Source organism: Leuconostoc litchii, assembly GCF_008107645.1.
In the GTDB taxonomy this organism is placed as follows: Bacteria; Bacillota; Bacilli; order Lactobacillales; family Lactobacillaceae; genus Leuconostoc; species Leuconostoc litchii.
Genome location: NZ_SDGY01000001.1, coordinates 494,641 through 591,472, shown reverse-complemented (window position 1 = coordinate 591,472; position 96,832 = coordinate 494,641). Strand labels below are relative to the sequence as shown.

Here is a 96,832-nt window from a genome sequence, read left to right as displayed (position 1 = left end):
ATGCTGATAGCACAACAGACGGAGCAGCAACAACAAATAAAGTAGTAAATACTGATAGCACAGTAGACGTAGCAGTAAATACAACAGCTACAACAGATAAAGTAGTGAATCCAGTATCTGAGACATATAAGGCAGCGAACACAAAAGTAGCAGGTGTGTCGGTAGACTTAACAACTGCAGCAAATAAGGCAGTAGCTACCGCAATTTCAACAGATAAGGCAGTGGATGCTACTGCTTTATCAGGTGAAAAAAATATCACAAATACGACTTCATCAGAAAATATCAAACAAATTAATGGTCAAACTTTTTTTGTTGGTGCTGATGGTCAAACTAAGAAAAACTTTACAGCTATCATTGACGGTAAAGTACTGTATTTTGATAAAGATACAGGGGCCTTAACCTCAAATAGCAGCCAATATACAGATGGATTGGTAAATATCGGAAACGAACATAATGCTGCATATTCATTATCATCAGATAGTTTTACACAAGTTAATGGTTATTTGACAGCAAATAGTTGGTATCGGCCTAAAGATATATTGAAGAATGGTACAACATGGACAGCCTCAACTGCAAATGATTTACGACCATTATTGATGTCTTGGTGGCCAGATAAAGATACCCAGGTCTCATACTTAAAATATATGCAGTCTGCAGGACTGTTAGCAGATGATATTGCACTATCAAATAGCGATAGTATGAGTAGTTTGACTGATGCAGCTATGGCTGTTCAAAAAAACATTGAAGAAAAAATTAGTTTATCTGGAAACACTGACTGGCTTAAGAATGATATGAATAAAATGATTGATTCACAAGCTAACTGGAATATCAATAGTGAATCTAAGGGAACAGATCATTTGCAAGGTGGTGCATTGTTATATGTTAATAGTGATTTAACACCAAACGCTAACTCTGATTATCGCTTGTTAAATCGAACACCAACAAACCAGAATGGTCAAATTACTGATAATAGTAAACAGGGCGGCTATGAAATGTTGTTGGCCAATGATGTCGACAATTCTAATCCAATTGTTCAGGCTGAGCAATTGAATTGGTTATATTACATGATGAATATTGGTACTATTGTACAAAATGACCCTACAGCTAATTTTGATGGATACAGAGTTGATGCTGTGGACAATGTAAATGCTGATTTGTTACAGATAGCTGGAAACTATTTCAAAGCAGCATACGGTACCGATCAAAGTGATGCTAATGCAAACAGTCATATATCTATATTGGAAGACTGGGATAACAATGACCCTGCCTATGTAAAAGCACAAGGAAATAATCAATTAACGATGGACTTTCCCATGCATTTAGCATTAAAGTATTCATTAAATATGCCAAGTAGTGCGCGCAGTGGTTTGGAACCAGCTATTTCAACAAGTTTGGTGAACAGAGCTGAAGATGCAACAGAGAATGAAGCACAACCGAATTATTCATTTATTCGTGCGCATGACAGTGAAGTCCAAACGGTTATTGCTCAAATTATTAAGGATAAGATTAATCCTAATTCAGATGGATTAACCGTCTCAACAGATGAAATTGCTAAAGCCTTCGAAATATACAATGCTGACGAACTAAAAGCTGATAAAGAATATACAGCCTATAATATACCTTCATCATATGCTCTGATGTTGACGAATAAGGATACAATTCCTCGTGTTTATTATGGTGACTTGTTTACGGATGATGGACAATATATGTCCGCAAAGTCACCATATTATGATGCGCTGACTTCCTTGTTGCAATCACGTGTGAAATACGTATCAGGTGGGCAAGCCATGAATATGACTTATCTTCATGATAATCAAGGTCTCTTGACATCTGTTCGCTATGGTAAGAATGCAATGACGGCCATAGATGCTGGTACAAGTGAAACACGTACACAAGGCATAGGTTTAATTGTTGGTAACAAAACTGATTTGAAGTTAAATAATGATGAGCAAGTCATACTTAATATGGGTGCTGCGCACAAAAATCAAGCTTATCGTGCATTAATGTTAAGTACAAAAGACGGATTGAAAATTTATAATAACGATAATGATGCGCCAATTGTATATACAGATAGTCAGGGTCGATTAATTTTCAAGTCTGATATGGTTTATGGTGTCAATGATGCACAAGTTTCTGGATACTTAGCTGCTTGGGTGCCAGTTGGTGCAACAGAAGATCAAGATGCTAGAACTGAAAGCAGTACAACAACCTCAAAAGATGGTGATACCTATCATTCAAACGCTGCTTTGGATTCACAGGTTATCTATGAAGGCTTTTCAAACTTTCAAGCAATGCCAACCCAGACTAATGAATATACCAATATTAAAATTGCTCAAAATGCACAATTATTCAAAAGTCTTGGTATAACCAGTTTTGAATTAGCACCACAATATCGTTCAAGTACAGATAATAGCTTCTTAGATTCAGTTATTCAAAATGGTTACGCTTTCACTGACCGCTATGATATTGGATATAACACACCTACAAAGTATGGTACAGTCGACCAACTATTGGATGCCTTAAGAGCATTACATGGTGAAGGAATTCAAGCAATTAATGATTGGGTACCTGATCAAATTTATAATTTGCCTGGTGAAGAAATCGTCACAGCTAGTCGTACCAATGGTTCCGGGAAGTTAGATGAAAATTCAGTTATTAATAATACTTTATATGATTCTCGTACAGTTGGTGGTGGCGAATACCAAAAAGTTTATGGCGGTGCGTTCTTAGATAAGCTAAAGGAAGATTACCCTGAGTTATTTGAAACAAAACAAATTTCAACAGGTCAAACAATGAATCCGGATGTCAAAATCACAGAATGGTCCGCTAAGTATTTTAATGGCTCTAACATTCAAGGCCGCGGTGCATGGTATGTTCTGAAAGATTGGGCGACGAATCAGTATTTCAATGTTTCGAGTGAAAATGAATTCCTACCTAAGCAATTGTTAGGAGAAAAAACAAGCACAGGATTTATTACGGTTGATAGTGGTAAGACAGAATTCTATTCTACAAGTGGTTATCAAGCAAAAAATACATTTATTCAAGATAATGACAATTGGTATTATTTTGATGATGATGGTTATATGGTTGTTGGCGCACAAGAAATTAATGGTAAAAAATATTATTTCCTACCAAACGGTGTAGAGCTACAAGATGCTTATTTATCTGATGGTACAAATGAATATTATTACAGTAGTACGGGTCGTCAAATTGTTGACCAATATTATCAAGATTCAGACAATAGATGGCATTATTTCTTCTCAGATGGGCGAATGGCCATTGGTTTAACAACAATTACTGCAGACGATGGGACAATTAATCAACAATACTTTGATGCTAATGGTGTGCAACTTAAAGGTGTTGCCATTAAAGATATTGATGGAAATGTTCGTTATTTTGACGGTAACACAGGTAACTTAGTTGTAAATAATTGGGGTAAAACAAGCGATGGCTCATGGCTATACTTAAATGATAAGGGTATAGCAGTGATAGGACAACAAAAGATTGATGGACAAAGCCTTTATTTTAACGAAAGTGGTATACAAATAAAAGGTGAAAGTATTACTGATTCTAGTGGTCATATCCATTATTATGATCGCAGCACAGGAAATATGGTTATGGGTGCATGGGGTGAAACAAGTGATGGTTCATGGTTGTACTTAGATAATAATGGTAATGCCGTAACTGGTAAGCAAGTGCTTAACGGTCAAGTGTTGTATTTCAATAACAATGGTGTACAACTTAAGAATACTTTCAAGCAATTGTCAGACGGTTCATGGTTATATTTGAACGATAAAGGTGTAGCCGTAACAGGATCGCAAGTAATTGATGGCCAAAACTTGTATTTTGGTCAAGATGGCAAAGAAATTAAGGGCGATGCTATTACAGATGAACAAGGTCAAATTCATTATTATGACCGTAATACTGGGAGTATGGTTGTTAATTCATGGGGTGAAACAAGTGATGGTTCATGGCTATATCTAGATAATAATGGCAATGCGCTCAGGGGACAGCAAAAGATTGATGGTCAGTCATTGTACTTTTCTAAAGATGGGAAGCAAATTAAGAATTCATTGTTGCAATTAGATGACGAAACAACTATTTATCTTAATGATAAAGGTATTTCAGTTACTGGTGTCCAAAAAGTTAGTGATAAAATCTATTACTTTGATGCAGATGGTAAACAAGTAGTTTGCCGATTTGAAGAACTACCAGATGGATCATGGATGTATTTGGATAATGATGGTGTTGCTGCTACAGGATCGCAAACAATTAATGGCCAAGAACTATACTTCGATGATAAGGGGAAACAAGTTAAGAACGATAAAGTTGTTAATGACGATGGCACAATAAATTACTACACAGGCATGAGTGGTGAAAAACTAAAAAATGATTTTGGTAAATTACCAAATGGATCATGGCTATATTTAGATAATAATGGCAATGCTGTGACGGGGGCGCAGACGATTAGAGGTCAGAAACTTTACTTCAAGCCAGACGGACAACAAGTTAAGGGTGAAGCTTATGTTGATGCATCAGGTAAAATGCGTTTCTATGATCCTGACTCTGGCGAGTTGATTACCAACAAATTTGAACAAGTTGCCAATGGTATATGGGCTTACTTTGGTGCTGATGGCGTTGCTGTAACTGGTGAACAACAGATTAATCATCAAAATTTATTCTTTGATCAAATTGGCTATCAGGTTAAGGGTGATAAACGAACAATTGATGGTGTTCTCTATACTTTTGATAAAGAAAACGGTGATAAACAAAATGTTAAAACCGTGACAGCAATGCCAAAAAATGGTCAATATATAACTGACAACAATCAAAATTGGTATTATCAAGTCAAAGGTGAAAATCTTACCGGCTTATATATCGATTCGGATAGTAAGTTACGCTATTTTAATTTAACAACTGGTGTGCAAGCCAAAGGTGACTTTGTAACGATTGGTCATGATACTTATTACTTCACTAATGGACAAGGAGATGGACGCTTATTATCCACTGTGGTATCAGGGCATTATGGGACTGTTCAGTTGAGTGATAACACAACTGCATGGGTTTATCGTGGTGCAAATAATCAAATATTAAAGGGATTACAAAACATAAATGGTCATTTACAATATTTTGATCCAATTACAGGGGCTCAAATAAAAGGAAGTGTTGCAGACTATGATGGTAATCTTTACTATTTTGAGCCATCAAAAGGAAACCTAGTTAGTCAAATCAAGCAAGCATATACAAATGGAAAGTACGAAACTGATGGCGAAAAAGTAACCTATGTTGATAACCAAAATAATCAAGTTACAGGATTAGTAAGCATTGATGGTCAATTGCAATATTTTAATAGCAATGATGGTCGTCAAGTTAAGAATCAGCAAGTTACTGTTGACAATGTCACATATTACTTTGATAAAAATGGTAATGGGCAATATTTGTTTACAAATATTACAGTGAAGGCAACCAATGAAATGGCACAACGTAGTGCTGTATATCGCAATGAGATTTCTAGCTTTGAGAATACAGTAGATGGTTTCTTAACAGCTAATACATGGTACCGTCCTAAGGAAATTCTAGAAAATGGACAGTCTTGGGTAGCATCTTCAGTAAGTGATATGCGACCAGTAATTACAGTTTGGTGGCCAAATAAAGATGTTGAAGTTAATTATTTGAATTTTATGAAGCAAAATGGTTTGCTAGATACAACCAGTCAATTTAATCTACAATCTGATCAATATGACTTGAATGTTGCCGCGCAAAAAGCCCAAGCGGCTATTGAACAGCGTATTTCGAAAGAAAAGAGTACAGATTGGCTGAAAGACCTTTTGTTTGAATCTCATGGAAATACACTTTCATTTGTAAAACAACAGTTTATTTGGAATAAAGATTCTGAATATCAAGGTCAGGGGGATGCTTGGTTCCAAGGTGGTTATCTTAAGTATGGTAATAGTGACCTAACACCAACAACTAATTCAGATTATCGTGAATCAGGAAATGCTTTCGATTTCTTACTCGCTAACGATGTCGACAATTCTAACCCTGCCGTTCAAGCCGAAAATTTGAATTGGTTACATTATTTAATGAACTTTGGCACAATTACAGCCAGTGATGATGACGCCAATTTTGATAGCATACGTATTGATGCAGTTGATTTCATCAACAATGATGCGATTCAGAGAACCTACGACTACATGCGTGATGCTTATAAAGTGGATGCAAGTGAAGACAGCGCTAATAAGCATATTTCGCTGGTTGAAGCTGGATTAGATGCTGGTACTTCTACAATCAAGAGTGATGCCTTAATTGAATCTAATTTAAGAGAGGCAGCTACGCTATCTCTGGCCAATGAACCAGGAAAGAATAGTTCATTGACGAACATGTTGCAAGATGTGGATGGTGGACAAGTCATTGCTGATCATACCAATAATGCAACAGAAAATGAAGCTACACCAAATTATTCAATCATTCACGCTCATGATAAGGGAATCCAGGAAAAAGTTGGTGCTGCAATCACTGACACAACTGGTGCAGATTGGACGAATTTCACTGATGAGCAATTAAAAGAAGGCTTAGCGGCTTATTATCAAGATCAACGTTCAACGGATAAAAAGTATAACATTTATAACTTACCTAGTATTTATGCTTTGATGCTCACTAATAAGGACACGGTTCCACGTGTTTATTACGGTGATATGTATCAAGATGATGGTCAATATATGGAAAAGCAAAGCATTTATTACGATGCCATTGTATCTTTGATGAATACTAGAAAGAGTTACGTGAGCGGTGGACAAACCATGGGTGTAGATAACAATGGTTTGTTAAAAAGTGTTCGTTTTGGTAAAGACGCAATGACAGCTAATGATCTTGGTACGGATGAAACACGCACGGAGGGTGTTGGTGTGCTGGTGGGGAATGATTCATCATTAACACTCAATGACTCAGATACAGTTACTTTAGAAATGGGAGCTGCTCATAAAAACCAAAAGTATCGAGCTGCATTGTTAACGACCAGTGATGGTATTGTTACGTATTCTTCTGATGACGATGCACCAACTGCTTGGACAAATAATCAAGGTACATTAACATTCTCAAATAAAGAAATTTCTGGACAAGAATACACTAATGTGCACGGCTATGCTAATCCACAGGTATCAGGTTACTTAGCAGTTTGGGTGCCCGTAGGAGCTAGCGATGATCAAGATTCCCGAACAGCAGCATCAACGGATGCAAATACTGATGGCAAAGTGTTGCATTCTAATGCGGCATTAGATTCAAACTTGATTTACGAAGGGTTTTCTAATTTCCAACCTAAAGCAACCACCAATGACGAACTGACTAACGTAGTAATTGCTAAAAATGCTAATTTATTTGAAAAATGGGGAATCACGAGTTTTGAGATGGCACCACAATATCGTTCAAGTGGGGACCATACGTTCTTAGATTCAACAATTGATAATGGTTATGCATTTACTGACCGATATGATTTGGGATTTGAAACACCAACTAAGTACGGTACTGATAAAGATTTGCGTACTGCAATTAAAGCATTGCACCAATCAAATATGCAGGTTATGGCTGATGTAGTTGATAACCAAGTTTATAATTTATCTGGACAAGAGGTCGTATCAGCTTCACGTGCCGGCGTATATGGTAATGATATAGCAACTGGATTTGGGACACAACTCTATGCGGTTAATAGTGTTGGTGGTGGTAAATATCAAGCCCAATACGGTGGTGAATATTTGAATGAATTGAAACAACAATATCCAGATTTGTTTGAAGCAAAGACGTATGATTATTGGGTTAAAAATTATTCAAATGATGGATCAGATCCGTACTACACGCTGTCACAAAGTACTCGTCAAGATATTCCAACTGATGAGGAAATTAAGCAGTGGTCAGCTAAATATATGAATGGGACTAATGTATTAGGTAACGGTATGGGATATGTTTTGAAAGATTGGAATACAGGACAATATTTCAAAATTGGGGAAGAAAATAGCAACGATTTTCTAAATAACTAAACAAAAATAAGTTAAGAAATACAACTTTATTTTGTTATAGAGGCAGGAGAAATACTTAAATTTCTCCTGCTTTTTGGTTGATTTGTTCTTTGTTATTAATAATAAGCATATTTAGTGTATAATCAAAATTTTTGTAACCCCTTTCTATTAATGTTATAGTGACCTTGATAGATTAAATATCATTTTCACATAATTGAGTAGCAAAATTTTAATTTATCGTTGTAAAAGTTAAGCTTGTACCTAATATTGTTGAGGTAGGTATTGTATGAAAAGGGAGGAAATATATGACAAATAAAAGCGGAAAATACGCTAAGCAGAATTTTCCAAAACAGCGTCAACCTGAACCAGGATTACAAAGTAAAATGTCACCAACACCGGATGATGGGGCAACTAGCTATGTTGGTCATAATCGATTGAAACATGAAAAAGCGTTGATAACGGGTGGAGATTCTGGAATCGGTCGATCTGTAGCAATTGCTTATGCTCACGAAGGAGCGGATATTGTACTGAATTATCTACCTGAAGAGGAGTTTGATGCTCAAGAAGTGAAAGGTATTATAGAATCTTTGGGTCGTAAGATAAAACTTGTACCTGGAGATTTAAAAGATGAAGCTTTTAATCAACAATTAATTGATGAAGCTGTAGATTTTTTAGGTGATATTAGTATTTTGACATTAGTTGCTGGAAAGCAGCAAGCTGAGGTTGATTTAGCTAATTTGTCAACAAAACAATTAGTAGACACTTATACGACAAATGTTTTTAGCCTAATTTGGTTGGTGAAAGCTGCTCTACCACATCTACAACCAGGTAGTAGCATTATTACGACAAATTCTATTCAAGCAGAACAACCATCATCTTTTTTGGTTGATTATGCCGGAACCAAAGCAGCAATCAAAAACATGACGATGAGTTTAGCAAAACAGTTAGCTAATCGTGGTATTCGAGTGAATAGTGTAGCACCCGGACCGATTTGGACACCTCTGCAAATTGTTGGTGGACAATTACAAGAGAATATACCAACATTTGGTCAATCGACGCCAATCGGTAGAGCTGGACAGCCAGCTGAATTGGCTGGTGCTTATGTTTTTCTAGCATCAGATGAATCTAGCTATGTTACCGGTGAATCGATTAATGTTACGGGCGGCTTAAAATAATACTCTTTCACAATTCTGATGCAAAACAAAGCTCAGTTCATAGTTAGCTTGATTAAGAAGAAAGCAAAAAAAATGAATAAAAAAAGTAAAAATAATCAAAATTTTGGTTTCTGGGATAAATTATCAATGCTTTTGGCATTTTCTCAGTTACTATTTAGTTTGTATTATGTTGTAAGAAATTGGCGAAAATCAAACAAGAATTGAAATCTTTTGTTTGTACGTAACATTTAAGCGAGGGAAAAATATGTTAAAAAGTTTATTGAAAGCAATACTAGCTACTATGCTGATTTTAACGGGTTTGGCAGTTGGGGGTACGATTTTTGCTGCAAAAGGTATTGATAAAGCAGGCGATCGTTTAGAAGAAGAAATTCACAGTTAATATGGTTAATGAATCATTATTTTAGTAAACGTTTTCTATAAGTGTTATATTCGACTTAGTGAACTAAGTGTAATAGTTCGTGAAGAAGAGAATGGAGGAAAATTATGATTTGGTCATTAATTGTTGGCGCCATTATCGGCGCAGTTGCAGGTGCAATCACTAATCGTGGTGAATCCATGGGCTGGATTAGTAACATCGTTGCTGGTCTAGTAGGATCAGCAATCGGTCAAGCAATACTTGGTCAGTGGGGACCTAGCTTAGCAGGAATGGCGCTTATTCCTTCTATAGTCGGCGCAGTGATTCTAGTTTTGGTTGTGTCGATGGTATTTGGAATCAAAGCAAGCCGATAATCAAAAAATTAAAGAGGTGTGTATGAAGAAGAGTAAAAAAATACTACTGATTATTTTCAACCTCGGATATTTAGTTGGCATCAGTTTGTTAATTTGGCCAGATATTCTTTCTGAAGTAGCTGGATTATTAGAGCGTTTTGGCGTACATGTTGACTTTCAAAGTAATATCTTTGTTTATTACTATGGAATAGTGTTACTAGTATTGACTGCTTTGGCACTGTTATTTGTATTAGTCTGGCCAATACAGTTACCAGATGTACCGCTAAAGCAAACTAAAGATGGTAGATTGGCTCTGAGCAACTACGGTATCAGCCAATTTATTAAAACACAGCTTTCTGGGAAAGATTTATCGAATATCAAAGTGACGTTGAAAAATACTCGTCGTCAGCGCAAATTCTATATTGTAGCTGACTCGGTTTATAAACAAGCAACAGTAGAAGAGTTACCAAATATTTCTTATAATTTGACTAAAAGTTTGAACGAATTACTCGCTGGTGTGAATAGGCTACCAATCAAAGTTGATATTAAAGTAAATCAAAAATCAAGCTCAAAACGTAAAGTCACGCGTGTGATTTAAAAGGAGTGTGAATAAATGAAAAACAAAAAATCAATGAACATTTGGATTGGTAGTTTAACGGGATTTATTCTATCTACATTATTTGTGAGTGTTGGCTTTTGGAAGACCATATTAATTATATTTATCACAATAATTGCTGCTCTAATTGGATATCTGCTTGAAGAATACAACGTAGATTTATCAATTATTTCTAAAATGTTTACACGAAAAAACTAACTTAATTCGAAGAAGAGAGGAATTTAAAATGGCTACAGATAAGACAAATGCACAAAATACTAATGCAGAGCAATTTGAAGCTAAAGGTGAATTAACCTTTGATGATAAAGTAATCCAGAAAGTTGTCGGTTATGCTATCGAGAATGTAACGGGCTTGTTAGGAGTTGATGGCGGTTTTGTTGCAAACATTAAAAATAAAATTGTAAATAGTGACAATCCAACTGATGGTATTGGTGTTGAAGTAGGAAAAGAACAAGTTGCGGTTGACTTAAACATTATCATGGCTTACGGTTACAATGCACATGATATTTACAAGCAATTAACGCAAGTTATTACAAAACAAGTTAAAGAAACAACAAGCTTAACATTAGTTGAATTGAACGTTGAAGTCGTGGATATTCAAACACAAAAAGAATTTGATGCCTCACAAACCAGTTTGCAGGATCGGGTTACTGATGCCGGTAACGCCATTAAAGAGAAAACCTCAGATGGTGTTGATGCTGTCAAAAAATCTACATCACAAGTTTTAAATGATGATGCGGATCGAGTTAAATAGTAAAATTTTTGTGAATGATTATGCTTGATTGCTGTGTATCAAAGCTGATTATTTGCTCAAATTGTATTACGGTGATAACCTGAAATTGGGTTGAATAGTTGACCCGGAAAGAGAGAGATTTTATGGGATTAATTTGGACACTTATTGTGGGTGCCATTATCGGTGCAATTGCTGGTGCGATTACAAGCCGAGGAGCGGCTATGGGTTGGATTAGTAATATCGTTGCTGGACTAATTGGTTCATGGTTAGGAGAGAGCTTGTTAGGTTCGTGGGGGCCTAGCTTAGCTGGAATGGCACTTATTCCATCAATTATTGGTGCAGTGGTATTGGTATTAATTGTATCTTGGATTACTAGTCGAACAAGTAAATAATTCTAGAGGTTAAGGTAACGTAATTGTTGCACTAATATCTTAATATTGGTATAAAAGGAGAATTCGTCAATATGGCCGATAATAAAGAAAAGTATCAAAATCAAAAGAATGAACATGTAGATGAAAAACTTGATCCAGAATCAAAAGCAAAAGATACAAACATTTACGAAAGTAATCCCAAGAATGCTGATTACAAAAAAGCTGATTAAAGCTTCTGACATATTTTCTGCTAAAAGGTTTAATTTGTGCATAACAAGTTAACCTTTTTTTATAACCTTTTTTATAAAAATAGAGGATCTTATCATGAATATTACTGAATTATATGAATTAAATGATGGTCACAAATTACCTAAAATTGGTTTAGGGACATTTCAAATTCGTGGTTATCAAGGTGTTGATGAAATATTGACTGCCATTCAGTTAGGATATCGATTACTTGATACTTCGACTAACTATGATAGTGAAGGCGCTGTTGGTGAAGCTATTCGCCGTTCGGGTATTCCACGAGCAGAATTTTATGTAACCACGAAGCTACCTGGTCAGTATCATCATTTTGATGATGCGTTAAAAATTATTGAGGAATCATTACTACGTTTAGGGTTAGACTATTTAGATTTATATCTGATTCATTGGCCACTCCCTAAAAGGAATCACTATGTCGAGGCGTGGCAAGCATTAATTGAAGCTCGAAGACGTGGATTAGTGCGTTCTATTGGTGTGTCTAATTTTGAAAAAGAGCATTTAGACAAGATTATTTTAGCAACAGGCGTTACCCCTGCTGTGAACCAAAATGAGATTCATCCTTATTGGCCACAAGAAAGTTTAGTCAACACGAATCAAGAATATGGTATTTTAACGGAGGCTTGGAGTCCGTTAGGGCGTGGAAGTGATGAACTCAAAGAACCACTTATCTTAGCATTGGCAGAGAAGTACGAAAAAAATGTTGGACAAATTATTTTGAGATGGCATGTACAACGAGGTATTTTACCGGTCGTTAAAGCTGTCACACCACAACATCAGCATCATAATTTAGAAATTTTTGATTTTGCACTAACAGCCGATGAAGTTTATCAGATTAGTGCTTTAATGCGCGAAGATGGCCGCATAGATAATCAGGACCCTAAAGAATATGAAGAATTTGTGTAATTAAATATTCTTTAATCAAGCAAAAAAACAACGTGAAACATGAGAAATGAGTTTAAAAAGAATGTCTAAATTTTTTATTTATAAGAGTTAATGTACTGACCGATGACAATTCACAGCTAAGAGACGTAACTGATGCTAAAAGCTAATAAAGCTATTTTTAAAACAATGTAAACGCTAATAAAATGCTTGCAAAAATATTTTATTGGGTATATACTTACTTTTAGTAAGAAGAAAGAGGTTTAAATAAATGACAAAATTTGGTGTTGTTATTGGTTCAATTCGTGATAATTCATTTTCAAAAGGTGTGGCTGATGCACTTGTTGCTGGGCTTCCAGCAGATGCAGAGATAACTTATTTGAAAATTAGTGATTTACCATTGTATAATCAAGATTACGATGTTGATTCACCAGAAGAGTACGTGCGATTCCGTAACCAGGTTGCGTTACAAGATGCAATTATCTTTGTAACACCTGAGCATAATCGTAGTATCTCAGCGGCGTTAAAGAATGCATTAGATGTTGCTTCAAGACCATGGGGTCAAAATGTTTGGGCTGGGAAACCAGCATTAGTTGCTTCACAATCAATTTCTGGTATTTCTGGCGTGTTAGCTCATCATGTATTGCGTCAATCATTAGTCTTCTTAGATATGCCAACAATGCAACAACCAGAATTGTATATTGGTAATGTACAAAATTTGTCTGATGAAGAGGGACATATTACTAATACGGATACACAAGAATTTTTGGCTAACGCTGCAAAGCAGTTTGACACTTTTGCGAAAAAATCTATTTAATATTATATTTAAACCCTGATTTGTTAGTGAATCAGGGTTTTATAATGCATATCATATGATTATTTGAATAAGCTGAGTATAATGAATGTAGATAAAGCTAAGGGGATTATATGAAATGAATGAAGATAATCGCAAACTGAATAAACAAGACACAACACTAGATGACAAAGAATTCAATTCTTTTTTTGATGAAGTGCTACACAGATTTCCCGCAAAAACATCTAAAATAATCCAAAAATCGTATAATCAATCTCGAGAGATAGCTGAAAAATTACTGGTTAAGAACCAGTCGAATGTGGAACAAGTTTTTGAAAACTTTTTGTCTAGGGTTGATCGTGAAAAAAAACAAAAATCTCATCGTATTATTCATGCGGCTTCATTAAGTGCTGCGATTGTTGGTTGCTCACCGATTCCATTTTCAGATGCTTTGCTGCTCGTGCCTATTCAGTTGACTATGATGTCTCGATTACATAAGTTGTTTGGACAACCATGGTTAGAAAGTTTGGGAAAAAGTCTATCAAAAGAACTGGTGGTTGTTAGTTTCGGGAGAAGTGCAGTTGGTAATATTTTAAAATTTATTCCAGCGATTGGAACAGTTTCTGGTGCGGTAATTAATGCAGCGGTGGCAGTTTCAATTACTGAAGCTTTGGGATGGGTTACGGTTAAAATGTTAAATGATGGTGAAGATATATTTGAACAAGCTATGTCCTTCCGAGGTCAGTTTGCCATATTGTTTAAAACATTGCGTAAGGCAAAAGATAATTGACTAATGGACTATAATTATTTAAAAAGTATGGCTTCAATATTGAAGCCATACTTTTTTACCAACGTTTGTAGGATTTTAATGATTATTTATTAACAATAACGACTCCTTAGAGTAAATAGTGCGGTAATTACTAACAACTATGGTGTTTTTGACAACTTTTTCTTGTACTAGGACAAATATAGTTTTTTGATAAAATTTAGTACTAGAATATTCCGCTACTTTCGTTGAGTATTTGAGACTGCCTATCAGGTTTGGGAGTCTCTTAAGAGTAAGTGCTAATACCTACTTTTAATTATAGTTACTAAGTCAATTAGTATTTTATTAAACGTTTGATTTAATTTTTGAATATAGGCGTTAATTAAAAAAGAAATGATGTTGATAGTATGAATAAATATGGCGATTTTCTTAAAGTAACCGTTTACATTGTGGTGAACAAATGCTAAGCTATGATTGTAATTTAGTAAGAAGGAGAAGGTACATGACTAATGCTAATATTTATGTTGATCATCAACGTAAAGTTTTTCACCTCTCAAATAATCAAATATCTTATTTACTGCAAGTTGAAGAAGGTGGTGTTTTAAGCCATCTGTATTTTGGGAAAAAAATTTATAAATATCATGGTAGCCGAAAGTATCCTCGGCTTGATCGAGGATTTTCACCGAACCTACCGGGTGAACCGCATCAAGTCGATCGTGGGTACTCGAAGGATACTTTACTTCAAGAGTATGGTGGTTTCGACACAGGTGATTTTAGACAAGCAGCAATCAAAATTAAGTCAGTAACAGGTGTACAAGCAACCGACTTTCGTTTTAAATCATTTGATATTCTGGAAGGAAAAGTTCATTTAGAACATTTACCACAATCTTATGTTTTATCAAATGATGAGGCTAAAACATTGATAATTCGCTTAATTGACGAAACATTATCAGCTGAATTAACATTATACTATACAATTTACGCTGATAGGCCTGTAATCGCTCGTTCAGTGAGTCTAAAAAATAACTCAAATCAAAAAATTAATATTGAAAAAATAGCTTCTTTTCAAATAGATATACCATCAAGTGATTTAGGAGTCATTTCATTACCAGGTGCGCATGTGCATGAACGACAGATAGAAAGACAGTCTCTTAGGCATGGGGTTACTGAATTTTCAAGTCATAGAGGTGCTAGCTCACACCATATGAATCCATTTGTGGCAATTATTTCACCAACAACCACTGAAAATGAGGGTGAGGCCATTGGCATACAACTAGTTTACTCAGGGAACCATCAATTTACGATTGAAAAAGATTTTGTTGATCAAGTTCGAGTAATAGCAGGTATTAATGAAGAGGGATTTAGTTGGCTACTCGATACCAATGAAATTTTTCAAACGCCGGAAACGTTACTTGTTTATTCTCATGAAGGATTAAACGGGATGTCTCAAGCATATCATCATCTATTGCGTGAACGTGTCGCTCGTGGCAAATATCAGTTTAGTCAACGTCCAATTGTGATTAATAATTGGGAAGCAACTTATTTTGATTTTAATTCGGAAAAAATTGAAACCATATTGGATGAATCTGCACCATTAGGAATTGAAATGTTTGTGTTAGACGACGGCTGGTTTGGTAGACGTGATGATGATGCTAGTTCACTTGGTGATTGGTTTGAATATGTCGATAAATTGCGTACAGGTGGTGGTTTGACGGGATTATCTCAAAAAGTTCACAATAAAGGCATGAAGTTTGGATTGTGGTTTGAACCAGAGATGATATCTAAAAACTCAACACTTTATCGAAATCATCCAGAGTATGCACTTCATATACCAAATCGCCCGATGACACCAAGCCGTGATCAATATGTACTTGATTTTTCACAAAAAGTAGTCATTGATAATATTTATCAGCAGATGGTAGATATTTTAGATCATGTCGATATTGACTATATCAAGTGGGATATGAATAGACACTTAACAGAAGTTCGTTCTGCTACATTACCTGCAGAACAACAGGGGGAGGTAAGCCATAGGTATGTCCTTGGTGTATATGATTTGGCAGAAAGATTGACGAAGCGTTATCCTGATATTTTATTTGAAGGTTGTTCTGGTGGTGGTGGGCGTTTTGATGCTGGCATGCTGTATTATTTCCCACAATCATGGGCCTCTGATAATACAGATCCTGTCGAACGCTTAAAGATTCAATATGGTACGACCTTGAGTTATCCAGTATCCAGTATGACCGCCCATGTTTCTGCTTCACCCAATCATCAGACAGGACGACAAATTAGTTTGAAAATACGTGGAGATGTGGCTAGTGCTGGAGTATTAGGATATGAACTCAATCTGGCTAGTCTCCAACAACAAGAGAAAAAAGAAATTAAAGCGCAAATTTCTTTTTATAAAAAAATCAGAGAACTTGTGCAGTATGGTGATTTTTATCGTATTAAGAGCCCATTCGATGGTAACGAAGCTGCATGGGAATTTGTCAGTACTGATAAAAAGGAAATTGTGTTATTCTACTATCGTATATTATCGGAAGCTCAGCCTACTTTTACAACGACTAAATTGAGTAACATTCTTTCTGAAGCAACATATACTGATCAAGAAACCAAGTTACTTTATTCAGGTGATGAACTGATGTCAATTGGTTTATATAACGTGCCCGTTTCGCAAGCTGATTTCACATCATCGGTATACCACTTTAAAGTACAAGAATGACAATGATGTCAATGTAATACTTCAAATTATTGATGAATATTAATCGAATTTTTTAGTGAGCTGAACAGTATTTTTTCTTGCAGTTGAATTAATTTTATTGGTGAGCGTATAGAAATATAGGTAATTATAATGACAACGAAAGAATTATTAAATCAATTTGTAGAACAAATTATTATGGATACGGACTATACAGATGAGGATTTCATTTATTTGTATAATCAAGTGCTTGGTTTAGTTGGTGGTATTGATGGAGTTTTTATTAAAGATATTTTTTTGGATGATTTTACAACATTAGATATTCTTGATCAACTGATAGAAATTGCAGCTGCCAACGATGTATTGTCAAAACGACAAATAAATGCAGACATGTTAGGTGCACAATTGATGAATTTTTTCGTGCCGCGTCCTTCGATAATTCGAAAAAATTTTTGGTTGAACTACAAAATATCACCACGACACGCCACCGATTATTTCTTTGGGATATCAAAACGTAGTAATTACATCAAGACACGTGAAATCAATCAAAATATTTCATTTCCGGTTTTAACTGATTACGGGACTTTACAAATAACGATAAATTTATCAAAGCCTGAAAAGGATCCAAAAAAAATTGCAGCTGCCTTAAAGAATCAGAATGCACAGGACGAAAAATATCCAGTTTCTCAGTTAGCAAAAGAAAACGAAGGATATTGGGGACGATTAGATTATCCTGCTAGAACAAATCATCGGGTAATCCCATTGAGCCTAGGAGACGAGACATGGTACTTTCAATATTCGCCCTATGCTTATTTTAATGAACATGCCATTGTTTTTTCAAAAGAATTACGGCCGATGCACGTTGATAAGGGAAACCTTTCCAGATTATTAGAATTTGTTACTAAATTTCCTGATTATTTTATTGGATCTAACGCTGATTTACCAATTGTTGGAGGCTCAATTTTATCACATGATCATTTTCAGGCTGGACGCTATGAATTACCCATGGCACAAGCAACGTTTTCAAAAGAAATCAAGATTAAGGGGCATCGGTTAAAAAAAGCAGGCGTTTTAAATTGGCCAATGACTACCATACGCTTAGTTGATGAAAACCAAGACCGTATTTTAGAAGCCGCAACTAAAATTATGTTGAGTTGGGAAGAGTACAGTGATGAAAGTTGTTCGATTAAAGCATATGATAAACAAGGTGAACGGCATCATACGGTAACACCAATTGTTCGTTTGCGTCAAGGTTGTTATGAAGTCGACCTGGTTTTACGTGACAATAATACATCCACCGAATTTCCGGACGGTATTTTTCATCCACATCCAGATGTACAGCACATTAAGAGAGAAAATATCGGTTTGATTGAAGTAATGGGATTGGCTATTTTACCGCCTCGACTAAAAAAAGAGTTAGCTGATGTTAAGCAATACTTGCTTGATGGTATAACAGCAATTCAACCTAGTCATAAAGATTGGGCTGAAGAACTCAACAGACAGAACGAAATCACACCAGATAATATTGATACCATTATCAACCAAAGTGTTGGAAATATTTTCAAACGAGTATTGGAAGATGCGGGTGTTTTTAAAAGAGATGCTGATGGGCAAGCTGGATTACAAAGGTTTATTGATAAATTATCATAACTAGACAGTTTTTTTGATTATCTGCTTAAAAAATGATAATATGACAATAAATTGAACTGTATTGGAGAAATTATAATGAAAATTGGTATCGTTGGCTTAGGACATATGGGTAAAGCTTTGGTAAAGGGTTTTATACCACATCAAGTGGATATTGTTGGTAAAGCAACAACACAAGAAAAGGCTAAAAGTATTTCAGAAGAATTACAGATAGAGGTGTTCAGTAACGACGGTGATTTTTTGAAAACTAACCCCGATATTGTCATATTATCGACACCTGCCAAAATTGTGATAGATGTCCTTAAAACCTTGAAAAACAATGGGTTACCTGATGAAACAATTATATTGTCATCAGCAGGTGGAATTAGTTTTGAGCAACTACATGAAGTTGCTAGTGAAAATCCAGTTGCTTGTTTTATGCCTAATACACCAGTAGCTATCGGAGCAGGTACCATATCATTTGCAGAAAATAGTTCTTTGAACATAGAAAACATTACAGTGATTAAAAATCAATTATCCAAATTGGGTGATGTGATTACTATCTCAGAAAACCAACTAAATATTGCTGGGACTATTGGTGGCTGTGCACCAGCATTTATTGATGTATTAATGGATGCAATGGAAGATGCTGGTGTTCACGAAGGGCTTGATAGAAAGACAGCTCATAAATTAATTGCTAGTGTCGTTAAAGGTTCAGGGCTTTTGGCTCTTGATAGTGATAAGAATTTTTCAGAATTGAAAGGTCAAGTGACATCACCTGGTGGTAGTACTATAAAAGGGGTATTATCACTTGAGAAAGATAATTTTAGAAATGCAGTTATCAATGCGGTGTTAGCATCTAACGGAAATTAATTATTTAGGGGGTAGTAATGAATAATGAGTGGATTGAAATTTCAAATGCGCACCAGAACAATTTAAAAAACGTCTCTGTTAAAATTCCAAAACATCAATTGACAGTTTTCACAGGTGTGTCAGGTTCTGGTAAATCAACTTTGGTTTTTGACACTTTAGTTGCACAATCTAGACGTGAACTAAATGATACATTTTCGAGCTATATTCAGCACATCCTACCAAAATATGGTAGACCTGTTGTAGACCATATTGAGAATTTACCTATAGCTATTCCGATTGAACAAAGAAAAATGTCAGGAAATGTCCGCTCAACAGTTGGTACATATACGGAAATATATACATTTTTAAGACTGCTTTTTTCGCGAATTGGAAAACCTTTCGTTGGTTATTCAGATGTGTTCTCTTTTAATCATCCACAAGGAAAATGCGAAGTTTGTGATGGATTAGGATTCACAAAAGATATTAATATCAATCATTTAGTAGATTTTAATCAGTCTTTAAATGAAAATCCAATTAATTTTCCGACTTTTGGATATGGAGCATGGCGTTGGAAAAGATATGCATACAGTGGCTTGTTTGATTTAGATAAAAAAATTAAGGATTATTCACAAGAAGAATTGGAAATGCTACTCTATTCACCACAGCAAAAATTGACCAATCCTTCTAGTGAATGGCCTAAAACAGCATTATACGAAGGAATAGTGCCGCGAATTGAAAGAAGCATTCTTAACACTGATGAAGGCAAGCGTCACAAAAGGCAATTGGATCAATTTGTATCAACACAAACATGTCGAGCTTGTTCGGGGTCAAGACTAAATGATAAAGCACGTAGTTGTAAAATTAATGGATATAGTATTAGTGATTTAGTATCTCTACCGCTAGATGAGTTACAAGAATTTATTGAACAGATTGATAATTCGTTAGTAAAAGATATTAACATACAAATTATTAATAGGTTAGAAGCTTTGAAGACGATAGGGTTAAGCTATTTGAACTTGTCTAGAAGTACGGATACCTTGTCAGGTGGTGAGGCACAAAGAATCAGAATTGCCAAACATATTACAAGCTCCTTAAACGATGTTATGTACGTTTTGGATGAACCCAGTTCCGGATTACATCCTAAAGATATTGAACGTATTTATAATTGTCTGAACATCTTAAAGCAACAAGGGAATACTATTATTTTGGTTGAGCATAACCCTTTGTTAATTGAAAAAGCAGATTATATTATTGATGTTGGTCCTGGTCATGGTGAATCAGGGGGAGAAATTCAATTTGCAGGTCGTTATCATGATTTCGTCAATGCTGATACTATTACGAGTATTGCTATGCGTGAAAAACAAGTTCGTAAAACAACTTCACGCACATTGAGTTCCTGGATTACCATTCAAAATCAACATTTAAACACATTAAAAAATGTATCGCTAAAGTTTCCACTTCAAGCCTTAACAGTTTTATGTGGTGTGGCTGGATCAGGCAAAACATCACTTGCAGAAGTAATTCGATCCAAACTTGTAGATGAGGCTACTGACGTCATTACTATTTCGCAAAAAAATATTGGTATTAGTTTGCGCTCTACACCGATGACGTATTTAGATATATTTGATGATATTAGAAAATTATTTGCTCAAGCTAATAAAGTTAGTCCGGCATTATTTAGTTATAATTCTAAAGGAGCATGTCCGCACTGTAAAGGTAAAGGCGTAATTGTTAATGACATGTACTTTATGGACGATGTCGTTTCAGAATGCGAGCTCTGTCATGGCACACGCTACAACGATGAAGCTTTACAGTACTTGTATCAAGGGCAGTCAATTGTTGATGTGCTTTCAATGACAGTGACCCAAGCTATAGCCTTCTTTAGTCAACAACGTAAGATTACTGTTGGATTGCAAGCTCTTGAAGATGTTGGCGTTGGTTATTTAAAACTTAACCAATCGCTTAAAACGTTATCTGGTGGTGAACTTCAGCGAATAAAGTTATCAAGTTACTTGCAAAAAGAGGGAAGTGTATATATTATTGATGAACCAACAAATGGTTTGCATTTAAAAGATATTGATCATTTGCTTGTACTTTTTAGTCATTTAGTAGCTAAAGGTAATACGATTATTATTATCGAACATAGTTTAAAAGTTATTCGAGAAGCTGACTGGATTGTGGAAATGGGTCCAGAAGGAGGAAGATTAGGTGGTCAAATAATGTTTGCAGGTACATTTGATGACTTGAAATCTTCATCCGATTCAATCACTCGACCATATTTATGAAATAGTTTATTTCAAAACGTATTATAAATTGATTATTATAATTTTAGCATGTATAATTATAGTTGCACTAGAGGCGTCAGAAAATGACTGAGAAGAACTCTTTGAACCTGATCTGGGTTATACCAGCGTAGGAAAGTGTCTACTAAATTATTTTTGATGGACGCTTTTCTTAACTTTTAGGGAAGCGTCTTTTTAACTGAAAATTAAATAAACACTTGACCAGCGTAGGGAAGTGCATATAGTTTGTTAGTACAAGTTGATTATTACTGATAGAAGTGTTCTTATCTACCTGGATAAAGATACTTTTTTAAAGCATGACATTATTAGGATATTGTCATTAATTATCAAATTAAATTATATTTAGAAAACAAAGATAGCATGATAAACATTAACTATAAATCAAAAAAATTAGCAATAGTGACCGTTATGGTTGCATTAGATACCATATTATCTTCCATCTTCAGAATTGAAGGAATGGCACCTATGTCTAGTGTCATGAATATTATTGCAGGAGTTATTTTAGGGCCAGTTTATGCTGTTGTTATGGCTTTTATTACGGGTATCATAAGGATGTTTATTTTCGGTATACCGCCATTAGCCTTAACAGGTGCAATTTTTGGAGCTTTTAGCGCAGGATTTTTATATAGATATGGTGGTAACATATACTGGTCGATGTTTGGTGAGTTTTTGGGAACTGGCATTGTAGGCTCAGTGATTTCAGTGCCTGTTATGATTTTGTTTACAGGGCAACACCATGAATTATACTGGCTTGTGTATACACCAAGATTTATCGGCGCGACAGTTATTGGATCCATTATTGCGTACTTTATTTTAGTCAATTTTATGAAAATACGGTTGTTTCGCCAAATTCAAAATATATTCGCTCGATGAATAAAAAGTATTAAAAAAGCACATCCTGATGTGCTTTTTTGGTTCATCGATTCTGTAAAAATTCTTTAATTGCGTTGAATCCTAACTGACGATTGCCTGCTTGACAATGTTGATCCCCACCAGACTCTTTGTCAAACATAATGGACTGTATGGAACCAGCGTTAATAAGTCCATTTTCGATTTCAGATAAACGACTGCTTGGTACATATTGGTCATTCTCCCCAGCTAATAATAAGACGTCTTGATTAATAAACGGCATAATTGGTTCCATATTATATTTTTCGAACTGCTTTAAAAGCTCAAAAGGTGTGTGAACACCGACGTTCTCCATGCCTTTATTAATCTTCCAATTTAAGTCTAAATTAGTAGACATCATTTGTTGAAAAATTTCGTTGATACGATCAGCATCATTAGTTGTGACTAGTTGTTCAATTTTTGTTATGTGATCATATGGCATTCTAACGCGCAATGCATCAAAAAAGCTATAAAAAATGTCAAATGCAACAATTTTATCCAATCTTTTTTCAAATGCTGCTGCCCGCATTACCAAATAACCACCTAATGATATGCCAATAGCACTGGCTTTTTTGATATCAAAATAATCTAATATAGCGCTGACAGGCTTCTCCCAATTATGAATGAGGTGGATTCCTTGTCGCAACGCAGTGCCTTGTCCTGGACCATCAAAAACATAAATGTTATAGTCAATACCTTTCATAAATTTAGCCATTTTAACCATTTCTTCCATGTAGGAGTCATATCCTGCGAATAATAATAAGTTTTTGGTGGCATTTGGTGTAATTAATTTTACAACTGGTAAGGAACCATTTTCGTAAGGAATTTCGTATTTTTCATACTCAAAATCGCCAAAGCCTTTGTAAAAATTTTCTCGATATTTATTATAGACAAATTCATCTCTGTGATCATCTGGAGATAAGTAAAATTCGGCAGCTTGATAATAGGTCGAAGCAATAGCAAAATCACCATTTTTTTCTCTTTCAAGAGCTTGTGTATACCAAGCATTATACCAAGACTCTTCATCAGTTAATTGAGGTAATATTTTATTTAAATCTTGTTGCACACTTTTATTGTTTTCATAATCATCATTGATAAAGCGATTGATTTGTAAATTGAATTGTTCGTTTTTGACATATTGTTTAAACATAGTTCTGCTCCTTTTCTTAATTCCATTCTGTCATTACTTGTGTTAAAAACAACTAGCAATAAGAACCTAAAAGACCGTTAACGTACTTTTAGTATGATAAAGTATGTTAATATATTGATGAGTACAAGTAGAGGAAAGTAAATGAACAAAGATAAACGAGTTATTAAAACAGAAAAATTAATTTGCGACACATTGATGAGATTACTGGAAACCAAAACCATTTCTAAAATCACAGTGAAAGAAATTTGTGATGAAGCTATTATTAGTAAGTCTACATTTTATGATCATTACATTGATAAATATGATGTTATTGACACAATGGTCAATCAATATGCGAAGAAATTTAACAAAGATGTTAATCAACGATTTGAAGCAATTCATGAAGAAAATACTTTTGAAATGATTAATAAACTAATTAAGGAGACAATCAAAGAAGACTTTAATCTTTCAATCCTTATGTCGCAGGACAAAGTTAATAGTTCCATACGAGAAAAATTTCATCAAATATTTTATAAAAATGCTCAATGCTATTTTCGAAAGCAAAAATTGAACAAACGTTTTTCTGTTGAATTTTTATCTCAAATTTATGCAGACTTAGCTTTAACATCAGTTATGTTTACTTTGAGACACGCGAATGATGCTTATTTAATTGAAGAACAGACAGATTTTATGAACTTAATACAATCACTAATCATAGATGAAGTTCATGAGAACTAGCATATTGACATACTACTGAGAGATGCTGCATGAAAAAAATTAGTCAGATGATTATTTTTTTAAGGGCTTATGATTTTAGATAAAAACAGATTACAGTGTTGTTATTATTTTGGGGTTTTGTAGTTAAAAAATTCTCTTAGCAGAAGTAATAACTTAAAAAGACTAAAACCATATTTATAGTTTTAGTCTTTTTAAATAGATTCATAATTGATTGCAACAGTTTTTCCAGGTACTATTTTTGTCTTTGTAAAAATAACTTTTTCTTCGGTAAATTTGTTTTCATGAAGTGTAGTGATTGCTAATTCGCCCATTAATTGAAAATTTTGTTGAATAGTTGTCAAAACTGGTCTAGTGATTTGTGTTAATTCAGTACCATCAATAGATATAATTGATAAATCATTGGGAATATCTAAATTGGCATCTTTAGCGCTATTTAATAAACCAATACTGATAATATCAGCAGAACCAATAGCTGCTGTAAATGGAAGAGGAAGTCCAAAATGTTTAATTGTTTCTAGACCTGTTTGATATGAAAGTGTAGTTCCCCAAATGAAGTCTGGATTATACGAAATGCCATGTGCAGCTAATCCATCGATAAATCCTTGCCTTCGTAATTGTGCAACAATAGGAAATTGACTTGAGGAACCAATTAATGCAATTTTTTTATGACCGTGTGAAACAAGATAGTCTACAATTTTTTTCATCATTACGTAGTTATCAGAGGAAATAGATGGTATTTGACTATCCAATTGATTTGAAATACTTAGTAACTGAACTTTGCTGTTTATTAATAATTTGAAGACGGCAGGGCTCATATCAATAGCTAACATAAAAATAGCTAATATTTGTCGGGATAAGAGCGATTGAACAGTTTGAATTTGCTGGCTTTCGTTGACATCAATAAACGTGATCAACAATTCATAACCAAACTCATGCGCTTTATTTTGCATGCCTTTAATAATTTCATCGGCGAAATTCGTGTGTTCAATGGGAACTAATATACCAATAATACGACTTTTTTGTTGTGATAAATCAGCTGCAGATTGATTTTTAAGATAACCCATTGAATGGGCTAGCTCACGTACTCGGATAGCTGTATCCTCATTAAAACGACCTCGATTAGTTAATATTCGAGATACAGATGCGGGAGATAGTCCAGCTTTATTTGCAATGTCTTTAATAGTAATCGCCATACTCAATATTATAACCTAAAACTTGTTGACAAACTAATTGAAAGCGGTTACAATATAATTGCGTAAACGTTTACTCATAAATAATTATATTATAAGCAATGAGGATAATAGCTATGGAAAAAAAGAAGCGGTGGCAGAAATCTATCATCTATCAAATATACCTGAGAGGTTTTCGAAATAGTGATGGAAGAGAGAAAATACCTTGAATGCTGTGGAAGCTAGTTTATTAAATCCTATTTACCAATTTTGATTAGTTATTATAGTGTTATGAGATTGATTTGCTGATTCTATAATAAGCGGAAGTGTATCAAGCTAATAATTTTCATACAATCAAATGTAAGCGGTTACTTAAACTAAGGAGAATACAATTGTTAAATAGTAAAATGCAGAAAAAAGGTCAGTTACCAATGCTGACTAGTATGCAATTATTTTTGATGACATTTGGTTATGCAGGTGTCCAGGTAGCTTTTTCAGTACAAACTGGCAATATGGGAAGAATATTTCAAACGTTAGGGTCTGATCCAACAAAACTAGGATTTTTCTTCGTATTACCACCGTTGGCTGGCATGGTTACACAACCATTGATTGGTTTATTTTCAGATAAAACTTGGATCCCAAAATTAGGACGGCGAATGCCATATTTAATTGGTGGATGCTTGGTATCTTTAATTGTTTTATTGTTATTGCCTAATACAGGTTCATTTGGATTTGGTTACGGCTCATTGACTGCTTTGTGGTTTGGTGCTATTACAGTATTGTTTATGGATCTATCAGCTAACGTGTCAATGCAACCATTTAAAATGATTATTCCTGATATGGTTAATGAACAACAAACAGATAGAGCTTGGAGTTTACAAAATATTTGGGGGAGCCTTGGTGGCGTAATTGCGTTTGTTTTTCCATTTTTATTGACATCACTAGGTGTGGCAAATACTGCAGATCGTGGTGTAGTACCAGATTCGGTTAAAATTTCTTTTTACGTTGCGGCAGCAATATTATTATTATCTACAATTTTTACAATTATGAATGTGAAGGAGTATGATCCAGAAACATTAGCATCTTATCATGGTTTTCAAGCAGATAATAAATCTCACGAGTCGATTATCGATATTCTAAAACATGCGCCGAAAGTTTTTTGGACATTAGGCATTGTTGAATTCTTTGTATGGTTTGGTATTCCTTATATGTGGACTTATTCAACAGGAGCATTATCAGAAAATATTTGGAATGTTTCTGATCCTGCTTCTGCTGGCTATCAAGCAGCAGGCAATTGGTTTGGTATACTGCAGGCTGTATATTCAGTAGTTGCTATACTAGTTGGTTTGTTATTTCAACGTTTGACTAATAAAACGCGCAAAATGGCCTTTTTCTTAAGTTTGATTATCGGCGGACTAGGATTTATTGTTGTTGCATATGGACATACGCATTTAACGTCACTTATTGGTTTTATTTTTATCGGAATAGGATGGATGGCGTTAATTTCTATTCCATTTACAATATTAACAAATGCTTTAAATGGTAAACATGATGGTGTTTACCTCGGACTATTCAACTGCTTTATCTGTATCCCTCAAATTGTTGCATCTGTAGCAAGCTTTGCTATTTTTCCAGCAGTTGGTAAGTCGATGGCTCATATGTTAGCTATTGCAGGTATATTTCTGATTATTGGAGGATGCTTAATCTGGATTGTTAGAGAAGAAAAAACACAAGTGAATTAAACACAAAAAAGGAGACATAGAAATGACAGAAAATATTAAATGGTGGCAAAAAGCAGTCGTTTATCAGGTATATCCACGTTCATTCCAGGATGCAGATGGTGATGGTATCGGTGATTTGAAGGGAATTGAACAAAGATTAGATTACATTGAAAAATTAGGTGCAGACGTCATTTGGTTAAATCCAATTTATTCATCCCCGGATAAGGACAATGGCTATGATATTTCAAATTATGAAGATATTAATGTAAAATTTGGAAATATGCTTGACTTTGATCGATTGCTTGCTAAAGCTCATGATAAAAATATTAAAATTGTAATGGATTTAGTTGTTAATCATACTTCGGACCAACATGATTGGTTTATTGAAAGTCGCTCTTCAAAAGATAATGACAAGCGTGATTTTTACATTTGGAGAGATCCCGTAAATGGACATGAACCAAATAATTGGGGTTCCTTTTTCTCAGGACCAGCGTGGAAATTCGATGAAAAAACAGGTCAATATTATCTACATTTATTTGTGGAAGGGCAGCCAGATTTAAATTGGAAAAATTCAGAGGTACGTCAAGCTGTATTTGATATGATGAATTTCTGGGTTGATAAAGGTATCGATGGATTTAGAATGGATGTTATTTCGCTGATTTCAAAACCTGATGGTTTACCTGACGGTGAGGTGCCTGATGGTGGTAAATATGGTAACTCAGATAAAGCTGTTGCTAATGGGCCACATGTTCATGAATATCTGCAAGAAATGCGTCAGCAGGTACTTAATCGTGCTGACATGATGACAGTGGGTGAAGCTTCCGGTGTAGATATTCCCAATGCTATCAAATATGCAAATTCGGATAGTTCTGAATTGAATATGGTATTCCAGTTCGAACACATGGGGCTTGATAATAATCCTAATCCTGCTTTAGGGAAATGGTATGATAAAAAAGTTTCATTGATTAGCTTAAAAGAAAACTTGTCAAAGTGGCAAAATGAATTAACTGATAAGGCATGGAATTCGTTATATTGGGATAACCATGACCAGCCACGTGCAGTGAGTCGGTATGGCAATGATAGTGAGGAGTATCGCGTTATTTCTGCTAAAATGGTTGCGACATTATTGCACTTTATGCAAGGAACACCATACGTTTATCAAGGTGAAGAAATTGGTATGACCAATGCCTATAATTTGCAACGTGAAGATTTTGATGATGTTGAAATTAAAAATGCCTTTAAATATTTGATTGATAAAGATCACCTTGTCGATGAAGATACCATGCTGAAATATGTTCACGCCAAAGGCCGTGACAATGCACGAACGCCAATGCAGTGGGATAGTACAGAAAATGCTGGTTTCACAACAGGTAAACCATGGATCAAGCTAAATGCCAACTTCAAAAAAATCAATGTTTCGCAAGCGTTAGCTGATCCCGACTCGGTATTTTACTATTATCAAAAATTAATAAAATTACGGCATGAATTAGCAATTATAACAACGGGGAAGTATCAGCTACTAGATCCTGATGATGCGCAAATTTATGCCTACCGTCGAGTTGGAAAAGATGAACAATTATTGGTCATTAATAACTTTACAATGCAAACAATTGATAGAGACTATGATGTGCCAGCAGGAGCTGAGATATTGATTAGCAATTACAATGACGATGCGGGACGTTCTTTGAGGCCATATGAAGCAAAAGTATATCGCTTTGCTAACAATTGAAGATTATAATAAAAAGCTTTTTTGTAAAATTATCTTACAAAAAAGCTTTTTATTTTTATTATTGCCCGATAGGGCAATAAGATTGCACTTTAGTACGATGTTTGCATCAAGGGCTACTGGTATAGTCAATAATATAGACTAAACTGAAGGATGGTTTTCAAATGGGGAAACAACTCGCAAAGTTAGGTATGTGGATATCACAGCATGCCAAACTGACAATAGTAGGATATTTTTTAACAGTAGCTATTGCTATTATAGTTGCACTAAGCTTTGGGTTTAGCTTTGACGGCGCAAGTATGGCTATTAAAGGATCTCAGTCTGAAAAAGCAAATATCTTAATGGAAAAAGAATTTCCAAGTACTAAGCAAACTGGTGGACAAATACAAATTGTACTGCACTCTAAGAATGGTGAATCATTAACTGCTGACGAAAATCAACAGGTAATGACAGATTTATTCCAAGATATTCAAAAAAATAAGCATGTTAAAATGGTTATATTACCAACAATTCTTAATAGTTATAGTAAGGATGGAATGACTGCAACAGCTCGAGTAATGTATGAGCAGAAAGGTGATGATGTTTCTGCTCAAACAGTTGCTTCTCTGGAAAAATCAATTAGAATTACCAAAAATAAAAAAATTCAAACTGAACTAACATCTAATGATGTCGCAATATCAGGATTAGATAATGGTGAAAAAGCTGAGATTGTTGGTTTAGCTGTTGCGTTTGTTATTTTGGCTGTAACATTTGCTTCTTTACTAGTTGCAGGAATCCCTATTGTCTCAGCTATATTAGGTCTTGTCGTCGGTATGATGCTAGTTTTAATTTCAACTAATTTCTTATCTGTAGCAACCTTTTCCATGTCTTTGGTCGGCATGATGGGACTAGCTGTTGGTATTGATTATGCATTGTTCCTAATTTCTCGTTATCGTCAAGAATTACAAGAAAATAGTAAGCAGGAAGCCTTATTAACTGCCATGTCTACGGCTGGAACGTCTGTTGTATTTGCTGGAGCAACAGTTATTGTTGCATTGTTAGGCATGACAGTTCTTGGAATTGATATGTTGTCAGTCATGGGTATTACAGCAGCGATGGCCATTGTGACTGCCATATTAACATCATTAACGTTTGTTCCGGCTATGTTAGTATTGCTCGGTGATCGCGTTACAGGTAAAAAGCCTAATCGTTTATTATCAGTATTTAGCAAGATGAGAATTCACGGTGGTTGGGGTAAGTTCGTTACCAAGTATAAATTGGTCTTGACTGTTCTTGTTATCGCAATTTTAGGTATAGCAGCAATACCATTTGCGCATATTAATCTGGGATTGCCAAACGATTCAGTTAAGTCTGAAAAATTAACTGAACGACGTGCATATGATTTGTTAACCAAAGCGTATGGTAAAGGGAGTCAGGCAACTTTAGTTGTTTTGGTAAAAACTTCAGAACAACAAGATATTCAAAAAGTTACTAATGATATCAAAAAGTTAAGTAATGTAGCTGTAGTTTCACAAGCAACACCAAGTAAACACAATGACTATCAAATGATTACAGTTCAGCCAAAAACTGATTCTAACGCTGTAAAAACAAAAGACTTAGTACAAAATATTCGTGATTTAGAAAAGAATAACAACATGCCAAGCCTTTATATCACAGGTGCTACAGCGATTAACATTGACATGTCTGATGCTTTGATGACAGCCTTACCTAAGTTTGCCATTTTGATTGTTGTGTTTGCTTTTGTTCTATTGACTGTAGTATTCAGATCATTGCTCATTCCAGTGGTTGCTGTAGCAGGATTTATCTTGTCATTGGGTGCAACACTTGGATCAATTGTCTTTATTGTTCAAGATGGACACTTTATTAATTTGGTTGGTATTTCAACTAAGGGCGCAATTCTTAATTTCTTGCCAGTATTGGTTATAGGTATTATGTTCGGATTAGCGATGGATTATGAAGTATTTTTAGTCAGTCGCGTTCGTGAAGAATATATGAAGAAGCAAAATACAAAACAAGCAGTTATTACAGCAATGAAGGATAGTGGACCAGCCGTTGTGGCGGCAGCATTTATTATGATGGCAGTGTTCTCTGGATTTATTTTTGCAAGTGATGCTACTGTAAAATCAATGGGACTAGTACTAACTGCAGGAATATTATTTGATGCCTTACTTGTACGTTTGATTCTTGTTCCGGCAACAATTGCTCTATTTGGTCATACAACTTGGTATCTGCCTAAATGGTTAAATAAAATATTACCTCGCGTGAAAATTGATTAATATAATAAACAAAGACTAAGCTATAATATATGAAAGCCTAGTCTTTTTTTGAAAGGGAAAATATGAAGATAGATATTGAAACAGAAATTAGGAAACATATTTTGCTTCTTTACAGGTGGCCGATGATATTTTGGAGTCTGATGATGTATTTTTTAGCCTTTTATTTAAGAGGCCTTTCAGACTCACTACCTAATATGTACACCGTAGCTTTTTTTATACTATTTTTTGCTCAAGCAGTGATTAATTTTAAAAGTATTAAATTGATTGCATTTAATAAATTTTTGTTTATTCTTTCTGAAATTATTATTATTGTTATTTCAGGTATTTTGATTACTCCAGGAGAAACTGTACTTTATATGAGTATGTTGCCAGTAATCGGTGTACAAATTATATCATTGTATGATATTAGATTAAAAACACTTTTATTTATATTAGCACCGGCGCAAATTTTAGTTATGTTTATACAACTAATAGGAAATGGATTCTTTTTGGCATTTATGGCGTTAGAGGCTTCTGTATTTCTTAATACGATTATATTTTTAGCTTGGCGATCTTACCACCGACAAGTAAGCCAAATGATTAAAACAAAACATCTTTTAGAAGAACTTCAATTAACTTATACAGAGGTTAAAGAGATATCACAACAAAATGAACGAAGCCGTATAGGACGAGATTTACATGATACCTTAATGCAGGGATTAGCAGGTGTTACAATGCAGCTAGAAGGTATAAAAGCATTATTATTAAATAATAAATTAGATAGGGCAATACAAGAAATTGATAAAACAATTAACTTATCGAGAAACTCGCTAAAAGAAGCTAGAGCAGTAGTTTACGATATGAGAACCAATAGTGTAATTGATGGTGATTTATATGATCGTTTAAATCAATTAGGAAAAGTTTTTTATGAGAATTACGGTTTGAATGTTAATATTAAAACGAGTACAGAAATAAAATTACCACATGACTATTTAGAAGAAATATTAAAAATTATTTCTGAATCACTGACAAATATTGTGAAACATGCCAAAACGGATGTTGCAATTGTAAAAATATCGTTCCAAAATTATCTGGCAATTGAAATTGTTGATTATGGTGTTGGTTTTAATGTAAGTAATGGCGAACGAAAAGAAAACCACTTTGGGCTAAATGCAATATATGAACGCGTTGAAATGCTGAATGGACAGGTTAAAATTGACAGTCACATTGGAGAAGGCACTAAAGTAAACATTTCTTTTCCAGCAAAATTAAGGTGGCAAAATGACAAGTAAAATTATGATTGTTGACAATCACTTTATTATTCGAGAAGGCCTGAAGTTAATTTTTGAAAGCAATGAGCACTTCGATATTACTTATGAAGCCAGTGACGGTGAAGAAGCAATTAAGATTCTTGAAGTGGAAAAACCAGATTTGATATTGTTAGATATTAAAATGGCCAAAATTGATGGTTTCGGCGTTATGAAATACTTACAAGATAATCAGCCTCTGGTCCCAGTGGTCGTATTATCAACAGTCGATAGTGCTAATCAGATAAGGCAAATGTTGCGCTTGGGTGCTAAAGGGTATCTTTTAAAAGATGCTAGTACAGAAACAATTTTTAACACGGTGCGTAATGCCGTACAGGGAAACGTAATATTGCAAAGTCAAATTTCAAATATTGTGTTTGATCAAGAAAGGGCTACTCAAGAAGAAGTGACACCTTATGGTTTGAGTAATACAGAAATTAATATCTTATGTTATCTTGCAAAAGGATTAAAGATTAGAGAAATTGCTTTACAGCAATATTTGTCAGAACGAACTGTCAAAAATCATTTGACATCAGTTTATACAAAAATGAATGTTTCAACTGGCGTAGAGGCTGTGGCATTAGGTGTTAAAAGGAATATCATTAAAATTTAAGTGAATTAAAAAAGCAACATTCTTCGAATGTTGCTTTTTTAATTCATTTATGTTTCTTGAGAAAGGGTTTCGACCAACATCTCTTCCTCTTTGGTGAGTACGTGATTTTTTCTAAATGCGACACTGCCTATAAACGAAGGTTGTACTTTATCAAGAAGCGGTAAAACAATAATGTCTGATGATGTTGGCTTTACAATATTAGTTAAAATAGCTACACCGAGATTTTCGCCAACCAAATTCATGAGAAAATTAATGTCGTTTGTTTTCATAAAATAATTAGGTCGAAAACCAGCTTGAGAACTCATTTCTCTGATTGCTTGGTTGTGAATAAAGCTAGAATCTAATGAAACAAATTGTTGTTCTTTTAGCTCAGAAAAAAATATTTCTTTCTTTTGTGCTAGATCATTTTTCTTTGAAATATAAACACAAAAATTAGATTGAATAAAAGGCATAATTAATAGATCTTTTTCTTGTGATTGATTCAAAGAGCCTAATAGAGCAATATCTATGTCACCGTCAATTAAAGCTTTTTTTAAATTATTTGATCCGGACTCATAAATACTCATATTGTTAATATTGAACTGTTGATCGAATTGTTTTGTGGCGACCGCAATTTTCGCAAAATATGCCCCTTTTAGGATGGGTGGTAAACCAATTGTTGTCATATGAGTTTTCAGATGATTAAGTTCATGTTGAGCACTGGAGACTTCGGTTAAGAGCGCAATTGCATGCTGATATAATTGTTCACCGGCAGGTGTAAAAGTTAGTTGAGATTGTGCAGTGCCTCTGATAACCAATTTCATACCAAAAAAGTTTTCTAAACGTTTTAAAGCACTGCTAATGGAGGGCTGACTAACGCCATAATATTGAGCAACTTTTGTAAAACTTTTCTTAATATATAATTCATTGAAATATTTAAAATCTTCTAATTGCATTTTAAACCCTTCTATATCAACATTTTATAGTTATATATAAATATATTTTATAACTAATGTTTAATTTGACTATAAAACAATTGCACGTGTATAGTCAAGGCTGTTGTTAAATAAATGATGAATTTCTCGGAGGAAACACAGATGACGATACAAGGTTATGAAATCGTACGTAATCCATTTTTAAATAAAGGCACAGCCTTTACACTAGAAGAACGTGAAAGTTTAGGTTTAATTGGTACTTTGCCAAGTAAAATTCAAACAATTGAAGAACAAAGCGAACAAGCATATCAACAATTTCAATCAAAAACAAAATTGCTAGAAAAACGCATCTTTTTGATGAATCTTTTCAATGAAAATGTGACTTTATTCTATCATTTAATAGGTCAACATGTTGCAGAATTTATGCCAATTGTCTATGATCCAGTTGTTGCGGATTCGATTGAACAATACAATGAAATATTTACTAACCCACAGAATGCTGCATTTTTATCAGTTGATCGTCCAGAAGATGTTGAAAATGCTTTAACAAACGCATCTGCGGGTAGAGATATTAAATTGGTGGTTGTAACCGATGCTGAAGGTATTTTGGGCATGGGTGACTGGGGTGTTAATGGTGTTGATATTGCAGTAGGTAAGTTGATGGTGTATACGGCTGCGGCTGGTATTGATCCAGCTGCTGTTTTGCCAGTTAGTATTGATGCTGGAACTAATAATCAAGCGTTATTAGATAATCCTTTGTATTTGGGCAATAGGCATGCGCGTATTACTGGTGAAAAGTATCTTGAATTTATAGATAATTTCGTTACTGCCGAACAAAAATTATTCCCAGAATCACTATTACATTGGGAAGATTTTGGTCGTTCAAATGCGCAAGTAATTTTAGATAAGTATAAAGATAATATTGCAACGTTTAATGATGATATCCAAGGAACAGGGATGATTGTTTTGGCGGGTATATTCGGAGCATTAAATATTTCAAAAGAAAAGTTGGTTGACCAAAAATTTGTAACTTTTGGTGCAGGAACAGCTGGTATGGGTATTGTTAATCAGATTTTTTCAGAATTAAAGCAAGCTGGTTTATCTGATGAAGAAGCACAGAGCCATTTCTATCTTGTTGATAAGCAAGGTCTACTGTTTGATGATACAGAAGGGTTAACTGCTGCACAAAGTCCGTTTACTCGTTCACGAAAAGAATTTCTTAATTCAGAGCAGTTGAACAATTTGGAAGCAGTCGTGAAGGAAATACGTCCTACGGTTTTGATTGGTACTTCGACACAACCAGGCACATTTACAGAAGCAATTGTTAAAGCAATGGCAGACAATACTGAACGTCCAATTATTTTCCCCTTATCAAATCCGACAAAGTTAGCTGAAGCAACAGCAGAAAACTTGATTAAGTGGACCGATGGAAGGGCACTTGTTGCAACAGGTATTCCTGCAGCTAATGTAGTCTATAAAGGCGTGACTTATAAAATTGGGCAAGGAAATAACGCTTTGATTTATCCTGGGTTAGGTTTTGGCTTAGTTGCTTCAACAGCTAAGTTGTTAACACAGGAAACAATATCAGCGGCAATTCACGCACTTGGTGGGCTAGTTGATACAGATGAACCTGGGGCAGCTGTATTGCCACCCGTTTCAAATCTAACTGAGTTTTCACAAAAAATTGCTGAAGTTACAGCACAAAGTGTAGTTGAACAAAAACTTAATCGTGAAACAATTACTAATCCAAAACAAGCTGTGCGAGATGCAAAATGGTCTGCAGAATATTAAATGAGGCAGAGGGAAAATGACAAAAATCAAAATTAGTGGTGTGAGTTTACCGCTTTATATCATAATGATGATTATATTAGCAGGTACAATCGCACTAAATAAACTACCACTTAACATGCTGGGACTAACATTATTGTTAGTTTTACTTGGTCACTTATTTTATTATATTGGTAATATCCTACCAATCTTTAAATCGTACTTAGGTGGTGGGTCAGTTTTTACCATTTTTGCATCAGCTGCACTCGCTACGACTGGTGTGATTCCTGCTAATGTCGTAAATGCCACTAAAATATTTTTAAATGATCAAGGATTGCTGGATTTTTATATTGCTGCATTAATTGTTGGTGCGATTCTGGGCATGAACCGTAACTTATTATTGAAAGCTGCTGTGAGATTTATTCCAGTATCTTTAGCAGCAATGGTTATAGGATTTTTCGCTGTTGGACTAGTTGGTATGTTACTTGGTCTTGGATTTGGTCATTCGGTTATGTTTGTTTCTATGCCAATGATGGCAGGTGGTATTGGTGCGGGAGCAGTGCCGTTATCTCATATTTATGCACAAGGGTTAGGGGTGAGTTCAGCAACCATGTTTTCGCAATTAATCCCTGCTGTTACTTTGGGAAATGTTATGGCTGTTATTGGTGCAGCCTTGATTTCTAAGGTTGGCGCTAATAGTAAATATGATGGGCACGGTGTTTTATTGCCAATTAGTGATGATGAAAAAAACAAACCCATAAAAAACCTTGATGCAACACGTATCGGGGTCGGTATGCTGTTAGCTTTTTCATTTTTCTTGATAGGTACAATTTTAAATAGCTTTGTACCAAAAGTTCATGCGTATGCCTTTATCATTATTTTGGTTATTATTGCTAAAGCATTCAACTTAATACCACAGAATCTAGAGGATTCCGTCGTGATGTTTAACAAAGTAATCATGGATAATCTGACTCATGCTGTCTTAGCAGGAATTGGTTTAGCATTAATTGATCTACATGTTCTGGAACAATCTATGACATGGAAGTTTGTTATTTTAACATTGACAGGTGTTGTTGTCATGGGACTTGCAAGTGCTTTAATTGGTAAGTTATTTGGTCTATATCCTGTTGAAGCTGCTATTGCTGCGGGAATGAGCGATAATAGCATGGGTGGAACTGGTAATGTTGCTGTACTGTCAGCATCAAATCGTATGAACATGATAGCCTTTGCTCAAATGGGCAACAGAATGGGTGGCGCTATTGTTTTGATTTTAGGCGGTATTTTAATTCATTATTTGCATTAAATAAGATTAAGTTGTGTACAATATTGTACACAACTTTTTTTATTTAAAAACTTTTATTTTTGTTATTGTAAACGCTTTCATTATGAGTTATACTTAAAACATAAAGTTGGGTTGTTACCGTTACCATGTGGTAATGGGCAAAACCAAATAATAGGTATACTATGTCATGTCTAGTATTTAAGAGTGATGGAGTACTATTATTTGGTTTTTTATTTTTGAAATTTAGGAGTGAACCATGCTGGTAAAGAGGATTTTTAATAATAATGTTTTGCTAGCTGAAAGTAATGGGCAAGAATTAGTTGTCGTTGGTCGAGGCGTAGGATTTGGACAGCAAATTGGAAATGAAGTCGCTGCTAATAAAGTCGAAAAAACATATTATCCGCAAGACGAAAATTGGACGCCGATGTTTAATGAAATGATTGAAACAATTTCGTCTGATTATGTTGAAGTTGCCTCACACATTATTTCAATGGCTGAAAAGAGATTGGGTGGATCGTTTGATGGCTATTTGTTAATTGGTTTGGCAGACCATATACAATTTGCAGTGGAACGTTTGCAAAAGAAGTTACCTATTAAAAATGAGTTGCTTTGGGAAACAAGACACTTTTATCCTGATGAATATGAGTTAGGTCAAATGGCAGTAAATTTTATTGATGAAAGAGTAAAGGTGAAGTTACCCGAAGACGAAGTTGGATTTATTGCTTTGAAATTTGTCGAAAAAAGGGCAGGACCAAATTACAATGAAAAAGCAACAAATATGACTGATTTAATTGAAGGGGCTTTGACACTAATTCGCCATGAATTGTTACCGGCTATCGATTCATCAAACTTAAATTATCAAAGGTTGATTGTTCATTTACGATTTTTTGTGGAGCGATTATTAGATGATCAACATAACCAATCAAATGTAAATCATTTTGATGACGTAATGGCACAACATTTATCGGATAATTTACAAAAAAAGTATACTGCATCATATCAATGTGCGCAGGATGTTATTAATTACTTTGAAAAACAGACAAATAGGTCAACAGGTGTTAATGAGCAAATATATCTAACTATGCACTTACAGAGAATAGTTGACTCATCTAGTTAAGTAAATAAGGGATTGTAACTATTAAATTAGGCAAAACCCAAGAGGTATCATTTTATATGGTGTCTTTTGGGTTTTCTTTTACAAAATAACGAGGCAGAAAAATGGATTATGAAATTTTAGCTAATCATATTTTAGCAGGTGTTGGTGGTAAAGAAAACATTGGGAGTGCTTGGCATTGTGCCACACGCCTACGTTTTAAACTAAAAGATGAAAGCAAAGCTAAGACAGAAAAAATTGAAAACATGGATGGTGTCATTACTGTAGTTAAATCGGCAGGACAATACCAAGTTGTGATTGGTAACAATGTTGCCAAAGTTTTTGAGCCCTTGGCAGAAGCTATTGGATTATCACAAGAAAACTCAGTAATGGAAAAGGAGGAAGAAAAGTCTAAAGAAAATATTATTAATCGATTTATTGGTTTTATTTCTAGCGTTTTTACACCTTTCTTGGGTGCAATGGCTGGAACAGGTGTTTTAAAAGGTTTGTTAGCTCTAGTTGTTACCTTGGGGTGGCTACAAGAGTCTAGCGGCACTTATCAAATTTTGTATGCTGCAGGAGATGCATTTTTTTACTTCTTACCGGTTTGGCTGGCCTTCACTGCCGCTGCACATTTAAAAGTGAATCAATTTGTGGCTGCTGCTTTAGCTGGGGCACTATTGTATCCTAACTTAATCACATTATTGGCTGGTAGCAAACCAGTGACATTCTTTGGTATTACGGTTGTCGGTACGACATATAGTTCAAGTGTTATTCCCATTTTGTTAGCAGTATGGTTGCTGTCCTACTTGCAACCAATTTTGGATAAGTTGTTCCATGAATCAATTCGTAATATATTTACACCTATGGTTAGTCTAATGATTATGGTGCCGCTAACTTTGCTTGTAGTTGGACCCTTAGGTACTAGCGTTGGTACACTACTATCTTCCTCTGTCGAAAGTGTTTACCGTGTGGCTCCATATGTGGCTGGTGCTGTTATGGGTGCACTATGGCAAGTGTTTGTGATCTTCGGTGTACACTGGACCTTTGTCCCTGTTATGACTAACAATATTAGTCAATTAGGATATGATTATCTGTTGCCAATGCTGAGTGTCGCTGTACTAGCACAATCTGGTGCAGCATTAGGCGTTTTCCTTAAAACAAAAGATACTAAAATGAAATCATTAGCAGGATCATCAGTATTAACTGGCGTGTTAGGTATTACAGAACCTGCTATCTATGGTGTTACATTGAAACTAAAGAGACCGTTTATTTTTGCAACAATTGCTGGTGGTATTGGAGGTGCTATTGCTGGTGGCGGTGGTGCGCATGCCAATGCTTTCACATTACCAAGCCTACTAGCTTTGCCAACCTATTTAGGGAAAGGATTTATTAGCGTTGTGACCGGCTTAGTTATTGCCTTTGTTCTATCAGCTGTAGCAACTTATTTCTTTGGTGTACCTAGTCAACCACAAAGTAATGATGAGAAAAACTTTAAAAATAATGCTTCGATTCAAGATAATCTAGTAATTGCACCGATATCAGGGACAATTATTCCGTTAGAATCAGTAAAGGATCAAGTTTTTGCCAGTGGTGCTATGGGAAAAGGAATTGCCATTGTGCCAAATGACGATAAGATTATTTCACCAATAGATGGTACTGTAGCAGCTATTTATCCTAGTAAACATGCAATTGGATTAATTTCATATGGTGGTGTGGAAGTACTCATTCATGTAGGCATTGATACGGTTCAGTTAAACGGGAAGTATTTTACTCAATTAGTTGAGCAAGGGCAAAAAATTTCCGTTGGGACACCCTTAATAACTTTTGATCGAGAAGCAATTCAAGAAGCTGGATATGATACAACGGTCATGGTGATCATCACAAATACAGCTGACTATAAAATAACAGAAACTGAAGAAACTATCGCAGATAACAATTGGCTATTGCAATTAAAGGCATTATAAAAGAGGAGCGTTTATTATGTATCATAAAGAAAAAATCACAGAATTCCCAAAAGATTTTCTATGGGGAGGAGCAACTGCAGCTAATCAGGTTGAAGGTGCATGGCAAACAAATGGGAAGGGATTAACAACTGCAGAGGTCGTCAGAAAAGCAGACGATAGACGACACGGATCCATGGGAGACGTTAATGAAGTCACACTACAGGAAGCCATTAACGATAATTCGGATGAGCATTACCCAAAACGCCGAGGGGTAGATTTCTATCATCATTATAAGCAAGACATTGCGTTATTTGCTGAAATGGGCTTTAAAGTATTTCGTCTTTCAATTGCATGGTCACGTATCTTTCCAACAGGGCTTGAAGAAGAACCAAATGAATCTGGACTAGCTTTTTATGATCGTGTATTTGACGAGTTAGAAAAGCATCATATTGAACCATTAGTGACCCTCTCTCATTATGAAATGCCTATTGAATTAACAAAACGGTACAATGGTTGGCTAGGTCGTGAGGTTATAGGCGCATTTAATCACTATACAGAAGTTGTTTTCAAACGGTACAAAAGTCGCGTTAAATACTGGTTAACTTTTAATGAAATCAACACAAGTGCTTGGGGATTTCATGAGACAGGTGCAATTGATGGTGAATTAAGTGAGCAAGAACAACTGCAAATACGTTATCAAGCTGTCCATCACCAGTTTATAGCCAGTGCTATCGCTACTAAGCAATTAAAATCTATTACGCCCAATGCTAAAATTGGGTCAATGCTAGCGCGAATGCAAACATATCCAGCCACAGCTAATCCCGCGGATGTTCAGGCTGCACAAATTGAAGATCAGAAAAATTTGTTTTACACAGATGTTCAATCTCGAGGCGAATATCCTGAGTACATGAACCGTTACTTTGCTGACAAGGGAATTATTATTAATATGGAAGCAGATGACGAAGCTATTTTGAAGCAATATCCTGTTGATTTTATTAGTTTCAGCTATTACATGACTAATGTTACTAGTGCCGATGGTGTGCAAGATGGTATTGGTAACATGAGCCTTGGTGGACGTAATCCTTATTTGAAAGAGTCAGAATGGGGATGGCAAATTGATCCGATTGGATTGCGTATATCTTTGAATGCCTTGTGGGATCGCTATAGGAAGCCACTTTTCGTTGTTGAAAATGGTTTGGGGGCTGTAGATGAATTAACAGCAGATTATAAGATTCACGATGACTATCGAATTGACTATCTTCGTCTTCACTTGGAACAAATGAAAGAAGCTATTATTGACGGAGTTAATTTGATGGGGTATACGATGTGGGCACCATTAGATATAATTAGTTTTAGTACTTCTGAAATGAGCAAGCGTTATGGATTGATTTATGTTGATCAAGACGATGATGGCAACGGTTCATTGAAGCGATATAAAAAAGACTCATTTTTCTGGTATAAGAAAGTTATTGAAACTAATGGGCAAACAGTATAATAATGTTGAAGATTGCTAAATAAAGTAAATCAAGTGATTTGGATAAAATAAAAACCCGAAAAGTTAACGGGTTTTTATTTTGCTCCAAGAGTAATCCAATCACCTGAACTAGTAAATAAAGCTTTGCTTATTGAAGTATACTTAATTTACTCTAAGATGAATTTATGATAGTATAATTATAATGATAAGTATTTTTAAATAAATGAGGTTTGATTATGAGTGAAGTAACCAGTTTGATTACTAAACAATTAGATGCATTACTGACAGAGGAAACCAACGTGGTTTCTAATTTGTCCAATACTGCTGCATTGTTATTCCAAAATTATGAAGACATTAACTGGGCAGGATTTTACATCTATAATGAAGAGTCGAAAGAATTAGACTTAGGACCGTTTCAGGGTAAAGTAGCATGTATGCACATCAAGCCAGGATCTGGTGTGGTTGGCACTGCTTTTAGCGATTCTTCAAGTATTGTTGTCCCAGATGTTCATAATTTTCCAGGACACATAGCTTGTGATGCTGATAGTAACTCAGAATTAGTTGTGCCAGTATATAAAAATAAAAAAATCTATGCCATAATCGACATTGATTCACCACTTTTAAATCGCTTTAGTGAGATTGATAAATCCGAAGTGGAGGAACTTGCAGAAACCTTAGCAAATCACATTTAACATCAAGTAGTTAAACAAAGAAGTAACTAAAACTCTAGTGTAATTTTTAGAGAACTTAGTTACTTCTTTATTTAGTTATCTAATAAATAGCTAGGTGTTGTGTCCTTAGTTATTCTAGGAGCTAACTATATGAATAATAGATAACATATATTATTGATTTTATTTATACAATAGTGTATAATGTTTCGGATACGCTTTTTGATTTTAAACAATTATTTACTATAAAAATTTAAAAATGCTGATTAGATTGCACCACTAACAAGGAGAAACTGTGTATGCAGGTTAATAAAATAGTTCATTTTATGCTTATTACGATAATTACATTGGTAGGTATATTTTTATTTACTAATAAAGTTAATGCGGAGACAACAAATAATTATAATATTGCAATTGATGGCAGTTTTGACGATTGGGTCGACAAACCCAAAACAGATATATTTTTTGATTACAATAATGGTAATGTAACAAAACAAGGTTCCTTTCTATCAGACGGGCAATATTTGTATATTTACATTGACATGGACCCTTACAACAAGGGACATAATTATCGTTTTCAAGGTAGTGGCTGGAACATCCAAGTTGGCAACAACATTACCAGTTTGAGTTTTACGGTGGATGGTGGTATATGGTCTCTTCAGGCTGGGCAAAAAGCAGCTATTAAATCTGTTTGGTCATGGAGTAACCAAAATCCTGATCAAATATTTATTAATCAAGAAATTACCGGAGCTACAGGATTTGTGGCTTCTGAAAAATCTAGTAATGGCTGGGCATACCATGATCGCGCGGAGATTAAAATTCCACTAAACGGTTTTCTAAAAAATCCTGATATAGTGCAGAGTATGACTATTTATGATACAGATAATATGGGACAGCAAAAAATCACCATAGCGGGTGCCGATACCGGAAGTAGCATGATTGTTTTAAGTGGATTCTTTTTAGCAATTGCAGTACTACTCATTGGTAAGCTGAAAAAAAGTAAGAAAGAGAGATCATTGACTTGAATATTTTCTTATTAATTGGTGTACTTATTTGGCTCTATACATTGTCTGTTTTCAAAAGAGCCAAGTTACCTGCTTTTTATTTTATTGTAGGTAGTATCGGGTTGTTTTTCATTCTATTTTTCATGAGTAAACCATATTTTATTTGGATAATGGTTCGTGCTGTATCCATAGGTTTATCAATTATTGTTCAACCGTTTAATTTAGCTTCAATCTCTTCAGACTATGGGTTAATTGCTATTACTCACGGGTTTAATTCAATGACAATGTCCATTGATTATGAATGTTCAGGTGTGATAGAGACCGCTGCGTTTTGGGGATTACTAACATTTTATCCAATGTATAAATCCAAGGGTAAAGTGGCACTGGCTTTGTATGGATTAGTTTGGATTTATACTGCGAATATTATTCGGTTGACTCTAATTGTACTAATTGTCCATAATTTTGGTACGGAATACTTCTTTTTAGCTCATTCAATTATTGGTAGAATTGTTTTTTATATCCTTGTTGTACTTTTTTACTACAGGGTCTTTACTTATACCTATCTATCAAAAAACAAAGAGGAGGTGTAAATGAACTATATATTTTTTTCAACGTTAAATCAAATGGGCTTTTGGATAACTTGGTTAGTTATTCCGATTTTAGTGGAGACACTTCCTGCTATTTTAGCCTTTGCTCGAATTTTCATCTTTACATTGCGCAACCATAATTCTCAAAAAGATTTAGATTTTTGGCCATATATCTCAATTATCGTGCCTGTCTATAATTCTGAGGATACATTGTATGATTGTGTGCAGTCGATTAATCAATCAACTTATCCAAGCGATAAAATTCAAGTTATATTAGTGGATAACCAAAGTACTGATAATAGTTTTAAAATTTTTCAAAAAACACAAAAAGATTTTCAACAATTAAATATTCAGTGGATGAAAACTGAAAAAGGCAAAGCACGCGCTTTAAATTCTGCTATTTATAATAGTACTGGTATGTATATTGTTAATATTGATAGTGATGGTATTTTAGAAACTAATGCTTTAAAAAATTTAATTAGCAAATTTGAAGGTGATATGACAATTTCTGCAATGACAGGATGCATATTAACACAGAAAGAATTAATTAAAAGAACCAAAAATTTACCATTGAAGTGGTTACAGCGATTAGAATACTTTGAATATGCTCAAGCATTTATTTCTGGTAGAAATACGGAATCACGCAGGAACCATTTATACACAATGTCTGGAGCTTTTTCCGGATTTCGTAAAGAAGCGTTGATGAAAACCTTCATGTATGACATATCAACTGTTGGTGAGGATATTGATATCACTTTTCAAGTCAGAGAAAAATCCAAAGGTAAGGTAATGCTTTGTGCAGATGCTTTCTTTTTTGTTGATCCAATTGAAAGTTGGAATAAATTATACATGCAGAGACAAAGATGGCAACGTGGTCAAATTGAAGTATCCCAAAAATTTTCTGGATATAAGCTAAATGTAAAAGCATTTTTCTCTAATTTCTTGGTGAGAAGATTAATTATTGATCATACATTTTTATTTTTGAAAACAATCTGGTTATTTGCTAGTATTTCTTTACTATTTTTGAACTATTCACCACTATTATTATCATTATCGTACCTATCAATTTATATTTTATATGTATTCATGAGTATTTTGGTTTACACGAACGTGTGTATGATGTTAAAAAGATTCCCTGCAGAGCGTAAATTTTATTTTGGGTTGTTTGATTGTGTGTTCTTACTGCCAATATACAATTTCATTTTATCTTGGGTACGTCTTATTGGTGTAATTAATACAGAATATTTTTCTTCTAAATGGACGACTAAGGACTACAAAGAAGAATTCACTACAGTTAAGAAAATTGTAATCAATGATCTTATGAAAATTAAAGGAGATAAGCAAAAATGAATTTAGTGGGAACTTATCGATTAAAGTACTATGTTCATGCTAGTCATGCGGTTAGATGGGAAAAAGGAACTGGCGAAAAACATGAACATTCTTGGGAAATCACTGTTGAATTTCAATCAACTGATGAACATATGATTGTGTTTGATAAAGTTGAAGATCTATTGGAAGAAATTTTTAAAACATATTCTGGCAAGTTTTTAAATCAAGTCGAACCATTTTTGACAATAAATCCAACATTAGAAAATATTACAAAAGGCTTTTTCAAATTAGTTGAGGAGCAAATAAGACCACTACACGCGCGATTAAACAGGTTAGAAGTAGGTGAATCGCCTATGAGATTTTATTATGTTACTAGAAATCAAGCGAGTGACAGTTATGAAAGCTAAGTTTTATACTTTTGGAAATAATTTTATTTTCATCCTATTCTATTTTCTTTTTGGCATTACTTATGTATCGGTGATTTTATCTGAAAATTTTATTTTGGGTGATAATTTAAAAAAAGGTACAACAACAACTATCGGACTAGTACTTTTTTTTCTGATAATATTAGCTGTGATAAGTTTAATTTGTTTTATCCCTAGAATAAAACAAATATTTACGTTTATTTTTATTCAACATAAAATGATTGCAGCAATAACTTTGTTTTTCTTTCTAATACTGGCGCAAATCTTGTTTGTAACAGTTTTTCATCCTAAAATTGGTTGGGATCCCTCGGCATTGGTAGGATCATTACATCATGTTGATGATGCTAACAATAAGGCGTATTTTAGTTTGAACGTCAATAACTTACCAATTTTACTATTTATGGAGGTTATTTCATCTGTATTTAAGTTAAGAACGTGGTTATTTTTAGACTATGTTACTATTTTTATGGTTGACGTTTCCATTATTTTTTCTGTTGCTGCTGTTTACACAATCAACAAAAAATACTTGGCACCTGCATTGTATATTCATATTTTTTTATTTGCTTTTTTCCCTTGGGTTATCGTTCCATATACTGACACCTGGGTTTTACCTTTTATATCTGGATTCTTATTTTTTTATTTTTGTAGTAAAAAAGTGAAGCAACCTTGGATAAAATTTACTTTATTAGTCGGTTTCTCTATGTGTGTATGCATAGCCTACTTTATAAAACCTTCGGCAATAATCCCTGCTATAGCTATAGTTCTGATAAGCCTTTTTAGTTTATTAGAACCAAAACTAAATCATACTTTGAAGATACGTAGCAAAATATGCATGTTTATAGTTGTATTGCTTACATTTATTTTCTGTTACACAATAATTCAAAATAAAGTCGATCAACAAACTTTTATCAGTGTGAATAAGGAACGCGCTATTCCGGCAATTCATTTTATGAATATGGGTATTTCTGGAGACGGTGGTTATAACCCAAAAGATACATTGAAAATGGGTGAATTAGCCACAAAATCTGAAAAAACTCAATATTCAAAACAAAGTTATTTCAAAAGATTGAAGGCGCTGGGACCTATTGGTTATATTCGCTTTTTAATTAAAAAACAAATAAATAATTCAGCAGATGGCTCATTTGCTTGGGGGAAAGAAGGTAGTTTTATTCAAGGAAAGCAAATTCCAAAGGCCACAGGAATAAAAAGAATACTTGAAGATTACCTTTATATTTATGGTGAAAAAGTTGCGAATTTTCGGTTTATTACTCAATTTATTTGGTTAATTATTTTAAGCTTTATATTTTTTGGTTGGCGTAATCGTTCTGAGGAAGTTCAAACAATCAGATTGGGTATTATTGGCGCATTCCTGTTTCTTCTTTTATTTGAAGGTGGCCGAAGCCGATACATAATCCAATTCTTACCATTATTTTTAATTGGGGCTACATTGCTAATTCCTGATACGAATTTAAGTATCAAACGAATTTTTAATATAATCTTACTGAAAAAATCAAATTATAATACTTAATTTGATTTTTTTGATATTGATTTTAATTGATAACGTTTTCAATTCTATTTTATAAACTTTTTAATAAATGATAAATACTTATGCAAAGTAAAATTTTTTAAGTATATTTTACAATTTTGTCTTATAATATAATCAGAAAAACAATTTTTGTCTTTCGAAACGATAAATAATGTTATTGAAAAGGAGAAATAATGAAAGCAGCTGTATGGCATGGTGTAAAGGATGTTCGTGTGGAGGAAGTGGAACTCAAGCCCACGAAGTCTAACGAAGTTGTGGTTCGTGTTGCTTATGCGGGTATTTGTGGTAGCGATTTACATGAATACCTTGAAGGGCCAGTTTTTATTCCAGTAGAACAGCCAGATTCTTTGACTGGTGGTCAGGCACCATTGACAATGGGACATGAATTTTCAGGTGTAATTGAAAAAGTTGGTTCAGATGTTACGAAGTTTAAAGTAGGAGACCATGTTTCTATAAATCCTACTGTAACAAAAGGCATTTCGCCTGATGATTTAGATGTTTATGATGGATACAGTTTTATTGGATTGAGCACAGATGGTGGTTTCACTTCTCAGGTAAATGTGCCAGAAGATAATTTGTATCAATTACCAGAAGAATTTCCATTGAAGTTGGCTGCAACTATTGAACCTACCGCTGTTGCTGTGCAAGCAGTCAAGGAGGCAGACCTTCGTTTTGGTCAAAAAGTAGTTATTTTTGGTGCTGGACCAATTGGTGTTTTGGTTGCTGCTGCTGCTAAGGCTGCAGGTGCAACCAAGATTGTAGCAGTTGATTTGTCAGAAGTACGCTTGAATAAAGCACTTGAAATGGGTGCAACAGATATTATCAATCCAAGTCAAGTACCTGACACTATTGCAGCAATCAAAGATATTATTCCTGGTGGTGCTGATGCGTCATTTGAGGTTGCAGGAGTTCAACCAACATTTGAGCAAGCTATAGATGCAACACGCCCACGCGGTAACGTTGTTATTGTTTCTATTTTTGCTCGACCAATTAGTTTTAACCCAATGCAGCTAATGAATGCTGGTGTTAAATTGACAACGACAATTGCTTATTCAAAAGAAACATTCCAACAAACTGTTGATCTAGTTAGCAGTGGACAAATTGCTGTTGAACCAGTAATTACAGATGTTATATCTCTAGATAACATTGTTTCCGATGGATTTGAATCATTGACTACTGATAAGTCGCAGGCAAAAATCCTAATCGATTTGAACAAAGAAAAGTAAACTTGTTGCAAAAAGCACGCTATTAGTAGCGTGCTTTTTTATTGTAATTTACACATTTAAAAAATTAATATATAATGAAAATATTGATAAGATAACAGTGCTATTGAGATTAAAATATTAGCATTTTCAAAGTGAAATTAATACCATTGCTAGGCTTATCATGGGTAAAAAACACCTCTTCTAGATTGTTTAACAGGTATCAAATCTAAAAGAACAAATTCTAGATGAAATATATTGTGTTTAGTATAATTATCTGGTGTTGAGAGACAAATTTTGTATTAAAGTACAGGGAATTTATACGTAACAAAGAACTCTATCCTTAATGATACTGATAGGCATAAGCAATATTAAATAAATATAATTTTTGTATCTATATTAACCATATAATTACTGATGTGTTATACTTAATAACCAATAAATTTGTATCAATGAACAAACTGGGTGCGTGTGATTAATCAACAAATTAATTAGAAAAGTAAGGGCCTTTATTATGAAACGAACCATTCACACAAAACAATTGGCAATATTATCTGTTATTATTGCTTTTAATGTGGCATTATCTTATGTTATTAAAATCCCTGTGCCTGCAACTAATGGCTTTGTTAATTTGGTAGAAGCAGGTATATTTTTAGCGGCCATTCTTGGCGGAGCACGCAGTGGTTTAATCGTCGGTGGGTTAAGTGGACTATTGCTCGATTTGTTAGCTGGGTATCCACAATGGATGATATTTTCTTTAGTGATTCATGGGTTAGAAGGCTTAATCGTTGGTTATTTTGGATATCAAAGACGACCAATTAGTCAAGCTGTTGGTTTGATTATAGGTTCGATAATTATGATTATTGGTTATGTATTGGCAGGTGCATTTTTATATAACTGGACAGCAGGATTTGCATCGATCATTGGTAATGTTGCACAATCCGTGATGGGGCTGATTGTTGCGATTATTTTAGTACCAGTATTTAAAAATGTGCCACAAGTAGATTTAAAAATATAAAATAAAAAACACATGGATGTAAGGTAACTTCCATGTGTTTTTTTATTTGACAAAAGGGAATGATAAGTTTATCATTGAAAGCGTTTACAGGGTTGGTTAATCGGTACACCAAAAAAGTGAGGAAACTATGGAAAATATGCATGAGTTATTTAATTTATCAGATCGCGTCGCATTAGTTACGGGTGGGGCTTCAGGATTAGGAAAATATTATGCTCAGGGTTTGCTTAATGCTGGAGCTAATGTTTTTGTGGTTAGTCGCAGCGAGAAAGGCTGGGATGAACTAAGTCAATTCGCTAAAGGTTGTCATCGAACGGTCAAGTTTCTTAGTATTGATATTACAGAAAAAAATGCTGCAAAAAAAATTATTACAGCATGTATCGATGCTTTTGAACGATTAGACATATTAGTCAATAATGCTGGTATTCAAATTAGAAATAACATTTTAGACTATAGAGATGAAGATTGGCGTAAAGTAATTGATCTTAATCTGAATGCTTTATATTTTTTGTCACATGAAGCAGCAAAGGTAATGACCGAACAAAGGTCAGGGAAAATAATTAACATTGGTTCTATGCAGTCTTTTAGAGCAGGAAAGTTTATTTTTCCTTATGCCGCAAGCAAGCATGCAGTTGTAGGACTCACTAAGGCTTATGCGGATGCTTTAGCACCATATAATATTCAGGTCAATGCTCTTGCACCAGGTTATATTGATACCGAAATGACAAAAGCATTGCAAAATGATTCAGTAAGAAATACTGAAATTTTGAATCACATTCCAGCAGGGCATTGGGCTAAACCATCTGAGCTAATAGGAACAATCATCTATTTGGCCAGTGATGCATCGAACTATGTCACTGGAGCGACGATTCCTGTAGATGGTGGTTATCTGTTGAGATGAGTGAGAAGGAGGGTTAATCATGCCACTATTAACAGTTTTAATTGGTGTTATTTTACTCGTTTTTTTAATTACACAACTAAAATTAAATACATTTTTATCGTTAGTCATTACAGCATTTGTTGTTGGATTGATTTTGGGTATTCCTGTTTCAAAAATTTCAACAAGTATTGAAACCGGAATCGGTGGTCAATTAGGACATTTAGCCATTATTTTTGGATTCGGTTCAATGCTTGGAAAATTGATTTCCGATTCAGGTGGCGGATTTCGAATTGCACATCAACTCATTACCATTTTTGGAAAGAAGAGAATACAAATTGCGGTAATTATCACTTCGTTTATTATTGGCTTAGCTTTGTTTTTTGAAGTTGGGTTGGTCGTGTTATTGCCAATTATCTTTGTTATCGCTCGAGAAGTTGATTTGCCACTTCTATACTTAGGAATTCCTATGGCAGCGACATTGAATGTTGCTCATGGATTCCTACCACCACATCCAGCACCAACTGCTGTTTCTGAAGTTCTCAATGCGCCACTTGGTCATGTTTTGTTAATTGGTATTTTGGTTTCTATTCCAACAATTATTATTTCTGGTCCAGTATTCAATTACTTTTTGCATAAAATTTATCCGAAAGTTTATAAGAAAGATATCAATATTTCTGTTTTAGGTGAGTATAAGGAATTCGATTTGAAAGATACGCCTAAATTTGGAATTAGTGTCTTAACGGCTTTACTACCAGTTATTTTAATTAGTATTGCAACTATTTTGTCATTTGTTTTATCGAGTAAGACAATTATTTATCAGATTATAACTTTTATTGGTGCACCAGATGTTGCAATGTTAATATCATTAATTGTAGCAATTTTTACGATGGGGATTTTCCGTGGACTTAACATTAAAGAAATTGGCGACGCAATGTCTGATTCAGTTAAACAAATTGCTATGATGCTATTGATTATAGGTGGTGGCGGTGCCTTTAAGCAGGTGTTGGTTGATGGTGGCGTTTCAAAATATATTGGTCAATTATTTGGACAAACAAGTTTATCACCAATTATTGTGGCATGGCTCATAGCGGCGCTCTTACGCGTCAGTTTAGGTTCCTCGACCGTTGCATCCATCACGGCGGCAAGTTTGGTTACTTCAGTAGTTGCTAATTCTACTGTTAATCCCGTACTGGTTGTTTTGGCCATAGGGGCCGGAAGTATATTTGCAGATCATGTTAATGATGCTGGATTTTGGATGATTAAGGAGTATTTTGGTCTAACATTAAAAGAAACTTTCTTATCCTGGACAACTTTAACTTGTGTCATTTCAATTTCTGGGTTATTGTCAATTTTACTTGTGTCAAATTTTGTTTAAAGGTGTAAAATAATAAGTGTGATCAATTAGTCACAATATAATGGTCATACTCTCGCTGCAATGTTGTTTCAAATATTAGATAGAAAGTAGGTAACAGAAAATGAAACAAGCAGATTTTGGAGTTGTTGGGCTTGCAGTTATGGGACGTAACTTAGCATTAAACATAGAGTCTCGTGGTTATACCGTAGCAGTTTATAATCGTTCGAGTGCAAGAACTGATGACTTGGTTAAGAAGCATGCTGATAAAAAGTTTGTGCCGAATTACACAACAGAAGAGTTTGTTCAGTCAGTTAAGAAACCACGTCGAATTTTATTAATGGTCAAAGCTGGTAAGGGAACAGATGCTGTTATTGAGGAATTATTACCTAATTTAGAAAAAGGTGATATGTTGATTGATGGTGGTAATACTTACTTTGAAGATACCATGCGTCGTTCTGAAAAACTAGCCCAAGAAGGTATCAACTTTATTGGAATGGGTGTTTCAGGCGGTGAGTTGGGTGCACTCAAAGGGCCCTCGTTGATGCCAGGTGGACAACGAGAAGCATATGACTTAGTGGAACCAATTTTGACACAAATTGCTGCCAAAGCTCCAGAAGATGGTAAGCCAACGGTTACATATATCGGGCCTAATGGTGCTGGTCACTATGTCAAGATGGTACACAATGGCATTGAATATGGTGACATGCAATTAATTGCTGAGTCATATGATATTTTGAAGCGTGTCCTGAAGTTAGACCAAGAACAGCTATCTCAAACATTTTCTGAGTGGAACGAGGGTGAGCTTAATTCTTATTTAATTGAAATTACGGCTGATATACTTACTCGTCAGGATGACTTAGGAAGTAATAAACCAATTGTTGATGTCATCTTAGACCGTGCTGGAAATAAAGGGACTGGTAAGTGGTCTTCTCAATCAGCATTGGAAGTGGGTGCGCCACAATCATTAATCACTGAATCTGTTTACGCTCGATATATTTCAGCAATGAAAGATGATCGTCTTACTGCTTCAAAAATATTGCATGGTCCTGATTATGCATTTTCTGGTGATATTCAAAGTGTCAGCGAGGACATACGTAAGGCATTATACTTTGGAAAAATTATGTCATATGCACAAGGATTTGATCAATTGCGTATGGCATCAAATCATTATGATTGGCATTTGCCTTTTGGGGAGTTAGCACAGTTGTGGCGAGCTGGTGCAATTATCCGTGCACAATTCTTGCAACGTATCACAGATGCTTACACAAATCAAAGTGATCTTCATAATTTATTACTAGATCCTTATTTCCAAAAAATTGCCGAAGATTATCAAAATGCGGCTCGACGGGTTGTTGCCTTATCTGTAACAGCTGGTGTACCAACACCATCTCTGTCGGCTGCTGTCGCATACTACGATTCATATCGTTCATCTGTTTTGCCAGCTAATCTCACACAAGCACAACGTGATTACTTTGGTGCACATACCTATGAACGTACAGACAAACCTTCTGGTGAAATGTATCACTACTCTTGGTATGATGAAGCTTAATATACAGGAAAAGTCGTCTTTGACGGCTTTTTTATTATAATGAAATATTGTAAATACATGTTATAATTAGGACACCACTTAGTATGATTTTGGGGAAAGAATATTAGGTTTATAAAATATTTAGATTTTGTCTTGGGGGTACGGGTTGTTGACTGAAAATAACAAAAAAATTTTTAGCCTGTTGCTTTATTTGTTGTTTATAATTACTATCTGGCTTATTTATTTTTTAGTCAGTTTAGTTATTTTGTGCTTTTTCTTTACTTTTGTTAAATCTTTGTTCACTTCGATAATTCTCTCAAGTTTTTTAACAATATGTTTTGTTGTTATACAAACTAGTTTTAAGTTGTTATCAAATATTAATCATAAGCAAAATAAATAATTGTCCTTACAATAGCAATTGATACAGCCGAATAGAGTTTAACGGATCAAGGTGAAGAGCTTGATCTTTTATTTTACTTTGTTTTAAGCAAGAGCAAAATTTTTCCGCAACAATACGGAAATTAATCAAATGGAAATGTAAGCGCTTACTTGATAGAATATAGGTACTTAAAGGAGGAATAAATATGTCTACTAGTTTACCGAATAATTTTCTTTGGGGTGGTGCTGTTGCTGCTCATCAATTAGAAGGTGCGTGGAAAGAAGATGATAAAGGTGTTAGTGTGGCTGATGTGATGACTGTTGGTGGTCCAAATAAGGAACGCACTATTACTGATGGTGTTGTTCCGGGAGAATATTATCCAAACCATGAAGCAATAGATTTTTATCACCGTTACAAAGAAGATATTGCCTTATTTAAAGAAATGGGTTTTAAGTGTTTTCGCACATCGATTGCTTGGACGCGTATTTATCCTACAGGAGAAGAAAGTGAACCAAATGAAGCTGGGTTAAAGTTTTATGATGATTTGTTTGATGAACTTATCAGAAATGGTATTGAGCCAGTAATTACACTATCACACTTTGAATTACCTTATCATCTGGTTACTGAATATGGTGGTTTTAGAAATCGTAAGGTCATTGATTTATTTGTTAAATTTGCCACTACTTGCCTGAATCGGTACAAAGATAAGGTTAAATATTGGATGACATTTAATGAAATTAATAATCAGGCTAATTATGATAACGACTTTTTAGTATTTACGAATTCGGGCCTTCATTTTCAATCAGAAGAAAATCGCGAAGAGGGTATGTATCAAGCGGCACATAATGAACTAGTGGCAAGTGCTCGTATTGTGAAAATTGGACATGAAATTAATCCTGATTTTGAAATTGGCTGCATGATTGCAATGGGACCAATATATCCTGCATCAATGAATCCAGATGACGTTTTGTCAGCTCAGAAAGCTATGGAAAAAAACTATTTCTTTGCGGATGTTCATGTCCATGGTGAATATCCAGAATTTCTAACTAAATATTGGTCTCGCAAAGGATTTAACATTGAAATCACTGAACAAGATTTACAAGATTTGAAATTGGGCACGGTTGATTACATCGGTTTTAGTTACTACATGTCTCATGCTATTTCTAAAAAAGAAGGTTATTCATTCGATAATATGACACCGAAAAATAGTCAAGTAAGAAATAGCTACTTAGAGGCGAGTGATTGGGGATGGCAAATTGATCCTAAGGGACTAAGATACGCACTAAATTGGTTTACCGACAAATATCATTTACCATTGTTTATTGTGGAAAATGGATTTGGTGCCTATGATAAGCGTGACGCTGATGGACAAATACATGACGCTTATCGTATTGACTATTTGCGAGAACATATTCGTCAAATGAAATTAGCAATGACTGAAGATGGTGTTGATTTGATGGGATATACTCCTTGGGGTTGCATTGATTTGGTATCAGCGGGTACTGGTGAAATGGAAAAACGTTATGGTTTCATTTATGTTGATAAAAATAATCAAGGCGAAGGTTCGTTGGAGCGAAGTAAAAAAGACTCGTTTTATTGGTTTAAAGATGTGATTGCGTCTAACGGTGAAAATCTTAATTAAGAAGGAGAAACACCATGAAAAAAGCGTTGATTATCTGTGCAGCAGGTATGTCATCATCAATGATGGCTAAAAAGACAACAGATTATTTTAAAAATAAAGATATAGACATTGAAGTGGATGCTATTACTGCAACTGAAGGAGAAGAAGCTATTCGTAGTCGCAATTTTGACTTATATTTAATTAGCCCACAAACAACAATGTATCTTGATGGATTTAAGAAAATTGGGGAAGAAGTAGGACGACCAGTAGTTTCTATTCCATTTAAGGCTTACATTCCGATTCCAACAGGAATTGAAGGTATGGCGAATTTAGTTCAGGACAATATTTAAAAGTTGCTGAGATTGAGGTGCTGTGAGGTTAGATAATGAAACAAAAAGAGCAAGATTTACTTATTTATTTAGCGGACAATCCAGATCGTTTTGTGACTAGTAAAGAATTATCTACCATTTTGTCATTAACACCTAGATCTATTCGTAGTTATATTAAAGTGTTAAAAGAACAATTAGAAAATCAAGGTGCCAGGATTGAATCGAAGCCTAGTGTAGGATATCGATTACAAATCTTGCATCCAGTGACGTTTGATTTGTTTTTGAATAAACATTGTTCATTACTACAAGAACATACAAATAAAGATCATAGTAGTAATATAGCTGATCGTCAAAAGTATATATTGAACAAGCTGATCATTGAAAATAAAAAAATTAGAGTTGATGATTTAGCTGATCGATTATTTGTGACAAGATCGTCTCTATCTAAGGACTTGGCAGTAATTCGAAAAGAATTACTACCATACAGAATTACCATCGAAAGCAAGGCTAATACAGGTATTTTCATTAGCGGGTTAGAGCGTGATCGACGTCATTTTATTTTAGATTACTTTTTTAGTCATAGTGAGCATTCTTTACAACATTACATGAAGAATAAATCATTTTTCAAAACAATAAGTTTTGATCAACTGACTATTATCGTCCTTGACGAGTGTCGTGAATCAGGTATTTATCTCACTGATTTTACAATACAAAATATTGTTTTATATATTGCCTTAAGTATTGAACGCCTAGATAGTGGTTTTATCTTGCAACCAGTAGTATTGAACACTAGTTATGAACAGCGTACCTTTTACGAGGTATCTGAAAAAATATTTACTCGTATTGAAAATAGCCTAGATGTTAAAGTTCCTGAGAGTGAAGTTGCTTATTTAACAATTCAACTATTAGCGCACGGTAAAACTGGCAAACTAACAGACGATGGCACTCTACAACATGAAGTTGAACATGTATTAGAACAAATTGAATTAGAAAGTGCCTATCCTGTTAGTAAAGATTACGATCTTGAAAAAAATTTGATAGAGCATCTGAAGCCCATGATTGTGCGCCTTGAAAATGGTATTCAATTAAAAAATCCATTGTTAAAGGAGATAAAAACAAACTATTCAAACTATTTTACAGATACCAAACGGTATATTAAATGGTCTTCGTATCTATCTCAATTTGATATTAATGATGATGAAATTGCATATTTGGTGCTTCATTTACTGGCCACAGTGGAAAAGTATAAAAACCTTAACAAACCTAGAACCCTAATTATTTGTGCAACAGGTTATGGTTCTGCGCAGTTACTAAATAATCGTCTTGAAAAGGAATTCAGTAAGTACTTAAATATTGTTGATATCAAGGGATATTATGAAATTGATGATAGTATTTTAAATAACATTGACTTAATCATTAGTACTATTGATCTTTCTACGCAGGTTTTTAAGGTTCCTGTGATTCAAGTGAGCGTATTTTTAACAGAGACAGACGTTCAGAAACTAAATCAATACCTAGATAATCAGCGAATGCATGCCAAACAGAAAAAATTCATCACCGATAGAGAAATTGATACTAAACCAACTTTTAACTATTTTGATCAATTTGCAAGTGACTCCAGATTTAAAATATGGCATACACCTACGAATAAAAATACGGTATTAAAAGAATTAATTGAAAAGATTAGTTCTGAAGAAACTCAAGATTTTCAGGATGAGTTACTGAAACAAATCAATCAAAGAGAGGCACTAAGTGCAATTACATTTAGTGATACTATTGTCGTACCACATCCAGCAATACCAATGAGCCATGTGCCTAAAATTGCTATTGGTATTACACCTAAAGGATTAAAATGGTCTGAAGAATATCCCAATATAAAGTTTGTTTTCTTATTATCACCATCTTATTGGAATAATAGAGGCCTTACCGAAACAACACAAGCAATTGTACGGTTAACAGAAGATGTAGAGAAGCAAAACGATTTAATTATATCAAAAAGTTTTTCAGAATTTAGAGATACGTTTTTATCAATGATAGAAGGAGGTACATCTGCATGAATTCAGAGGAAATTCAAGTAGTAGCATTTGAAATTATTTTGCATAGTGGTAATGCACGAACACTGGTTCACCAGGCATTTGATGAGATGCGAAAACGTAATTTTATTAAATCTAATGAAGATTTGAAAATATCAAATGATGAGTTATTACTGGCACATAAGGCTCAATCGCAATTATTAAAAGACTATGCTAGTGGCAATAAAATCGATATGGAAGTCATTTTAGTTCATGCACAAGATCATTTAATGACAACAATGACTTTGAGAGAGATGGCTATTGAGATGCAGCATCTTTATGAGGAGGTACAAAATATTGAAAACAGCAACGATACACAAACAGAAACAGATACTGGATGACGATAAGCAGTTACAAAGCGCAATAGAAAATAATCGTAAAGACATGAGTCTAAAAAGCATGCAGTATAATCGCTTTATGTTAATACGATATGTAACGGCTTTATTTTTATTTGTCAATTTGTATTGGGCTTTGATCATGAAAAATACGCCTATAGTTTTTTTACCGGTGGGGTTGATGGTCATTATTTCGTTAACAGTTATTGAACAAATTAAGTTATTCGGACAGCATACTAATCAACTGGTTTACTCCAAAATGTTTTTTAGGATACAGTTGTTAGTAAATATGTTATTAATAATTAGTACACCAACGTCACTATTTACACTATTATTTCGTTTTATCAATGACACCAAGAGCAATCGATTAATTTTATCAATTTTGCTCTTCATTGGATTAGTGATACTTATAATTGTTAATAAGAGAATAACTTTAATTGCAAGCAACAGTGATAAATATTATGTGAGATTATTAAAATATCAAGACGTTATTGGAGAGAAAAGGAGATGAAATAGTTATGGAAAATGGACCCTTGTTTAATTTTCTACAAAAAATACTATTGAAGCCCATGACTAAAGTTGCACAATATAGAATCGTGAGAGCAATCATGGCTGCTGGTATGGCTTCAATTCCATTTACAATTGTAGGATCAATGATATTAGTTTTGAATATATTGCCCACAGTATTTCCATTTTTGAATAATTTTTTTGATGCAACATTTTTCAAATTTAGTGATTTATACATGATTGCCAACACGGCAACAATGGGTATTCTAGCAGTTTACTTCAGTCTAGCAATCGGCTTTGAGCTTACCCGTATTATTCAAACAGAAGATAACTTGAAAGTTGCTCCATTAAATGGTGCGTTCTTATCATTATTCGCATTTTTCATGTGTTTGCCTGAATTAGTAATGAAAGGGGGTAAAATTGTTTTACTGAATAGCATTACCAAGGATGAAAAAGTTATTAATGGTTTCCGAATGACGAGTACTATTGATAGAATTGGAACTAGTGGCATTTTTACCGCTATTATCATGGCTATTTTGGCGGTATGGTTATACACATTCTGTGTTAAGCATAATTGGACGATTAAAATGCCTGAGGCCGTTCCAGAAGGAGTTTCACGCTCTTTTACAGCATTGATTCCAACATTTGTTATTGCTTTTGTTGTATTAGCAATCAACGGTGCATTGGTATTATTAGGCACAGATATTTTTAAAATGATCGCAATACCATTTAGCTTTGTTACTAGTATGACAAGTACTTGGATAGGTATAATGATAATTGAATTCCTCATTCATGCTTTATGGATTGTGGGTATTCATGGTGCTAACATTATATCGGCATTTATCACACCTATTTTTCTTGCTAATATGGTGGCTAATTCAAATGGAGCGAATATCCCATTTGCTGGTGAATTTAATAATTCATTTGCCATCTTAGGTGGATCAGGAGCAACATTAGGATTGTGCATATTCATTACATTATTAGCACGTTCAGAGCAACTTAAAGTCTTAGGAAGAGCATCGATTGTACCTTCATTTTTCAATATTAATGAACCATTGATTTTTGGATTACCGATTGTTTATAATCCTTATCTAGCTATTCCGTTTTTCTTGGCACCTATGGCTACAGCATCGGTTGCGTATGCTGCGATTCATTTTCATATCATTCGCCCCATCGTTATCCAAGCACCTTGGCCATCGCCAGCAGGGATTGGTGCTTTCATTAGTACGGTGGATTGGAAAGCAGCCGTTCTTGCTATCGGTTGTGTCGTTATCGCATTCATCATTTATCTACCTTTTATAAAAATATACGATACTAAATTGTATAATGACGAACAGGGGAAAACGCAAGCACAAAGTTAAAGATAAATTGAAAATATTGGACTACAGGACTATTGCTATACTGGTATTTTTGTTACATTAAAGTATTTTAAAACGACTAGTTAATTTATAGGTTACTTTAAACAACTTCTTGTTTTTTAGTTTCTAAATGTACTATAGTTATGATAGTAAGTAAAATGAAAGTGAGGAATATCATAATGCAAGTAACAATTTTTGGCAAAGGAAATATGGGTCAGGCGATTGGTCAAAATTTTGATAAGGCTGGAAATGATGTCAATTATATTACTTCATCTAGTAAAGCCACTCATATAGGTGACTTAGTTGTTTTGGCAGTTCCGTATTCTGCTTTGGAGAATATTGCTGAAGAATATAAGGAATTATTCAAAGGTAAGGTTGTCGTTGATATTACGAATCCTTTGAATTTTAAAACTTGGAGTGAACTTGTTGTTCCGGCAGATAGTTCAGCAGCAGAAGAACTACAGGAAAAACTTTCTGATGCTATTGTTTTAAAAGCTTTTAACACTAACTTTGCTGCAACCTTACAAACTGGAAGAGTGGGTAATCAAACAACAACGGTTCTTGTTGCTGGCGCTGATGAAGGAAAAAAGTTATTGACAGAAGCTTTAGCAGGCAGTTCATTAAATGTTTTGAATGCTGGTCCTTTAAAACGAGCTCGTGAATTAGAGGCGACAGGATTCTTACAAATGAGTTTGGCAGCTAGTGAACAAATTGGTTGGACCGGCGGATTCGCTGTTATTGAATAGCATTCGCAAAAAGTAGTAACTATTCTTGTATAGTTACTACTTTTTTTGTTTTTAATTTTAGAATAATCACAAAAATAGCGGTATTAGCAATTAACAAAGTAGTATCTAATTGACTACGTGTGGATTTTTGCAAAATAAATGATGCTGCTATCTCGCATATTATATTCTTGCCAGCTTTTATAAGATTCAAACCTCTAGTATTTTTAATCAACAATAAAATAATCGATAATGCGACTATTTAATGGTTGAATATCGCGATAATTATTTGGATAATGCTCGTGGAGAGTATTCACATCTGTATTACTGACGTCAATTGCGTTTTCTAAGATAATCCAACGAATGTTTTCGCCTAATGGAGGTGTAGTTAAGGTACCTAAATAGCTAAAATAGTTTGATTTTTCTGGTAGTAAATGATTCAAAAATGACATGTCTGTTTGTTCATTGAATAATGCTGCAATATTTATTTCTGAACTTGGATTGACATTACCGAAGAGCGCAACCACTAAAATTTTTTCTTCATAATGAAAAACAAAATGCATTTCCATGTCATGACGAAGACCATCAATTAAATGTTCAGCACCATCATGAAAATGAAAACGTTCTAGTTGCCATAATTTATCTTCAAATAGCATAGATCCTTGAAGCAAAAATTGTTCACCAACAGGGCGATCTTCATATAATATTGGGCTATCAAAATTAATTTTTATTGCTTGATGTTTTTTATTTGAAGTTTCGGATTTTTTGATTTTAATGGGTGATTGATAAGGTGTTTGGGAATCAATACCCCAATATTGTTGTTGATTGTAATCTAAATGTTCCATTTTTGCTCTCTCAGTAATTATTTTTTTTTAAAATTAAACAAAACCATCATATAAATTTTTTTCTTTACAAGCAAATAATATGCTCACTACTATTTAGAGATATTATGAATCATCGAAAAATTTAGTAAACTTGGACAAATTCTTGCAATCAATTTAATTGTTGTATATAATTCATTATATTGAATTTAATTTAATAAAATGAACAGAAGGATACTTATGATTGGAAAATTAGTCGGTGAAAACTTAAAAAAAGTCCGCGTAGAAAGAAATTTAACACTAGATAACGTGGCAGAAGCAACAAATGTTAGTAAGCCAACATTACATAATATTGAAGTTGGTAAAAGTTCACCTTCAATTGATAATCTTTGGAAAATATCTAATGGTTTAGGAATTCCTATAAATTATTTTTTTTCAAAAAGCTCTGTTGACTTTGAATTGATTACAGATGGTCAATTACAGACCATTGATACTGAAAATCAGAAAGTACGAATTCAAACGACCTTCAGCTCATCTGTAAATGATAATTTTGAAACTTTTAAAATTTCACTAAAAAATCAGTCTAAAAGAAAAGCATCGCCACACATTAATAATACTATTGAGATGCTAATTGTTACTGAAGGGCAATTAACAGTTATTATTGATCATGTAAAATATCAAATCAAAGCTGGAGAATTAGCTAAGTTTAATGCACAGGTGGAGCATCAGTATGTGAATAGTACAGAAAAAGATTGTACATTTTATTGCATTATGCTGTATAAAAACAACTTGTAAAGTGAGGGTGTTATCTTGTTTCATAAACTATTGAAAAAGCCTAGCTTCATTGGCATTTTATCAGCTTTTTTCTTTTCCCTAACTTTTGTTCTTAATGAATTAATGTCGACTAGTAGTGGTATATGGATTTGGTCAGCTATTTTAAGATATCTATGGATGATGCCGTTATTGTTAATCATGAGTGTATTATTTAAGGGAAGTATTGCTATTAAACATGTTATACAAGTTATTAACAGCAATAAAGTTCACTGGTTCATTGGCAGTCATTTATGTTTTGTGTTATTTTACATACCACTATGTTTTGCAAATGATGTGTTTCCTGGTTGGCTAACAGCCAGTGTCTGGCAAATTACTATTGTATTAGGTGTGTTAATTGCACCTGTTATTAGTACGAAGAACAGTACTATGTCACGGCAGAGAATACCTTTGTCAATTTTACCGTGGCTACTGTTGATATTAATTGGTGTTGCGTTAACTGTTGCTAATTACTTTTTTCGTTCAGGGAGTATCGCACATTTTGGAGTAGCTTTGTTAATGATGGTGATTGCTGCAATCAGTTATCCAGTAGGGAATCGTATAGTAATGCCAGTAAGTTTTATATTGAATGGTTTTGAACGTTTATTTGGTATGCTAGTGTGCACATATCCAACTTGGTTAGGTTTGTCGGTGGTAGTTTATGTTAGAAATGGGGGGCCCTCCCTTAGTCAAGTTCAAAACACATTGCTGGTTGGTCTGTTTTCTGGTGTTATTGCTACCGGTTTATTTTTTCATGCAACTTCATTAGTGATGAATAATATGCAACAGCTAGCAAATGTTGAGTCAACGCAGGCAATGGAAATAGTATTTTCAATTGTATTGGGTATTATTATTTTAGGACATAAAATGCCAAACGTAGTGACCTTACTTGGTGTATTTATTATTATGTTAGGTATTTATAGAGGTAATAAGAATCGACTTTGAACGTAATCACATTAATCAAAGTTACCAATGACGCGTAGAACCTATGTTTTATTTGTTATTTAATTCAACATAGTACGAATGTAATTTGTGGCTTATTTTAAATAAGCATGATACAATACAGTTGTATTGAGAATTATCAACTAGCTGTGTCAGCCAAGAAGCGGCCAGTTGATAGTTCATCAATTCAAAAATAAAGAATGTTACGACGCACTTATTTCAACTGTAGGTTTTAAACGCGCCTTTTTTGCGTGCACGAAAGTTTTGGCTGAGAACAATTCAATTTTTAAAAATTACACTCGATTTTAATGCGACGAACATTAGGAGAGTATTTATGATTAAAGTCCGCGACATGACGGTTGTCTATGATAGACAACCAATTTTCACGAACCTATCAGTTCAATTTGAGCCTAATGCAATTACTGGCATTATTGGTCCAAACGGCGCAGGAAAATCAACTATGATTAAGGGCATTTTGGGTTTGATCAATAAGCAAAACGGTATTGTGACAATGCATGGTAAGCCAATTGAACAGCAATTGAAAAAAATAGCCTACGTTGAACAACGGGCTAATTTAGACTTGAGTTTTCCGATCAATGTTTTTGACACAGTTCTCACAGGAACTTATCCTAATTTGGGCTTATTTAATATTCCTGATATAAAAGAAAAAAAATTAGTGACGAAAGCATTATCTGATGTTAAGTTATCAGAATTTAGTCAACGGCAAATTGGCGAATTGTCTGGTGGCCAATTACAACGTGTCTTTGTGGCACGCGCAATTGTTCAAAATGCTGATGTGATTATTTTAGATGAACCTTTTGTGGGCATTGACATGAAGTCAGAAGCCGATATTATGAGAATATTAAAGCAATGGCGTGACATGGGCAAAACAATTATTGTTGTTCATCATGATTTGAATAAAGTTACAACATATTTTGATAAATTGGTAATTGTTAATAGAGGGATCGCTGCTTATGGGGCAACGTCAGCAGTTTTTACAAAAGAAAATATCACCTCCGCATTTAGTGGCGATCTATCGTCTATTTTGTTTGAAAATGAGGAGGAGAATCATGTATAGTATTCAGCTATTTATCGAAGGTTTATCGAACTATAATTTTTTACAAACTGCCTTAATAACTTCTATATTGGTCGGTATTATGTCAGGTATTATTGGTTCATTTATTATACTTCGCGGCATGTCTTTAATGGGGGATGCAATATCACATGCGGTTTTGCCAGGCGTTGCAGTAGCTTATATGTTGGGATTTAACTTATTACTGGGTGCTTCTATTTTTGGTATTTTAGCTGCATTGTTAATAGGGGTTGTGACATTAAAATCTAAATTGAAAAATGATACTGCTATAGGCATTGTTTTCTCATCTTTTTTTGCACTAGGATTTATTTTAATTTCATTAGCTGAATCGACGACGAATTTGCACCACATTTTATTCGGAAATGTTTTAGCAGTCTCAGATAGTGATTTAATAACTACGGCGATAGTATTTTCAATTGTACTAGTGTTTGTTGTTACTTTTTATAAAGAATTACTCATTACGTCGTTTGACAATACATTTGCTAAAGCTTATGGACTTAAAACACAAATCATGCACTATGCTTTAATGCTTGTTTTGACACTTGTCACTGTTACAGCACTTCAAACTGTTGGCATTATTTTGATTGTTGCTATGCTTATTACTCCAGCTGCGACCGCTTATTTACTAACCAACCGGATGTCACACATGATGATTGTGGCGGCAATCTTTTCAGTAATTTCATCTGTTGTTGGTTTATATCTTAGTTTTACATTTAATTGGGCTTCAGGTCCAGCAATTGTGTTGACTGCAGCAATTTTCTTTGCATTTGCTTTCATTTTTTCGCCAAAGCAAAACATTATTTTTAAAAATAAATCTTGATCCTAAAGTAAACGAGTTTTACAAAAAGACTTATCAAAGTCAGCGTATGTTACGTAGAATATAGCGGAGAAATTGAATATGATCAAACGTTTAAGTAGTACTATTGTGATTGTTGTAATTGTCTTAGGAGGTGTCTTTTGGTTTGTTAACAGTGGTCAAGGTGGTAAAACTAGTCAACACGATAAATTGCAGATTGTAGCAACTAATTCAATTATTGGTAATATGGTTGAAGAGGTTGGTGGTGATAAGGTTAATTTACATACTATTGTTCCACGTGGTACAGATCCTCATGAATATGAACCTAAACCACAAGATGTGGTAGCATCTCAAGAAGCTGATATATTATTCCACAATGGGCTTAACCTGGAGACGGGTGGATCTGGTTGGTTTAAAAAAATGTACAAAAATGCTGGAAAACAGATAGATCAACAAGTCTTTTCAGTTTCTAAGGGGGTAGTCGCTAAACGACTAACTGATAAAGGTAAAGAAAATGAATTAGATCCACATGCTTGGCTAGATTTACAAAATGGTATTAAATACGTTAAAAATATAGAGAAAGTATTGATTGCTAAGGATCCTGAAAATGCTACGACTTATAAAAAGCGTACAGCAGAGTATGTTAAAAAATTATCTGTGTTAGATCAAAGTGCAAAAACAAAATTTGACAGTATACCCGAAGATAAGAAATTATTAGTTACATCTGAAGGGGCTTTTAAATATTTTTCTGCTGCTTATGGCATTACTCCAGCATTTATTTGGGAAATCAATACTGAGTCACAGGGAACACCAGAACAAATGAGACAAGTGTTAACAAAAATAGATGCTACTAATGTACCTGTATTGTTTCTGGAAAGTTCGGTTTCACCAAAAACGATGGAAAAGCTTTCAAAAGAAACCGGTTTACCAATCTATTCAAAAATATATACAGATTCTTTAGCTAAAAAAGGACAAAATGCAGACACATACTACGGTATGATGAAATGGAATTTGGATAAAATTTCAGCGGGGTTATCTCAATAAAATTGATTTAAACAAAAAGTTCAGTAATTTGGTAAAACTACTGAACTTTTTTAATTTGTTTAGTAAACTTTACTTTTCAGCAAGATCAATGGCATCTCGAAGCTTTAAAACGTCTGCTTGGTGATTTTTAAAATCTTCATTATGAATAGGTAATGTAATATTTAATTCCTCAAAAAAATCAACTCTACCAATCATTTCATGAACCGAAAAATCAAGAACATGTCCACCAATTAAATAGTTATCGCTAAGAAAATGCAGATGCCAACCGTTCGCCATAATACCACTGTAAAGTTCTGGTCCAAAATCCCCAACTAATGTACCACTAACATTTTTATATTCAAATTCTGGCTGATTTCGTGTTACTTCAATAAAAGGTGGATAAGGCTTTTTTTGTTTTGGTGCAACACGAACTTTGAGTTTTGAAAAATCTCCTTTTATTTGTATACTAGCTGGTAAGTTATGCCAATTCTGCTTATTTTGAGATAATTGATTCAAACTATTAAAATCCAAAAATTTTTCCTGAAGAAAATAATATAGTTTTGATTGATCATGTATAGAAGTAAATGGTGTCGTTAAATCTAAATTTGTTATTTCGTGTGTTCTACCATCGGTATTTGTTTGGAAAATTCTATTGTTTAGTATGGTGACTTCACCATCTAGCTGATTCATTGTTCCTATACCGGTGGAACCATATTGCAATAGTGATGAAAACGTTGTTGTGCCATCATATAAGCCAGACATAATTAATTCCAAAGTACCGTGTTGATAAATTGTAGCCATAAAGCCTCCTTCTAATTTCGCTTTTCACTTACTAAAAGTAAACCACATGAAAATTTATTCAAGATTAAAAAAGACAATATAAATACTCTTATAATTTCACTTTGCTTTATGATAAAATTTTATTTTTTAATTAATATCCTCAAAGCGCCTATGTTATAATTATTATCATTGCATCATTGTAATTTTTTTAATGTGTTAACAAGGGGAGTGGGGAATCATGAAAAAAGATGAGATTAGCCAAACATCTGTGAAAAGTCGTATGGCTCTATTTCATAGTAAACGTCGTAGTTTTATCAAATTATATCTCGTGATAATCATTGGCATTGTTTTCACAACCATTATCGGATATACAGCATTCTATTTTTATCATTTAAATGACTCAATTAATAAGTCCTATTCGTCAACAGGACTTTCTTCGGAAAAGAAGGCAGAAAAGTTGATTCAGAATAAAAAGCCAATATCGTTTTTAGTCTTAGGAACTGACATTGGTACAGATGGTGGTTTTGGGACGAATCGAAATCGCGTGGGATTAACAGATTCAATGATGATTGTTACAGTTAATCCAAAGAAAGAAACAACTACTTTAATTTCTATTCCCAGAGATATCATGACTTCTATTTCTGGATTTGAGAATAGTTTCCCGCAAAAGTTAAATGCAGCTTATGCTTTTAAAGAGGCATCAGATGATAATGCATCCTTAGGAGATGGTGTAGGTACTACTATGGATACGATTCAGAAAATGTTTAATTTTCCAATTAATTATTTTGCTATGGTTAACATGAGTGGTCTTGGGGATGTTGTTGATCAAATTGGTGGTGTATCAGTAAAGTCTCCCCTAACATTTGCATTTAGTCAAGAAACAGCGCATGAAACAGGTAAAGATTTGTATCAATTTACGCAGGGGTCTAGCTCATTTAAGTATGCAGCTGATGGTAAAAATTATATAACACAGCACAAGATGGATGGGAAAGCCGCTTTAGCATTTTCTAGGATGCGTTATCAAGATCCAAAAGGTGACTATGGTCGGACAGAGCGCCAGCGTATTTTATTGCAACAGATTATTCGCAGAATAAAGCAAAATCCGACAAAGGTCGTTAACTTGAATTTCATCAATGCAACTACCAAAAATATTGCTTCCAATTTAAAATCTGATGATATGCTAACTTTAGGTACTAACTATATTAATGCAACTAAAAATATTGTGTCATACACGGTTCAAGGCCAAGGAGAACTATATGATGGTGTATCTTATCAACGTGTTACAAAAGCACAACGGCAAGCTATAACGAATAAAGTTCGGACCAGTTTAGACATGGATTCGGCAACGACAGGTGGTGAATTTGGTAGTGAAGTGACAGCTGGTGAATTAGCTCAAGTTGGTACAGCGGATGAGTTATATCCAGAAAATAATACAAGTGAAAATTTAAAATTAACCGAAGAGTAGTTTATTTTCATCATCTAAAAGTTAACATAAAGTAGCCCTAAATGGGCTACTTTTTTATTGTTGTATCATATACTATTTTAGTGTATGATAATATATTAGTTAGTTAGCTAACTAATATATTGAGAGGGATAGCATAGCGAATGAAATCGATTGGAAAACTATTCAAGATTGGACAACGTAATCTGAACAAATATTTAGATATGTTAGCGCAAGTACATGGTGTAACAGGCTCACAACTACTAGCTATTAAATTTATTGCTAGCAATGAATGCGTCACCCAGAAAGATATCGAACAAGAGTTTCATATCAAAGCTTCTTCGGTGGCAACAATGATAGACCGAATGGTCGAAAAAAACATTGTTATCAGAATACCAAGATTATCTGATAAAAGAGTTAATGAAATACATCTCACCAAAGCAGGAGAAAAAATAAATGGTATCGCTAGAAATGCAATTCAAATGCATGATGAAGTTATTTTGCAACCTTTTTCGGCAGAAGAGCGAAAAACTATCATTAAATTTTTGGAATATGTTGCAGACGACAAAATTAATAAGTAATTAGACGGAGACAAAAATGGGCAATAAAGTTTCAAAAAAAAATGCTATGGCCATTATAGCTGTTGCATTGGTTTCTTTTTCTGGTATTATGGCTGAAACAGCGATGAATGTTACTTTTCCAGCATTAACGAAGTACTTTAATACATCATTAAACGCTATACAATGGGTAACGACTGCCTATTTGCTTTCAGTTACGATTATGATTACAACGAGCGCTTACTTGAACAAAAAGTATTCACCTCGTGTTTTATGGCTAATGAGTTTACTTTTATTTACCATAGGAACGTTTATTGGGGGTCTAGCTGGTAATTTGCCAATACTTTTGATAGGACGTGTGTTAGAAGGTATGGCTGCTGGTATTTCAATGCCATTAATGTTCAATCTGATTGTTCGATTAGTTCCTGGATCCAAAATAGGCTTATGGATGGGTATTGGCGCCATGGTCGTTAGCTTAGCACCGTCATTTGGCCCAACATATGGTGGTGCATTAATTGATACCCTAGGTTGGCGCTCAATATTCTTTATTTTGCTAATAATACCATTAATATCTTTAATCTTAGGTTGGCAAACAATAATCCCAGGAGAACAAATAAAATCCAATGTATCATTTGATGTATTAGCGTTTGGCATGTTATCAGTGACGCTTACAACAGCACTAATTTTAATTAACCAATTAGGAAAAGGCACGGTAAATGTGTGGTTACTCATCGTTATGCTATTAGCATTGGGAGCATTTATTTTTAGATCATTAACATCACAACAAACTTTTTTAAATATCAGACTGCTTTCTAATTATAAATTTTCAATGTTAATGTTTCCAGTTGTGCTTTATATGTTTGCTAATCTGGGAATCAATCTTTTGTTACCGAATTATTTACAAAATGTGCTCCATACATCTAGTTTCTGGGCAGGTATTTCTTTGTTACCTGGTACGCTATTAGGTGGTGTTTTGAATCCTTATTTTGGGCACTTGTATGATAAATACGGTAATAAAGTGCCGCTACTTTTGGGAAATACTGTTTTTGCCAGCAGCCTCTTAGTAATGGCTTACTTTATTAAGAGTCTGAATTTTTCGGCTTTTATTATAATGTACATGATTTTTACTTTGGGTCGTAACCTAGCTTTTAGCATAGGCATGACTGCATCAATTAATGAGCTAAGCATTGATAAAAAGACTGATGCTACGGCTATTTTACAGTCTTCCCAAATGTTTATGGGCGCATTAGGAACAACCGTAGCAGCGTTGTATGGTTCACAACGTGGAGGCTTAGCTATTGGATTTGAAAACTTTTTGTGGACATTACTTGCCATTGCCTTGATTATATTTGTGATGTTTTTCATTCGTTTGAGAAGTAAAAGCATATGATTAGACAGTGAAACAACCCCATGATAAAATAAATTACAAGCTAAAATTTGTTCATAATTGATAACCTTGCGGGAGTAGCGGCGCATGTGCGTGGGAAACTGACTTACTAGATTTAATATTTCTAGCGGCCAACCTTAAACAGCAAGACGCAAAGAATATTTTCTCTTAAAGGAGTATACAATTATGAGTACAGATTCGAAAGAGGTTAACGACGACGTTCCGTTATCGTCCTCAACAAATTTCCACAATAAAGACTGGTCTGATGTCATTCAAACCATAGAAGCAAATTATCCTGTTGGATTGGATGAGCAACAGGTTGAATCTAGGTTAAACAAGTATGGATACAACGAAGTAAATTTAAAAGTTGTGCCTAAGTGGCTTATTTTTTTAAAGCAATTTAACAATGTCATTATATACATTTTATTAGTTGCCGCCTCACTGACCTTATTCATGCAACATTATGCCGATGCGATTGTCATTGGTTTAGTCGTGGTGATTAATGCAATTATTGGCTATTTGCAAGAGGTTAATGCTAGTAATGCCTTAGATAAAATTAAAAATATGTTATCCATTGACGCTACAGTAATTCGTGATAACAATAGATATGATGTACCATCCAGGGAATTGGTGTTAGGCGATTTAGTGTATTTGGAGGCTGGAGATAATGTACCAGCTGATTTACGGATTATTGATGCTGACAATCTGCGAATTCAAGAGTCGTCATTGACCGGTGAAGCTGATTCGGTACTTAAAAGTGAATCTACGTTAATAGGAAATATTCCACTGGCTGAGCGTAGTAACATGGCTTATGCTTCAACTGCTGTTACTAATGGTAGTGCAACAGGTGTTGTAGTAGGTACTGGTTTGAATACACAAATTGGGCAAATTTCTCAAAGTGTAGCTGATGTATCAAATAAAAAATCACCACTGACAAAAGAACTAGATAGTTTGGGACATGGTATTTCATGGTTAATTATTGCTGTTGCCATTATCATGTTTGGGTTGGGCTGGTTCCTGAAAATTTATGATACAACAACCTTAGTTATGGCGATTATTGCTATGATTGTTGGGGCGATGCCAGAAGGGCTACCTGCGGCAACGTCAATCATATTGGCCACGGGTGTTAAGAAATTAACCAAAAAGAATGCTATTGTTAAAACACTGCCTGCGGCAGAAACCTTGGGAGCGATAGATATTATTGCATCTGATAAGACTGGTACGTTAACTAAAAATGAAATGACTGTTCAAGATATCGTAATTGGTCAAAATCATTATAAAGTTACCGGAACAGGATATGCGCCAAATGGGGATGTTATTCTCAATAATGAAGTTGTCAATGCTACGCAAGATAAAAAGTTAGAAATGTTTTTGACCATGGGCCATCAAGCCAACGATACATTTTTAACAAATGATGACGGTGTTTGGAATATCAATGGTGAACCTACTGATGCTGCCTTTTTATCAGCATACTATAAAGCTTTTGGACAAAAAGAACCTAAATTAGAAGAACTTGATCGTATTCCGTTTGATTCAGAATACCGCTATATGGCACGTTTAGTCAGAAATAAGCAAGGCAATCATTTTATTGCAATAAAAGGATCTCCTGATAAATTGTTTACGTTGTCTGAAAATGATTCGAATTTTGATAGAAACTATTGGTCAGAAGTAGCACAACGTTTTGCAAAATCAGGTAAGCGCGTCATCGCAGTTGGATATATCGATGTCCCCTCCGAAATAATAGAATTTGATCATGATATACTAGCTTCTAAGGGGATAAAATTCTTAGGTTTAGCGGCGATTATAGATCCACCACGTCCTGAGGTTGTAAATGCCATCAGAGATATGCGGGAGGCAGGTATTCGTGTGAAAATGATTACAGGAGACAGCCCGGATACAGCGCAGGCAATTGCAAAACAGCTAGGCTTAGCTGACATTATTCATACGGTCACTGGTGCTGAAATTGAATTAATGTCAGAAGAGCAGTTAATTAAAAAAGTACAAAAATATGATGTTTTTGCACGAACAACGCCACAGGATAAATTACGGATTATAGCTGCTTATCAAGCTAATGGATTAGTGACTGCTATGACTGGTGATGGTGTTAATGATGCACCAGCGCTTAAAAAAGCTGATATTGGTGTTGCTATGGGCATAAAAGGAACTGATGTAGCTAAAGATTCTGCCGATATGGTTTTAGCTAACGATGATTTTTCGACAATTAAAGTAGCCATTGAACAAGGACGCCGGTTGTACGACAATATTAAGAAAACTATTTTATATCTGTTACCAACTAGTTTTGCGGAAGGGTTGATTGTTGTTTTTAGCATATTGCTCCGTCAACCAATGCCTTTAACTGCTACACAGTTACTATGGATTAATATGGTATCAGCTTTAACGTTGCAATTGGCATTCATATTTGAGCCAGCTGAGCCAGGTATCATGAAGCGTAAACCACGAAAATCATCAGCTAAATTGATGAGTCGTTATGATGTGTTCCAAATGATTTATGTTAGTGTTATCATTGCTGCTGTAGCTCTTGTTATATTTGAACATCTTAATAACATTACTGGATTTTCAGTAGCAAGTACGATGGCTGTTAATGTTATTATATTTGGTAAAATTTTCTATATGTTTAATATTCGAACAGAAGCTCCAGCGTTAAGTAAATCATTTTGGACAAATCCAATGGCTTTTGGAGCAATTGGAGCAATGATTGTTTTACAAGTAATATTCACATATGTGCCCATGATGCAAGTAGTCTTTTCAACAGCCGCATTATCTGTTAATGATTGGTTAATTATTATTATTACTGGGTTGACAGTTTTGATTGTAACTGAATTAGATAAATATCGTCGGTTGTTATCAAGAATAAAAACCACTAAATAGATGCATTAAAAAACAACTCACAGTATTGTGAGTTGTTTTTTATATAATTTTGCTTTAATTTTACGTATATATAATGATGTTACGAATTTAAATTAAGGGTATGGTCCAATTATGATTAATGATACATCTATTGTATATTCATTTTTAAAGTCACAGCTTGATCTTATTATTTATAATATTATTAATAATAAATATAATGAAGAGGTGACTTTCTATGATACTTTATGGCTACAGAAAGATTTAGAAAACGAAGAAACAAATAGTTTGTGGCAGGATTTTCAAGTAAATATGGCTTATATTAATTTTGTTACATTAAACGTGGGATTGCCTAATCCCAATGCTAGCATGGAACTTGTGGTTGTTAAAATAAACACGAATAATAATAAGCAGGGTGCAATTGCATATTTTGAAATAGGAAAGCGTAAAGATTATTTACTAACTAAATATCGCCATCTTCAGCATGCTAAACATGATGATTTGTTTGAAAATTGGGAGAAAGCTAATAAAAACTACCATTTAACATTTGAGTAAAATAAATATATTTAATTATAAAATGCTTATTTCTTAATTAATCAAAGTTAAGGTAGGCTTTTTTAATAAAAAAGAATGATATAGAAGAACTTGGTCATATTTTAATTTTGAGTTAACGTTTATTTAATCTACATATAGACATACTCAACTAAAATAAATCTATCCAAAGGAGGTATTGGTTTTGCAAGTTAAAAAAAGGCAAAAGACAGATTGGTATTTAGTAAGTGTATTATTACTAGGCGCTTTTCTGTATGGTTGGGGCATTTGGGACGCGGGTAGTGCGAATAGTTACTACACAGCAGCTATTACCTCAATGACAAAAAGTTGGTCTAATTTTTGGTACGGTGCGTTTGATCCAGCAGGGTTTATAACAGTTGACAAACCGCCAGTAGCTTTGTGGTTTATGGCTATATCAGCTAAGATATTTGGTGTTCACGGTTGGTCCGTGGTGTTGCCTAGTGTATTAGCTGGCATTGGGTCAATCTTTCTAATGTACAAACTACTGGTACCAAAATTTGGCTTGTGGGCAGGACGAATTGGTGCTTTGGTTTTAGCGTTAACGCCGACGGTCGTTGCTAATAGTCGTACAAATAATATGGATGCAATTCTTGTGTTCTTTCTGTTGCTGGCCGTATTTACTCTTCAAAAGGCAGTTAGTCGACAAAATGTTTGGTTAGTTATTATCAGCTTTGGTCTAATTGGTGTTGGGTTCAATATTAAAATGCTACAAGCATTTATGATATTACCAGCGATGCTTGTATTCTATTGGGTAGCAATTAAATTACCTTGGAAAAAGAAGCTTGCTTGGCTTGTCGTTGGTTTAGCCTCTTTATCAATATTTACATTAGCATATCCAGTAGCAGTTGATTCGGTGGATAAATCTAACCGACCATACATTGGTAGTTCTCAATCAAATTCATTATTGGAATTAGCTTTTGGTTATAATGGGACTGAAAGATTGCTGGGGCAATCTACTGGTACAGGTGGAGCTTTCCCAGGTATGGGGAACACCAGTAAGTCGTCTAAATCCGGAACAAATAAGACAATGCCGGGAGCTAAAAAATCAGGTAACTCAAAGGCAAATGGCAAAATGCCTGGACAGGCGCCAACTGGTAAAGCTCCTGGAGGAACAGCGCCAACTGGGAAAAAACCAACGGGCACGCCGCCAAATAAAAACGTGAAACAGGGCAAAGGCATAGCAGCAAGCAAACAAGGTAAACCAACTGGGAACATGCAAGGTGGCGGTAACAGTGCTTTTGCTATTGGGAGTGCAGGACCATTTAGACTTTTCCAATCGGATTTGGGATCACAAATTGGTTGGTATCTACCACTAGCTATTTTAGGATTAATTGCTGGCTGGTTTGGCTTCAGAAAACGTGGCGCTAAATGGTATCATATTTCCGAAGAACAATCAGAAGTACTGTTGTGGGCTGGCTGGTTTGTTCCAGTATATGGATTCTTCTCGGTTGCTAGTTTTTTCCATCCATACTATACAATCATGTTGGCGCCGGCGATAGCTGCATTAACAGCTATTGGTGTATCAGCAGTTGTAAAGATGTCAGCCAATAATAGTAAACACGCATTATTTTCTAGAATTTTGATTAGTATTGCTGTATTGTCTACGCTGCTCTTACAATCTTATTATGTATGGTCATACTATCCTGTGATTAGTGTTATTTTGATTATTATGGCTATCATTCTAGCAATTTGGTGGTTGATGCCTAGACAGATGAATAATAGGATAAAAATCCTATTATCTGCTATTGGTATCTTAGCTATGGCAGGTTGGTGGTCATTAACACCAACATTATCACACAATTCAGCTGCTATACCAGCAGCAAGCCCCTCACTGTTAAGTCAACAGGGAAGTAGTGACATGGGTGGTGATGTAAATAATCAGTTACTGAGTTACACCAAGCAACATCAAGGGAATGCTAAGTATTTGTTTGCTACAACAGATTCTAATTCTGCATCTGGATATATCATTAAATCTGGTAAATCAGTCATGGCCATTGGTGGCTATAATGGCACTGATCCAACGATGACCCTTTCAGAATTTAAAGCATTAGTCAAATCTGGACAACTTAAGTATTTCGTAATGGGCAACAATAGTAAAACATCAAGTGGTCAAATTAGTAAAATACTATCTTGGGTCAAGAAAAATGGAACTAAGATTTCATACAGTAGTACAACGAATAGTACACAAACACAAAAAATGGGTGGTCAGACACAGGCAAGTACATTATACGATCTATCAAGCATTTATCAATAATAGGAAAGGGGTAGTTTAAATATGCTTTCACGTTCAAAAATACCAAGATTGGGACTTATTTTACCAGCTTATAATGAGCAAGAGGTTTTGCCAACAACATTATCTAAGTTAAATGAAATTAAAGAACATCTTATAGATACACATCTTATTAGTCATGACAGCTTTATTCTTGTCGTAGATGATGGTTCAAAAGATGAAACATGGCGTATTATTCAGGAAAAAGAATTAATGAATTCGGATTTAATTGGTGTCAAATTGTCTCGTAATTTTGGACATCAGTCGGCATTGTTAGCTGGTATGTCAGAAAGTATCAAGTTAGCAGATATTATTATTACGTTGGACGCTGATTTGCAAGATAATCCAGATATCATTGAAAAAATGATTATTAAATACAATGAAGGTAATGAAATTGTTTATGCGGTGAGGTCTAGTAGAAAAGAGGATACTTGGTTTAAGCGTAATACGGCATTGACTTTCTATAAAATAGCAGGGTTCTTAGGGGTTGAAATGGTTCCTAACCATGCTGATTTTAGATTAATGAGCAGCGTGGCAGTCAAGGCGCTACTTAAATTACCCGAACGCAATGTTTTTCTAAGAGCAATGGTTCCACTCGTTGGTTATCAGTCGGATAAAGTATTTTATGAACGTGGAAAACGTCAAGCAGGTACTTCGAAATATCCACTTAAAAAAATGTTGAGCTTTGCGATTGATGGAATAACAAGCTTCAGTGTTCAACCGATTCGTTTATTGTTTAGTATAGGTTTGTTTGTGGTAGGCATCGCCAGTATCGAAATATTGTATACTGTATTCGAAAAACTTATTGGCAACACGGAAGCTGGTTGGTCTTCGTTGATGATTTCTATTTGGTTACTTGGTGGTATTAATTTAATTGCTATCGCTATTGTTGGATTATATATCGGTAAGATATTCACTGAGGTTAAACATCGACCACTATTTCAAATAGAAACCGAAACAGGTGTATTTGTAGAAACATCTTACCATACAGATAGTTATCAGTAAGATATTGCAGATCAAGTTTTGATTTCAAAAAAATACAGATGTTCACTGAATTTAAAGGGCACCAAAAGATTTAGAAAAATTCTAATTAATTTGGTACTCTTTTTATTATGATGAAATACAATGTATTATAAAGTAATGTGTTCGAGGCCTAAGGTGTTAGACTACTCTGTGCAATTAGTGTTTATTATTTTTAGAATTAGAGCGAAATAAGCATACCTAAGATTTAACAGTCATATTCTTATTGACAATTGTAAGTCTATATTATATTATTGAGCAGTATGTTATACAGATTTAAGATGAAATTTAGTAACACAACACGTGTCTACACATACGGATATTGTGCAGATTTTGAATTCGTTCCTTCTGTTTATAAAGGCAGCAAGGGCGTTTTTTATTGATATAATATTTAAAAATTAGAGGAGAATAGTATGAAAAAAACGTTAGGCACACAACTGTCAACAATAATATTGATAAGTGTGATAATTATCTTATCAACAGGTGTTATCGGGTTTGGTTTATCACCTATTGTGCCGATTTTTCTAGCAATCAGTTTTATTATGATTATTGCTCGATTTCAAGGAATAGGCTGGCAGGAAAGTCAAAAGGCATTAATTAGTGGTATCACTACCGGTATAGCACCATTATTTTTATTTTTACTAATAGGATCTTTGATTGCTTTATGGCTTGCTACCGGTGTTATTCCGACTATGGTTTGGGTTGGATTTAAGATTTTAAATCCACAATTTTTCTTACCTACTGCACTACTGACTACTGCTATAGTGGGTACCTTGATTGGTAGTGCTTTCACAACGCTATCAACTGTTGGTGTCGCTTTAATGGGCGTTGGCACATTAATGGGGTTAAACCCAGCACTTATTGCTGGAACAATTCTATCTGGTGCGATATTTGGTGATAAAAGTTCACCATTATCAGATTCTACTAATTTAGCAAGTGCGATTTCTGAAACAGATTTATTTGCGCATATTAAAAATTTGATGTGGACAACATTACCTGCTTTTGGTGTAACATTTCTTGTAACAATTATACTGGGATTAGGCCATCATTCTGTTCCAGGCACAACACAAAAAATCGCTTTGTTATTACCGTTGTTAAAGCCAACATGGTGGGCTATTGTACCATTGCTCGTGTTGGTGATTACTTCATGGGCTAAGATACCTGCCATTCCTTCTTTAATGATTAATATTTTAGTTTCTAGTGTTGCTTTTTTGATAAATCATAGCGTATCTGCTTATGCTGATTTACTAATCCACGGTTTTAAAACAACAAGTCACAATGCTACATTGATATTGTTACTGAATCGTGGTGGCATATCAGCAATGATGGATACCGTCATGATGATAATGTTAGCTTTGGCTCTTGGTGGATTATTAGATGGGTTAGGCATCTTAAAAGTTGTTATGGCTCCAATTGTAAAACATTTACATTCACAAAGCTCAGTTATTTTAGCTACTTTGTTAACTGGAATTAGCGCTAATTTTTTGGTTGGTGAACAGTATTTGGCAACAATTTTACCTGGCCAATTATTTAAAGAGAGCTTTACTCGTGTTCACTTATCTAGTCTTGCTTTGGGGAGAACAATTGAGGACAGTGGAACAGTAGCGAATTATCTTGTGCCGTGGGGTGTAGCCGGGGCTTTTGCGGCACAAACTTTGGGTGTGCCGGTATTAGCATTTGTGCCATTTACATTTTTTGCACTTCTTTCACCAGTTATGTCAGCTATTTCCGCTTTCACAGGAATTGGTTTGAAACAATTAAACTAATTATAATATTTGCCAAATTTTGATTTTTAGCTTATAATTATTCAGAGTTATTTTTCGATGAAAGAAAGAGTAAATTTTATGTTTTGTTACAGAAAGCATCCGGTAAATGTGAGGATGTCAGACATGAAACTGAAAGTAGTTCTGGAGAAAGCTAGTACGATTTATCTTTGAGTATTAGCCGGTTGCAACCGTTATAGTGCATGGCTATCGGTCATTTAATGACCCGTAGTTAAGAAAACACTAATGAAATTTAGTAGTTAATAAACGGTGGTACCGCGAAATTCGCCCGTTAATTGTTATGTAACAATTAACGGGCTTTTTCATTGTCAAAATAAAAATGAGGCGTATAAAATGATTGGTTCTGTGGGTGGTTTGTATCGAGTCATATCGTATAGAAGACGATATATTGTTGAAAATGGAGAATAAAATATGACTACAAAACTAAATATTAAAAAATCTTTACTATTATCTTCCTTAATTTTTGGTATGTTCTTTGGTGCTGGAAATTTAATTTTTCCTGTTCATTTAGGACAACTAGCCGGTAATCAATGGATTTCGGCAACTGTTGCATTTTTACTAAGTGCAACGGTAATACCGTTGATGGCATTAATTTCATTATCTCAAACTCAGTCAACAGGTATTTATGATCTTGCTAAGCCATTGGGCAAGGTATTCGCAATTTTTTTCTTGATTACTGTCCATGTTTCCTTAGGACCTATGATTGCTACGCCACGTACTGCGACTGTTGCATATTCTTTGAGCTTTGCACAGTGGTTACCTAATAGTTGGCAACTAGCAGGACAAATTACGTTTTCAGCCATATTTTTTAGTGTTGTGTATTTTTTAGGATCACGTGAACAACATTTAACCAAATATATCGGTAAGTATTTGAATCCAATATTCATTATTTTACTCGGACTTATTTTTATCTTGGCTATTTTTAAACCAATGGGTGGTTTTGATCATGCTGCACAACAAATGTACCAAACAAAAGCTTTTTCGTCAGCATTTCTTGAGGGATACAACACAGTAGATGCAATTGCTGCTTTAGCTTTTGGCATTACTATTGTTCGGGCTATTGAAACCATGGGATTCAATAAACGACAAGACATTGCTAGAATTACTGCGCAAACGGGTATTATTGCCATAGCAGGTATCGCGTTTGTTTACGTGGGTCTTATCATACTCGGCGCTACATCTTTAGCTCATTTTAATTTATCAGAAAATGGTACAATTGCATTAATGCAAATTACGAATCATTATCTTGGTACGTTTGGTGGGGCCTTTTTAGCTGTGATGGGTACTTTAGCTGTTTTGACGACTGCGATAGGGTTAACGGCTAGTTTTGCTCAGGATTTTAATCATATCTTTCCAAAAATCAGTTATAAAAATTGGTTATTAATTACTATTGTTATGTCATTTATTTCAGCTAATTTTGGACTGAACAATATTATTGCATGGGGCCTACCAATTTTGCTTTTCTTATATCCTATTGCTATTACGTTAATTTTATTAGGACTCCTATCACCACTATTTGAAAAGTCTAGTATTGTTTATTGGCCAACCATGCTATTTGTTTTGATACCAGCAATTATGGATGGTATAGCTAATGCACCGTTTGCAGCTTCATTCAAATATTTCATCGGCTATCATGATACTAAAGGTGTACTTCATTTTGGTGCATATCAAAGTATTGTACCATTCGCTAGTATTGGGTTTGGATGGATTATACCTGGTTTTTTTGGTTTCATTATTGGTATGTTAGTTTATAAAATAATAAAAAGAAAAAACAAATTGAAGCAAAGTCAGTTAAATGTTACCATATAGAAACATTCATTTTATCTTTTTTCAATAAAATGATATTTGATTTGGTACTTTCTAGAAATTATGAAGAGAAAAATAAATATTATCTTGATTTTTGAAATAATACTATTATCAGTATTGGCTTTAATGCTTATATATCATTTTGTATCATTTCAAGAAAATAAACAGTCTAAAAATTGGTCAGTTAGTACAACTTTTTCAACTAGCATAAACACAGATAAATCTAATAACGACGTACAACATTCACAGGACGTTCGCCATGTGTTTTCTGTTCCATATGGTAATGACATGATGAACGGCACAAATTCATCCAATGTTTTTTTTACTGTATGGACCTTAGATGATTTTGAAACGTGGATAACCAATTATAAAAATTTAAGCTATACAGATAAAATGAACGCTAAAAGTTCTTTTGGTACATCGTATACTTTTGTTAATCTCAACATTGAAAATGATAAGAATGATTTAGAATTAACTTTTGATTCTTTCGTGCAAGAACATTGGTTTTATTTTAATACAGTTTCTGACTTCATTGAAAAACATGGTAAAAATGCCGATCCAAAAAATATTCAATAAAAAAATTGTAACGAACGACGATATTTTTTGAATTTGATAGTAGGAGTACATGATAAATGAAAAAAGTAGCATCAATGTTTTTGGTACTGTTAGTTTTGTGTTTCGGAATAACTTATTTTATCAAAGATTCAAAAATAAATGAAAATGTCCAAAAAAAATCTAAAGCATGGACAGAAAAAGATTATAAAGAACTAATTGCTGGAGAAAGTTTGGATTCCAATAAACCATATACCAGCAATCAGGTCAGTATGTACTTGAATATCGTTCATGAGCATGGAAAACCTGATTCAAAATCTAGAGAAAAAAAAGGTAATATTACTGAAACAACAGCAATCTGGATTAACTTAATCAATCATTCTAACGGTAAAATTAAATTGATATTTGAGGGTGAACGTGATGAAAATTTACTCTTGAGTAAAAAGACCTCAACCGTTTGGTGAACAATAAAAAATAGCTAGATTGCAAAACAATGTGATTTTGTTTATAGAAATACGATATTTAATGGCTCCCACTATTTAACATAAATGTGGGGGCCATTTAATTAATTTACATACGTTCTATTAACTGCAATGATACTGATAATTTGTCATGAATTAATTATTTAATGTTTCTTGCGAATAGGCTAATTTTATTTAAAAATACGCTACGTTGTTTTAAACTACTTTTTCGAGTATTTGAAAATGATATAAAATGTGTTACCTTAATTCCACACATATTTTCGAGTATTTGTCTTTTCAATACTTTCCCATAATCCTTTTGTATATATTTGGCCAAAAACCATGGTGTATCGTGTGTCACTATAATACTAGCTGTACGACCGCGTAATAGCTTGTTTGGCATTATTTTATTTTTTTGATAAGCATAAGCAAATTGTTGTACAAATATTTTGTCTATAAATCCTTTTAAAATTGCTGGCATGCTACTCCACCATATGGGAAAAATAAAAATCAAGTGGTCACTCCAAGAAATAGCTTCTCTATATTTTTTAGTTTCATTAGCCAAAAATAGTTCTCGACGCTTGTTCTGTTTATCAAAATATAGCACAGGATTAAATTTGTCTTTATATAAATCAATAACTTTTATATCATAATTATTATTCAAATTTTTCAGAATAACACTCAAAATTGATCCGTTTAGGCTGTCATGATGAGGGTAAGTATATATTATTAATATTTTCATAGTTATAATATATATTAAAAATGTAATATCACAATGAACAAAAAAATAGATGGTGTTGATTTATGACAATAAAAGAGAAGACAAGCGATAAACTAATTTCTGCTTTAGCAGAACTAATCAAAAGCAAACGATTAGATAAAGTATCTGTTTCAGAGCTTACTAAAAAAGCAAACTTAAATCGAGGTACTTTTTATTTGAATTATGATGATTTCAACGATTTTATTCTTTCTATTGAACAAAATCTCCTGAATAATTTTGATAAATTATTGGATTCAGATTTGGTGGCTTGTGGTTTAGGTAAAGGTATGCCTAAAATATTTAACTATATAGCTAATCATATGCAGTCTTTTAAAATAGTATGTTTGGATGAAGTCTTTTTAAAAAAGTTTGAAGAATCAATTGATGCTTTTGTTCAACGTCATAATGAATTTAACAACACTATTCCTCAAAGATATGCAGAAACACTATTACTGAATTCTACAATTTCAATTATTAAACTTTGGATTTTTGAACAAAATCCTAGAAGTGTTGCGGAAATAACTGATATTTTTTATAAAACAAGAAAACTTTCGCCAATTGAATTAGTTGCTAACGATACACAAAAATGATTAAGAAAATAAGAATTAAAACTTTTATGTTGATAATCAGAATATTATTAAGATAGGTTTCCTAACACCACTAGTTTTTTTAATCAATAAATATGATATCTTAGAAAATAAAACTATTAGGGGAATATTTTCATGAACATACGTACTGCAACGTTACAAGATGCGGAACAATTGCTAACCATTTATGCTTACTATATTCAAAATTCAACAGCCACTTTTGAATGTGAGATACCTAGTTTAGATACTTTTAAAAAACGTATTCAATTGATACTAAAAACACACCCTTATATAGTCGTCGAAGAAAATGGGTCGATTATTGGCTATGCATATGCCCATCCCCTAAACGAAAGAACAGCTTTTCAATGGTCTGCAGAAATTAGTATTTACTTATCTTCAGAAATTACAGGTAAAGGAATTGGCAATGCATTATACAGCCGACTTGAAAGTATTTTGAAACAGCAAAATATTGTAAATATAATGGCATCTATAACAGAGGAGAACACTACTAGTATTACTTTTCACGAACGCAGAGGCTTTAGCCAAGTTGGTCTTTTTAAAAATGTTGGTTTTAAATTTGGTCGATGGTTGAATAATTGTTGGATGCAAAAAACTATTGGTGATGATAGTAAACCTAATTCTTTTATTTTGTTCTCTAATTTATCTGAATCCTAAGCACTAAGGATATTGCTTTTATTTAATTTTTATTTTCTTAATCATGATCAACTTTTTAAAAGGCATACATAACATCATGCGTATTTAATGAATAACCAGCCGCCTATTACGAAAAAAATTAATAGTGATCCTGAACCAGTTTGCACACTACCAGTAATAACGGCAACATTACCAAATACTAATGGGCCAAGAACTGCAGAAAATTTCCCAAAAATATTGTAAAATCCAAAAAATTCACCTGAATATTTTTTGGGTATAATTTTGCCAAAGTATGAGCGACTTAATGCTTGAATACCACCTTGGGCTGAACCAATTAGTAAGGCCATTAACCAGAATTGCCATGCTTTAGTAATAAAAAGGGACATCAGACATATAAACGAATAAATAATAATACCAGTAAGAATCATGAAGCGCTCAGTAAAGTACTTTGTCAAACGACCAAAAATAATAGAAGATGGAAAAGCAATCAATTGTACAAATAAAAGTATTGTTAACAATTGATTCATTTGGATACCAATAGAAACTGCAAATAAACTTGCTTCGGTAATGATTGTATTGACACCGTCAATATAAAAAAAGTAAGCTGCTAAAAAACCAATAATTTTTGGATACTTAGACAGATGTTTCATAGTATTAAATAGACGTTTAAGGACTTGTTTGATTGGGTGGCTTGGTACAGGTATTGAATGACTCTGATGAACTGCTAATAACATCGGAATAGAGAAAATAATCCACCACAAACCTGAAAGAATGAAGGCAAACATAATCGATTGATGTGTGGACATTAAGCCGCGAATTAAATAAAAAAGGACAAACGGTATTACGCCGCCTAGATAACCCAAAGCAAATCCCCAACTTGATACTGTAGGCATGCGTTGAGGAACAGCTATATCTGTCAAAAAAGAATCATAATAGATATTTGCAACGCTAAAGCCAATATTTGCAATAAAGAATAAAAACAATAACATCCAAAAACCGTTACTTGGTACCATAGCGAGTAATATTGTAGTTATTGCTCCTATTATGGTTGACCACATCCAAGCTGGTTTCTTCCAGCCACGAAAATCCGCTAGAGAACCTAGTATTGGAGAGCAGAATGCAACGACCAATGTCGAAAGAGAATTAGTATACGACCATAATGATGTTGTTTGTGTAGTTGACATATTAATATTCTGACCGACACTGTTAAGCCACAAAGGTAGCACGGCTGTTACAACTATTAGGCTAAAACCGGAATTAGCCCAATCATATAGAATCCAGCCTTTTTCTGCTGGTGAAAATGGGACACTTACTTTTGACATATAAATACCTCGTTCTTTAAGATTAACAGATTATTTTTAGCGAATTGTATAGAGTATGTCAAGGTAACATTATTTGAATATGTGTGAAAGTGATAAATGGTTGCAATTACAACTATAAGTGATTTATAATTGCTATATGCTCAGTAGAAGGGGGCGATTTTATGGATTACGAAATTTTACGAAATGTTGGAACAATCGCACGGGCACTAGATTCTATTAGTAATATTGAGTTCAAAGATATTGCTTTAGAAAAAGGACAGTACTTATATATAAGCCGTATTTTTGAAAATCCTGGTATTACCCAAAAGCAACTCTCCAATCTACTTTGTGTGGATAAAACAACTACTAATCGTGCAATTAGCCGTTTAATTGAAAAAAAATTGGTAATCAAAAGAGATGATGAAAACAACAAAAAAAATAAGTTACTTTGGGTTAGCGAAGAAGGTAGTAGATTATACGATATTTTACACCGTGAAAGTGATTATTCCACCCAAGTTGCTTTGGAAGGGTTGAATCAAGATGAAATCATAAAAATGACTAGATTGCTTGCTAAAATGACAAAAAATGTTGTAAACGATTGGTCAGAAGTAAAAAAAGGGCATAAACGAATTTATTGAGGAGAATAAGCTAATGACAATTAAACTAAAAAAAGTTACAGCAGAGGATGTTAAACTGTTACGGCAAATCAGTATAGAGACGTTTACAGATACATTTGGCTCAGATAATTCTAAAGCAGATTTAGAAAATTACTTACAATCTGCCTACAATGAACAAAAATTACAAAAAGAAATTGGTAACAATGATACTGTTTTCCAGTTAGTTTATTATAAGAACCAATTAGCAGGTTACCTAAAAATAAATGTGGGGCAGGCTCAATCAGAATTAAAAGAATCGAATGGCCTAGAGGTGGAGCGTATTTACATCAGAACAGAATTTCATCGCTCAGGTCTAGGACAACATTTAATTAATTTTGCACTTGAACAGGCCAATAGACTCGGGAAAAAGTATGTTTGGCTAGGCGTTTGGGAAAATAATAATGGTGCGATTGCTTTTTATGAAAAGCAGGGCTTTACACCTTTTAGCGAACATATTTTTGATTTGGGTGGTGACCTACAACGAGATATATTGATGAAAAAAAGATTAGGAGATTAAAAGATGAAGCCACTGATTGTTGATTCAGATTTCTGGGAAATTTTCCCAGAGGCGCAAATTTTTACTTTAGTTGTCAGAGATATTAATAATCATACTAATGGACAAAATGAAAAATACCAAAATTTGTTGAATAGCTCGGCTGAAAAAGCACACAATTTTCTAGTAGAGGAAGATTTCAAGGATAATAACGTGATTGCTGAATGGCGCAGTATATTTACAAAATTTAAAAAAAAGAAAGGTGCCCGTTCTTCAATTGAAGCATTACTAAAGCGTGTCTCTCAGGGTAAAGATTTCGCACCAATTAGTCCATTAGTTGATATTTATAATAGTGTTTCTTTAGCATATGGTGTACCATGTGGTGGTGAAGATTTAGAAAACATTAAAGGTACTATGCATCTTGGATTAGCTAGTGGTGGTGAAATGTTTTATCCTTTGGGGTCAAATGAGAATGATCCAGCCTTAACGCAAGAAATTATTTACTATGATGAAGAGGGTGCTATTTGTCGATCCCTCAATTGGCGTGATGCTCAAAGGACAATGTTAACGGACAAAACCAAGAACGCTATTTTAGTCATTGAGAGTATTATGCCAGATCAACGAAATCGTTCTTTGGAAGCTATTCAAGAATTAAAAAGAAAAATAGAAGATAACTTAGGTGTAGCGGGAACGATAAGTATTTTAAGTAAAAATGATGATTGATAAGGCATATTTGGTTAGCTTTACTAATATGGTCTCAAAGAAATAAATATAATAATTAAAAAAATCCAGAATATAAATCTCTGGATTTTTTCGTTGAGAGTACAATATCCTACCATGTTATTGGTTATCTTTGAAATGCTTATTCATGAAGGTAGCACTTTTTTGGATACTCTTAATAGGATCACCATCGACCCAATTTTTGTGCGTTTCTAGAATAACACCTTTGACACCGTTTTGCTTTGCTATGTCAGAAAGGGTGTTAAGATCCATATTACCATTCCCTAATTCTGTAGAATCTTGTGATAAAATAGGAGTTATATAGGGACCTTTTTTCGTGTGGCCACGATCTGTAATATGCCAAAGTTTCATTCTGTGGCCTAGTTTTTTCATTATTGCTGGTACATTAGCACCACCGTCTGTCATCCAATAGCTATCAAATTCAAAATTAACATATCTAGGATCTGTTCTTTCAATAATGACATCATAAGCGGTTTTGTTAGTCGTCACTTTTTGGAGCTCACTGTTATGATTGTGATACAGAAGATGAATGTTGTTTTTTGCAAGTTTTTTTCCAACTTTATTAAGGCGTTCTGATAGTTGGTTAACATCTTTTAAACTACTATAATCAAATCTGTACATACCTGTAATTACAACAGTGTCAGTATGAAAACTTTTCGCGGTCTTGATTACAGCATCAGGATCTTTTTCGAGGCTACCCAAATCGCTGTGCAAGCTAATAACAGAGAGTCCGCTTTCTTTAACGAGTTTATGCCAGTTTAAATTACCACCGTTGCCAACAGGCATCCCAGCAAACTGTGTCATCATTTTAACTAATAATGAGGGTTTGTGAATCATATAGTCATTTAATTCAATGGCATCATATCCAGAAGCTTTAATATTTTTTAAAGTTAACAGGGCATGACTGTAGTTATTTGTAATTGATCCAATCATAATTTGTTGAACTGCAGTTGTTGTATTTGTACTTGATTTAGCACGTATAGTAGTTTTACTTATTTTGTGTTGACTCATAATTGTATTAACACGCATAGTATCCTTTATCTTGAAACCTACAACAGCTAATAAGATAATTGCCAAAATGCTGCTAATTGCTATCAATATTTTTTTTCGATGCTTTTTCATAATTAATTCTTTCTTCCCTTTAATTCTATTACAGTTAAGTATCCTTTATAATATTATCAATAACAATTAATTTTACAACCGACATTTCTTTTAAAAGTGTTGAATGTTAAAAAAACAAGGTATCTTAAAATGGCCAATTACCATCAAAAAAGAAGACAAAATACAAAAAAATTGATTTATGATGCTTTGATTATTTTGTTGCAAACGCATACAATTAATCAAATATCTATTCGTGAATTGTCACAAATAGCTAATATTAACCGTTCAACATTTTATAATCATTATAGCGACCAATATGATGTGCTAGATGAAATGGTTCGTGAGCACGTGACAAATACCTCGTCATTATTAGTACAAGGGTTGGCTGAAAACAAAGATATCACTTTATGTTTAATACATGCTTTGCAATATATTAAGGATAATGTTGCTTTTGCTCGAGTTTTATTGGTACAAGAACACTATGATTTAGTGAGCAATGTTAAAAAAGCAATGCCTATATTTGATGAAGTGATTATTAGCAAATTACCAGAAAAAATAAGTACAGACGAAAAAATGGACGTTGCATTGTTTGTTCAGTATGGCGTGATACGGGTTTTAAAACATTGGATCATATCGGGGTGTAAACGCTCACCACAAAAAGAAGCGGAAACGATGTTAAACTTAGTTACAAAAACGCTAAGTGATTATCATCAATGATTTTTTTAATATTGTAGATCTTATGACTTTACTTTGTGAGATAAACGTATCATAATATATCGTGTTAGATACATCTTATACGATGTATTATTGTACAAGATATTCGGAAAGGAGTGACTCTTGTCAGATACTAGCTTTATTCGTAATACCATAGCTGAAATTCATAAAATAATTCAAAAACAATCTCGAGAGTAATTGCTTAAGTACGATATTACTTTGCCACAAGCACAAGTAATTATGTATGTCCTAGAGCATGAAAAGGCAACAGTTACGACTTTATCCCAAAATTTAGGGATTAGTCAGAGCACAATATCGGGTGTCGTGGATCGATTGATAACAAAAAAAATATTGATTAAAATGACTTGTGCCCACGATCGTAGGTTGCAATTTTTAAGAGTTATGCCAGCAGTGAGAAACTACTATGATAACAACAAAAATCAATTGCTGGATAGACCTTTGGAGAAGATAGTATCTAATATCAAGACAGACAATCTAGATATTATAAAAAATGGATTAACAATGTTACTCAATAGCTTAAATGAAGCAAATCATATAGACTAAGTTTGTTTTGTATTGCTTAAAAGGAGTGATTAATTATGCAATTTGGCATGTATCAAAATAAACCAATACTTATTAAAGATATTGATCATAAAACATTTCAGTTTATTAAAAATTTTACATCTGTACAAGATATCATTGTTCATGATGGATTATTGCACAAAAGTAATTTAAGTTTAGGAAATGTTGAACATTTTAGTCAGTTAAGTGAACTTGAGGCCCCAATTACAGCACCTAGGCAAATATTTGCTGTAGGATTTAATTATCGAGACCACTCCAACGAATTAAAGACTAAATTGCCCCGTGAACCTAATATTTTTACTAAGTTCCCAAGTTCCATAGCCAATCCAACCACTTTGATTTTGTTGCCAGAGACTAGTCAAACTGATTGGGAAACAGAGCTTGTCGTCGTTATTGGTGAAGGTGGTCGTAATATTTCTAAGGAAAGTGCACAAAGTCATATTGTAGGCTACATAATTGGTCAAGATTTATCAGATCGTAGATTACAGTTTGCTAATGATAATCCACAGTTTTCTTTAGCAAAATCGTATGCTAATTTTTCACCAATTGGACCCTTGTTGACGACCAAAGATCAACTGGGAAATTTGGCCGATTTGACATTGACCACTGAAGTGAACGGTGTTACGAAACAAAAAAGTACCTTGCAACATTTAATTTTTAATGACCTAGACTTGGTAAGTTACCTTTCAAAAAAAGTAGCCCTTTATCCCGGAGATTTAATATTTACTGGAACTCCTGGTGGTGTTGGTATGGGACAAAATCCACAGGAATTTTTGCAATCAGGAGATCACTTAATAAGCAGAATTGACAAATTAGGATCACTGAACTTATCTTTTAGTTAAACGAGGAGGAATTAACATGCCACTGATGAGAATTGATGTACTCAAAGGACATAATCAGGATTACTTGGAGAAATTATTAAATATTGCATATGAAGCACAACTTGAAGTTTTTCACACACCTAAAGGTGATCGTTATCAAATTTTGACACAACATGAACCGGTTGAAATGCAAATTTTAGACACAGGGTTGGGTATCAAACGTACTCAGAATGTAACAATTTTTAATCTGGTAACCCGTCCTAGATCTACGAAAGACAAACAGTTATTTTACGACAAGGTAACTGAAAGGCTAGAAAAAGAACTGGCTATTCAGAAAAGTGATGTTGTTTTTAGCTTAATTCCGAATAATGATGATGATTGGAGCTTCGGTAACGGGGAAGCACAATTTTTAAATGGTAGTCTCTAACAATAAGAAAAGAAGAAATGTGTAGGTCTGTTAAGCTAAAGGCTGCTAGAAAAATTAAAGCTATCGGTGCTTCTAATTTTTCATTAAACCAAATCAAAGGCGCACAATATTTCATTGGTTTCAGGACTGTTGACTGGTAAGTATACGAGCAACGATGCTGATAAATTTGAGCATTTTGGTCCATTCCTGGTGCCAGATTACCTGAACAGGTGGTTAGCAATGCAAAATTATTAGATGTTCATTTAACGCAAGATGAATTTGAAGCTATTGATACAATGTTTAATCGTTTTGAATAGCTTTAGGGCTTATTACTTTTTTGTCAACAGAAGCCACTATATATTGTTTTTGAATTATTTTTTTATCTAGTAAACTAATTAAACTTATTATCGCTTGATAGGTTTAGTTAGTTTTTTTATTAAAAATAATAAACTTGTTATATTATATCGTACACGATATAATATAACAAAGGGGGAGCTTTCATGGAAAATAATGAACAATTGTATGATGAATTATGTTTGTCAATATACAACACCAATCGCTATTTTCATCGTTTATACGGGAGTGTATTAGATAAGTATGATTTATCTTATTTGCAATATATGTCTCTGCTGATTATTTATAAAAAAGAATCTGTGAAGTTAATGGATATAGGGCATGAATTAGAACTATCAAGCAATACTTTGACTCCTGTTATTGAGCGACTAGTCAAAAAATTATGGATTGTTAAGGTGCCAAGTGATTCTGACAGAAGAGTCAAATCTTTGAAAATAACAGATTCAAAGCATAAAATATTTGAGAAAATATTGTCTGATATTGATGTTATTCGGGATAATTTAATGCAGAAAAGCACGCGCTCAGTGCAGTCAATTATCTCAGAGAATCAAGAGCTAAACAAGATATTGAAAAAACTAATAGAAGATAAAAATAGGAGTAAATAATAATGAACTATGATGTTATTTTTATTGGTAGTGGTCATGCTGCATGGCATGGAGCACAAACATTATCTAGAGCAGGTCGAAAAATAGCTTTGGTGGAAGAAAATAAAATTGCCGGGACTTGTACAAACTTTGGTTGTAATGCCAAAATTCTGTTAGACGGCCCAGCAGAAATGACTCACCACTTACATCATTATCATGGCGTTGGTATAAATGATACTCCGGATATTATTTGGCCAGAATTAATGGCCTATAAGCATGAAGTTATTGATCCATTGTCAAAAGGTTTAGAACAAATGCTCTCAGTAGATGGTATTGATATCATTGCAGGTCATGCAAAATTCCGTGATAGTAACTCCATTACTGTTAATGAAGAGATTTACACAGCCGAAACATTTGTTATCGCAACGGGTCAGCAACCCGCCGTATTACCGATTAGTGGTAGTGAATTTTTACATAATAGCACAGACTTTTTAGATTTACCTGAGATGCCAAAATCTATTGCATTTATTGGTGCAGGTTATATCGCAATGGAATTTGCATCTATTGCACATGCAGCTGGTAGTGATGTAACACTGATCGAATATGGTGATCATGCCTTAAAAGGTTTTGATATGAAGTATGCGCAAGAAGTAGTTGATGATATGACTCAAAAAGGTATTCATTTTTCATTTAATCATAGTGTTTCTAAAGTTACACGTCTTGAAAATGAGCAGTATCAAGTGGATACTGTTCAGGGAGATAAATATCTTGTCGATTATGTTATGGATACCACTGGTCGTGTACCAAATATTGAAGCATTAGGATTAGACGAAATTAATGTTAAATATGATCATCAAGGTGTTTTAGTAAATGATCACTTACAAACTTCAATTACCAATATTTATGCTAGTGGTGATGTTATTTCTAAGTCAATTGCTAGGCTAACGCCGACTGCAACATTTGAGTCCAATTACATTGCTAGTGTACTATTAGGCTCAAAAGAATCCATATCTTATCCAGTAGTACCTACTATTGCTTTTACGTTACCTCGTGTGGCACAAGTAGGTGTGACTGCTGCTGAGGCCAATACAGATGATGACTTGAAGGTCCATGAAATACCATATGGAAAACTTATGCGTTTTCAAACGCTAAACGACGTAACCGCTAAAATTAAAATAGTGGTTAATAAAGACAAACAACTTGTGGGCGCTTCATTAATTGGTGATTTTGCACCAGAAGTTATTAATGCATTGGTACCGATAATTAATCATAAGTACACAAGTAATGATATTAAGTCACAAATATTTGCTTTCCCAACACATTCAGGAATTGTACTACCACTGATTGCTAATTATTTAGCCTAAAAATGAGCTTTGTCACCAAATAATAACAAACGGACGGGACAGTATTAATGCTGTCCCGTCCGTTTGTTATTCATTAAGAATTAAAATAATTTTGAACACAACCTGAACTCATTTCAAGACCTACTTGTTTACACCAACATTATATTCAGAAATATTTATAGAGTAGTGATTCCTTCTTTGAAAGACATTGGTAGCCTAGTTATTAAATCATTTTCTGCTATTGGATTGCCATCTATCTGATCTAATAATTTGTAAACTGAAATTATCGCGATTTCTTCAATTGGTTGCCGTATTGCAGAAAGAAAAACAGGTTGCCTTGGGTAGATTTTCGCAGCATCAAAGCCAATAATTTGTACATCATTTGGCACTGAAACATTATGTTTCATCAAGAGATGCCAAAAGTCACTAGCGTATTCATCTGTATCAGAAAATATACCATCAAATTCAAACTTTCCACCAATAAGATGTTGAGCTATAAATCTATCGTAATCTTCGATAAAATCTTTTTTATCTTCGGCAAGTATCATATCATAGTGCAAGTTGTTTTCTTGGCAGTAGTCCATGAAACCTTGTTGACGAGTCTCGGAAACGTCTTTTATTGGCAATTTCGAGACGAATAATATTTTTTTCAAGCCTCGTTTGTGAAGTTGTTCAGCACCTAACCTGGCACCAGTATAATTATCTGAAATTATTGTTGGGAAATTCTTAGAAATATTTTTTTCAATCGAAACAAGTGCTATCGTTGGTGAAATAAGATTGCTAATATCTGAATAGGACATCGTAATTACACCAGCTACTTTTTGAGTATTAGCCATTTCGATATATTCAATTTCTTCTATATAATCGCTATTTGAATTACATAGAATCATTTTGTAACCAAAATTGTTAAGTTGTCTTTGGATGTAGTACGTCAACTCTGAAAAAAAAGGTGTGTTAACAGTTGGCAAAATGAAAACAACATAGTTTGAACGACTAGTTTTTAAAGCACGAGCTGTGGCATTAGGAATATAGTGAAGTTCTTTAATTGCTTTCTCAATTTTAAGCTTAATTTCTGGTCTATTTGAGCGACCGTTAATATAATTAGAAACTGACCCTCTAGAAACACCTGCTAAACTAGCAACATCATTCATATTAACCATTGTCTTTAACCACCATTATTTGAAATAAAAAAGCACCCAAAGGCGCTTAAATATTTAAACACTAAACCTTCCTGATAACATTTTATCAAATAAATCAGAAATTTGCTGTTGTTTCATTTTTTCTAAATTAGTAACCTCAAGATGATTAAAATCATTAATCAAATAGTAAGCTTCAAGGTATAAGGTCAAGTTCCTTTTAATCAAATCCATATTAGAATGTTTTTCATCTGTTGAAACAGTTGAAATGATTTGCATAGCAAATTCATTAGGATCAATTTGTAAATATTTATCTGCCATCTGTTGTTCCTCAACTTTCTCATTCGTTACTCAGTGCTAAGTCCTCTTGTTCTTCACGTCGATGTTTCACAGCTAAATCAAGATTCATCTGCTTTTCTTTGTCTGCCGTCAGATTATAGAAAAGAACGAGAATAAATCCGATAAATAAAGCAATAAGCGGGATCCAAACATAATTAAATTCTATACTAAGAAGTGATGAGGTTTTTTGGGTTTTGTTTGGTACATAATTGCCTAATGCTAACAACCATCCAGTAATAGCACCACCAAGGCCCATACCGAACTTCGCGGTAAAACTTGAAGCTGACGTAACAATACCTTCTGCACGCACACCATTTTTCCATTCACCGTAATCAACTGCATCAGAAAGCAACACAGCTGGTAGAGCACCAACAAATCCATTACCAAAATTACCAACAATAATTCCAATTATAACAATTGGAATGTTGAGAAGGTGCGCACCTAATCCTAAGATAGCTTGTCCCAAAATACCAATCATCAGCCCAGCGAGCATGGTATTCTTTTTCCCTAGCTTACCAACGACAAATGGTGTCAGAAAAACAGACACGATACCAGCAGCATTGAAAAATAATGCCAAGGGAATTAATCCAGGTGCGTTCAGATTGTATTTAAAGAAGTACATCGTGACTTGGCCTTTGGCACTCATTCCAATCCAATAAATGAAAATTTCCATAACAACAATAAGCCAAGGCCAATTATTTTTAAGTGCTTTGACTGATTGTTTAACAGGCAAAGGCTTCTGTGAAGAACGTGTTTGAACGTGTTCTCGTAAATTAAAAAATGCAACGAGGTATAGTACAAAGAACACTGAGGCTCCTAATACAGCCACCCAAAAAAATCCTTTACTTTCATTTTTTCCACCGATCAATGTTACCAAGGGTAGGGCAATAACCGAAATTAGTGTACCACCGAAATTGGAAAATAAAGAGCGAATTGTTGAAAGCAATACACGTTCGTCAGGATCAGTAGTCATACTTGGTAAAATAGATGTCAGTGGAATATTAATTGCCGAATATAAAACGTCCACGCCAATATAAGTGATATATGCCCATACAATTTTCCAAGCCATTGGTAAATCTGGCGTCGTGAAACATAAAATGGAGAAAAAAGTAAAAGGTGCATTAAACCAAAGAAAGAATGGTCTACTTTTACCCCATTTTGTATGAGTGTGATCAATTAAAATACCCCAGATAGGACCGTCAATTGCATCAATAACACGAGCGACTAACATTAAAGTACCAACAGCACTGGCTGTTATACCAAAAACGTCAGTGTAGAAGTACATTAAATAGGTACCGACTAAATTAAAACTAAAACTGCAAGCAAAATCACTAATACCGTAGCTCAGTCTTTCATTCCAAGGTAATTTACCGCTATTTTTTGTAACAATTGCATTACTTGCCATATTTTTAACCTTCTTTATTGCTCATTTTTTCAGATACAGAATTAGTTGCATATTGATAAACTTTAACCTCATACGGTCTAATTTTAGTTGATTGATCGTCGTGATAATTTTGAATTAATAGCTTGCTGTTTTTTGGCACCGAGTAATGTCTCTCAAGCGTGTTAGCAGTGAAATTAGCAATAATTAATAATGTTTCATCAAGATTTGTTCTGGTGTAAGCAAAAATTTGATTGTCATTTTCATTGTTTTTAACAAGTTTAAATTTGCCATCCGTGATTACTGGCAATTTATGACGCAGAGAAATGAGCTTTTGATAGAAATAAAAAATTGAATTAGGATTATCAAGGGCCTCCTTGGCATTGAGTTGATAATAATTTGGATTAACTTCTAGCCAAGGTTCATGTTTGCTAAATCCAGCGTTCTCACTCGTATCCCATTGCATGGGTGTTCGTGCATTGTCACGAGAATGAATACGTAAGTAATCCAACATATCTTTTGAGCTAGATAGTTTTTTCTGTTGAACAGTTTGATAGTATAAATTTAAGGACTCAACATCTCGATATTGAGAAATCGTCTTGAAATTTTCATTATTGGTCATGCCCAATTCTTCGCCTTGATAAATATAAGGTGTTCCTTGTAGAAAGTGAAGCAGAGCAGCGAGCATTTTTGCTGATAAGTTAAGATATTGTGGAGAGTTGTCTCCAAACCATGATACTGTTCGTGGTTGATCGTGATTACTCCAATAAAGACTAGCCCAACCGGTACCATCAAAGGCTTTTTCCCATTTGACGATACTATCTTTAATATCTTTTAAACGTGGTTTATAACCAGAAAATTGACCCAAAGAGGCGTTGGCATTACCATCATAGCCAACATGTTCAAATTGGAATAGCATATCTAGTTCTGAACCATCAATATTAGCATATTTTTTAGCCTCATCCGCCGTCATCCCTGTAGTTTCACCGACTGTCATCCAGCTGTGCTGGGACAAAACTTTGTGATTCATCTCTTGTAAGTATTTGTGTACACGAGGACCATTGGATACTATTTTACCGGGATTACCATACAAATCGTTTTCCTCCACAGGTGCATCAGGTAAACCATCCGGTTTTGATATGAGAGAAATCACATCCATTCTAAAACCATCAATTCCTTTAATTGCCCACCAATTCATCATGTCAAAAACAGAGTTTCTTACA

General features: G+C 34.1%; 86 protein-coding genes, 1 pseudogene, 1 riboswitch and 1 other annotated feature (1 of these 89 cut by a window edge). Of the genes and pseudogenes, 74 read left to right on the top strand and 13 right to left on the bottom strand.

Annotation, left to right across the window (positions count from 1 at the left end):
* Positions 1 to 259 (bottom strand): hypothetical protein (locus ESZ47_RS09515; RefSeq protein WP_244307552.1); only part of this gene is annotated, 259 nt, incomplete at its 3' end.
* A 22-nt stretch (positions 260 to 281) separates the two neighbouring features.
* Here ESZ47_RS09515 and ESZ47_RS09630 point away from each other — a divergent pair.
* The 18 genes and pseudogenes from ESZ47_RS09630 to thiW form a co-directional block, all read left to right on the top strand.
* Positions 282 to 4,103, top strand: a pseudogene (locus ESZ47_RS09630) (glycoside hydrolase family 70 protein); the annotation flags it as partial.
* Entirely contained in the window at positions 4,077 to 8,030 is a 3,954-nt protein-coding gene (locus ESZ47_RS09625; RefSeq protein ID WP_482796776.1) for a glycoside hydrolase family 70 protein, read from the top strand. The pseudogene ESZ47_RS09630 and the gene ESZ47_RS09625, both read left to right, overlap by 27 nt.
* Positions 8,031 to 8,314: 284 nt before the next feature.
* A complete protein-coding gene (locus ESZ47_RS02985; protein ID WP_148604604.1) occupies positions 8,315 to 9,184 on the top strand; it encodes an SDR family oxidoreductase in 870 nt (289 codons plus the stop codon).
* Between the two features lie 244 nt (positions 9,185 to 9,428).
* Positions 9,429 to 9,563 (top strand): hypothetical protein, encoded by a 135-nt coding sequence (locus ESZ47_RS09565; RefSeq protein WP_280114206.1) that lies wholly within the window; start codon positions 9,429 to 9,431, stop codon positions 9,561 to 9,563.
* A gap of 104 nt (positions 9,564 to 9,667) precedes the next feature.
* Complete coding sequence (locus tag ESZ47_RS02980; RefSeq protein WP_148604602.1) at positions 9,668 to 9,913, top strand: GlsB/YeaQ/YmgE family stress response membrane protein; 246 nt, start codon at positions 9,668 to 9,670, stop codon at positions 9,911 to 9,913.
* A 22-nt stretch (positions 9,914 to 9,935) separates the two neighbouring features.
* A complete protein-coding gene (gene amaP, locus ESZ47_RS02975) occupies positions 9,936 to 10,490 on the top strand; it encodes an alkaline shock response membrane anchor protein AmaP (RefSeq protein WP_148604600.1) in 555 nt (184 codons plus the stop codon).
* 15 nt (positions 10,491 to 10,505) lie between these two features.
* Positions 10,506 to 10,706: a DUF2273 domain-containing protein gene (locus tag ESZ47_RS02970; protein WP_148604598.1), complete on the top strand. Its 201-nt coding sequence runs from the start codon at positions 10,506 to 10,508 to the stop codon at positions 10,704 to 10,706.
* A 28-nt stretch (positions 10,707 to 10,734) separates the two neighbouring features.
* Positions 10,735 to 11,262 carry an Asp23/Gls24 family envelope stress response protein gene (locus ESZ47_RS02965; protein WP_148604596.1) on the top strand — a complete coding sequence of 176 codons (528 nt, stop codon included), beginning with the start codon at positions 10,735 to 10,737 and terminating at the stop codon, positions 11,260 to 11,262.
* A gap of 122 nt (positions 11,263 to 11,384) precedes the next feature.
* Entirely contained in the window at positions 11,385 to 11,633 is a 249-nt protein-coding gene (locus tag ESZ47_RS02960; RefSeq protein WP_148604594.1) for a GlsB/YeaQ/YmgE family stress response membrane protein, read from the top strand.
* A gap of 71 nt (positions 11,634 to 11,704) precedes the next feature.
* Positions 11,705 to 11,842, top strand: coding sequence for a hypothetical protein (locus ESZ47_RS09355; protein WP_167497039.1), 138 nt, complete (start codon positions 11,705 to 11,707; stop codon positions 11,840 to 11,842).
* Positions 11,843 to 11,936: 94 nt separating this feature from the next.
* Positions 11,937 to 12,779: an aldo/keto reductase gene (locus ESZ47_RS02955; RefSeq protein WP_148604592.1), complete on the top strand. Its 843-nt coding sequence runs from the start codon at positions 11,937 to 11,939 to the stop codon at positions 12,777 to 12,779.
* A gap of 247 nt (positions 12,780 to 13,026) precedes the next feature.
* Positions 13,027 to 13,572, top strand: coding sequence for an NADPH-dependent FMN reductase (locus ESZ47_RS02950; protein WP_148604591.1), 546 nt, complete (start codon positions 13,027 to 13,029; stop codon positions 13,570 to 13,572).
* Between the two features lie 115 nt (positions 13,573 to 13,687).
* Positions 13,688 to 14,338 carry a YcjF family protein gene (locus ESZ47_RS02945; protein WP_148604589.1) on the top strand — a complete coding sequence of 217 codons (651 nt, stop codon included), beginning with the start codon at positions 13,688 to 13,690 and terminating at the stop codon, positions 14,336 to 14,338.
* A gap of 478 nt (positions 14,339 to 14,816) precedes the next feature.
* A complete protein-coding gene (locus ESZ47_RS02940; protein WP_148604587.1) occupies positions 14,817 to 17,036 on the top strand; it encodes an alpha-galactosidase in 2,220 nt (739 codons plus the stop codon).
* Between the two features lie 129 nt (positions 17,037 to 17,165).
* Positions 17,166 to 18,662, top strand: a complete 1,497-nt coding sequence (gene galT, locus ESZ47_RS02935; protein ID WP_148604585.1) for a UDP-glucose--hexose-1-phosphate uridylyltransferase — start codon at positions 17,166 to 17,168, stop codon at positions 18,660 to 18,662.
* Between the two features lie 75 nt (positions 18,663 to 18,737).
* Positions 18,738 to 19,511, top strand: coding sequence for a pyrroline-5-carboxylate reductase (gene proC / locus ESZ47_RS02930; protein ID WP_148604583.1), 774 nt, complete (start codon positions 18,738 to 18,740; stop codon positions 19,509 to 19,511).
* 17 nt (positions 19,512 to 19,528) lie between these two features.
* Positions 19,529 to 21,775, top strand: coding sequence for an ATP-binding cassette domain-containing protein (locus tag ESZ47_RS02925; RefSeq protein ID WP_148604581.1), 2,247 nt, complete (start codon positions 19,529 to 19,531; stop codon positions 21,773 to 21,775).
* A gap of 59 nt (positions 21,776 to 21,834) precedes the next feature.
* A riboswitch (TPP riboswitch) is annotated at positions 21,835 to 21,926 on the top strand.
* 227 nt (positions 21,927 to 22,153) lie between these two features.
* The gene (gene thiW / locus ESZ47_RS02920) at positions 22,154 to 22,666 is read left to right on the top strand and encodes an energy coupling factor transporter S component ThiW (protein WP_208797469.1); all 513 of its coding nucleotides are present in this window, start codon (positions 22,154 to 22,156) and stop codon (positions 22,664 to 22,666) included.
* A gap of 43 nt (positions 22,667 to 22,709) precedes the next feature.
* On the opposite strand, the gene ESZ47_RS02915 is transcribed toward thiW, so the two are convergent.
* Complete coding sequence (locus ESZ47_RS02915) at positions 22,710 to 23,831, bottom strand: alpha/beta hydrolase (RefSeq protein ID WP_148604579.1); 1,122 nt, start codon at positions 23,829 to 23,831, stop codon at positions 22,710 to 22,712.
* Between the two features lie 141 nt (positions 23,832 to 23,972).
* On the opposite strand from ESZ47_RS02915, the gene ESZ47_RS02910 reads away from it, so the two are divergent.
* A complete protein-coding gene (locus ESZ47_RS02910) occupies positions 23,973 to 24,548 on the top strand; it encodes a TetR/AcrR family transcriptional regulator (RefSeq protein WP_148604577.1) in 576 nt (191 codons plus the stop codon).
* Between the two features lie 191 nt (positions 24,549 to 24,739).
* Here ESZ47_RS02910 and ESZ47_RS02905 read toward each other — a convergent pair whose 3' ends face one another.
* The gene (locus ESZ47_RS02905; RefSeq protein WP_148604575.1) at positions 24,740 to 25,741 is read right to left on the bottom strand and encodes a LacI family DNA-binding transcriptional regulator; all 1,002 of its coding nucleotides are present in this window, start codon (positions 25,739 to 25,741) and stop codon (positions 24,740 to 24,742) included.
* A gap of 368 nt (positions 25,742 to 26,109) precedes the next feature.
* Here ESZ47_RS02905 and ESZ47_RS02900 point away from each other — a divergent pair, with 368 nt between their 5' ends.
* The 5 genes from ESZ47_RS02900 (at position 26,110) to ESZ47_RS02880 (ending at position 33,339) form a co-directional block, all read left to right on the top strand.
* Positions 26,110 to 27,459 (top strand): SLC45 family MFS transporter, encoded by a 1,350-nt coding sequence (locus tag ESZ47_RS02900; RefSeq protein ID WP_148604573.1) that lies wholly within the window; start codon positions 26,110 to 26,112, stop codon positions 27,457 to 27,459.
* Positions 27,460 to 27,481: 22 nt separating this feature from the next.
* On the top strand, positions 27,482 to 29,167 hold the full coding sequence (locus ESZ47_RS02895; protein WP_148604571.1) for a glycoside hydrolase family 13 protein: 1,686 nt from the start codon (positions 27,482 to 27,484) through the stop codon (positions 29,165 to 29,167).
* A 161-nt stretch (positions 29,168 to 29,328) separates the two neighbouring features.
* A complete protein-coding gene (locus ESZ47_RS02890; RefSeq protein ID WP_148604569.1) occupies positions 29,329 to 31,440 on the top strand; it encodes an MMPL family transporter in 2,112 nt (703 codons plus the stop codon).
* Between the two features lie 62 nt (positions 31,441 to 31,502).
* The gene (locus ESZ47_RS02885) at positions 31,503 to 32,711 is read left to right on the top strand and encodes a sensor histidine kinase (RefSeq protein WP_148604567.1); all 1,209 of its coding nucleotides are present in this window, start codon (positions 31,503 to 31,505) and stop codon (positions 32,709 to 32,711) included.
* Positions 32,701 to 33,339: a response regulator transcription factor gene (locus ESZ47_RS02880; protein ID WP_148604565.1), complete on the top strand. Its 639-nt coding sequence runs from the start codon at positions 32,701 to 32,703 to the stop codon at positions 33,337 to 33,339. Before ESZ47_RS02885 ends, ESZ47_RS02880 begins: the two co-directional genes overlap by 11 nt.
* Before the next feature lie 47 nt (positions 33,340 to 33,386).
* On the opposite strand, the gene ESZ47_RS02875 is transcribed toward ESZ47_RS02880, so the two are convergent.
* Entirely contained in the window at positions 33,387 to 34,274 is an 888-nt protein-coding gene (locus tag ESZ47_RS02875) for a LysR family transcriptional regulator (RefSeq protein ID WP_148604563.1), read from the bottom strand.
* A 141-nt stretch (positions 34,275 to 34,415) separates the two neighbouring features.
* Here ESZ47_RS02875 and ESZ47_RS02870 point away from each other — a divergent pair, with 141 nt between their 5' ends.
* The 23 genes from ESZ47_RS02870 to ESZ47_RS02760 all read left to right on the top strand — a co-directional run bounded on the left by ESZ47_RS02870 (position 34,416) and on the right by ESZ47_RS02760 (position 60,700).
* Positions 34,416 to 36,044, top strand: coding sequence for a malolactic enzyme (locus ESZ47_RS02870; protein WP_148604562.1), 1,629 nt, complete (start codon positions 34,416 to 34,418; stop codon positions 36,042 to 36,044).
* A gap of 16 nt (positions 36,045 to 36,060) precedes the next feature.
* Positions 36,061 to 37,323: a 2-hydroxycarboxylate transporter family protein gene (locus ESZ47_RS02865; protein WP_148604560.1), complete on the top strand. Its 1,263-nt coding sequence runs from the start codon at positions 36,061 to 36,063 to the stop codon at positions 37,321 to 37,323.
* A gap of 235 nt (positions 37,324 to 37,558) precedes the next feature.
* Positions 37,559 to 38,419, top strand: a complete 861-nt coding sequence (locus ESZ47_RS02860; protein WP_148604558.1) for a PRD domain-containing protein — start codon at positions 37,559 to 37,561, stop codon at positions 38,417 to 38,419.
* 101 nt (positions 38,420 to 38,520) lie between these two features.
* On the top strand, positions 38,521 to 40,362 hold the full coding sequence (locus ESZ47_RS02855) for a beta-glucoside-specific PTS transporter subunit IIABC (protein ID WP_148604556.1): 1,842 nt from the start codon (positions 38,521 to 38,523) through the stop codon (positions 40,360 to 40,362).
* 16 nt (positions 40,363 to 40,378) lie between these two features.
* Positions 40,379 to 41,836: a glycoside hydrolase family 1 protein gene (locus ESZ47_RS02850; protein WP_148604554.1), complete on the top strand. Its 1,458-nt coding sequence runs from the start codon at positions 40,379 to 40,381 to the stop codon at positions 41,834 to 41,836.
* Positions 41,837 to 42,051: 215 nt separating this feature from the next.
* The gene (locus tag ESZ47_RS02845) at positions 42,052 to 42,507 is read left to right on the top strand and encodes a GAF domain-containing protein (protein ID WP_148604552.1); all 456 of its coding nucleotides are present in this window, start codon (positions 42,052 to 42,054) and stop codon (positions 42,505 to 42,507) included.
* A gap of 275 nt (positions 42,508 to 42,782) precedes the next feature.
* The gene (locus tag ESZ47_RS02840) at positions 42,783 to 43,508 is read left to right on the top strand and encodes a Firmicu-CTERM sorting domain-containing protein (protein ID WP_148604550.1); all 726 of its coding nucleotides are present in this window, start codon (positions 42,783 to 42,785) and stop codon (positions 43,506 to 43,508) included.
* A complete protein-coding gene (gene xrtG, locus ESZ47_RS02835) occupies positions 43,505 to 44,077 on the top strand; it encodes an exosortase family protein XrtG (protein ID WP_148604548.1) in 573 nt (190 codons plus the stop codon). Before ESZ47_RS02840 ends, xrtG begins: the two co-directional genes overlap by 4 nt.
* Positions 44,078 to 45,424: a TIGR03111 family XrtG-associated glycosyltransferase gene (locus ESZ47_RS02830; protein ID WP_148604546.1), complete on the top strand. Its 1,347-nt coding sequence runs from the start codon at positions 44,078 to 44,080 to the stop codon at positions 45,422 to 45,424.
* Positions 45,421 to 45,810, top strand: a complete 390-nt coding sequence (locus tag ESZ47_RS02825) for a 6-carboxytetrahydropterin synthase (RefSeq protein ID WP_148604544.1) — start codon at positions 45,421 to 45,423, stop codon at positions 45,808 to 45,810. The genes ESZ47_RS02830 and ESZ47_RS02825 overlap by 4 nt, the downstream gene beginning before the upstream one ends.
* The gene (locus ESZ47_RS02820) at positions 45,770 to 47,356 is read left to right on the top strand and encodes a TIGR03766 family XrtG-associated glycosyltransferase (RefSeq protein ID WP_244307550.1); all 1,587 of its coding nucleotides are present in this window, start codon (positions 45,770 to 45,772) and stop codon (positions 47,354 to 47,356) included. Before ESZ47_RS02825 ends, ESZ47_RS02820 begins: the two co-directional genes overlap by 41 nt.
* A 191-nt stretch (positions 47,357 to 47,547) precedes the next feature.
* The gene (locus ESZ47_RS02815; protein ID WP_148604542.1) at positions 47,548 to 48,600 is read left to right on the top strand and encodes a 2,3-butanediol dehydrogenase; all 1,053 of its coding nucleotides are present in this window, start codon (positions 47,548 to 47,550) and stop codon (positions 48,598 to 48,600) included.
* A gap of 490 nt (positions 48,601 to 49,090) precedes the next feature.
* Positions 49,091 to 49,594 carry an ECF transporter S component gene (locus ESZ47_RS02810; RefSeq protein WP_148604540.1) on the top strand — a complete coding sequence of 168 codons (504 nt, stop codon included), beginning with the start codon at positions 49,091 to 49,093 and terminating at the stop codon, positions 49,592 to 49,594.
* A gap of 127 nt (positions 49,595 to 49,721) precedes the next feature.
* A complete protein-coding gene (locus ESZ47_RS02805) occupies positions 49,722 to 50,492 on the top strand; it encodes a glucose 1-dehydrogenase (protein ID WP_148604539.1) in 771 nt (256 codons plus the stop codon).
* Between the two features lie 19 nt (positions 50,493 to 50,511).
* Positions 50,512 to 51,846 (top strand): gluconate:H+ symporter, encoded by a 1,335-nt coding sequence (locus tag ESZ47_RS02800; RefSeq protein WP_148604537.1) that lies wholly within the window; start codon positions 50,512 to 50,514, stop codon positions 51,844 to 51,846.
* Between the two features lie 100 nt (positions 51,847 to 51,946).
* Positions 51,947 to 53,374, top strand: a complete 1,428-nt coding sequence (gndA, locus tag ESZ47_RS02795) for an NADP-dependent phosphogluconate dehydrogenase (protein ID WP_148604535.1) — start codon at positions 51,947 to 51,949, stop codon at positions 53,372 to 53,374.
* A 563-nt stretch (positions 53,375 to 53,937) separates the two neighbouring features.
* On the top strand, positions 53,938 to 55,374 hold the full coding sequence (locus tag ESZ47_RS02790; RefSeq protein WP_148604533.1) for a 6-phospho-beta-glucosidase: 1,437 nt from the start codon (positions 53,938 to 53,940) through the stop codon (positions 55,372 to 55,374).
* 14 nt (positions 55,375 to 55,388) lie between these two features.
* A complete protein-coding gene (locus ESZ47_RS02785; RefSeq protein ID WP_148604531.1) occupies positions 55,389 to 55,703 on the top strand; it encodes a PTS cellobiose transporter subunit IIB in 315 nt (104 codons plus the stop codon).
* A 35-nt stretch (positions 55,704 to 55,738) separates the two neighbouring features.
* Positions 55,739 to 57,739: a BglG family transcription antiterminator gene (locus tag ESZ47_RS02780; RefSeq protein WP_148604530.1), complete on the top strand. Its 2,001-nt coding sequence runs from the start codon at positions 55,739 to 55,741 to the stop codon at positions 57,737 to 57,739.
* A complete protein-coding gene (locus tag ESZ47_RS02775) occupies positions 57,736 to 58,095 on the top strand; it encodes a PTS cellobiose transporter subunit IIA (protein ID WP_148604528.1) in 360 nt (119 codons plus the stop codon). The genes ESZ47_RS02780 and ESZ47_RS02775 overlap by 4 nt, the downstream gene beginning before the upstream one ends.
* Positions 58,052 to 58,600 carry a sugar transporter gene (locus ESZ47_RS02770; protein ID WP_148604526.1) on the top strand — a complete coding sequence of 183 codons (549 nt, stop codon included), beginning with the start codon at positions 58,052 to 58,054 and terminating at the stop codon, positions 58,598 to 58,600. Before ESZ47_RS02775 ends, ESZ47_RS02770 begins: the two co-directional genes overlap by 44 nt.
* A gap of 22 nt (positions 58,601 to 58,622) precedes the next feature.
* Entirely contained in the window at positions 58,623 to 59,957 is a 1,335-nt protein-coding gene (gene celB / locus ESZ47_RS02765) for a PTS cellobiose transporter subunit IIC (RefSeq protein WP_208797474.1), read from the top strand.
* Positions 59,958 to 60,133: 176 nt separating this feature from the next.
* Positions 60,134 to 60,700 carry an NADPH-dependent F420 reductase gene (locus tag ESZ47_RS02760; RefSeq protein ID WP_148604523.1) on the top strand — a complete coding sequence of 189 codons (567 nt, stop codon included), beginning with the start codon at positions 60,134 to 60,136 and terminating at the stop codon, positions 60,698 to 60,700.
* Between the two features lie 203 nt (positions 60,701 to 60,903).
* On the opposite strand, the gene ESZ47_RS02755 is transcribed toward ESZ47_RS02760, so the two are convergent.
* Complete coding sequence (locus ESZ47_RS02755; RefSeq protein ID WP_148604521.1) at positions 60,904 to 61,521, bottom strand: carbonic anhydrase family protein; 618 nt, start codon at positions 61,519 to 61,521, stop codon at positions 60,904 to 60,906.
* A gap of 216 nt (positions 61,522 to 61,737) precedes the next feature.
* Between ESZ47_RS02755 and ESZ47_RS02750 the strand changes: the two genes are divergently transcribed.
* From ESZ47_RS02750 to ESZ47_RS02730, 5 genes are all read left to right on the top strand, one after another.
* Positions 61,738 to 62,292, top strand: a complete 555-nt coding sequence (locus ESZ47_RS02750) for a helix-turn-helix domain-containing protein (RefSeq protein WP_148604519.1) — start codon at positions 61,738 to 61,740, stop codon at positions 62,290 to 62,292.
* 15 nt (positions 62,293 to 62,307) lie between these two features.
* Positions 62,308 to 63,252 (top strand): multidrug resistance efflux transporter family protein, encoded by a 945-nt coding sequence (locus tag ESZ47_RS02745; protein ID WP_148604517.1) that lies wholly within the window; start codon positions 62,308 to 62,310, stop codon positions 63,250 to 63,252.
* A 331-nt stretch (positions 63,253 to 63,583) separates the two neighbouring features.
* Positions 63,584 to 64,327 (top strand): metal ABC transporter ATP-binding protein, encoded by a 744-nt coding sequence (locus ESZ47_RS02740; RefSeq protein WP_148604516.1) that lies wholly within the window; start codon positions 63,584 to 63,586, stop codon positions 64,325 to 64,327.
* Positions 64,320 to 65,162: a metal ABC transporter permease gene (locus ESZ47_RS02735; RefSeq protein ID WP_148604514.1), complete on the top strand. Its 843-nt coding sequence runs from the start codon at positions 64,320 to 64,322 to the stop codon at positions 65,160 to 65,162. The genes ESZ47_RS02740 and ESZ47_RS02735 overlap by 8 nt, the downstream gene beginning before the upstream one ends.
* 81 nt (positions 65,163 to 65,243) lie before the next feature.
* Positions 65,244 to 66,182, top strand: a complete 939-nt coding sequence (locus ESZ47_RS02730; RefSeq protein WP_208797473.1) for a metal ABC transporter substrate-binding protein — start codon at positions 65,244 to 65,246, stop codon at positions 66,180 to 66,182.
* A gap of 69 nt (positions 66,183 to 66,251) precedes the next feature.
* Here the strand turns inward: ESZ47_RS02730 and budA are convergent, their stop codons facing one another.
* A complete protein-coding gene (gene budA, locus ESZ47_RS02725; RefSeq protein WP_148604510.1) occupies positions 66,252 to 66,962 on the bottom strand; it encodes an acetolactate decarboxylase in 711 nt (236 codons plus the stop codon).
* Between the two features lie 217 nt (positions 66,963 to 67,179).
* On the opposite strand from budA, the gene ESZ47_RS02720 reads away from it, so the two are divergent.
* The 11 genes from ESZ47_RS02720 (at position 67,180) to ESZ47_RS02670 (ending at position 81,659) form a co-directional block, all read left to right on the top strand.
* A complete protein-coding gene (locus ESZ47_RS02720) occupies positions 67,180 to 68,406 on the top strand; it encodes an LCP family protein (RefSeq protein ID WP_148604509.1) in 1,227 nt (408 codons plus the stop codon).
* A 140-nt stretch (positions 68,407 to 68,546) separates the two neighbouring features.
* Positions 68,547 to 68,963 carry a MarR family winged helix-turn-helix transcriptional regulator gene (locus tag ESZ47_RS02715; RefSeq protein WP_148604507.1) on the top strand — a complete coding sequence of 139 codons (417 nt, stop codon included), beginning with the start codon at positions 68,547 to 68,549 and terminating at the stop codon, positions 68,961 to 68,963.
* Positions 68,964 to 68,979: 16 nt separating this feature from the next.
* Complete coding sequence (locus ESZ47_RS02710) at positions 68,980 to 70,329, top strand: MFS transporter (RefSeq protein ID WP_148604505.1); 1,350 nt, start codon at positions 68,980 to 68,982, stop codon at positions 70,327 to 70,329.
* A gap of 183 nt (positions 70,330 to 70,512) precedes the next feature.
* Positions 70,513 to 73,215 carry an HAD-IC family P-type ATPase gene (locus ESZ47_RS02705; RefSeq protein WP_148604503.1) on the top strand — a complete coding sequence of 901 codons (2,703 nt, stop codon included), beginning with the start codon at positions 70,513 to 70,515 and terminating at the stop codon, positions 73,213 to 73,215.
* 111 nt (positions 73,216 to 73,326) lie between these two features.
* A complete protein-coding gene (locus ESZ47_RS02700; protein WP_148604501.1) occupies positions 73,327 to 73,746 on the top strand; it encodes a hypothetical protein in 420 nt (139 codons plus the stop codon).
* Between the two features lie 181 nt (positions 73,747 to 73,927).
* A complete protein-coding gene (locus tag ESZ47_RS02695; RefSeq protein WP_148604499.1) occupies positions 73,928 to 76,018 on the top strand; it encodes an ArnT family glycosyltransferase in 2,091 nt (696 codons plus the stop codon).
* A gap of 21 nt (positions 76,019 to 76,039) precedes the next feature.
* Entirely contained in the window at positions 76,040 to 77,038 is a 999-nt protein-coding gene (locus tag ESZ47_RS02690) for a glycosyltransferase family 2 protein (RefSeq protein WP_148604497.1), read from the top strand.
* A 428-nt stretch (positions 77,039 to 77,466) separates the two neighbouring features.
* Complete coding sequence (locus ESZ47_RS02685; RefSeq protein ID WP_148604495.1) at positions 77,467 to 78,819, top strand: Na+/H+ antiporter NhaC family protein; 1,353 nt, start codon at positions 77,467 to 77,469, stop codon at positions 78,817 to 78,819.
* Positions 78,820 to 78,867: 48 nt separating this feature from the next.
* Positions 78,868 to 79,112: a binding site (T-box leader), on the top strand.
* Positions 79,113 to 79,248: 136 nt separating this feature from the next.
* Positions 79,249 to 80,646, top strand: a complete 1,398-nt coding sequence (brnQ, locus tag ESZ47_RS02680; RefSeq protein WP_148604494.1) for a branched-chain amino acid transport system II carrier protein — start codon at positions 79,249 to 79,251, stop codon at positions 80,644 to 80,646.
* Positions 80,647 to 80,706: 60 nt separating this feature from the next.
* Positions 80,707 to 81,219 carry a hypothetical protein gene (locus ESZ47_RS02675; protein ID WP_148604492.1) on the top strand — a complete coding sequence of 171 codons (513 nt, stop codon included), beginning with the start codon at positions 80,707 to 80,709 and terminating at the stop codon, positions 81,217 to 81,219.
* A gap of 56 nt (positions 81,220 to 81,275) precedes the next feature.
* Positions 81,276 to 81,659 (top strand): hypothetical protein, encoded by a 384-nt coding sequence (locus ESZ47_RS02670; RefSeq protein WP_148604490.1) that lies wholly within the window; start codon positions 81,276 to 81,278, stop codon positions 81,657 to 81,659.
* Between the two features lie 157 nt (positions 81,660 to 81,816).
* Here the strand turns inward: ESZ47_RS02670 and ESZ47_RS02665 are convergent, their stop codons facing one another.
* Positions 81,817 to 82,398 carry an NAD(P)H-dependent oxidoreductase gene (locus ESZ47_RS02665; protein WP_148604488.1) on the bottom strand — a complete coding sequence of 194 codons (582 nt, stop codon included), beginning with the start codon at positions 82,396 to 82,398 and terminating at the stop codon, positions 81,817 to 81,819.
* A 62-nt stretch (positions 82,399 to 82,460) separates the two neighbouring features.
* On the opposite strand from ESZ47_RS02665, the gene ESZ47_RS02660 reads away from it, so the two are divergent.
* Both ESZ47_RS02660 and ESZ47_RS02655 read left to right on the top strand, forming a co-directional pair.
* The gene (locus ESZ47_RS02660; protein WP_148604486.1) at positions 82,461 to 83,006 is read left to right on the top strand and encodes a TetR/AcrR family transcriptional regulator; all 546 of its coding nucleotides are present in this window, start codon (positions 82,461 to 82,463) and stop codon (positions 83,004 to 83,006) included.
* 132 nt (positions 83,007 to 83,138) lie between these two features.
* Positions 83,139 to 83,678 (top strand): GNAT family N-acetyltransferase, encoded by a 540-nt coding sequence (locus ESZ47_RS02655; protein WP_148604484.1) that lies wholly within the window; start codon positions 83,139 to 83,141, stop codon positions 83,676 to 83,678.
* 74 nt (positions 83,679 to 83,752) lie between these two features.
* Here ESZ47_RS02655 and ESZ47_RS02650 read toward each other — a convergent pair whose 3' ends face one another.
* Positions 83,753 to 84,979: an MFS transporter gene (locus tag ESZ47_RS02650; protein WP_148604482.1), complete on the bottom strand. Its 1,227-nt coding sequence runs from the start codon at positions 84,977 to 84,979 to the stop codon at positions 83,753 to 83,755.
* Between the two features lie 161 nt (positions 84,980 to 85,140).
* Between ESZ47_RS02650 and ESZ47_RS02645 the strand changes: the two genes are divergently transcribed.
* From ESZ47_RS02645 to ESZ47_RS09505, 3 genes are read left to right on the top strand one after another with little or no spacing between them, the layout of a single operon-like run.
* Entirely contained in the window at positions 85,141 to 85,596 is a 456-nt protein-coding gene (locus tag ESZ47_RS02645; RefSeq protein WP_148604481.1) for a MarR family winged helix-turn-helix transcriptional regulator, read from the top strand.
* Between the two features lie 13 nt (positions 85,597 to 85,609).
* Positions 85,610 to 86,131 carry a GNAT family N-acetyltransferase gene (locus ESZ47_RS09510; RefSeq protein WP_244307549.1) on the top strand — a complete coding sequence of 174 codons (522 nt, stop codon included), beginning with the start codon at positions 85,610 to 85,612 and terminating at the stop codon, positions 86,129 to 86,131.
* A gap of 3 nt (positions 86,132 to 86,134) precedes the next feature.
* Positions 86,135 to 86,830: a B3/B4 domain-containing protein gene (locus ESZ47_RS09505; protein WP_244307548.1), complete on the top strand. Its 696-nt coding sequence runs from the start codon at positions 86,135 to 86,137 to the stop codon at positions 86,828 to 86,830.
* 117 nt (positions 86,831 to 86,947) lie between these two features.
* Here ESZ47_RS09505 and ESZ47_RS02635 read toward each other — a convergent pair whose 3' ends face one another.
* Positions 86,948 to 87,970, bottom strand: coding sequence for a sugar phosphate isomerase/epimerase family protein (locus ESZ47_RS02635; protein ID WP_208797468.1), 1,023 nt, complete (start codon positions 87,968 to 87,970; stop codon positions 86,948 to 86,950).
* 129 nt (positions 87,971 to 88,099) lie between these two features.
* Here ESZ47_RS02635 and ESZ47_RS02630 point away from each other — a divergent pair, with 129 nt between their 5' ends.
* The 6 genes from ESZ47_RS02630 (at position 88,100) to ESZ47_RS02605 (ending at position 92,774) form a co-directional block, all read left to right on the top strand.
* Positions 88,100 to 88,666, top strand: coding sequence for a TetR/AcrR family transcriptional regulator (locus tag ESZ47_RS02630; RefSeq protein ID WP_148604479.1), 567 nt, complete (start codon positions 88,100 to 88,102; stop codon positions 88,664 to 88,666).
* 195 nt (positions 88,667 to 88,861) lie between these two features.
* Positions 88,862 to 89,227: a MarR family transcriptional regulator gene (locus tag ESZ47_RS02625; protein WP_148604477.1), complete on the top strand. Its 366-nt coding sequence runs from the start codon at positions 88,862 to 88,864 to the stop codon at positions 89,225 to 89,227.
* 35 nt (positions 89,228 to 89,262) lie between these two features.
* Positions 89,263 to 90,087 carry a fumarylacetoacetate hydrolase family protein gene (locus tag ESZ47_RS02620; protein WP_148604475.1) on the top strand — a complete coding sequence of 275 codons (825 nt, stop codon included), beginning with the start codon at positions 89,263 to 89,265 and terminating at the stop codon, positions 90,085 to 90,087.
* A gap of 16 nt (positions 90,088 to 90,103) precedes the next feature.
* Positions 90,104 to 90,493 (top strand): tautomerase family protein, encoded by a 390-nt coding sequence (locus ESZ47_RS02615; RefSeq protein ID WP_148604473.1) that lies wholly within the window; start codon positions 90,104 to 90,106, stop codon positions 90,491 to 90,493.
* A gap of 479 nt (positions 90,494 to 90,972) precedes the next feature.
* Positions 90,973 to 91,431, top strand: a complete 459-nt coding sequence (locus ESZ47_RS02610; RefSeq protein ID WP_148604471.1) for a MarR family winged helix-turn-helix transcriptional regulator — start codon at positions 90,973 to 90,975, stop codon at positions 91,429 to 91,431.
* Between the two features lie 2 nt (positions 91,432 to 91,433).
* Positions 91,434 to 92,774, top strand: a complete 1,341-nt coding sequence (locus tag ESZ47_RS02605) for a dihydrolipoyl dehydrogenase family protein (RefSeq protein WP_148604469.1) — start codon at positions 91,434 to 91,436, stop codon at positions 92,772 to 92,774.
* A gap of 155 nt (positions 92,775 to 92,929) precedes the next feature.
* Here ESZ47_RS02605 and ESZ47_RS02600 read toward each other — a convergent pair whose 3' ends face one another.
* From ESZ47_RS02600 to ESZ47_RS02585, 4 genes are all read right to left on the bottom strand, one after another.
* A complete protein-coding gene (locus tag ESZ47_RS02600) occupies positions 92,930 to 93,904 on the bottom strand; it encodes a LacI family DNA-binding transcriptional regulator (RefSeq protein WP_148605712.1) in 975 nt (324 codons plus the stop codon).
* A 63-nt stretch (positions 93,905 to 93,967) separates the two neighbouring features.
* Entirely contained in the window at positions 93,968 to 94,210 is a 243-nt protein-coding gene (locus tag ESZ47_RS02595) for a hypothetical protein (RefSeq protein WP_148604468.1), read from the bottom strand.
* A gap of 19 nt (positions 94,211 to 94,229) precedes the next feature.
* Positions 94,230 to 95,633 (bottom strand): glycoside-pentoside-hexuronide (GPH):cation symporter, encoded by a 1,404-nt coding sequence (locus tag ESZ47_RS02590; RefSeq protein ID WP_148604466.1) that lies wholly within the window; start codon positions 95,631 to 95,633, stop codon positions 94,230 to 94,232.
* Between the two features lie 4 nt (positions 95,634 to 95,637).
* Positions 95,638 to 96,832, bottom strand: the 3' portion of a protein-coding gene (locus tag ESZ47_RS02585; RefSeq protein ID WP_148604464.1) for a glycoside hydrolase family 13 protein. 536 nt of this gene lie beyond the right edge of the window; only the last 1,195 of its 1,731 coding nucleotides appear in the window; its start codon lies beyond the right edge, outside the window; it ends in the stop codon at positions 95,638 to 95,640.

What these genes read in the sequence shown, in the direction of transcription:
- ESZ47_RS02645 (WP_148604481.1), top strand. Translation starts at nt 85,141, where the DNA reads ATGGATTACGAAATTTTACGAAATGTTGGAACAATCGCACGGGCACTA.
- ESZ47_RS02945 (WP_148604589.1), top strand. Translation starts at nt 13,688, where the DNA reads ATGAATGAAGATAATCGCAAACTGAATAAACAAGACACAACACTAGAT.
- ESZ47_RS02590 (WP_148604466.1), bottom strand. Translation starts at nt 95,633, where the DNA reads ATGGCAAGTAATGCAATTGTTACAAAAAATAGCGGTAAATTACCTTGG.
- ESZ47_RS02790 (WP_148604533.1), top strand. Translation starts at nt 53,938, where the DNA reads ATGTCTACTAGTTTACCGAATAATTTTCTTTGGGGTGGTGCTGTTGCT.
- ESZ47_RS02825 (WP_148604544.1), top strand. Translation starts at nt 45,421, where the DNA reads ATGAATTTAGTGGGAACTTATCGATTAAAGTACTATGTTCATGCTAGT.
- ESZ47_RS02720 (WP_148604509.1), top strand. Translation starts at nt 67,180, where the DNA reads ATGAAAAAAGATGAGATTAGCCAAACATCTGTGAAAAGTCGTATGGCT.
- proC (WP_148604583.1), top strand. Translation starts at nt 18,738, where the DNA reads ATGAAAATTGGTATCGTTGGCTTAGGACATATGGGTAAAGCTTTGGTA.
- ESZ47_RS02820 (WP_244307550.1), top strand. Translation starts at nt 45,770, where the DNA reads ATGTTACTAGAAATCAAGCGAGTGACAGTTATGAAAGCTAAGTTTTAT.
- ESZ47_RS02810 (WP_148604540.1), top strand. Translation starts at nt 49,091, where the DNA reads ATGAAACGAACCATTCACACAAAACAATTGGCAATATTATCTGTTATT.
- ESZ47_RS02970 (WP_148604598.1), top strand. Translation starts at nt 10,506, where the DNA reads ATGAAAAACAAAAAATCAATGAACATTTGGATTGGTAGTTTAACGGGA.
- gndA (WP_148604535.1), top strand. Translation starts at nt 51,947, where the DNA reads ATGAAACAAGCAGATTTTGGAGTTGTTGGGCTTGCAGTTATGGGACGT.
- ESZ47_RS02815 (WP_148604542.1), top strand. Translation starts at nt 47,548, where the DNA reads ATGAAAGCAGCTGTATGGCATGGTGTAAAGGATGTTCGTGTGGAGGAA.
- amaP (WP_148604600.1), top strand. Translation starts at nt 9,936, where the DNA reads ATGAAGAAGAGTAAAAAAATACTACTGATTATTTTCAACCTCGGATAT.
- ESZ47_RS02940 (WP_148604587.1), top strand. Translation starts at nt 14,817, where the DNA reads ATGACTAATGCTAATATTTATGTTGATCATCAACGTAAAGTTTTTCAC.
- ESZ47_RS02875 (WP_148604563.1), bottom strand. Translation starts at nt 34,274, where the DNA reads ATGCAATTAGAAGATTTTAAATATTTCAATGAATTATATATTAAGAAA.
- ESZ47_RS02885 (WP_148604567.1), top strand. Translation starts at nt 31,503, where the DNA reads ATGAAGATAGATATTGAAACAGAAATTAGGAAACATATTTTGCTTCTT.
- ESZ47_RS02630 (WP_148604479.1), top strand. Translation starts at nt 88,100, where the DNA reads ATGGCCAATTACCATCAAAAAAGAAGACAAAATACAAAAAAATTGATT.
- ESZ47_RS02955 (WP_148604592.1), top strand. Translation starts at nt 11,937, where the DNA reads ATGAATATTACTGAATTATATGAATTAAATGATGGTCACAAATTACCT.
- ESZ47_RS02850 (WP_148604554.1), top strand. Translation starts at nt 40,379, where the DNA reads ATGTATCATAAAGAAAAAATCACAGAATTCCCAAAAGATTTTCTATGG.
- ESZ47_RS02910 (WP_148604577.1), top strand. Translation starts at nt 23,973, where the DNA reads ATGAACAAAGATAAACGAGTTATTAAAACAGAAAAATTAATTTGCGAC.
- ESZ47_RS02785 (WP_148604531.1), top strand. Translation starts at nt 55,389, where the DNA reads ATGAAAAAAGCGTTGATTATCTGTGCAGCAGGTATGTCATCATCAATG.
- ESZ47_RS02635 (WP_208797468.1), bottom strand. Translation starts at nt 87,970, where the DNA reads ATGAAAAAGCATCGAAAAAAAATATTGATAGCAATTAGCAGCATTTTG.
- ESZ47_RS02670 (WP_148604490.1), top strand. Translation starts at nt 81,276, where the DNA reads ATGAAAAAAGTAGCATCAATGTTTTTGGTACTGTTAGTTTTGTGTTTC.
- ESZ47_RS02870 (WP_148604562.1), top strand. Translation starts at nt 34,416, where the DNA reads ATGACGATACAAGGTTATGAAATCGTACGTAATCCATTTTTAAATAAA.
- ESZ47_RS02800 (WP_148604537.1), top strand. Translation starts at nt 50,512, where the DNA reads ATGCCACTATTAACAGTTTTAATTGGTGTTATTTTACTCGTTTTTTTA.
- ESZ47_RS02755 (WP_148604521.1), bottom strand. Translation starts at nt 61,521, where the DNA reads ATGGAACATTTAGATTACAATCAACAACAATATTGGGGTATTGATTCC.
- ESZ47_RS02845 (WP_148604552.1), top strand. Translation starts at nt 42,052, where the DNA reads ATGAGTGAAGTAACCAGTTTGATTACTAAACAATTAGATGCATTACTG.
- ESZ47_RS02890 (WP_148604569.1), top strand. Translation starts at nt 29,329, where the DNA reads ATGGGGAAACAACTCGCAAAGTTAGGTATGTGGATATCACAGCATGCC.
- ESZ47_RS02855 (WP_148604556.1), top strand. Translation starts at nt 38,521, where the DNA reads ATGGATTATGAAATTTTAGCTAATCATATTTTAGCAGGTGTTGGTGGT.
- ESZ47_RS02980 (WP_148604602.1), top strand. Translation starts at nt 9,668, where the DNA reads ATGATTTGGTCATTAATTGTTGGCGCCATTATCGGCGCAGTTGCAGGT.
- ESZ47_RS09565 (WP_280114206.1), top strand. Translation starts at nt 9,429, where the DNA reads ATGTTAAAAAGTTTATTGAAAGCAATACTAGCTACTATGCTGATTTTA.
- ESZ47_RS02805 (WP_148604539.1), top strand. Translation starts at nt 49,722, where the DNA reads ATGGAAAATATGCATGAGTTATTTAATTTATCAGATCGCGTCGCATTA.
- ESZ47_RS02750 (WP_148604519.1), top strand. Translation starts at nt 61,738, where the DNA reads ATGATTGGAAAATTAGTCGGTGAAAACTTAAAAAAAGTCCGCGTAGAA.
- ESZ47_RS02655 (WP_148604484.1), top strand. Translation starts at nt 83,139, where the DNA reads ATGAACATACGTACTGCAACGTTACAAGATGCGGAACAATTGCTAACC.
- ESZ47_RS09355 (WP_167497039.1), top strand. Translation starts at nt 11,705, where the DNA reads ATGGCCGATAATAAAGAAAAGTATCAAAATCAAAAGAATGAACATGTA.
- thiW (WP_208797469.1), top strand. Translation starts at nt 22,154, where the DNA reads ATGATAAACATTAACTATAAATCAAAAAAATTAGCAATAGTGACCGTT.
- ESZ47_RS02615 (WP_148604473.1), top strand. Translation starts at nt 90,104, where the DNA reads ATGCCACTGATGAGAATTGATGTACTCAAAGGACATAATCAGGATTAC.
- ESZ47_RS02620 (WP_148604475.1), top strand. Translation starts at nt 89,263, where the DNA reads ATGCAATTTGGCATGTATCAAAATAAACCAATACTTATTAAAGATATT.
- ESZ47_RS02895 (WP_148604571.1), top strand. Translation starts at nt 27,482, where the DNA reads ATGACAGAAAATATTAAATGGTGGCAAAAAGCAGTCGTTTATCAGGTA.
- brnQ (WP_148604494.1), top strand. Translation starts at nt 79,249, where the DNA reads ATGACTACAAAACTAAATATTAAAAAATCTTTACTATTATCTTCCTTA.
- ESZ47_RS02880 (WP_148604565.1), top strand. Translation starts at nt 32,701, where the DNA reads ATGACAAGTAAAATTATGATTGTTGACAATCACTTTATTATTCGAGAA.
- ESZ47_RS02840 (WP_148604550.1), top strand. Translation starts at nt 42,783, where the DNA reads ATGCAGGTTAATAAAATAGTTCATTTTATGCTTATTACGATAATTACA.
- ESZ47_RS02595 (WP_148604468.1), bottom strand. Translation starts at nt 94,210, where the DNA reads ATGGCAGATAAATATTTACAAATTGATCCTAATGAATTTGCTATGCAA.
- ESZ47_RS02600 (WP_148605712.1), bottom strand. Translation starts at nt 93,904, where the DNA reads ATGAATGATGTTGCTAGTTTAGCAGGTGTTTCTAGAGGGTCAGTTTCT.
- ESZ47_RS02905 (WP_148604575.1), bottom strand. Translation starts at nt 25,741, where the DNA reads ATGGCGATTACTATTAAAGACATTGCAAATAAAGCTGGACTATCTCCC.
- ESZ47_RS02925 (WP_148604581.1), top strand. Translation starts at nt 19,529, where the DNA reads ATGAATAATGAGTGGATTGAAATTTCAAATGCGCACCAGAACAATTTA.
- ESZ47_RS02710 (WP_148604505.1), top strand. Translation starts at nt 68,980, where the DNA reads ATGGGCAATAAAGTTTCAAAAAAAAATGCTATGGCCATTATAGCTGTT.
- ESZ47_RS02700 (WP_148604501.1), top strand. Translation starts at nt 73,327, where the DNA reads ATGATTAATGATACATCTATTGTATATTCATTTTTAAAGTCACAGCTT.
- ESZ47_RS02660 (WP_148604486.1), top strand. Translation starts at nt 82,461, where the DNA reads ATGACAATAAAAGAGAAGACAAGCGATAAACTAATTTCTGCTTTAGCA.
- ESZ47_RS02915 (WP_148604579.1), bottom strand. Translation starts at nt 23,831, where the DNA reads ATGTTTAAACAATATGTCAAAAACGAACAATTCAATTTACAAATCAAT.
- ESZ47_RS02950 (WP_148604591.1), top strand. Translation starts at nt 13,027, where the DNA reads ATGACAAAATTTGGTGTTGTTATTGGTTCAATTCGTGATAATTCATTT.
- ESZ47_RS02780 (WP_148604530.1), top strand. Translation starts at nt 55,739, where the DNA reads ATGAAACAAAAAGAGCAAGATTTACTTATTTATTTAGCGGACAATCCA.
- ESZ47_RS09510 (WP_244307549.1), top strand. Translation starts at nt 85,610, where the DNA reads ATGACAATTAAACTAAAAAAAGTTACAGCAGAGGATGTTAAACTGTTA.
- ESZ47_RS02830 (WP_148604546.1), top strand. Translation starts at nt 44,078, where the DNA reads ATGAACTATATATTTTTTTCAACGTTAAATCAAATGGGCTTTTGGATA.
- ESZ47_RS02960 (WP_148604594.1), top strand. Translation starts at nt 11,385, where the DNA reads ATGGGATTAATTTGGACACTTATTGTGGGTGCCATTATCGGTGCAATT.
- ESZ47_RS02650 (WP_148604482.1), bottom strand. Translation starts at nt 84,979, where the DNA reads ATGTCAAAAGTAAGTGTCCCATTTTCACCAGCAGAAAAAGGCTGGATT.
- ESZ47_RS02860 (WP_148604558.1), top strand. Translation starts at nt 37,559, where the DNA reads ATGCTGGTAAAGAGGATTTTTAATAATAATGTTTTGCTAGCTGAAAGT.
- ESZ47_RS02865 (WP_148604560.1), top strand. Translation starts at nt 36,061, where the DNA reads ATGACAAAAATCAAAATTAGTGGTGTGAGTTTACCGCTTTATATCATA.
- galT (WP_148604585.1), top strand. Translation starts at nt 17,166, where the DNA reads ATGACAACGAAAGAATTATTAAATCAATTTGTAGAACAAATTATTATG.
- budA (WP_148604510.1), bottom strand. Translation starts at nt 66,962, where the DNA reads ATGGCTACAATTTATCAACACGGTACTTTGGAATTAATTATGTCTGGC.
- ESZ47_RS02715 (WP_148604507.1), top strand. Translation starts at nt 68,547, where the DNA reads ATGAAATCGATTGGAAAACTATTCAAGATTGGACAACGTAATCTGAAC.
- ESZ47_RS02965 (WP_148604596.1), top strand. Translation starts at nt 10,735, where the DNA reads ATGGCTACAGATAAGACAAATGCACAAAATACTAATGCAGAGCAATTT.
- ESZ47_RS02985 (WP_148604604.1), top strand. Translation starts at nt 8,315, where the DNA reads ATGACAAATAAAAGCGGAAAATACGCTAAGCAGAATTTTCCAAAACAG.
- ESZ47_RS09505 (WP_244307548.1), top strand. Translation starts at nt 86,135, where the DNA reads ATGAAGCCACTGATTGTTGATTCAGATTTCTGGGAAATTTTCCCAGAG.
- ESZ47_RS02665 (WP_148604488.1), bottom strand. Translation starts at nt 82,398, where the DNA reads ATGAAAATATTAATAATATATACTTACCCTCATCATGACAGCCTAAAC.
- ESZ47_RS02735 (WP_148604514.1), top strand. Translation starts at nt 64,320, where the DNA reads ATGTATAGTATTCAGCTATTTATCGAAGGTTTATCGAACTATAATTTT.
- ESZ47_RS02685 (WP_148604495.1), top strand. Translation starts at nt 77,467, where the DNA reads ATGAAAAAAACGTTAGGCACACAACTGTCAACAATAATATTGATAAGT.
- ESZ47_RS02690 (WP_148604497.1), top strand. Translation starts at nt 76,040, where the DNA reads ATGCTTTCACGTTCAAAAATACCAAGATTGGGACTTATTTTACCAGCT.
- ESZ47_RS02675 (WP_148604492.1), top strand. Translation starts at nt 80,707, where the DNA reads ATGAAGAGAAAAATAAATATTATCTTGATTTTTGAAATAATACTATTA.
- ESZ47_RS02705 (WP_148604503.1), top strand. Translation starts at nt 70,513, where the DNA reads ATGAGTACAGATTCGAAAGAGGTTAACGACGACGTTCCGTTATCGTCC.
- ESZ47_RS02760 (WP_148604523.1), top strand. Translation starts at nt 60,134, where the DNA reads ATGCAAGTAACAATTTTTGGCAAAGGAAATATGGGTCAGGCGATTGGT.
- ESZ47_RS02775 (WP_148604528.1), top strand. Translation starts at nt 57,736, where the DNA reads ATGAATTCAGAGGAAATTCAAGTAGTAGCATTTGAAATTATTTTGCAT.
- ESZ47_RS02610 (WP_148604471.1), top strand. Translation starts at nt 90,973, where the DNA reads ATGGAAAATAATGAACAATTGTATGATGAATTATGTTTGTCAATATAC.
- ESZ47_RS02605 (WP_148604469.1), top strand. Translation starts at nt 91,434, where the DNA reads ATGAACTATGATGTTATTTTTATTGGTAGTGGTCATGCTGCATGGCAT.
- ESZ47_RS02740 (WP_148604516.1), top strand. Translation starts at nt 63,584, where the DNA reads ATGATTAAAGTCCGCGACATGACGGTTGTCTATGATAGACAACCAATT.